Source organism: Nocardia sp. NBC_01388 (assembly GCF_045040085.1).
GTDB lineage: Bacteria > Actinomycetota > Actinomycetes > Mycobacteriales > Mycobacteriaceae > Nocardia.
Genome location: NZ_CP109553.1, coordinates 2,959,729 through 3,075,071, shown reverse-complemented (window position 1 = coordinate 3,075,071; position 115,343 = coordinate 2,959,729). Strand labels below are relative to the sequence as shown.

Here is a 115,343-nt window from a genome sequence, read left to right as displayed (position 1 = left end):
AGTTGAACGGTCCCGAGGGCGCGACCTGGGTATGGGGCCCGGAGGATGCCGAACAACGGATTCAGGGCAGTGCCCTCGACTTCTGCCTTCGAGTCACCCAGCGCAGGTCTCTCGCCGAGACCGGCCTCACGGCGGTGGGCGCGGACGCACAGCAGTGGCTGGAAGTCGCTCGCGTCTTCCTCTGACCTTCTACTGGCGTGGAGCCATGGGCGCGAGGCCGAGATCGGCCAGTGTGGCCGCACCGCGCGCGGCATGCTCGCCGCCGGCGAGGACCAGGGTTCGTGCTGACTGGTACTTGCAGCGCGCGGCGTCGAATGCCGCTGCTGCGGTGAGCAACTGGTCCTGGTCTTTGGTGAACAAGGCTTCGGCGCGGTCCACAATCGCTGTGGCTATGGGGTTTCCGGCCACGATGGTGCGGGCCTCGCTCAAACGTGCACCGGCGTCAGGGCTTCCGGCGAGCACGGTGGCCTCGGCGCGTAGCGCCACATACCAGTGCAGCCAGATCCAGGTGAGCCAGCGCCAGACCTCGCCGGGCTCGGGCGCCATTCGTTCCAGCGCCTCGTCTGCGCGGCCGTCGTGCAGCAGCAGGATCGAGTCGAAGACGGCCTTGTAGCCGTAGGCATGTTCCGGTGGGGTGTCGAGCTGGTTCATGACGGAGGTCCATTCGGACCAGGCGTCGTCGTCCGCGCGCAGACCGTGGATCAGCTCCACTCCGGCCACCGCCGCGCCGAGAACCGATCCGGCAGGACTGCCGCTGCGGTGCCACGATTCGAGGAATCGCACACTGCGGGTGCGGACTTCGCCGGCATTGCCCGCCAGCGCGTCGACCACCAGCAACCAGCACGTGGCGCGGTGCCCGACCTCGGCCAGCAGCGGATGATCCGCGAGCTGCCTCGCCCACCGCCGAGCGCCCCGCAGATCTCCCACGCCGAGACAGGCCTCGGTGGTCTCGCCGAGCGCGTCGATCAACTCGTGGATCCCCGCCGGAGTGTCCTGGACGGACGAGAGCAGCGTGATCCGCCGCCGTGCCGTGGCCGCTGCGGCGAAGGGGTCACCGCCCCAGCTCTGCGTGCCGGCGAGGGTGTCGAGCGCGGCGGATTCGGCGAGCGGGTCGCCGGTGCGGTGCGCGAGTTCGACCGCCCGTTCGGCGCCCGCGATCGTGTCCGGTACGACTGTGCCGGGCGCACATTCGGCGACAGCGAATGCCTCGGTGAGCGCACTACCGGCTTCGGCCAGCGCCACCGCGGCCAGGGCGGCCGGATCATCGCCCGCCGATGCCCGCGCCTGGTCGATCACTGCGATCGCCTCGTCCTGCGGCAGGATGCGGGCGAACTTGCTGCCGAACCGGTAGGTGACGGTGACGGCGGTGGCAAGGTCGGCGGCGGCCCCTGCGGTATCTCCGGCACGCAGGGAGGCTTCCGCGGCGGCACGGTGGAGGCGGTACATATCGTCGCCGCGCATCTGGCATCCGGCCACCGCGGCCGCGCTCCGCAGCAGCGCCGCACCGGCGGCCGGGTCATCGGCGAGCGCGGCCGCCTGCTCATAGCGCATCTGGGATTCGCCGGTCAGGTGCCGGGTGAAGGACAGGTCCGCCAGATATCGGGCGAAGCGGTACGCCTCCGCGCGCTGCTCCGGCCGGTCGGCCGCCCATGCCATGGCGGCGCGGAAATCGTCTGCCACCGCGTCGAATCCGGCCCGCCAGTCCGAGCGCGCGACGGTCAGATCGGCGGCTGCGGCCAGGCACCAGCGCAGGTGCCGGGTCCGGGCGTCAACGAGTTCGCCTGCCTCGGTGAGCTGTTCGATTCCGTACTGGCGGATGGTCTCCAGCGCCCGGTATTCGGTGCCGTGCGGGGTCGCCGTCACCACCAGCAGGCTCTGTTCGACGAGCCGGGCCAATCTGTCTGCGACAACGGCCTTTTCGGAGTCGGTGACCTCCGCGGCGGCCGCCACGGTGAACGATTTCATGAACACCGACACCTGGCGCAGCAGCACGCGGTCCTCGGGCTCCAGCAGCCCGTGGCTCCAATCCAGCGCCGCCCGCACCGAGCGGTGCCGGTCATCGCCGCGCGCGCCGCCCGCCAGCATTCGCAGCTGATCGGACAGACCCTCGGTGAGGCCGTCCAATCCGAGTGTGGTCCAGCGGGCGGCGGCCAGTTCGATGGCCAGCGCCACGCCGTCCAGTCGGCCGCAGAACTCCGAGACCTGATCGCGGAGAGCATGATTCGGCGGCCAGCCGCTCGCCGCCGCGCGGTCCATGAACAGCATGACCGCATCCGATTCGCCCTCACCGGCCAGGGACATGGGCGGGACCGGGTAGACCCGTTCGAACGGCACCATCAGCCGGGCCTGACTGGTGGCGAGCACGGTCACCCGGGGGCAGGCCGCGAGCAGGCGTTCGATGAACAGCGCCACGCCATCTCGCACGTGTTCGCAATTGTCCAGCACCAGCAGGGCATGCCGGTCGGCCAGTGCGGCCAGGACCGACTCGTCCATGCCGCGGCCGGGTTGTTCGCCGATGCCGAGGGCATTGGCGACCGTGCCGGCGACCACACAGATATCCGAGCTGGTGATCGGTACCAGGTCGACGAACCACACGCCGTCGGAGAATTCGCTCGCCGCGTCCGCGGCGAGCGACAGCGCGAGCCGGGTCTTGCCCACACCACCGGGGCCGACCGCGGTTACCTGCCGGTGCTTTTCGATGAGCTCGGCCAATTCGGCGCGCTCCCGCGTCCGGCCGATGAACGAGGTCAGCGGGGCGGGCAGGACCGGGGCCGGATGTGATCGGTCGGTGCGGGCGAGCTCGGCGGCCCGCTGGGCGAGCGCCCGCCGGTCCGGAACCTCCAGCTTGCGCAGCAGCGAGGACACGTGGCTCTCCACCGTGCGCACCGAAATGAACAGTTGCGCACCGATTTCGGCATTACTGAGGTGTTCTCCCAGCAGCGCCAGCACCTCGGCTTCCCGTGCCGAGATCTCCACTGTTGCCACCACGGTTCTCATCCTGCCCTATATCGGCTTCCTTCCCAGTACCTGCCGGTGGATTCCCGTAGTGCACGCAGGTGTTCCGTGCCCCGATCAGTGGTGGGTTCCGTGATCGGCACGGATGTGGGGCGGTGGCGCCGGAAGCCAAGCTATGACCACGTCCAGAGCGGCTCACCAGCCGCAGTGATCGGGTCGCTTCGGCCCACTACCTCAGGAGTCATCATGAGCACCTCTTCCACTCAAGGCATCAAGACCGTGCTGCACACCGTGTCGGACCTGTCGGCGGCCAAGGCGATGTACACCGCACTGCTCGGCCTTCCGCCGCAGACCGATTCGTCCTTCTACGTCGGCTTCGACACCGAGGGTCAGCACATCGGACTGGTCCCGGCCGGCGGCGCCGAGAATCTGACCGCACCGGTCGCCTACTGGCACGTCCCGGATATCGAGGCGAAGCTCGCCGAGGTGACCGCCGCCGGAGCCACCGTCAAGGAGCTCGCACATGAGGTCGGCGGCGGCCGGCTGGTGGCCACCTTCGCCGATACCGACGGCAATGTCCTCGGGCTCATCCAGGACCGATAAGCACCTGCCCCGTCGCTCATCTTTCCAAGGAAGAAGCATGATCGAGGCCAAGCACCTCGGCAGTGCGCCGAAAACTGTTGCCAGAGGCCGAGATCGAGGACGCCGGGCTACGGCTCATCTACGGGAAGATCCCGCTGCCGGATCCGGCCTCGCACGCATTGCCGGAGTGGGTGTTCGAGAGCATCTTCACCGTGGTGGAGGGAGCGAGCGACACGCACATGGGCGTGGGTCCGGTCCGGGAACTACGTCGCCTGTCTGGTCGGCGCGTGCTCGAGTACTCGTCGGCATTGGTCGTCGCGTCCCGGCGTACGGGTCAGGAGCGCGTCGGGCAGCGGTGAACCTGGTCAGCGGTCCACACGGCGGAACCGGTATCCGTCACCGGAACCGCTATATCTGCCGGACCGACAGCGGTAGCCTCGAAGTGGTCCTTCGATACAACGAGGCCTGTGATGCACGAGATGGCTATCACCCAGAGTGTGGTCGATGCCGTGTGTGAGCACGCGGCGGGCCGGACGGTGTACAGCGTCACCATTGCGGTCGGCGCGCTGTGCGCGGTGGTTCCCGATGCGATGCGGTTCTGTTTCGAGCTCGCCACCGAGGACACCGTTGCCGCTGGAGCCCGGCTCGAAATCGAGCTGGTCCCCGGTAGGGCGAACTGCCGATCCTGCGGCGCCGAATTCACACTGGTCGACCTGATCCTGTTGTGCCCCTGTGGAAGTGCCGATCTCGATGTGACCTCCGGGCGGGAACTCAAAATCCGGTCGATGGAAGTGAGCGAAGAATGTGCGCAACCTGCGGATGCGGCAACGATACGGCGGCCGTGATCACCGTCCCGCACGAACACGGGCACGAGCACGCCGCCGGGCACAGCCATGATCACGATCAGCACAGCCACGATCATGACCATGAGCACGGGGCAGATCATGTCCACCTGCCGGTGACCGAGACGATCACCCTGGAACAGAAGATTCTGGCGAAGAACGACATACTCGCCGGTCACAATCGCGCCTGGCTCGAACAGCGAAAGATTGTGGCGTTCAATATGACCAGCTCACCGGGCGCGGGTAAGACCACCCTGCTCGAGCGCACCATCCGTGAGCTCGGCGAGCCGCCGATCGCGGTGATCGAGGGCGATCAGGAGACCCTGCTCGATGCCGAGCGGATCCGGGCCACCGGCTGTCCCGTTGTGCAGATCAATACGGGCGCGGGCTGCCACCTCGACGCCGAGATGATGCGCCGGGCACTCGACACCCTGGAGCCTGCGGACGGCACGCTGCTGTTCATCGAGAATGTCGGAAACCTGGTGTGCCCCGCGCTGTTCGATCTGGGCGAGCGGAGCAAGGTTGTGGTGATCTCGGTGACCGAGGGCACCGACAAACCACTCAAATATCCACACATGTTCGCAGCCGCCGGGCTCGTCATCGTAAACAAGATTGATTTACTTCCGTATGTGGACTTCGACCTGGAGAAATGCCGAGAATACGCGCGTTCGGTGCATCCGGGCGTAGAAATTCTGCCGATGTCGGTGACCACAGGAGAAGGCGTTCCGGCCTGGTATGCGTGGCTCGCGAAGGAGTGCGGGCTGATTGCTTCCGACCGGCCTTGATCACGCTGGGGGCCGAGCCTAGACTCATGTGATCGGGGTCACGTTCAGGTGATGATCTTCACATAGGGAGAGACCATCACCAGCGTGTCCGTGCTCCAGAAGGGTGGCTTCCGTGCCAACTCAGGAAGCAGTCAAAGCCGAAGAAACGCTGATCCATGTCTTGTGGATCAATGCCGGCCTCAGTTGTGACGGTGACTCTGTGGCGCTGACTGCCGCCACTCAGCCGAGCATCGAAGAAATTGCACTCGGGGCGCTTCCGGGTCTGCCGAAAATTGCGGTGCACTGGCCGCTCATCGATTTCGAATGCGGCCCGACCGGCGGCGCCGACGACTTTCTCGAATGGTTCTTCAAAGCCGATCGCGGCGAATTGGAACCCTTCGTCCTGGTGGTCGAGGGCTCGATCCCCAATGAGCAATTGCACGAAGAGGGTTACTGGTGCGGATTCGGAAACGATCCGGCCACCGGGCAGCCCATGACAACCAGTGAATGGCTGGACCGGCTCGCGCCCAAGGCGACCGCCATCGTCGCGGTCGGGACCTGCGCGACCTACGGCGGCATTCACGCCATGGCCGGTAACCCGACGGGCGCCATGGGTGTCCCGGACTACCTGGGCTGGGACTGGAAGAGCAAGGCCGGCATTCCGATCGTCTGCGTGCCCGGCTGCCCGATCCAGCCCGACAACCTCTCCGAGACCCTGACCTATCTGCTGTACATGGCGACCGGTCAGGCCCCGATGATCCCGCTGGACGAGGCGCTGCGGCCGAAGTGGCTGTTCGGCGCCACCGTGCACGAAGGTTGTGACCGGGCGGGCTATTACGAGCAGGGCGAATTCGCCACCGAGTACGGTTCGCCCAAATGCATTGTCAAACTGGGCTGTTGGGGTCCGGTCGTCAAATGCAATGTGCCCAAACGCGGTTGGATCAACGGCGTCGGCGGCTGCCCGAATGTCGGCGGTATCTGCATCGGCTGCACGATGCCCGGATTCCCCGACAAATTCATGCCTTTCATGGACGAGCCGCCCGGCGGCAAACTGTCGTCCACGGCATCCGGGCTCTACGGATCGGTGATCCGCAATTTGCGGCACATCACGGGTCGCACGGTCGACAAAGAGCCGCGCTGGCGGCACAAGGGCGAAAAGCTGGAAACCGGCGCGTCGCGCACCTGGTAGGAGAAGCTCGATGACACAGATCATCCCGGAGCCGTCGCACCGAAAGATCGATCCCGACAGTCTCGTCGAAATGGCGTGGGATCCGATCACCAGAATCGTCGGCAGTTTGGGCATTTACACGAAAATCGATTTCGAGAATCGTGAGGTGGTCGAGTGTCACAGCACCTCCTCCATCTTCCGCGGTTATTCGATCTTCATGCGCGGCAAGGATCCTCGCGACGCGCACTTCATCACCAGCCGCATCTGCGGTATCTGCGGTGACAATCACGCGACGTGCTCGTGCTATTGCCAGAACATGGCATACGGTGTGAAGCCGCCGCATCTGGGCGAATGGATCGTCAATCTCGGCGAGGCCGCCGAGTACATGTTCGACCACAATATCTTCCAGGAGAACCTGGTCGGCGTGGACTTCTGCGAACGGATGGTCGCCGAGACCAATCCCAGCGTGCTGGCCAAGGCCGAGAACACCGACGCACCGCATGCGGGCGAGCACGGCTACCGCAAGATCGCCGACATCATGCGGGCCCTCAACCCGTTCACCGGTGAGTTCTACCGGGAGGCATTGCAGGTCAGCCGGTACACCCGCGAGATGTTCTGCCTGATGGAAGGCAGGCATGTGCATCCCTCGACGCTGTACCCCGGCGGGGTGGGCACGGTCGCGACCATCCAGTTGATGACCGACTACATGTCCCGGCTCATGCGCTACGTCGAGTTCATGAAGAAGGTCGTGCCCATGCACGACGATCTGTTCGACTTCTTCTACGAGGCCCTGCCCGGCTACGACCAGGTGGGCCTGCGCCGTACTCTGCTCGGCTGCTGGGGCTCGTTCCAGGATCCCGAGGTGTGCAATTTCGCCTACAAGGATATGGAGGCCTGGGGCAACAAGATGTTCGTGACTCCGGGCGTCGTGGTGGACGGCAAGCTGGTCACCACCTCCCTGGTCGATATCAACCTCGGCATCCGAATCCTGTTGGGCAGTTCGTATTACGACGACTGGACCGATCAGGAGATGTTCGTGAAGACCGATCCGCTGGGCAATCCGGTGGACCGGCGGCACCCCTGGAACCAGCACACGAATCCGAAACCGCAGAAGCGGGATATGGACGACAAGTACAGCTGGGTCATGTCACCGCGCTGGTACGACGGCCAGGACCATCTCGCGCTCGATACCGGCGGCGGGCCACTGGCCCGGCTGTGGTCGACGGCGCTGGCCGGTCTGGTCGATATCGGCTACGTGAAGTCCACGGGCCACAGCGTGCAGATCAATCTGCCCAAGACCGCGCTCAAGGGCCCGGTCAGCTTCGAATGGCAGATCCCGGTATTCGGCAGTAATACCTTGGAGCGCAATCGAGCTCGCACCTACTTCCAGGCCTATGCCGCGGCGTGCGCACTGCACTTCGCCGAGCAGGCGCTGGTGGAGATCCGGGCCGGCCGCACCAAGACCTGGGAGAAGTTCGAGGTGCCGGACGAGGCCATCGGCTGCGGTTTCACCGAGGCGGTGCGCGGGGTGCTCTCGCACCACATGGTGATCCGGGACGGCAAGATCGCGAACTACCACCCGTACCCGCCGACGCCGTGGAATGCCAACCCGCGCGACAGCTTCGGCACGCCGGGACCGTACGAGGATGCGGTGCAGGGTCAGCCGATCTTCGAGGAGAACGATCGCGAGCACTTCAAGGGCATCGACATCATGCGCACCGTGCGCAGCTTCGATCCCTGTCTGCCCTGCGGTGTGCACATGTATCTCGGCGAGGGCAAAACCTTGGAGAAACTGCACTCCCCGACACAGACACTCACCGCGGAGTGAACAGCACCGGGCGACAGGAGAGATGAAGTGGACGATCGCCCGGGGGATCGAGACGACGGCGCTGTCGACGAGAGCTATTGGCGCACAGCCGGTGAGCGGATAGAGACGCTGCTGGATGCCAGTTCGGCCGGCGGCGCGGTGGCCAGGGAGCGCGCCGAGCAGCTGGTGCGCGAGGTCGCCGATCTGTACGGCGCCGCGCTGGCGCGGGTGCTGCAGCTGGTCGACGCGCACACCGTCGACCGGCTGGCCGGTGACGATCTGGTGGCCAGTCTGCTCCTGGTACACGGAATGCATCCGCATGACGTGCATCGCCGGGTGCAGACGGCCCTGGACAGTGTGCGGCCCTATCTCGGATCGCACGGCGGTGACGTGACTCTGCTCGGTGTCGCGGAAGGTGTGGTGCGGCTGGAACTTTCGGGTAGCTGCCGCACCTGCCCGTCCTCCTCGGTGACACTGGAACTGGCGGTGGAAGATGCTGTCCGCGCCGCAGCGCCGGAGATCGAATCCATCGAAGTGGCTGCGGCACAGCAGGAATCGTCGAGCGGACTGATCGCGGCCGATTCGCTGTTCTCCCGCGTACACGCCGACGGCCACGCCTCGGGCAGCTGGGTCGCCGCACCGGAACTGGCACAGTTGCAGCCGGGTGAGGTGGGCGGTTTCGCGCTGGCCGGTATGACCATCCTGGCCTGCCGTGTCGGTGAGGACCTGTTCGCCTACCGCGATCACTGCCCGTCCTGCGATAAATCGCTAGCGGGCGCGGCACTGCATCGCCGGGTCGGATATCCGGTCGGTGACGCCGTCCTGCGATGTCCCTCGTGCCGTGCGCATTTCGATGCCGTGCACGCCGGCGCGCGAGTCGACGGCGACGGCCACCTCGAACCCCTGCCGGTGCTGGTGCGCGCGGGTGAGTTGTCGGTGGCCGTCCCGGTGGGGGTCGGCGGATGACGACTCCGTTCCGTGTGCTGCAGCGCATCACCGCCAATCGCAAGCCCGTCGTCCCGGCCGGTGAGCGGTGCGAAATGTGCGCGGAGACGATCGCTGACGAGCATCGGCATGTCGTGAATGTCGAAGGCAGACAGCTCATGTGCGTGTGTCGCGCGTGCTATCTGCTATTCATCGACGGGAATGCCACCCTGCGCTATCGGGCCGTCCCGGACCGCTATCTGTCCTTTCCGGATTTCACGATCAGCCAGGGGGAGTGGGACGCCCTCGACATTCCGGTCGGCCTCGCCTTCTTCTTCCACAATTCCGCGCTGGATCGGACCGTCGCGTTCTATCCGGGTCCGGCCGGTGCGACGGAATCCGAACTGCCCCTGGCGGAATGGGGTGCGGTCCGCGAGCGTCATCCGGAGCTCGACGTGCTGGCCGCCGATGTCGAAGCGCTGCTGATCCGGGTACCCGAGCGCGGCACCGCCGAGGCCACCTGCCTGCTGCTGCCCATAGACGCCTGTTACGAATTCGTCGGCCGGATGCGCACGCTGTGGCGTGGTTTCGACGGCGGGCAGGACGTGCACCGCTATCTGGACGACTTCTTCGCCACGGTGTCCGCCCGCGCGCGGCCCGGCGGTGTGCGATGAGCCCCGTCTACTCCACCACCTTCTCGGTCATGGGGATCGAACCGGAACCGTATGCGGTGGCGCCGATCCTGTCCGCCCGCGTCGGTATCGCCGCGCTCGGCGAGGACCCGGTCCACGCCATCGCCCTGCGGGCCCAGGTGCGGATCGAACCGTACCGCCGCTCCTACACCGATGAGGAGAGCAGCGGCCTGGTCGATCTGTTCGGGCCGCGCGAACGCTGGCGTGATACCCAGCGGTCCTTCCTCTGGATGCATTGCGCCACCATGATTCCCGGCTTCAACGGCGGGACCGAGGTGGATCTGCCGATGCCGGTCACCTATGACTTCGAGGTCACCGGATCCAAGTATCTGCATGCGCTGCGTGAGGGCACGGTGCCCTTGATCTTCCTGTTCAGCGGGACCGTATTCTTCAAGGGCACCACCGGTTTCGCGATTCAGCAGATCCCCTGGGATCGCGAGGACAAGTTCGACATGCCGGTCTCGGTCTGGCACGACCTGGTCGCGGCGCATTTCCCCAATGACGGATACGTCCGCTTGACCTCGGAAACCCTCGCCGCCCTGGCCGCCTACAAATCCAGTCACGGTCTGCTCGGATTCGATGACGCGGTGACCAAGCTGCTGGCCCACGCGGCCGAGGCGGCGTCATGAACGCTCCCGGTTCCGCCGCCGTCCGTGCCGTCGCCGACGCGGTCCTGTACGAGGGCTATCTGCTCTACCCCTACCGTTCGACATCGGGAAAGAACCAGTCCCGCTGGCAATTCGGGGTACTCGGCCCCGAAGGCGCGGCGCGGTCCGGGTTCGGCGAGGACGCGGAGATCTCCGCGCAATGCCTCATCGAGGCGGGCGAGGGAGCCTCGATCCAGCTCGCGGTGCGCTTCCTGCACTTGCAGCGCCGAGAGGCGCAGGACCGGGACGGGACACCGACTGCGGAACTGGTCGTCGGCGCGCAGTCCTGGATCACCTGGGACGAAGCCGTCGAAGGTGAGATCGCTTTCGGGCCGATGCCGCCCGATGACATGACATTGCCGTTGTCGGTGCCGGGCGGGACCGAGGTCGAGCAGATCTGCGATGCCGGGGGAGACCCGGCCGGGCGGCTGGTGCGAACGCGTTTTTCCTTGGCGGGGGAGCTTACCCTGGCCGCCGAAAAGGACGGTCCCTACCTGCGATTCACCGTGCGGGTGCGCAATGCCGGTGCGCCTGCGGCCGATAGCCGCGATGCCATCGCCCGCTCATTCATCGGCGCACACGTCATCGCCGAACTCGAAGGCGGACAGTTCATTTCACTGCTCGAACCGGAGCAGGACGCGGCAGCTGCCGCGGAGCGCTGTGTGCATCACCGATGTTTCCCGGTCCTCGCGGGACCGGAGGGTGATCGCAGCACACTGCTGATCTCCCCGATCATCCTCTACGACTACCCGCGGATCGCCGAACAGAGCGAGGGAGCGCTGTTCGACTCCACCGAGATCGACGAGATCCTGACCCTGCGCGTCATGACCATGACCGACGAGGAGAAGGCGCAGGCGCGCGCCACCGATCCCCGTGCGGCACAGATCATCGACCGCTGTGACGCCATGACACCGGAGTCCATGCAGCAGCTGCACGGTGTGCTGCGCGATCCGCATCTCGGCGAGCCCCGCCTGGTGCCGGAGATCCCCGAGGGCGTCGACTGGTGGGATCCGCTCGCCGACACCGCCGTCGCACCAGAGTCGGATGCGGTGTCGGTCAATGGCATTCGCGTCAGCAAGGGCAGCCGCGTGCGCCTGCACCCGTCCCGTCGCGCCGATGCCCAGGACCTGTTCTTCGACGGACAGATCGCCCGGGTCACCACGGTGCACGAGGATGTCGACGGCCAAGCCCACGTCGGCGTGGTCATAGAGGACGACCCCGCCGCCGACCTGCACGAATGGTACGGCCGCTACCTCTATTTCGCACCCGACGAAATCGAACCTGTCAGCAGCCCGGAAAAGTGAAGGGAAGTATCCGCCATGGAAGTAATGGGAGTGATCGCGACCGTTGTGATCGGTGTGGTCGTGGTGGCAGGCCTGTACCTCGGTGTCCGATCGATACCGGATGTACGGCGCTACCTGAAGATTCGCCACATGTGAGATGACGGCCCGGGTGCTGGTCGCCGGTATCGGCAATATCTTTCTCGGCGACGACGGCTTCGGCCCGGAGGTGGTGCGGCGACTGCCGCGGCATCCGGATACCGCTGTGCGCGTGGTCGATTACGGGATTCGCGGTATGCACCTGGCCTACGACCTGCTGGACCCGTGGGCCGCGCTGGTACTGATCGATGCGATACCGAATCACGGCGTGCCGGGCGAGATCAGGATCTTCGCGCCGGAGCCGAATGCCTCCGGCGCCGCGCAGCTCGATGCCCACGCCATGAATCCGGAGGCCGTCTTCGCGAGTGTGCGCGCGCTCGGCGGACAGCTGCCGCGCACCGTTGTGGTCGGCTGCCAGATCGAATCCGTGGACGAGCGCATGGGCCTGTCCGAACCGGTCGAGGCCGCCCTCGACGCCGCCGTCGCCGCGGTGGATCGGGTGCTCGCGGAGCTGCTGACCACCGCAGGGGAGGAGTGAACCATGTGCCTGGGTATTCCGGGACGCGTCGTGGAGATTCTCGACGGGTACCACAACCAGGTCGCCCTGGTGGATGTCTCCGGTGAGAAGCGGAAGGTGAATATCGGTCTGCTGGAAGATGATCCGGCGCAACCGGGTGATTGGGTGATCATTCACATGGGCTTCGTGGTCGAGAAGACCGACGAGGCGGGTGCGGCATCGGCACTGGCCGGACTGCGCCTGCTCGGGAGTGGTGACGAGCCGTCCGGTGGCTTCCCGTCCGGTGACTTCCCATGAGACGCGCGCGTCGGCGGCTGCTGGTCGCGGGTGTGGTGCAGGGTGTCGGATTCCGGCCCTTCGTCTACAGCACCGCGGCCGAATTGGCGCTGTCGGGCAGCGTCTCCAACGACAGTTCCGGCGTGATCATAGAAGTCGAAGGCGCACCGGCGGATCTCGCGGAATTCGCGCGCCGGATGCGTGAGCGGCCACCACCGCTCGCCGTCGTGGAATCGGTGCGCGAGAGCGATATCCCCGTGCGTGGCGGCACGGGCTTCCACATTGCCGGCACCTCCCGCACCGGCGGCGGGCGCACCCTCGCCTCACCCGATGTCGCGATGTGCGCCGATTGCGCCCGGGAACTCGCCGATCCGGGCAACCGCCGCTACCGGCACCCGTTCATCAACTGCACCAACTGCGGTCCGCGCTTCACGATCATCGCGGATCTGCCCTATGACCGTGACCGGACCTCCATGGCGGACTTCGCCATGTGCGAGTGCTGCGCCCGCGAGTACGCCGACCCTGCGGACCGGCGTTTCCACGCTCAGCCGATCGCCTGCCCCGAGTGCGGGCCGACCTTGACGTTCGATGCCCGGTCCGCCGGAGGGCTGTCACCGGGATCGAAAAGCCCTGTGGAGGAACGCAATACCGGCAGTATCGCGTTCTCGCGAGCCTGGCGAAGTGTCGAGGCGAATGTGCTCGCGCAGGCTGTGCGACACCCCGAAGACGATGTGCTCACGCAGACCCCGCGGAATGCCGGCGAGTTCGCGCTCGCGCAGGCACGAGAACTGTTGCGCGCGAGCGGAATCCTCGCCGTCAAAGGTATCGGCGGATACCACCTGGCCTGCGATGCCGCCGACGAGGCCGCCGTGGCGCAGCTGCGCCGCCGGAAACGCCGCGGCGACAAGCCATTTGCCGTCATGGTCCCGGACCTGGCCACCGCCCGCACGATCGCCGAGGTCGACGAGACGAGTGCCGCCCTGCTGACCGGCCCGCAGCGCCCGATCGTGCTGCTGGCTCGCAAGGCCGGTGCGCTGGCCGACTCGCTCGCGCCGGGCAATCCGGATCTGGGCATCATGATCGCGTACACCCCGCTGCACGTACTGCTCTTCGGCGGCCCCGGTGATCGCCCCGGCCCGCAGGTGCTGGTGATGACCTCGGGCAATCTCGGCGGTGAACCGATCTGCTACGACGATGCCGGCGCCCGCGAGCGCCTGGCCGAGCTGGCCGACGGCTGGCTGTCGCACAACCGCCGCATTCTCGTCCCCTGTGACGATTCGGTGGTCCGCGTGGTGGACGGTATCGAGCTGCCGATCCGGCGCTCGCGCGGATACGCGCCGCTGCCGCTGGCACTTCCGGTCCCGGTGCCGCCCACCCTGGCGATCGGCGGCGACCTCAAGAACACCTGCGCGGTCGCGGACGGCCGCTATGCCTGGCTGAGCCAGCACATCGGCGATATGGACGATCTGGCCACCCTGCGCGCCTTCGAGGAGGCGGAGCGGCATCTGGAGGTGCTCACCGGAGTACGGCCGATTCAGCTGGCCGCCGATGCGCATCCGCTGTATCGGTCTACCGCATGGGCGCGCCAGCACGCGGGCGAGCGGCCCGTGCGCAATGTCCAGCATCACCACGCCCATATCGCCTCTGTCATGGGTGAGCACGGCCTCGGCGAATCGGCGACAGTGGTCGGGCTCGCCTTCGACGGCACGGGTTTCGGCCCGGACGGCGCGGTGTGGGGCGGTGAGGTACTGCTGGCGGGCTACAAGGGATACCGGCGGCTGGCACATCTGAAATACGTTCCGCTGGCCGGTGGTGATGCCAGTGTGCAGCGGCCCTACCGCATGGCGCTCGCTCATCTGCGGGCGGCCGGAATCGAGTGGTCGGACGATATCAGCGCGGTGGCGGCCTGTCCGGCAGACGAAAGACGAGTGCTGGCACATCAATTCGAGACCGGGCTCGGGTGCGTGCCGACCTCGAGCATGGGCCGGCTGTTCGACGCGGTGTCATCGCTCGCCGGTGTGCGGCACATCGCCGACTACGAAGCGCAGGCGGCGATCGAGCTCGAAGGCATCTCGCGCGGTATCGATCCGGCAGCCGGCACCTCCGGGACGGCGTATCGGTTCGGAATCGACCGGGAGGCGGACCCCGTCGTCATCGATCCGGCACCGGTGATCGCCGCAGTCGTCCGCGATGCGACCGGAGGTGTCGCACCCGCGGTGATCGGCGCGCGCTTTCACGATGCCGTCGCCCGGCTGGTCCTGGAACTGGCGAACGCCTTCGCCGGCGAATCGACCACCGTGGCCCTGTCCGGCGGCGTCTTCCAGAACGCCCTACTGCTTTCGCAGTCACGAACTGTGCTGCGGGAAAACGGATTCCATGTCCTGAGTCATCGACGGCTGCCGCCGAACGATGGTGGTCTCGCATTCGGGCAGATTCTTGCCTCGGGCGCGGGCTGAGTGAAAGGAGAGCCGACAATGTGCCTGGCAGTCCCAGGGAAGGTGCTCAGCCTCCAGGAGCGTGACGGCACGCTGATGTCCGTCGTCGACTTCGGGGGCGTGCACAAGGATGTGTGCCTGCAATACATTCCGGACGCCGCCATCGGTGACTACGTGGTGGTGCACGTCGGCTTCGCCATTCAGCGGCTCGACGAGGTGTCCGCACTGCGCACACTGGCCGAATTCGAGCATCTCGGGGTGCTGAAGGAGGAATTCGGCGATGGTTTCGCACTGGCCGCCAAACAGGCCGGTCTCGCAGACCCCACCAGCGCGGGAGCCGAATCCGCACCGCCACAATCTGATACAGAGGTGCCGTCATGAAGTATCTCGACGAGTTCAGCAATCCTGAGCTGGCCAAGAACCTGCTCGACAAGATCCGCGCCGTCACCACCCGGCGCTGGGCGATCATGGAGGTGTGTGGTGGACAGACCCATTCGATCATCCGCCACGGCATCGATCAGCTGCTGCCCGATCAGATCGAAATGATCCACGGACCGGGCTGCCCGGTCTGCGTGACCCCGCTCGAGGTGATCGACAAGGCGCTCGAGATCGCCGCGCAACCAGGGGTGATCTTCTGTTCCTTCGGCGACATGCTGCGGGTGCCGGGCAGTAAGAAGGACCTGTTCCACGTCAAGAGCGAGGGCGGCGACGTCCGGGTGGTTTACTCGCCGCTGGACGCGCTGAATATCGCCAGGGAGAATCCGGACCGCCAAGTGGTGTTTTTCGGCATCGGATTCGAGACCACCGCGCCCGCCAATGCGATGACCGTCTATCAGGCGAAAAGGCTTGGCATCGAGAACTTCTCGCTGCTGGTCTCGCATGTGCTGGTACCACCCGCCATTGCCGCCATCATGGAATCGCCGAGCTGCCGCGTGCAGGGGTTTCTCGCGGCCGGACATGTGTGCAGCGTGATGGGCACCGAGGAGTATCCGCCGCTGGCCGAGAAGTATCGGGTGCCGATGGTGGTCACCGGTTTCGAACCGCTCGACATTCTGGAAGGTATCCGCCGCACCGTCCTCCAACTGGAGGAGGGCAGGCATGAGCTGGAGAACGCGTATCCGCGCGCGGTGACCCTGGAGGGCAATCCCGCCGCGAAGGCGATGCTCACCGATGTCTTCGAAGTCACCGACCGGGCCTGGCGCGGAATCGGCGTCATTCCGCTGAGCGGGTGGCGGCTCTCGGAGCGCTACCGCGATTACGATGCGGAACAACGCTTTTCGGTGGGCGATATGCACACTGCGGAATCCTCGATCTGCCGCTCCGGCGAGGTATTGCAGGGCCTGATCAAACCGCACGAATGCGCCGCGTTCGGCAAGGAGTGCACGCCGCGAAATCCGCTGGGCGCCACCATGGTGTCGTCGGAGGGCGCCTGCGCGGCCTACTACCTGTATCGGCGCCTGGATCTGCCCGCGGAGGTGGCTCATGCCTGACGATATCGGAATGCCGACCGCCGCTCCGGCGATCGATATGGAGAACTGGGTGTGCCCGATGCCGCTGCGGGACTCACCGAATATCGTGATGGGGCACGGCGGCGGGGGCGCCATGTCGGGGGAGTTGATCGAGCATCTGTTCCTGCCCGCCTTCGGCTCGGCTGCCGAGGCGGGGATGGGCGATTCGGCGGTCATCACCCTGGGAGGCGCGCGGCTGGCGTTCTCGACGGACTCGTTTGTGGTGAAGCCGTTGATATTTCCCGGTGGGTCGATCGGTGATCTCGCGGTGAACGGCACGGTCAACGATCTGGCCATGTCGGGCGCGCGGCCGATGGTGCTGTCCACCGCGTTCATTCTCGAAGAGGGAACGGCGCTCGCCGATATCGCGCATATCGCGAAGGCGCTGGGCACCGCGGCCTTGGCGGCCGGGGTCAAGCTTGTCACCGGCGATACCAAGGTGGTCGATTCCGGGCACGGTGACGGCATTTTCATCAATACCGCCGGTATCGGCATTGTCGACGACGGCGTGGATATCCGCCCGCAGCGGGCCACCGCGGGTGATGTGGTGATCGTCAGCGGCGATATCGGTGTCCACGGCGTCGCGGTGATGAGCTGCCGGTCGGGGCTGGAATTCGGGACCACGGTGGTCAGCGATACCGCACCGCTCAATGGCCTGGTCGCGGCCATGCTCGCCACCGGCGCTGACGTGCACGTGCTGCGAGATCCCACCCGAGGCGGGGTGGCCGCGACGCTCAATGAGATCGCCGGGGTCGCGAAGGTCGGTGTCGCCCTGGATGAAAGGAAGCTGCCGGTACCTCCCGAAGTACGCGATGCCTGCGGGCTGCTCGGGCTGGATCCGATGTATGTCGCCAACGAGGGCAAGCTGATCGCCTTTGTCGCACCGGAGGACGCGGATCGGGTCCTGGCCGCCATGCGGGAGCATCCGCTGGGTACCCGGTCCGAAGCCATCGGGGTCTGTGTGAGCGAACATCCGGGCATGGTGGTGGCTCGCACGGCGTTGGGAGGTACCCGGGTGGTTGCCCTGCCCGCCGGCGAACAGCTGCCACGGATCTGCTGAAAGGCGATGGTATGACCGGGCTCTCGGGAACCGAGATATTCGCCCGGTACGCCTACGCCCCCAACCGGCTCGGCTATTGCGGGCCGCCCGAGGCCAACGCCCTGCGCGACGGTGCACCGGAGCAGGTGCGCGCGGCGGCCCGGCGGTTCTCGGGCGCCTGGCCATATCTGCGGGTCATGTCCAGGATGACCGGGATCGCCGACCCACTCGATCCACGCCTCGTCGAATCATATTGGCTCGGTGGCGGTCTGGGCGCACGGCTCGATGCCGAGGAGTTCACCGCCGAACTGCTTTCGCTGATCGGGCCGCTCGCCGGCCAGTACTGGGCGCATCTGACCGCCGACCTGGCGGGGGAGGCGGCCGCCAATCACTGCTTCCACGTATTCGGCGTCTACCCGTGGTCCCGGTTTCTGGGAAAGGGCATGGACGGACATCCGCTCCATGTCCTCGACAGCTGCCGTATCGGCTGGGGAACCGTTGTCGAGCGCTCCGGCGACGATATCTCGATCACCGGTCCCCGGTTGGTCTGGGACGACCACGTACTGCGCCTGTCGGAACCCTCGGAGCAGCACGTCGTAACCGACGGTTTCGGCTCGGAGGCGACGATCGGCGACCAGGTCGCGGTGCACTGGGGCAGGCTCTGCGGCCGCCTCGACTCCGCGCAGGTGCGCGACCTGCAAACGAGTACCGAACATCAGTTGCTGGCCACCAACCGCCGCCTGGCCGGTGGCACCTAGTTCTCTGGGTGCGCGACACCCTGGCCAGTTCCGGCGTGGCTATCATCGCCAGCATGGGATCCCGTGACAATGAGCTCGGTGAGTTCCTTCGGGCCTGCCGCGCGCGGATCGAACCCGCCGAGGCCGGGCTGCCCGGCGGTGGGTCGGGCCGTCGGGTCGCGGGGCTGCGCAGGGAGGAAGTGGCGGTGCTGGCCGGAGTCAGCGCCGATTACTACGCACGGCTGGAACAGGGGCGTGAGAGGAATCCTTCCGCGCAGGTCATCGATGCGATTGGGCGTGCGCTGAAACTCACCGCCGACGCTCGCGGTCATCTGTATCGGCTGGCAGGGTTGAATCCCCGTGTGTTGCCCGAGAGTTCGCGGGACCGGGTGCACCCGTCGCTGCTGCAACTGCTCGATGCGTTCCCCCGCGCCGGCGCGTATGTGCTGGGACCGGCGTTCGACGTGCTGGCGGCCAATTCGATCGCCGAGGCCTTGCTGGCGCCGTTCGGTGCCGAGCGGAATATGCCGCGCATCCTGTTCACACATCCGGAGGCCAGGACCGTTTTCGCCGAGTGGCCCGTGGTGGCCGCCGCCACGGTGCATGCGTTGCGCCTGAATGCCGGGCACTACCCGGCGGATCGGGATATCAGCGGTCTTGTCGCCGAGCTCACCGAGAGGTCCCCGGAGTTTCGTACGCTGTGGGCCGATCAGAAGGTCGGGGGTCTCGATCGGGCGTTCAAGGTCTTCGTCCATCCCGATGCCGGGCGAATCGAACTGACCTATCAGACCTTCGATGTGCGCGATGCGCCCGGCCAGCAGTTACTCGTGGGCACCCCGGAGCCCGGAAGTCGCAGCGAGGAAGCGCTCACCTATCTCGCTGACATGTCTGCTCCGGCCTGAGCTCGTCCTGGCAGTGATACCTCGAGAAACCAGCACACAGGAGTGTCGGACGTCATGCCCTTCGCTGATGAACTCATCAATGACCGCACCGCGCGCGATCTGCTCGGCGCGATCGAAAAGGCCGCGCCCACAGCTGAATTGACCGCTTTGCGAGCCGCGCCTGGCAAGCTTGGCCCCCTCGCGCTGCGACCGTGCGCCGATCTGCTCCGCATGCGCTCCTGGCGGATGTGCCCGGCACGTACGCCGAACTCGCCGGTGTCGTGCGCACCGCCGCCAACGGTTCGGAGCCATTCGGGGGGTGGCTGATCTGGCCGGTCACCAGCGCGATCGCGGCTCGGGCCGTGGAGGAGGACAGCAACACCGCGTTCGATGACGCGATGGCCGATACCGCGCGCCTGGTGCGCCACGCTCTGCGCACCCTGATCAAAGCCAGCCACCCGGCGGCACTGGAGTTGCTCGGATTCGCCCATGCCGCAGTCGAAATCGACGGTCCGCTACTGGACCGGAGGACCGTTGCGCCCGGCGGCAGCATCCGCTTCACCGCCACCATCCGCAATACCGGCACCGAAGCGGCGCGACTGTCCATCGACTACGTCATCCACCACCGCAAGGCGAACGGCGGCCAGACCGGCAAAACCTTCAAACTCGCCACCTGCACCCTCGCCCCCGGTGAAGTGCACACTATCGACCGCGAGCACTCGTTCCGCCCGATCAGCACCCGCCGCTACTATCCCGGCGGCCGCGCAATCGAATTTCGTATCAACGGTATTGCCTCCGACCGCATCACCTTCGACCTCGAAGCGGAACCCGCCTGACCGGACGCGAGACGCTCAGCGCTCGTTGTTCCACATCCGGAACACCGAACAGCGGCGCTTCTCACCGAAGGTCACCGTCCACAGATTCGCGAACGTCCCGAGCTTGCGATAAACACCCGTCCCCTCGATAGCAGCCGTATCCCCATTGACCGCGAGCACCGACCACTCGAATTCCCACCCGCCCTGCTGCCATGCCTCCCGCCCCAACCATCCGTCCACGATGGCCGCACGACCGATCCACGAAGTCTCATAAGGCCATTCGTGATACTCGGCCTCCTCGGTGAACAGCCCGGCGATATCCTCCGGATCGGCCGTCTTCCACGCCCGCACATACCGCTCGACCCACGCATCCACTTGCTTCTCGGTAACGGCGACCACGATTCCCCTTAGCTCTACGGCACTTTCGACCCATCCTCGGCCGATCCATGGACTCGGAGAAGGCTGCGGTGTTCCTGGGTGCCCGGCTCCCAGGACCGCGCTCGGCGGTTGTAGCACCAGCGAGAAGTGTGCACATAGAAATATATGCATCTATTCATGAAATACAGGCGAGTCGCCACCAGAACCAAACGAAACGCTCAGGAGCTGCGCAAGGCTCTCGGCACCGACAGCTATCAGGCTGCGCGCGAATTGCGGCTGGTCTGATCGCGCCGGCCGGGCCCTGCGTCAATAGCACGCTCATCGAACAGCTTTCACCGCTGTTGGTGAGAACGTCACTACAGTGAACCGGACGACATCATCCGATTGTCCAGGCTCTCTAGGAGCCGCCATGACCGATGAACCGACTCCGGATTCGTTCGCGCTCGAGCGGGCTACCCGCTCGACAATGAGTGGCAGCGAACTGAAGGTGGGTGCATGATCGGCACGCCTCGGACCAAGCACATCACCGCCAATCTCGCGATCGAGGTGGACGAGGCTGCGGGTACGGCTGGGTGCCGGAGTTACTTCACGGTCCTGCAGGCGTTGCCTGAATTGACCTTGCAGCCCATCGCTAGTGGCCGCTATCACGACAGCTTCGCTTGGCGTGACGGGCGGTGGCGGTTTGTCGAGCGCCGGGTGGGAAGTAGCGCAGGCCGTCCATCAGGAGGTCCAGTAGGCGGCGGGCCAGGTCGCGCTGGTCGAGTTCGCCTGCGATGAGGGTGATTCCGCCCAGGCTCATCAGGACGTCGGTCGGGTCGATGTCCGATCGGATCGTTTTGTCGGCGGTGCCGGCGGTCAGGAGTTCCGCCAGGGCGCCGGTGAGTAGTGCGCGGGTGTGCATGATGTCGGCTTCCGAGACGAGCAGGGTGCGCAGGGCGTCTGCCATGGCGTTCTTGGTGGCCATGAAGTCGATGAAATGGTCCATCCAGATTCGGAGTGCTTGGGGTGCGGGCACATTCGACAGTAGGTCGAGAGCGGAGTCGCAGAGGCGGGTGACCTCGTTGCGGTAGGTGGCCTCGACCAGGGTCTCGCGGGTGGGGAAGCGGCGGTAGAGCGTGCCGATGCCGACGCCCGCGTCCTTGGCGATCGCTTTGAGTGAGGCCTGAGTGCCCTCGCGGGCGAAGGCCTGCGCGGCCGCTTCGAGGACGCGGTCGTGATTGAGCTGCGCGTCGGCGCGCAGGGGCCGGGATCCTGCGGGGGGCATTTTTCGAAGTCTCCTGACTGTTGATAAACGGAGCCGGGTCCGCTTATGCCGGGTAAGCGGACCCGGCTCCGGTTATCAGTGTAGAGCGTCGTCAGGAAGAAGTAGTGTGATGAGTATCAGTCGGGTCACCACGCCCTTCGGTTCGCAATCAACCGCATCGGAAGTCATTGCGGGCCTGGACCTTACGGGGGCGCGGCCACCTCGGTGCTGCTGGCCACCTCACCTCTCCTCGAAGGGGTGAGCGGTCGCTACTTCGAGGACTGCAATGAGGCCGAACCGCATCAGCCCGGCATTCGCCGCGGTGTGGCCCCTTACGCGCTCGACCGCGGTGATGCCGAACGGCTGTGGCAGGTCTCGCTCGACATGCTTGCCGGACGATAGCGGTCCAGCGGATTCAATCAACGATTGAATTACTGATTGGCACGTGTTTCACTTCTCGGCAGGGTTCAGAAGGTCGTCCCGGATCCGTGGCGGCCGACCACACCGATCGAGGAGACACCATGAGTGGCCGACTGTCCGGTCGTGTCGCGCTGATCAGCGGCGCGGCCTCGGGAATGGGCGCATCACACGCCCGCGCCTTCATCGCCGAGGGCGCCGCCGTCATGATCGGCGATATCACCGATGAGCCGGGTGCGCGGCTGGCCGAGGAACTCGGCGAGCGGGCCGCCTTCATCCATCTGGACGTCACTCGCTCCGAGGACTGGACGGCGGCGGTGGCCGAAACCGTCCGGCGCTTCGGCAAACTCGATGTTCTGGTCAACAACGCCGGGATCTTCGATGGTGGCCCGCTCGGCGAGTACACCGAAAAGCAATGGCAGACAGTCATTGCCGTCAATCTGACCGGGCCGTTTCTCGGCCTCACCGCTGCCCGCGACGCATTGGTCGCGGCGCGCCCCGCCGCCGTCGTGAACATCTCCTCCGCCGCCGGAATCCAGGGCGTCGCCGGTGTGCACGCCTACACCGCATCCAAATTCGGCGTCCGCGGCCTGACCAAGTCGGCGGCCCTGGAACTGGCTCCCCACGGTGTCCGCGTCAACTCGGTCCACCCGGGCGGCATCCTCACCCCGATGCTCGGCGCGACCGGCGAGGTCACCGTCGATCGTGCTTCGAATCCGCTTGCCAGACTGGGAGTTCCCGAAGAGGTGACCCCGCTCGTGGTCTTCCTGGCCAGCGAGGAATCAAGCTACTGCAATGGTGCGGAGTACATCGTCGACGGCGGCATGACCGCCGGTCGCGCCTAACCGCACCAGGGTGCGGCCGACCCGTCGAGGACCGGGAGTGGACCCTTGTTGCACTGGCCCGAACCGGTCTGAAAAGACTTGATCAGGTTCGCCGATCCGGTCGGCGACGGGTCGAACGATCCGGTGCCGCCGGCACCGGCCACCGAATCGGCGGTTTGCGCCGCAGGCGTGAGCGCCAGCGGCGCGGCGGCGGCCATCGCGGCAGGGGCGAGCAGTCCGGCGAATACGCTCGCGGCGGCCACCGCGGTACGGATGGGGGTGATCATCAGTGGAGTCTCCTTGGAATGCAGTGTTGTTCGCCCCCGAAAACTAGACGCTGGACCTTCCACGTTGCGAGACGCTGAAACCAGCGGCACCAGAACCTCCGGCGAGGCAACCACCGTCACCCGCGCGGAATAGGGCGCGGGTGACGGTGGTTGCGGGCGGTATGGAGATCAGTGAATTTCCCGGATACGAATGGGTCGACTCGGCGGATGTGCCGGTGCGGGAGGTGTTTCCGGGTATCCGGGCGCGGCCGCTGTGGACCGGCGTGAATGGCGCCAAGGCGCATGTGCTGGAGATGGATCCCGGTACCCGCTGGCAGGGGATCGACCTGCACGAGCCGGGGCCGGAGGAGGTGTTCGTCGTTTCCGGTGTCTTCAATGATGGGTTCCGCGATTACCCGGCCGGATCCTTCATTCATGCTCCGGCCGGTTCGTCGCATATCCCGCAATCCGCCACCGGCTGTACGTTGTTCGTGTTCTACCCGGAGGGGTGAGTCACGACAGTTCGGTTGCCGCCTCGTCGATGAGGTCGGTCACCGGGCCGGGCTGAGAAGCCAGGGAGGCGTGGCCGGGCGTCCAGTTCGATGACCTTGCGGCGGGTTCATCCGCTTGGCCATGCGACGTTCGTTGTCGGGGTTGATCATTCGATCGGCGGCCGAGACCTGGTACCAGGTCGGCTTCGCCTTCCAGGCGGGCGCGGTGACATGGTCGCCGAAGGTGGTTGCCAGGGGAGCCTTCTGCGTGACGGCCATGACCAGTGCTTCTTCGGTCGAGAGGTCCTGGCAGAAGCTCTCGTGGAATTTGTCCTGCTTGACCCCGATGGATCACAGCTAAGGTTTGCTGTCGCTTTGCGCGCCCCGTCAGCGCGGCGCCCGATGCTCCTGATCCGCCCGGACGAGCGGCGGCTCGGGCGCGATATGCGGAGCCGTCGAGGCCCCGACCCGGCGTTGCTGCGAGTAGCGGCGGCGCTCGGCCTCCGTCATACCGCCCCAGATGCCGAAGCGCTGGTCATGTGCCAGTGCGTAGTCCAGGCACTGCTTACGCACCTCGCAGCCCTCGCATATGCGTTTGCCTGTTCGGCCGGAGCCTCCCACCTCGGGAAAGAATGCGTCCGGATCGGTTTGCGCGCACAGTGCTTGTTCCCGCCAGCTCTGGGGGCCGGGCTCGTCCAGATTGAACAGTGATCGCGCAATAATCGGTTGCTGCTTCATCTCAACGCCTTCGGTCAACGTGTCGTGTGTCGTCAGAGCCTTTGAAATTGGTGCTGCCTCCAGGTCGGTCCCCCCGGAACATCTGCGGCAACTCCGAAAAGCGCTGTTGCCAAGTGCAATGAGCCGCATGATGCGACGAACATACATTGATAGTTACCATTCAGCAATCGCTAGCTTTTCTGGAGCGCGATCAGCGGAGCCGGGGTCCGGGGTGGGCCTGCCGCTCGATACCGCCCTGCGCGGAATCGCCCAGCCGCTGCTGGACCGCATCGATGCCGCCTACCTGGAGATCCGATTCGACAATCCGTAGTCTTGCCGTACTACCTCCACCGTCTGGCGATGCTCATTGCTGTCGACCCGCTTCAACTACCTGGTTCGGCGGCGCGTCCGGCTATTGGCGTTAGAGTGGCCGCAATTGGCCTTACGCGGTATTGAACCAGTGCTCGCATAACACCTCCCTGTGGAAGGTTTGTTCGAGATGGCATTGTTCGGCAGTCGTGTGGAGACGTCGCGAATCGACCAGTTGCTCGAATCGGCGCGCGCGGGAAGCGGTTCCGCTGCTGTGGTCCGGGGTGATTCGGGTACCGGTAAAACCGCACTGCTCGGGTACGCGGCGCGGCAGGCCGACGATTTCAAGGTTATGCGGTGCCGGGGCGGGCACGGCGATCCGGACGTCTCGGGCCTGCACGAATTGGTCGGGCAGGTGGCGGAGTACCCCTCGCCCGAACAGCCTCGCGGCAACCGCCGGTCCGCATGAATGGATCGACCCCGGCCACGCGGTGGCCGGGGTCGTATCGGTTATTCGATTCGGTTATTCGATACCGAGCGTGACTTCGGTCGACTTGATCAGAACCTTGACGGGAGTCCCGTCGGCCAGCCCGAGATCGTCAACGGCATCCCGGGTAATCGACGAGGTGATCTCATCGCCACCATTGAGCCGGATCTTCACGACAGCCATTGCCTCGCCGCGCGTGATCGAGGTGACGGTGCCGTCGAGTTGATTGCGGGTGCTCAGTCGCATGCCGGCGAGTGTAGGCAGCGCGGTGTCCGATCGGTGGGATGCGGAGCGTGCGAAGGGTGTTGCCGGACAGTTGCTTGTTTAGATCTGCGTGACTCTAATGCTCGTCGCGGCCCGGCTCTAGCACACCGCGCGCTGGAACTGGTCGCTGGGTGATGTCGCCATCTGGGACAACCACGCCACCCAGCACTACACCGTCGACGATTACGACGGCGCCGACACCGCCGGCTGACCCTCATCACGCTGGCCGGTGAGATTCCCGTCGGCATCGACGGCGGCCCGAGCACGGTCATCGCCGATAGCGTCGAGTCCTATTCGATCGTCTGCGGGGAGCGGCATAACCCCGCACTCCGCCCGGATGCCCCGCGCGCCTTTGCAGAGCCGAGCGCACCCCAGCGAATAGGCTTTTACGGCTCGCGCAGACAAGTACCGACCGGACTCGGCTGACGATGGGAATCCCCGTGGACTTATGGAGCTATATCCGAGGGCGGGAAGGATTTCTGGCGTTCCTCACGTATCAGCATGCGTCCCTGGCATTTCAGACGGTGCTGGTCGGGACCGTGGTCGCGGTCCTCATTGCCGTGGCGGTCTACCGGCTCCCACTGCTGTCGGCACTGACGCTGACATCGAGCCGGGTCGCGCTGACCATTCCCTCGCTCGCCCTGCTGGCGCTCCTGCTGGTTCCGTTCGGACTGGGTGTGGTTCCGTCGTTTGTCATGCTGGCGTTCTTCGCCGCGCTGCCGGTCATCGGTAATGCGATCGTGGGATTGCGCTCGGTTCCGGCCTCGGTCATCGAATCCGCGCAGGGCATCGGCTTTTCGCGCTGGCGCATTCTGCTGACCGTCGAATTGCCGATTGCCTGGCCGGTGATTCTCACCGGCATTCGGGTCTCCACACAGATGATCGTCGGCGTCGCGGCCATCGTCGCGTATGTCCTCGGACCGGGCCTCGGATCCCTGATTTTCAATGGCCTGTCCCGGCTCGGCGGTGCGAATGCCCTCGAAATGGCGCTCACGGGAACCCTTCTCATCGTCTTCATCGCGCTGGTATTCGACGCGCTCCTCGTCCTGCTCGGCCGCCTCACCATCGCAAAGGGACTGTCATGACCGATGCTGTGACCAGCCGGACCGCTCCGGGCACGCCGGAGCGCAATGTGACCGGTGCGTCCATCAAGCTGGACTCCGTCGTCAAGCGCTACCGGGGCCAGGACAAGCCCGCGGTCGAGAGCCTGGATCTCGAGATCGAGGCCGGGCAGATCGTCGCGTTTGTCGGACCGTCCGGGTGCGGTAAGACAACCACGCTGAAGATGATCAATCGCTTGATCGAGCCGACCGAGGGCCGGATCTTCATCGACGGCCGCGATGTCACCAGGGAGGATCCGGACAAGCTGCGTCAATCGATCGGCTATGTCATCCAATCCGGTGGCCTGTTCCCGCACTGGTCGGTCGCCAAGAACATCGGCGCCATTCCGCGGGTGCTCGGCTGGGACAAGAAGCGGATTGCCGAGCGCACCGAATATCTGCTCGATCTGGTGGGTCTGGACCCCGGCACCTTCGCCGATCGGCTGCCGAAGGATATGTCCGGCGGACAGCAGCAGCGAGTCGGCGTGGCCCGCGCCCTCGCGGCCGATCCGCCGGTCCTGCTCATGGACGAGCCGTTCGGCGCCGTCGATCCGATCACGCGGGTTCGATTGCAGGACAGCCTGATTGCGATCCAGCACGAACTCGGCAAGACCGTCGTGATCGTTACGCACGATTTCGAGGAGGCCACCAAGCTCGGCGATAAGGTCCTCATCCTGTCCGAGGGCGGTCACATCGAGCAGTATGCGGCGCCGGAGGAGATTCTCACCGATCCGGCCACACCGTTCGTGGAGGAGTTTGTCGGATCCGGTGCGAAGCTGGCGTATCTCACCGTGTCCCGGGTGCGAGATGTCGATTGTGATGCCGTGACCACCGCGCGCATCGGCGAGCCGTCCCAGAGCGTGATCGCCCGCGCGAAGGCCGCCGGGCACACCTGGGTCGTGGTCGTCGACTCGGCCGGGCGGCCGCGGTCATGGCCGTCGCTCACCGAGGTCGCGAGCAAACCCGAAGTGTCGGACTACCTCGATCGCCGATTGCCGGTGGTCGCACGGTCTTCGACCCTCAATGACGCACTCGATGCCATGCTCGCCGCCAGCCAGGGCGCCACGCTGGTCACCGACGGTCGTGGCGCGGTGGTCGGCTCGCTCAATATCGGGTCGGTGACGGAGGTCATCCAGACCAAACTCGCCGAAGGGCATGCCGCCGAGGAGGACCTGTCGTACGCGACCTATGTCGACGGCACCGATCCCGCGCCCACCCCGGTGATCGCGGCCGCCGACGAACCGGGAGCCGATGAACTCGGATCGGACGAGCAGTCGTGAACCGCCTGCGCCGCACCCCGATCGACGTGTGGTTCGAGCCGATCATCATTCTTGTCATCGGCATCGGCTACTTCCTCTGGTATCGGTCGACGACCTTCACACCGACGGAGCAGGCCTCGCTCGGATGGGCCAACCTGCAGCACACCATCTTCGAGCACATCAAGCTGACCGTGGTGGCCACGCTGATCGTGGTGGTCATCGCGATTCCGCTGGGCATAGCGCTGACTCGGCCCGCATTGACGAGGCTCGAACCCATTGCCGTCAATGTCGCCAATATCGGCCAGGCGGCGCCCGCGGTCGGGCTGCTCGTCCTGTTCACCTTCTGGCTCGGCACCGGATTCCGCACGGCGGTCATCGGTTTGGTCATCTACGCGATCCTGCCGATTCTGCAGAACACCATTGTCGGGCTGCGGCAGGTGGATCAGCGCACGATCGAGGCGTCGCGCGGTATCGGCTTCTCGGCCGCCCGGACGCTGTTCCAGGTCGAATTGCCGCTGGCGGTGCCGGTGATCCTGAACGGTGTGCGCACCGCCCTGGTGATTCTGGTCGGCACCGCGACGCTGAGCACCTTCATCGGCGCGACGAGTCTGGGCACGCTGATCACCACGGGCGTCACGCTGTTCCTGCCCAGGCTGCTCGTCTCCGGCGCGATCCTGGTCGGGCTGCTGGCCCTGATCATCGACTGGCTCGGCAGAATCGTCGAATTGGCCGCGACCCCACGGGGTATCGCATGAGGTCGCCACGAGCCCGGCTGCTCACCGTGGTGTCGGTGCTCGCCGTGACGATGCTCGCGGGGTGCGGTCTGGTGAGCTCCTCGGGAACGTTCCACCATGCGCGGCTGCCGGGCGGTGCCCAGCCGCTGGACGGTGCGAAGCTGGTCGTCACCTCGAAGAGCTTCACCGAGGGCGTACTGCTGGGCAAGATCACCGCCACCTACCTGTCCGCGGCGGGCGCGGACGTGAAGGATCTGACCGGTGCGCCCGGTTCGGCATCGTCGCGGCAGGCTCAGCTCAATGGCGACGCCGATATTCTCTGGGAGTACACCGGCACCGGGTGGGTCAATTACCACAATGAGACCGAGACGATCGCGGACCCGAAGGAACTCTGGCAGCGGGTCCACGATATCGAGAAGAAGGACCACGATCTGGAGTGGCTGCCGCCCTCCAATTTCAATGACACGTACGCCTTCGCGGCCTCGACACCGACCGCCACCCGCTTGAGGGTGAAGTCGCTCTCCGATGTGGCGGCGCTTCCGGTTCCGGAGCGGACCTTCTGCGTCGATGACGAATTCTTCAGTCGCTCGGACGGTTTCATTCCGATGCTGAAGAAGTACGGGATCCCCTACAACGATCCGAACGGCGTTCCGGCCGGCAATGTCACGCGCATGGACGCCGGGGTCATCTACCCGGCGACGGCCAAGAGCGCCCCGTGCAATTTCGGGATGGTCTACACCACCGACGGCCGGGTCAAGAATCTGGATTTGACCGTCCTCGGCGATGACAAGAAGTTCTTCCTGCCCTACAGCGGTACGGCGGTGGTGCGCGGAGCCGTCATCGACCGCTACCCGCAGCTGCGAACGCTGCTCGGCACGATCTCCGAGCGCCTCACCGATCAGCTCATGCAGGAACTCAACGGTCGTGTCGATATCGACGGGCAGGACCCCTCCGACGTCGCCTACGACTGGCTGAAGAGCGAAAAGCTGGTCGAGTAAACAGGATTCGCGGCGGCCCGCGCGGCTACGCGCGGGTCATCGCGACCAGCCACGCCTGCAGCGTGGGCGGGTCCATGAGGATGTCGATGACGGTCTCGGTGATCGAGTCGATGTGCCAGCCTTTGACGAAGGCGGTTTCGATCGAGCCATTGTCTCTCCGGTGGCCGACACGATTACGCGGATTCGGAGCGTGTCCACAGCCGCCGATGAGCGTGAACCGCCGCTGGTGGGGTAAGAACGCCACATGCTGCGGTTCTTCTTGATCGGTTTCCTGGCGACGGCCACCATTGCGGTCGGAGTGGCCGCCTCCATCGGCTCGTGGGCGTGGTGGGTGCTGGTGGCCATATTGGCGGCGCTACTCGCGGTCGGGGTGTACGACGTCGTTCAGAAGCGGCACTCGATACTTCGGAACTATCCGGTGCTGGGGCATATGCGGTTTCTGCTGGAGAGCCTGCGGCCGGAACTGCAGCAGTACTTCATCGAACGCAACTTCGATGGTCGGCCCTACGATCGTGATACCCGCACCATGATCTATGAGCGAGCCAAGGGGATTCACGGTGAGTTGTCCTTCGGCACCGAACGGGATATCGAGGAGGTCGGCTACGAGTATCTGGTGCACTCGATCGCACCGGTTCCGGAGCCCGCCGAGTCGCCGCGGGTGCTGATCGGCGGCCCCGATTGCACGCGGCCGTATTCCATATCGCTGCTGAATGTTTCGGCCATGAGCTTCGGCGCGCTGTCGGCCAATGCACTGCGGGCCTTGAATCGGGGTGCGGCGCTGGGCGGTTTCGCGCACGATACCGGGGAGGGCGGATTGACGCCCTATCATCTCGAAGGCGGCGGAGATCTGGTGTGGGAGATCGGATCCGGCTATTTCGGCACCCGCACCAGTGCGGGGCGTTTCGATCCGGTGCGCTTCCGCGAGCAGGTCGCGCACGAGCAGATCAAGGCGGTGTCGATCAAACTCAGCCAGGGCGCGAAGCCCGGGATCGGCGGTGTGCTTCCCGCGGCGAAGGTCACCGCGGAGATCGCGGAGTTCAGAGGCGTTCCGGTACATGAGAAATGCATCAGCCCGTCCGCGCATTCCGCCTTCTCGACACCGCGTGAGCTCATTCGGTTCGTCGCGCAGCTGCGAGAACTCTCGGACGGCAAGCCGATCGGTTTCAAGCTGTGTGTCGGCTCCCGGATCGAGGTGCTGGCCATCTGCAAGGCCATGATCGCCGAGGGCACCGCGCCCGACTTCATTATTGTCGACGGGGCCGAAGGCGGCACTGCCGCAGCGCCTTTGGAATACGAGGATCACGTCGGGCTACCGCTCACCGATGGGCTGATGATCGTGCACAATGCGCTCGTCGGGGCCGGGCTGCGCGATAAGATCAAAATCGGTGCGAGCGGTAAGGTGGCCGTCGGCAACGACATTGTCAAACGCCTCATCCAGGGCGCGGATTTCACCAGCGCGGCCCGCGCCATGATGATGGCGATCGGTTGCATCCAGGCTCAGCGCTGCCACACCAATGAGTGCCCGGTCGGCGTCGCCACCCAGGATCCCCGGCGCGCCCGTGCCCTCGATGTGCCGGACAAGAGCGAGCGCGTATTCAAGTACCACCAGGCCACCGTCGCCCAGGCCGTACAGATCATCGCCTCCATGGGAGTGTCCGACCTCCACGAGCTCACCCCGCAACTGCTCCGGAAGAAGGTGTCTCCCACCGAACAACGCTCATTCGCCGAACTCTACGAATGGCTTGCTCCGGAGCAGTTGGTGAAGGAGCCGCCGGCCACTTGGGCCGGTGACTGGGCGGCGGCCGACGCGGATTCCTTCCGCCCGCGAGCTGTGGTGGTCTGAGCACGCCCGCGAGCTGTGGTGGTCTGCCAGGTGCCAGGCCGCCAGTTCGAAGGCGGTCACGATGTTCTCGGTCGGTCCGGGTCTGGACCGGGTTGTACGAGGCGGAAGGTGGAGTCTGCTCGGCCCATGGGGCGACGCTGGTAGTGGCCTTCGATCTGGTGGTTGGCGATGGTGCCGGAGAGGACGAGGGAATCGCCGGGGTTCCAGTGGTACCGGAGTGCGGTGGGGGAGTTCGAGAGGTGCCGGCGGATGAGGAGGGTGTGGTCTCGCAGATCCAGGGCCCATGTGGTGGTTGCGCCGGAGGGGGTTTGGGTGATGAAGCTCTGGGAGTCCGGGCGGTCGGTGATTGCTACGTTTGCCCAGGGGTTCGGGTCCTGTGCGGTCATTGCCGCCGGGGTGCCGTCGATGGTGAACGACATCGCCTGCCATTCGCCGTCGAGGGGTGAGCGTGGTGAATGGATATCGATGACGGCGATGACGGCGAGGGTTGCCATCAGAACTGCACCAATCTCCCAGAGTATCTCCGCTGTCGGTCGCATCCATGGCTACCCCGCGCCCGCGCATCAGCACGCTTCCGACCTGCGCGAGAGCGGCCCTGAACGGCTGGAATAGTCCGTTCAGGGCCACGAAATTGCCGTACACGAATACGACCAGCACGGAACCGCCGATCGTGAACAGCAACCGGAATCCGATTCTGCTCAGTGGTGTCCAGTCGCCTTGTGCTGGAACACGGCTTCGCTCAACAGAATTCGAGTCCAGCGTCGAAGAGGGCATGGTCAGGACGTTAGCATCGCGCAATACGGTGCGAATATCGCTCGCATTGCTCATTCGGCGTCATCCCTGCGGCGTATTGCCGGTCGGAATCAGTGCGCCCTGTGTGCTGACGGACAAGCCCGGCGTCAGTTGACTTCGGCGCCGACCGTTGTCGCCAGGAATGGCCAGGAGCGCTTCAATTCGTCTTCCCAATAGCCCCAGGAGTGGGTGCCGACCGGCTGATCATCCACTGTCACCGGGATATTCAGCTCGTGCAGCCGGTTGGTCAGGTTCACTGTGCAGTAGTGGATGGCTGCTTCGATCGGCCCGCCGAAGGCGATCTGCACCGGAAGCGGAATGCGGCCGTCCTGAACTCGGGGGTCGGCCGGGCTGTCGTGCGGGGCCGCCGGGATGCCGCTACCCGCACTCAGATAGATGGCGGTCCCGCGCAACCGATCGGCATTCACCAGTGGGTCGTTGGCGCGCCACAGCGGCCCATCGGCGGGGCCCCACATGTTCTCGACGCTCTGCCCGCCACCCCAGTTCTCCACCGTGAGCCGGACGAATTCGTGCCCGACGGGATCGGAGGTCTGCGCGCAGCCGCTGTAGGACGCCACACTGTTCCAGAATCCGGGTTTGGCGATGGCCAGGTTCAGCACCGAGGTGCCGCTCATGGAAACGCCTACCAGCGTGCGATTCCCATTGGCGCCCAGGAACCCTTCGATCGCGGGCGGCAACTCCTCGTTGAGGAAGGTCTGCCACCTGTTGTGGCCCAGGACGGCGTCGTCGCGTATCCAGTCGGTGTAGTAGGAATCGCTGCCACCGTACGGCGTCACGACATTGACGTCTTTGCCGCGCAGGAAACTCACGACATCGGTTTGCGCATCCCAGCCACTCTGATTCGGGCCACCGCCGGAGCCGTTGAGCAGATACATGGTCGGGTGCGCCGCCGCCCGGTCCGCGGCGCGAATGACCTGTATCCGGATCGGCCTGTCCATGGCGGGCGAATAGACCATGACATTCTGCTGCCGGTCGTTCACGTCCTCGACCGAGACGACTCGAGCCGCCCCGGGCTCCGCGGTCGCGGGGCTCACGGTGCCGGCCAGGCTCGCCGCGGCCAGCGTGCCGCCGAGCACCCAGCGTAGTGCTGCCGTACGTGTCAATCGCCGTGTTCTCAAGCGGATCCTCCCGTTGTCGCCAATGTCGGAGCGGCGCTGCAGCATGCCTGGATAACCGCCAGCGTCCTGGACGGCACACAAGGAGGTTCGTGCTGCCACCGTCTCCGGTTTGGTGCAATCGGCGAGGGGTGTGGTGACCGGCTACAGGTCGGAATCGGCCGCGCGTTTGACCGCGCGGATCGTCTTTGTCCGAATGGGGACGTCGAACTCGCCGTCCGCGGTCTCCGGCCTGCTGTGCAGATAGGCGCGGATCCGATCGAGCAGTGCGGCGCGCTGCGCACCGGGAATGACGACCGTATGCGAATACGTACCTATGGTGGCAGTCAGGGATTCGGCGGTCCGCCGGTGCGCATGCGCGAAGTCGGATTGCTCGAAATCCGTGAACAGCGCATGCGCGGGCAGCGCGCTGTTCTTGTCCGGCGGCGGGAGCGAGGCGCCGGAGCGGGAGACCTGCTTCAGCCCCGCGACCCACTCGACCCGGTCGTCCTCGATATTCCAGAATGCGGCGAGCACACCGTCCGCGCGCAGCACGCGCGCGATCTCCGGAAAGGCACGCGGCAGATCGAACCAGTGCAGCGCCTGTCCGGCGACCACCGCGTCGACGGAGCCATCCGGCAGCGGAATCGCTTCTGCCGCACCGTCAATCGCCTTCACGCCGGGGAAACGCCGCACCAGTTCGGCGCGCATCCCATCGTCGGGTTCGACGGCGATCACCTGGGCCCCGGCCGCGATCAGCCCCTGCGTGAGCTTGCCGGTACCGGCACCCAGATCGAGTACCACCGGCGACTCTTTCCCGCCGAGCGGCGCCAGCGCCCACCGAATGCCGGCGGCGGGATAGTCCGGTCGATGCTCCGCGTACGCGGCGGCCTCGGCGCCGAACGAGGTCGCCCGCCGCACATGAATTTCGTCCTGCTCCGCTGTCCGATCCTTCGAATCCCCGATGTTCCACACGGCCACGACGCTACCGGGTCCGCGCACGCCACGAAATGTGTTATCCGGGCAAGGAACGCGCGATCAACTGCGTCTTGACCGAAAGATGGTGCGCCACAGCGAGGTCGGCGCATCGCCCGGCGCTTCGGGGTCCGGGCCGGGCCGAGTGGCGCCCCGGCGGACGAAGGCGGGCCGGATGTGTGGGTCCGGGGGATCGAAGGAGCGGTGGAAGGTGGGGGTGAGGCTGGCCGAGAGCGGGGGGTTGATCCAGGTCCAGTCCGTCGGGCAGGAGCGGCCGGCAATGCGCTCGCGGTCGACGTGGTCGAGGAACTGGCGGGCCACGGTGTGGTGATCGACCAGATGCACGCGCGACTGCCGGTAGCTGTGCAGGATCGCTCGGCTCAGTTCCACCAGGGCCTGATCGCGCCAGAGGGTGCGCTCGGTGCTGCGGTCCAGGCCCATCGCGTCGGCGATGGCGGGGAGCATGTCGTAGCGGTCGCTGTCGCCGAGATTGCGGCCGATCTCCGAGGAGACGTACCAGCCGTTGAACGGCGCACACGCGTAGGTGAGGCCGCCGATTTCCAGGTCCATATTCGAAACAGCCGGTACAGCATGCCATTTGAGTCCGAGGTCGGCGAACCAGGTGAACTCCGGATGCCGCATCGGCACTTCGAGGACGAACTCGGGCGGCACATCGAAGCGCTCGATGGTGCCGTCGGGAGTGTGAATCAGCAGGGGCAGCACATCGAATCGCCCACCCGGCGCGCGCCAGCCGTGTTCCCGGGCGAGGTCGGTCAATTCGACATTGGCCGGATCGCCGACGACCCCGTCTCCGACCCGGTATCCCGCGTAGCGGATGAACTGGGAGTTCAGGATTCGGAAGCCGCGCCCCTGCGCATCGGCGGGCGGGCCGACCGTGATCACCGAACGGACCGCGCCGCCATTGGTGGCGCGGCGCAGATGTTCCAGGCACGCGCCGGCCAGCTCGGCGGCCGAGCCCGCATCGCGCGCATCGACGACTTCCAAAGCGCGCCACTGTCTTCGGCCCACGCACCGGTCGTGATTGCGCCACGCCAGCTTCGTACCGATGCCCAGTTCCTCGAGCGTGTGGTGGTACGACCCGGTCCTGCGCAGCTGCCGCAGCGCGATGTCCCCGCGCTGGGCGGGCAGATGCGCCAGTTCGGGCAGCGCGAAGAACCGCGCGCAGTCCGCTTCACGGTCCTCGGCAGCGGCCGCGCGAATGTCGAGCACCTGATGAGCTGGTGAGTTGCGGTAGGGGCACCCGGGATTGACCTCGTCGACAAGCCGGGGGTCCGTAACCGCAGTGGGGATCATCATTGAGTTGTTGCCTCCGTGGGTTGTGCCAGTGGCTGCCCCCGTTGGTGTGGCAGTCCTCTTCACATCCCCCCTTCCCGTGCACAAATATCGCACGATCACGCCCGGTGTTTGCTCGAAATCGCCCACAAGAACAGGAAACTGGTTCGGGAACGCTGATCAACACCGCCAGCCGGTTGCCGGCAACCTCGAATAGATCAACCGCATCCTCGGTTCGGCGCCGATGAGCGCTTCGCGCGTATGTGCGAGTCATCGAACCGGTGGTGGCCAGAAATGCCGGCACTTTCGGTGCGGAGGCGGCTTGTGTTCCGCGCATACGGCAATATGATCCCTATCGTGACGAATTTGCGGATCAGTGAGGCGGCGGCGCTGCTGGGCGTCAGCGACGACACCGTGCGCCGCTGGATCGAGCAGGGACGGCTGGCCGAGGTCCGCCTGGACAGCGGCCGCAAGGGTGTGCGCGGTGCGGATCTCGCCGAAATCCTGCGCAGCTCCTCCGACCCGCACGTTCCGGGCCCCACGGTGGCGGTCTCGGCGCGCAACCGGATGCGCGGCATCGTGACCCGCATCGTCAAGGACACGGTCATGGCGCAGGTCGAGATGCAGGCCGGGCCGTTCCGCCTGGTATCGCTGCTGAGCCGGGAATCGGTCGACGAACTCGGGCTGGAGGTGGGCAGCATCGCTGTCGCCTCGGTCAAATCCACCCATGTTGTGGTCGAGATACCAGAAAGTTGATGAGGATGAAGACAATTCGCGCGCTCGCGCTGACTGCCGCAGCGCTCACCGTGACAGCCGGTCTGGTCGGATGCGGCTCCGATGACAATTCGAGCAAGCCCGCCGCCGACGGCCGGATCTCCGGCACGGTCACGGTCTTCGCGGCCGCGTCGCTGACCGATACCTTCAACCAGCTCGGCCACGATTTCGAGGCGGCGCATCCGGGCGTGAAGGTCGTCTTCAGCTATGGCGGCAGCTCGGCGCTGGCCCAGCAGATCAACCAGGGCGCGCCCGCGGACGTCTTCGCCTCGGCGGCTCCGGCGAATATGAAGCAGGTCGTGGACACCGGTGAGATCACCGCCCCGCAGGCGACCTTCGTCAGCAACCGCTTGGAAATCGCTGTGCCCAAGGGTAATCCGGGCCACATCACCGGACTCGCCGACTTCGGCAAGGCCGGCTCGCGCACCGCGCTGTGCGCCGAGCAGGTGCCGTGTGGCGCCGCGGCCACGCAGGTCTTCCAGATCGCGGGCATCACGCCGCAGCCCGTCACCCGTGAGCAGGACGTGAAAGCGGCGCTCACCAAGGTGACCCTCGATGAGGTGGATGCCGCGCTGGTCTACCGCACCGATGTGCAGGCCGCCGGTGACAAGGTGCAGGGCATCGACTTCCCGGAGTCGGCCAAGGCGATCAATACCTACCCGATCGCGCCGCTGGCCAAGGCGCCCAATGCCGCCGGGGCTGCGGCCTTCGTCGATTTCATCAAGGGCGATCAGGCCAAGAAGGTCTTCGCCGCCGCCGGATTCGACACCCCGTGAGAGTCGTGACCACCGCCGAGGGACGCCGGTGAGCGGAGCCTCGGCACGACGGCGGGCAGTACGGGGACGACGACCGGTCATCCTGGTATTGCCCGCCGTGTGCGCGCTGGCCTTCCTGCTGGTGCCGCTGCTCGGCCTCCTGGTCCGCGCACCCTGGCGGACCCTGCCCGAGCGGCTCTTCAGTGCGGAAGTCGGTCAGGCCCTGCGGCTTTCGCTCATCTGCGCGACCCTGGCGACGGTCATCTGCCTGGTGCTCGGTATTCCGCTGGCCTGGCTGCTGGCTCGGGCGCAATTGCCCGGACGCGGGTTGATTCGCGCGCTGGTCACGGTGCCGCTGGTGCTGCCACCCGTCGTCGGCGGTGTGGCCCTGCTGCTGGTGCTCGGCCGTCGCGGACTGGTCGGGCAGTACACCTATGACTGGTTCGGTGTGGCGCTGCCGTTCACCACGGCCGGTGTGGTGGTGGCGGAGGCATTCGTGGCCATGCCGTTTCTGGTGATCTCCGTGGAAGGCGCACTGCGAGCGGCGGATACGCGCTACGAGGACGCGGCCGCCACCCTCGGCGCTTCCCCCTGGTACACCTTCCGGAGGGTCACACTGCCCTCGGTACTGCCCGGCGTGGTCGCCGGAGCGGTGCTGTGCTGGGCGCGGGCACTGGGCGAATTCGGCGCGACCATCACCTTCGCGGGCAATTTTCCGGGCAAGACGACAACCATGCCGCTGGCGGTATATCTCGCGCTCGAAACCGATCCCGATGCGGCGATCGTGCTCAGCCTGGTGCTGCTCGTCGTCTCGGTGGGCGTCCTGGTCTCGCTGCGGGAGCGCTGGATGCGAGGACCGGTATGACGCTGCACGCCCAATTGCGTTTCGACCGGCCACAATTCCGGCTGGACCTCAGCATCACCTCCGCATCCGGTGAGGTGATCGCACTGCTCGGGCCCAATGGCGCCGGTAAGACCACCGCGCTGCGCACTCTGTCCGGGCTCACCCCGCTCACCGGTGGCGAGATCACGCTGGGTGACGCGGTCTGGGATGCGCCACCGGCGGTGTTCGTTCCCGCCGAACGACGTGAGGTCGGTGTGGTATTCCAGGATTACCTGCTGTTCCAACACCTTTCGGCAGTGGAGAATGTGGCGTTCGGACTGCGCGCCCGCGGTATGCGCCGGGCCGCGGCCCGCGCCCGCGCGAGTACCTGGCTCGACCGCGTCGGCCTGCACGACCACGCGAAGTCGACGCCCCGCTCGCTGTCCGGCGGACAGGCGCAGCGGGTCGCGCTGGCTCGTGCCCTGGCCACCGAACCGCAACTGCTGCTGCTCGATGAACCCCTCGCGGCCCTGGACGCGAGCACCCGAATGCAGGTGCGCGCCGATCTGGCCCGGCATCTGCGGGACTATGCCGGGCATACGGTGCTGGTGACGCACGATCCCCTGGACGCCATGGTGCTGGCCGATCGGCTCATCATTCTCGAGGACGGCGCCATCGTCCAGGAGGGCACGCCGGTCGAGATCGCGCGCCGGCCGCGATCGGACTATGTCGCGAATCTGGTCGGGCTCAACCTGTTTCGCGGCACCGCCGACGGCGCGGTGGTGGCGATCGACAGCGGCGGCACCCTCACCGGCACCGAACCTGCGGCTGGGCGGGTATTTGTGGCCTTCCCGCCCACGGCGGTCGGTCTGCACCTGGAACAGCCCGCCGGCAGTGCGCGCAATGTTTGGCCGGTCACTGTCGTGGGCTTCGAGCAGCACGGCAATACGACCCGCGTGCAACTCGACGGCGCACCCCCGGTCCTGGCCGACATCACCCCGGCCGCGGTAGCCGACCTCCGGCTGCAGCCGGGCCTGCGGTTGTGGGCCGCGGTCAAAGCCACGGAGATCCACACCTACCCGGCCTGAGGACCCGGCGTTCGGATCAGGCCGGAAGGCCTTGCGGCGGAGTGGTTTGCAGATACCAGATCCACCCGGGGAAGCGGGTGTGATCCATGCGGAAGCCCTGGATGTCGACCGCGTATTTCGCGCCGGTGCTCGCCTCGTGCAGGTGCACCCTGGTCGGGCCGTCGGAATACACGGGGTTCGCGGCCGCCCAGGCGTCGCGGAATTCTGTGAAAGTGGCCAGGCCGGAAAGCAATTCGGCGAAGTCGCCGTCCGATCGCAGGCTGCCGGCGGCCCCGCGCAGCCAGCCCACGATATGGGTGAGCATGCCGTTCCAGTCCGCGACAATCTGTTTCGCCAGCGCATTGCTCAGGTACCACCGCAGGAAATTGCCCTCTTCCGCAATTCCCCTGAACGCCTTGGTGAATGCTTCGTTGCACGCCAGCACATTGAGGCGGATATCGAAGTAACAGGCGATCCGCGGCTCGCAGAGCGCGAGGGTACGGCGGATATCGCCGGTGATGGTCTCGCGCAATTCGGCGACGGTGGGGACGGAATCGATGCCGACGCCGGCCAGGTCCAGGCAGTGCCGTCGTTCGGCATCGGTCAGCGTATCGACCCGATCGAGGGATTTGAGCAGGGCGATGAGCACCGCCCGACCGGGGTTGTCGCGGTGGCCGCGTTCGAGATGCGACAGATAACTGGCGCTCACACCGCTGGCGAACGCGAGCGACTCCCGGGAGATTCGCCGGTTTTCACGCAGACGCCGCAGGGTGTCGCCGAGCCGGGGCGGCTGAGGGCAATGAAGCAAAGTCGCCTCCGAGCATAGTGGTGGATAGTGGTGTTCCCCCAGCCCGGCCGCGCTCGGGGAGCGCACCACAACCTGAGCTCAGTATTTCCGGAACAGTGGGACAGGACCTCACCCGTATCGGGTGAAAAACGCGCTGGAATGCTCAGATCAAACCGGTACGCCGGGCACGATCGAGAGCATCGACCCGGGTATTCGCGCCCAGCTTCGTATAGATACCGCGCAAATGGGTCTTCACGGTATTGATCGAAACTCCCAGATCATCGGCAATGTGCTGGGTCGTGCGGCCGGACGGCAGCAGGCGCAGCACGGTCACCTCGGTGGTGGTCAGCGCCGGATGCTCGGTGCGGCGCTGCGCCTTGGGATGCCGGCGGACGAAGTCGGCGAAGACATCGTGGCGGCCCAATTGCCCCGCGAGCGCATCGAGCAGCCGAATCGCCTGGGGCACATCGAGAAATGGCCGCACCAGTTTGTCGCGTGCCGCGATTCGCAGTGCGTTCGCCATCCCCTCGCGCGCCTTCAGCGGCTGCTCGGGATGCGATACCGCATAGAGCAGCCAGGCGAATATCGCATTGGTGGGGTGAATGGTCTCGGACTTCTCGATGAGCGGACGGACCAGGGCGCTGGTGGTCGCCGGACTGTTCGCCGCATTGGCGAGCGCGGCGCGGGCGATCGCGATATCAGGGGTATCGCCGAGTGTCCGCCGCGCGTGCTCGACGAGCAGTCGCGCCGTGCGCGGTTCGTGCACCCGCAGTAGCGCCCACACCACGGGGGGAACGAGGCCGCTGCTCATCGTCGGCACCGCCTGCTTGTCGAGCAGCTCGAGCATGCTGTAGCGCAGGGTATCGGCGGCCGCGGATTTATCCGCCGCGCTCTCGAAGGTGAGCAGCTGGCCCACGACGTGGGCATGCCAGCCCGCCGCCGGAACCGATGAGCCGTCCTGCCTCGAATGCACGGTCAGGGCCGCGCGCACCTGCGCGGGATCGGGCCACTCGCCCTGCAGGTAGGCGGCCAGAGCGGACATGGTGAGCGACAGTGTGGTGTCCGGGTTGCCGGGCACGGCATGTTCGGCGGCAAGGGACAGCGCCCGATCGGCCCGCTCCCGCATGGCGGTGATCTCACCCGCGAGGCCGGCCGCGGTCGCCAGCCGGGTGACCGCCTGCACCGCCAGACGCGCGCGCCCGGAGTGCTCGGCGACCGCGAGCGCCGAATGCAGCAGCTCCGCAGCGCGGGCGATATCGCCTCGGACGAAGGTCGCCATGGCGAGCTGATTGGTTGCGTAGCAATCGATATCGGCATTGCCGGTGCTCTGCATCGGCTCCCGCATCGTGGTGTCGTCCACCGCGGTCCCGGCCATCACCGCCGCGCCGGCGGCGGTGGCAGCGGTCAGCAGCTCGATCCACGATGCCGGGACGAACGACACCCGGGTCGCCTGCCGCGTCCGCGCCACCTCCAGGAGCGGAAGCGCATCGGCCGCATCGCCGTACAGCAGCGCGTTCACCGCGCACAGCAGCCAGATGTACGGGTCGTCCGCGAGGTCCGGCCGCAGACTGTGCAGTGCGGCGAACAAACCGCAGCCGCGGCCCTCCAGCACCAGCTCGAGGGCGGCATCGATGAGGAAGCGCTGCAAATGGGTTTCGCCCGGGCCCGCCAGCAGATGCGGCAGCGCCGCGAGCGGCTGATCGGCATGCCGCAACCAGGTCGCGGTCCGGACATGCAGATCGCGCCGCGTCTCGATACCGAGCCGATGGGCTTCGGTGCGCAGATACGAGCGCAGCATCGGGTGGTAGCTGAACCAGAGTTCGTCCCCGCGCAATGCATGCGTGAGCGGGAAATTGATGCGATCGAGTTCGTACATGCGATGTGCGGCGCCGCCGCCGGTCAGTTCATCGGCGAGCTGCTCGGTGAAGGAATCGGGAATGCTGGTGTAGGTCAAGAACAATCGCAGCTCCGGCGACAAGGTCTCGATGAGTTCGCGCATCAGGAAATCGGAGACGGCCTGGGACGGCCGCGCGAGCGCCGTCAGCGCGGCGACCCGATTCCGGCTGTGGCTCGCGAGATGAATGGCCGAAATGCGTACCAGCGCAGGCCATCCGCGTGTCAGGTTCGCGATGGTGCGCAGTTCGTCGCCGGTGAGCGAGGGGAGGTGCTGACGGCACAGCTGCGCCACCTGCTCGGGTGACATGACCAGCAGTCCGGCGGGCATGCGGGTGAGTTGTCCGGCGAGCTCGAAATTGTGCCAGCGCACCGGGGGATCGAAGCGGCCCGCCACGAGCGCGGTGACGGTGTCCGGCGCATGGGTCAGGAAATACTCGAGGCCGGCCAGTGCGACCGGGTCGGTGAGCAGATGGGCATCGTCGATCACCAGGACAACGGGTGTCGAGCGCGCGCTGACGGCGTCCAGGAGTTGGACCGCCTCCGCGAGCGGTGCGGCATTGCCCGGATGCGGAGCCTCGGGGACGGCCAGTTGTGTGCGCAGTGTGCTCCACAGCAGCTGCGCCTGCGTGCTCGCCCGGCTCACTGACAGCCAGGCCGACTCGGCGCCGCCGACGTGCCGGCGCATCCAATCGGTCAGCAGGATGGTTTTGCCGCTACCGGCCGGTGCGCAAATCATCAGCACACGGGTATTCGGGTCCGAGACGGCGATATCGATCCGGTCGCGCAAGGCGGGTCGATCGATGGGCCGGATGGTCAGGCGCGGACCGGCCGGTGACCTGACCACCCCATGCACGGCAGCCAGCGGCACAGATTGTTGCGGCGTGCGCACCGCGCCTCCTTCACCGTTCAAACTGACTAATCGACACTTCAATTAAGAAGTTACCGCATGGAAACAGTGCCTCGGACCAGGTGCGGGGATTTAGCGTAGCCCGTTCCGGCAAACTCTTGGACAACAGGTCCGGTTGTGAAATCTGCTTGGTTCTCGCTGGTCACGGCCGTTCCCCTGCGTGAACGTGTGAACAAACGAGCAAGACCTGATGGCCGAGTCACGGGTGCGGCCTTCGGAGCAGGCCGACCACAGTGAGCAGCTTCACGGAGATCACCCCTGCCGGGTGATGCGTGACAAAACGCTGGTCGCGGCGATCGAAAACCGATTGCCGCGGTCAGGGCTGCTTGCGGGTCAACAGGGGGATCGTGAGGTCATCGATGACCTCACCCACGAATCCGTCGTCCACCGGCCGATTCTGGATGGCGACTCGATAGAACATCATGGCGGGGAGGATATCTCGGACATTCTCCCAGTCATCGGCGCGAGAGATCTCGCCGCGCGCATGGGCATTGCCGAGGATCGTGGTGAAGGCCTCGTGCCTGCTCTGGTCGACGACCTGATTGACCGCGTGCCGGATGGTCGCGTCGCGGGCCATGGCGGTGGCCATGCCCGCCATCACGCCGTCGCGCAGCGGATTTCGCTCCATGAAGAACCCGGCGAGCGCGAAGAGGTCCTCGCGCAGGGCCCCGGTGTCCGGCGCGGCGACATTCCACTCGAATGCTCTGATGGCGTCGATCATCAACTCGCACTTGGTTTTCCAGCGGCGATAGACCGTAGCCTTACCGGCTCCGATACGTGCCGCGACCGCTTCGATGGTCACCTTGTCGTAGCCGACCTCGGCGAGCAATTCCTGGGCGGCTCTGATGAGATCCAGGTCGCGCTGCGGATCGCGTTTGCGACCCGCGCGCTGCTCGCTCGCATCGGTCATCGGCTGGTTCCCTTCTGTCGCGGTGTCTCGGTGCCCACCCTATTGCGAGACGATACGGCTTCGTTTTATTCCAGTGGGCCGTGTTGACGAAATCCGGCGCACTCCTTCAGAACGACACCCCGAACACCCACGAGAAGATCAACGAGCTACGCGCCGAGGCGGAGCAGGGCGCGGTCCAGGCGCTCGCGGCGCTCTACGGTGACGCGGATCCGGCAATGCGCGCCCCGTACCAGGCCGAGCCGCTCACCGCGATCGCCTTCGGCCAGACCATTCAGATCTGGCGCGAATACGCCTGGCGCGGCGCCGAGCAGTTGCTGCTCGCGCCGACTTCCGAGGCGAAACAGGCGGTCGAGCAGCAGATCGACAACCTGTCCAATCTGCTCGGAGACATCATCCTGCGGCCGTTCGCCCGCACCGACCCCGGACCGCACCGGTCGCACTGCCCGGCTGGCTGAGGGCCTGTCACGGCTGTGCCTATTGTTTGATTCGTGAACGGACGCACGGCTGCGGCGCGGCTGCGGCGCCGATGGACTCTGCGGGCGCGGCTGCTGGTGACCATGCTGGTGATGACCGCTATCGGGTTGATCGTGTTCGGCGTGCTCAGTGTGAGTCTGCTCGGCCGCTCCGAGCTGGCCCGGATCGATGCGCAGATCGATGCGGTGGCCATTGATTTGTCCTCGTCGAACCGGCCGCCGCCACCGCCCGCGGATGTCTCCGATGCGGCCGATTCCGATCTGCCCTCGCCGTTCCGGGTGTTCTTCTTCGATAAATCGGGCGAGTCGACGGGATTGATCGGTGACGGCGTCGCACCGCCCGCGCTGCCGGCGATGGATGCCGCATCGGTCCGGTCGCGGGGAAGTGAGCCCTTCACCGTGCCGGATGTGGACGGGGCGGTGCAGTGGCGGGTGCGCACCAATGTTCAGGTGCCGAGCCGGACCGAGCCGGGCGGCGGGACCGTCGCGGTCGCCATGTCGCTGGACACCTATCACGCGACCGGACGGCAATTGCGCTCGATCGAGCTCGCGGGTGGGATCGGCGTGCTCGTACTGCTGGGCGTTGTCGCGGCCTGGATGGTCCGGGTGGGGTTGATGCCCCTGACCCGCATCGAGCACACCGCGCAGGCGATCGCCGGTGGTGATCTCGATCGCCGTGTGGCACAGACCGATTCGCACACCGAGACCGGACGGCTGGGGACGGCGTTCAATGTGATGCTGGCCCGCCTGTCCTCGACACTGCGCCGGCTGGAGGAGTCCGAGGAGCGGATGCGCCTGTTCATCGCGGACGCCTCGCACGAGCTGCGCACACCCCTGACCTCCATTCGCGGTTATGCCGAGCTGTACCGCCACGGCGGCGCCGGAACACCGGCCGAACTGGAGCGCATGATGGGCCGCATCGAGAGCGAGGCCGTTCGCATGGGTCTGCTCGTCGACGATCTGCTGCTGCTGGCCCGGCTCGACGAGGAACGCCCGCTGGTGCTGGCCGATATCGATCTGTCGGCGGTGGCCCGTGATGTGGTGCAGGACGCCGTCACGCGCCAGCCCGAACGCATTGTGCGGCTGCATCTTCCGGAAGATCCGATGCGGATCGAAGCCGATGAGTATCGACTGCGCCAAGTGCTGACCAACCTGGTGGGCAATTGCCTCACGCACACTCCCGCTACCGCCGCGATCGACGTCACTGTCGACCGGGTGAGTGCTCCCGCGAGTGCGAGCGTACTCGCGGAATCCGGTGGAATTCTTGCCGATTCCGCCGAATTCGCGGTGATAGAGGTGCGAGACGACGGCCCGGGGATTCCGGCGGAGAAGGCGCCGCACATCTTCGACCGCTTCTATCGAGTCGATGAATCACGTTCCCGCGCAGGAGGTTCCGGATTGGGGCTGGCTATCGTGGCAGCCATCGTCGCCGCACACGGCGCCCGGATCCAATTGCTCGGTGAGCGCGATGGCGGGACGGTCTTCCGGGTCTATTTCGCCCTCGGTGACTTTGTCTCGGGCCCGCCCGGCCCGCCTGCCTGACGGTTTCCTGCGTTGTTCACAGGAAACCCCCAGCTCAGTTTAAGTATGAAGTGGGTTGGTACGGGAACCATGAGCTGCATGATGAACCGAATCCCGCAGGTGCGACGACTCGGCTGCGGGCCGCGTGAACTGCGGCCGAGCCGGAAGTGAAGCTGCGGGAGTCGCTGGGGCGGCGGGTGTCGTCGGTCCCGCTGCGCATCGGCCTGGTGGTCGCGATGGTGGGGCTGGCCGCGCTGGTCCTCATGGTGTCCGGTGTGGCATTGACCTCGGCGCTGTCACGATCGCTGACATCGCGCACCGATGAGCAGTTGAACGATGCCGCGCGCAGCTGGGCCCAGCCGCGCGCGATGAAACAGATTCAAACCGATGACGGTCACACCGTCTGGGTGCCCGCCGACGCGCCCCGGCCGCCGAATTCCGACAGGTTGCCCAGTGAGCAGCCGCGCCGCTTCTTCGAACTGCGCAAAGGCCCTGACGGACAGGTCTATTCGGAGGTGGCCGGCGGTAATGAAGGTTCAGCGCCCGATCTGAGGGGCCACACCGGCGGCAGCCCCGCGACCGTCGGCTCGACCGATGGTTCGACAACCCGATGGCGGGTGCTGACCGTCACCAACAGGTACGGCTCGACCACGATCGGGGTCTCGCTGGCGGACAACCTGCAAACGGTGTCCGGTCTGATCTACTTTGAATTGGCCACCGGCGCAACGGCTTTGCTGCTGCTCGGCTGCGGCGGGTATCTGGTGGTGCGGCGCGGCCTGCGACCGCTTCGGCAGGTGGAGGAGACGGCGGCCGCCATTGCCGGTGGCGATCTGCATCGGCGGGTGCCGGTGCGGGGCGTCGATACCGAGGTCGATCATCTGGCCCGTTCGCTCAACGAGATGCTGGCCCAGATTCAGCACGGAGTGGCGGCGACCGAGGCGTCGGAGGAGGCCGCGCGGCGCTCGGAAGCCAAGATGCGCCGCTTCATCGCCGATGCCAGCCACGAATTGCGGACTCCGCTCACCACCATTCGTGGTTTCGCGGAGCTGTACCGGCAGGGCGCCAGCACCGATGCGGCGGGTGTGCTCACCAGAATCGAGAACGAGGCGTCCCGGATGGGGCTGCTGGTGGAAGACCTGCTCATGCTGGCGCGGGTGGACGCGAATCGCCCGCTGGCACGAAAACCGGTGGATATGTTGCTGATTGCCGGTGACACCGTGCACAACGCACAGGCCATCGCCGCCAAACAGAAGCCCGCTCCCGATGCGCCGGACCGCTCGATCCGCCTGGAGGTGCTGCCGGGCGAGGGCACGCTGCAGGTGATCGGCGATGAGACCCGATTGCGTCAGGTGCTGACCAATCTGGTCGGCAATGCGCTGACCCACACTCCGGTGCAGGCGCGGATCACGGTGCGGCTCACGCCTTTTCCCGATGAGGTGCGGGTCGACGTCGTCGACGGCGGGCCGGGACTGTCTCCGGAGTCGGCGGCCCGGGTCTTCGAACGGTTCTATCGCGCCGATGCCTCGCGGGCCCGGGCCAGCGGCGGAACCGGACTCGGCCTGTCCATTGTGCAGGCGCTCGTGCTCGCGCACGGGGGACAGGTGACACTCGATACGGTGCAGGGCGAGGGCGCCACCTTCACGGTGTCCCTGCCGCGCACCCTGTGACCAGGCAAGGTTGCCACACGCTATGCCCGGATTGTGCCTATTGTGGGTTTCGTGACCGACCGATCCGCACCGGGCGAGGCCTCCGTCCTCGTAGTCGACGATGAGCCCTTCATCCTGGACCTGCTCGGTTCCGCCCTGCGCCTGAGCGGATTCGAGGTGCATTCCGCCGATAGCGGCCGCGGCGCGTTGGCCGCCGCCGCGGCGCATCGGCCGGACATCATCGTGCTCGATGTCATGCTGCCCGATATCGACGGATTCACCGTGGCACAGCGACTGCGCGATCGCGGCAGCGATATCCCGGTGCTGTTCCTGACCGCCCGGGACGCGGTGGCGGACCGCCTGGCCGGGCTCGCCGCCGGTGGCGACGACTACGTCACCAAACCGTTCAGCCTCGAAGAGGTGGTATTGCGCCTGCAGGCCATCCTGCGCCGCAGCCGCGTCTCCGACGCCGAGGCCTCCGGCCACCTGCGCGTCGCCGATCTGGAACTCGATGCCGAGTCCCATGTCGTCCGGCGGGCCGGTGAATCGATCTGGTTGTCGGCCACCGAGTTCAACCTGCTGCGCTACCTCATGCTCAATGTCGGCAAGGTCGTGAGCAAACGCCAAATCCTCGATCGTGTCTGGGAGGCGGAGGAAGGCCGCGGCGAACGAGTCGTCGAAACCTTCGTCAGCCAGCTGCGCCGCAAGATCGACGCCCAGGGACCGCCGCTGATCCATACCGTCCGGGGCGTCGGCTATTCATTGCGCGGGTCGACCGCGAACTCCTGATTCCGATCAGTCCATCAGTTCGTACTTGCGCACTGTCTCCTCGTCGAATTCGATGCCCAGGCCGGGGCGTTCGGGAATGAAGATCTGATTGCCGCCGTACCGGAGACGCGATTCGGGGGTGAGCAGGGCTTCGAAGTTGTAAATGCCCTTCTCCAGGGCGAAGTACTCCACGACCAGGGTGTTGGAGACCGCGCCGCACAGGTGCGCGTGCAGATTGTGGTGCCAGTGCGGGGCCATCTGCAGTCCGAAGGCGTCGGCCGCATGGGCGATGCGCTGCCATTCGGTGACACCACCGGCCACCGCCGCATCACACTGCAGAATCGGAATCCCCGCTTCGATGAGAGGCCGGAATTCCCAGCGGGTTTGGTGGATTTCGCCGGTGGCTATCGGCGTGCGCACGGTGCGGGACAGTTCGGCGTGACCGGAGATCGCCTCGGGGGACAGCGGCTCCTCGAACCACCACAGCGGAGTGTCCCCGGCGGCACGCTCGAAAGCCGCTATGGCGGTGCGGGCTTCGTGAACCGAGCGGTAGCCGTTGTTGGCATCCAGGGCCAGTCGGCCGGTATCCCCGATGGCCGCGATCGCGGCCGCGACCCGGCGGGCATCCTCGGCTACCGGCAGCCCGCCGACCTTGATCTTGTGATCGGTGAAGCCTTGCGAGACATTGAATTCGATCTCCCGCACCACCGCTTCGGTCCACTCGCCGTCATCCGGGCGGTAGTACCCGCCGGAGGCGTAGGCGGGCAGTGCGGTGGTCGACCCGCCGAGCAGATTCACCAGTGGCAGCCCGGCCTGTTTGGCGCGTAGATCCCACAGCGCGATATCGATCGCCGAGAGTGCGCGCAGGACGGTGCCGCGCCGCCCTTCGAGCAGGGTCTCCTGATAGGCTCGATCCCACAGTCCCACTACATCATTGGGATCGTCGCCGATATACACCCGCGCGAGCAGATCATCGACCGCGGACTTGGCCAGCAGTCCCGATCCGGTCCCGGCATAGGTGTAACCGACGCCCGTCGCGCCGTCCGTGGTGGTGACCTCGACCAGCAGATAGTGACGGAAGTTCAAGTCGCGATTGGACATTCGGGTCGGCCTTTCGACGGGCACGCCCACCGCGCGGGTGCGGATACCGGCAATCGTCATCGGTTGCTCCTGGAGGTCTCGGCGGTGCGGACCGCCTGGATATTGGCGAATTCGGCGAGTCCGTAGCGCCCCAGCTCGCGGCCGTAACCGCTGGCCTTGACGCCGCCGACGGGCAGGCGGGGATCGGATTCGGAGATTCGGTTGATGAAGATCGATCCGGCGTCGATGCCGTCGGCCAGATAGTCGATGACACTGCGGTCGGCGCCCCAGATCGAACAGCTCAGTCCGTACACGGAACTCGCGGCGGCAGTCAGCGCCTCCGCCGGTGAGTCGACGGGCAGGACCGCACCCAGAGGTCCGAAGGTCTCCTCGCGAAAGGCGACAGCGGAGGTATCGGGTACCTGTACCAGGGTCGGCGGGAACCACGCTCCGGGCCGCTCATCGGGCTTGCCGCCGAACAGCACCTGTGCCCCACCGGCGAGCGTCGCCTCCAGTTGCCGGCGCAGCTCATCACGCAGATCGACGCGCGCCATCGGCCCGACCTCGGTCTCCGCCGATCTCGGATCGTCGTACACCAGCTCGTCGAGCCCGCTCACCATGGCTTCGACGAATTCCGGGAAGACAGTGCGCTCCACAATGATTCGCTTGGCCGCGATACAGCTCTGCCCCGCATTGAGGTACCGCGAACGCACCGCGGCGGCGGCTGCGGCGGGCACATCGGCATCCCGCAGCACGATGAGCGGATCGGAACCGCCCAGCTCGAGCACCGACTTCTTGACCGCGCGCCCGGCGCGCGCGGCGACCAGCGCACCGATGCGATTACTGCCGGTGAATGCCACGCCCGCGATCGCCGGATCGTCGATGAGCGGCGCCACCCGATGGGTCGGCAGCACCACGCTGCTGAGGATTCCGGCCCCGAACACCTCGTCGAACAGCGATTGCACCGCACGGGCGCACCCGGTGACATTGTCGGCGTGCTTGAGCACAATGGCGTTGCCGACCGCGACGGCGGGCAGCATGGCCCGTATCACCTGCCAGAAGGGGTAATTCCACGGCATGATCGCCAGAATGACGCCCAGCGGCCGCAATCGGACCGTTCCGGCATCGGGCAGCACGTCGATCCGGTGCGGGGCCAGCATCTCCGGCATGCGGTCGGCGTAGTACTCACAGGTCGTCACACATTTGTCGATCTCGGCGCCGGACTGCGTGATCGGCTTGCCCATTTCGGTGGTGATCAGCAGCGCCAGTTCCGGACGCCGCGTGCGCATCAGCTCCGCCAGGGCGCGAAAACCCAAGACGCGCTGGGACACCGGGATATCGGCGTGATTGCGGACCGCCGTCTGCGCCCGGCGCAGCAGCCGGCCCACCTCGCGATCACTGCTGAACCGGTAGGTGGCGAGGGTCTTCCCGCTGCGGGGGTCGGCGGTGGTGATCACAGCAATGCCTCCGCCGGTGCGGCGATACGGGCGCGCAGCCAGTCCTGGAATCTGCGGCCGATGATCACCGGATCCTCCAGCAGCTTGGGCACATTCGTCGCATTGCCGACCTCGATATGGGTGTGCACCAGTACCGGACCGGGCGAATCCAGCGCGGTGACGAGCGCGGCGCGCAGTTCGAGAGCGTCGGCGGCGCGGTGCACGGTCCAGCCGGTGGCCTCGGCGACCAGTCCCAGGTCGATGGTGTCGGCGTAGGTCGGCAGGTTCGCGGTCGCGCCGTAGACGGCATTGTCCAGCAGCACCGTCACCAGCTTGGCGGGGCGCAGAAATCCTCCGGTGGGAAGCACATTGGGGTTCATCAGCAGGGAGCCGTCGCCCTCGATGGCCACCACCTTCGGCACCGGCGTGTCCGTTATGCCCAGGGCGATGCCGGTGGCGGCCGAGATGGCCAGCCCCATGGAATCGAGCAGATACAGATGATTGGGCCGATCGGCCACCGCGGCGAGTTCCCGGCTGGAGGCCGCGCAGGTGACCACCACCGGCAGTTCGGCCGTGCAGTCGGCGATCACCCGGAGCGCTTCGATACGCAGCACGGTCAGGCCGCCTTTCCGTCGGTATTCCAGAAGTGGGTCAGTACGACGACCGGCCGGAAGGTCATGCGCGCGTGCACACCCGCCTCGGTCACGACCGACTCCCAATCGGATGCCGCACTGCGCCGGTCGATTTCGAAGACCGGCAGCCCGATCTGCCGCAGCATGCCGGGTGCGTACTGGCTGAAGGTGTGGATCATCGAGTTGTATTCGCCGAGCCCGCCGCGGGTATTGGCCACGATCAGCAGCGGCAGGTGATAGGCCGTGTTGAAGGTGGTGAGCGCGGTCAGCGCATTGCCGAATCCGTTGTCCTGCATGACGATCGCACCGAGCTTCCCGGCCAGCGGCAGCGCGCCGAGCACCCCGGCGGCTTCCTCCTCCCGGGACAGCGGGAAGACGGTCCGCGAGCGGCCGTCCGCGCCGCCACTGGATGCCACGAGGGCGGAAATGACGGGCGCGACGCTCACGGACGGGACGTATCCGACCAGATCGACCCCCGCCGACCAGATGCCCCGGGCGATCGACGCCGCATACGAAGTTGGGTCCACAGCATGTCCTTTCACCGGACCTGACTGCCGAGTGATGGTTCACTAGACCACTGCAACATACTAATAGTCATGAGTAGCATGCAACAGTTTGGCGGCAAAGATTCGGAAAGGTGACTCGAGAGTGCGTGCGGGGGTGCCCTACTCGCCTTCGAGCGCGGAAATCGCGACCCAGCGCCGCCATTCGGCGACCAGCCCGCGCTCATTGCCGGTACTGTGCGCGACCAGCAGATCACCGGAGCGCACCAGATGCCGGCGCATGGCACGCTCGGCCGCGACACCATCACGCGCGAGCAGGGCGTCGACGATCTCCTTGTGATCGTGCAGCGCGACCTCGACCGGCTGATACTGCGGCACACTGTGGCGTCCGTCCAGGCTCAGCGTCTGGCGCAGTTCGCGAACGGCCTTGACCAGCCGCTGATTTCCGCTGGCCTGCAGAATGAGATCGTGCAATCGCTCATCGGCGGCGAAGTATTCGGCGCCGCCGTCGGCCAGCTGCTCCATGATGCGGTACTCGGTGAGCATGGCCGCATCGTCACGACTGGTCATCACCGCGGCGGCGCTGCGGCACGCGGGCGGCTCCAGCAGGATGCGCATGCTGCACAGGTCCACAATGCCGCGCCCGTCCTGGCCGACCACGCGCGCGCCGCGATTGCGCTCGATCCGCACCAGGCCCAGATCGGCCAGCTTCAGCAGGGCCTCGCGGACGGGAGTGCGTGAGGCGCCGAACATTTCGCCGAGCTCGCGCGAGGAATAGAGCACGCCGCGTTCCAGCCGGCCCTGCCGGATCGCATCGCGAATCTCTTCGGCGATCCGCTCGGACTTGCTGTCTGCTGGCACATCCTGCGACACGAGACCTCTTCAGGGGGAACCGGGGCGAACAACGGCAATTCGCCCGCGGCAGGTTGCCACGGGCGATTGCCCAGCCTAATCGTTGCCCGCGGGAACGCCTACGTGCCCACGCCGGATGCGGGTTCGGGCCCGGCTATCACCACGGGCGCCCGCCGTCCGCGGGCCGCCAGTCCGGCCAGCACCGCGAAGGCGGCGATATTGGCGAAGATCATGACGCCCATCGACAGTGAGGTGTCACCGTGTGAGGCGTCCTGAATCCAGCCGAAGGCGTACGGGCTGACAAACCCGGCCGCATTGCCGAGGGAATTGATCAGGGCGATGCCGCTGGCCGCGCCGACCCCCGCGAGGTAGCCGGTCGGCACCGACCAGAACAGTGGTTTCGCGGTTTGGGCCGCCATGGTGGCCACTGCGATAGCGGCGAAAGCAATTGCCGCCGTGTGCAGTTCGACCGCCGTCAGCAGAAAGGCGGCCACCGATACGGCGAGGGCGATCAATACCGGCCTGGACGACGCCGTGCCCCGGACCCTGCGGCCGGTGAGGTACATGCAGATCGCGGCCAGCAGGAACGGCACGGCCGAAAGCCAGCCGATCTGAAAGCTGCTCAGTCCGTGCCCGGCCTGCTTGATCACCGACGGCATCCAGTAGGTGAGCGGATACGCCCCGCACAGCAGCAGGAAGTAGGCCGCGCACAGGGCGATCACCCGCTTGTCCCGCAGCGCGGCGCGGTGCCCGGCGGGTGCGGCGGTCGACCGTTCCGCGTCCTCGGCCTCCAGAATGGCGGCGAGCGCGGCCTTTTCGCCGTCGGTCAGCCAGCGCGCCACGGCGGGCGTTTCGGTGAGCACGAAGAAGAACACCGCACCCAGCACGATCGCGGGCACGCCGCCGACCATGAACACCCAGCGCCATCCTGAGAGTCCCAGCGTCCCGTCGAAGGTATCCAGAATCCAGCCGTTGAGTGGCCCGCCGATCACGCTCGCCACCGGAATGGCGACCATGACTGTCGAAATCACCCGGGTGCGTTCGGAATTGGGGTACCAGCGGCTGAGATAGACGATGATGCCGGGGAAGAACCCGGCCTCGGCCACACCGAGCAGAAACCGCAGTACGCATACCGTCGCGAGATTCGGCGCGAACGCGGTCGCGGCCGCGATCAGCCCCCAGGTCACCAGGATTCGGCTCAGCCACATCCGCGCCCCGACCTTGGTCATGACGATATTGCTCGGCACCTCGGCCAGGATGTAGCCGACGAAGAAGATGCCCGCCACAAATCCGTACTGGGTGGCGCTGAGCCCGAAGGCCTTGTCCATGCCGAACTTGGCGAACCCGATATTGATTCGATCGATGTAGCTGACGATGTAGCCGATCATCAGCAGTGGGACCAGTCGTACCGTCACCTTCCGCAGGGCGCTCGCCCGCAGTAGTAAATCCTCGGACCGAGGACCGACACTGTCCATTTTTCCTCCACATGGACCCAGACGGCGCACCACCCAATGTTGTGGCATGCCCTATTGCGTGAGTAGCATGCTACTCATGCTGTGACGGGGACCACAAGAGGGAAAATCAGCGGTTCAGCGGGCCGCCTTCGACGCTCATTTCATGGTGTGGACGAGGTTTCAATCAATGATTGAAATACTGATTGAGACGTGATTCACTGCTGGCATGGTCGAGAAGGTCGGGGCGGGAACCCGGGAGCGGTTGCTTGCCGCCGCCGAGCGGGTGTTGCTGGTCGAGCCGTACGACGAGGTGTCGGTGCGTGGTATCTGTGCGGCGGCCGGGGCGAATCCGGCTGCGGTGCACTATCACTTCGGGTCGAAGGAGGCCCTGGTCGGCGCGCTCATCGAGGATCGGCTGGGCCCGCTCTGGGTCAGCGGACTGGCGGATGCGACGGCGGGCCGGGATTCGGTGCCCGCGGTGGTCGACGCGATTCTGGGGCCGTTCGTCGAATTGGTCTCAGATCCTCTGGGCCGCATGCATGTTCGGCTGCTGGCCCGCTTCGTACTGAGCCGGCAACTGACGTCCTGGCAGGGACCGTGGTTCCGGATGGACACCTGGGCCGCACTGCTGCCGGAGCTCAGTGCCGGCGAGAGCCGCCGCCGCTGGGCCCTGGCCTTCGACCTGATCATTATGCGTTTCGGCAGCCCTGAGATCGATGAGCACGGAATATCCGAGCGGGCCCTGGCGACACTGCGGGATTTTGTGGTGGCCGGGTTGACCGCGCCGGTAGGAGAACGAGCATGAACGAGATATTCGCACCGGCCACGCTGGGCCCGGTCACCCTGCGCAACAGGGTGATCAAGGCCGCGACCTTCGAAGGCCGCACCCCGGACGCCCTGGTGACCGATGAGCTGATCGACTTCCATCGAGAGGTGGCCGCCGGCGGCGTGGGCATGACCACGGTGGCCTACTGTGCCGTGGCCCCGGGCGGTCGCACCGATCGGCACCAGATCTGGATGCGCCCGGAAGCCGTTGCGGGACTGCGGAAGCTGACCGATGCGGTACACGCCGAGGGCGCCGCGGTCAGCGCGCAGCTCGGCCATGCCGGGCCGGTGGCCAATGCGGCGTCCAATCGGGTGCCGGCGCTCGCGCCCAGCCCGCTGTTCAGCCCGCTGAGCATGCGCGCCATGAAGGTCCCCGATGAGCACGAGATCAAGGAGCTGGTGGGTGCGCACGCGAATGCGGCCCGGCTGGCGGTGGAGGCCGGATTCGACGCGGTGGAAATCCACTTCGGGCACAACTATCTGGTCAGCTCGTTTCTGAGCCCGCTGCTCAACCGGCGCAAGGATCACTATGGCGGGTCGACCGCCAACCGTGCGCGCATGGCCCGGGAAATCGCCTGTGCGGTAAGGGAAGCCGTAGGCAGCCGGATCGCGGTGACAGCCAAACTCAATATGGAGGACGGCCGTCGCGGCGGGCTCACCGTCCCGGAATCGCTCCAGGTGGCCGCGTGGCTGGAGGACGACGGCGCCCTGGACGCGCTGGAATTGACCGCGGGCAGCTCACTGCTCAATCCCATGCTGCTCTTCCACGGTGATGTACCCCGGCGCTCCTTCGCGAATGCCCTTCCGGGACCGGCCCGCTGGGGCTTCAAGGTGGTGGGGCGCGCCTTCCTGAAGGAGTACCCGTACCGGGAGGCGTTCCTGCTGGAGCGGGCTCGTCAGTTTCGCCGGGAACTGTCCATGCCGCTGATCCTGCTCGGCGGCATTACGAATATGGACACCATGCGCACCGCCATGGCCGAGGGCTTCGACTTCGTCGCCATGGGTCGTGCCCTGCTGCGCGAACCGAACCTGTTGCACCGCATCCGATCCGATGAGGACACCCGCTCGGCCTGCGTGCACTGCAATGAGTGCATGCCCACCATCTACACCGGAACCCGCTGCCTCTACCGTCCGGACCGCGCGCCCGAGCCGATCGAGCTCACGCTCGACCGCCGCTACTGAACTGTCACCGCGACCAGGGGAGTGGTGGTCGGCTGGTCGGAGCCGCCCGCGGGTTCGACCGAGACCGCGATGCCCTGAGCGTGCTCGAGGTGCATGAGCATGGGTTCGCGGTCGGTCGGCAGACTGGCGACAATGCCGGCCGACTTCGGTTGCCCGCCCGGCGGCAGCAGCCAGAGCTGGTAGGTGTGATCAGCCGGAGCCGCCGGAACGGCTGCGAAAGATACTGCGGCGGCATCCAGTTCACGTGAGGCATTGACGGTGACGGTCCCGCCGCCGGTGAGTTCCTCGGTCGCGGCGCGGGTATCGGAATGTGTGAGCACCTGCGAAGCGGTGATCGCGCCGGAATCGGTGGTGCCGCTGCGGTGCACGGCAATGGTCGTGCCGAGGACGATGGCGACGATGACCGCGGCGGCGGCCGCGATCCAGCGCAGCGTCACGGCCCGGCGCGCCCGCAGTGGAGTGACCTGTGCTGCACCGGAATCGGATTCGGCGATCTGCTGGTCGAGCGCGCGCTGCAGTGCCGCCTCGAGTTCGGGCGGTGCGGGCCGGGCGTCGACGACCGTCATGGCGGCCATGGCTTCGCGGATATCCCGGACCGTGGCCCGGAAGTCGGCCGCGACGGATTCGTCGGCGCGGCTCAATCGTTCCTCGACCTCGACGCGCTCGGTATCGGCGAGTGCGTCGAGAGCATAGGGGATCGCCAGCTCGAGCAGGTCGGCGTGCTGGTTCTCAGACATCGGTCACCGCTCCCGTCAAACAATTCTGCAGCCGTTTGAGGCCGTCGCGAATGCGCGTCTTGACGGTCGACAGCGGTATGCCGAGATGCTCGGCCACCTGGGGGTAGGTGCGCCCGCCGTAGTAGGCGAGCGCGAGAGTCTCGCGCTGGGTGTCGGTCAGGGCGCCGAGGCAGTCGACGACCGCGCGCTCGTCCGCGCGCTGGCCGACGGCCTCCGCGACGACATCGTGGTCCCGGCCGAGTTCGCGATGCCCGTACGCGATATCGCGGGTGTAGGAACGGGTTTCGGTGCGTACCCGATCCACAGCGCGCCGATGGGTGAGCATCATCAGCCAGCCGATCGGGCTGGCCAGCCGCTCGTCGTACTGCGCCGCGGTGTTCCAGACGTAGAGGTAGACCTCCTGGGTGATCTCCTCGGCCGCGTTCTCCCGGCGCAGCACGCGCAGCGCCAGGCCGAATACCCGGTCGTGGGTGGATCGATAGAACTGGGTGAAGGCCGCGCGATCACCCGCCGCGATACCGGCCAGCAGTTCGGCCAGCTGATATGCGACGTCCGCCCCGCCCGCTGGCCTGGTAGCCGGACAGGCCGGTCCCGGTTCACGCTCGGCGTCGTCGGTGTGCACCGACTCGAAGCGCTGGTGGTCCGCCATTCGTACGAGCCTAGTGTGATCGTGCGCGGTGTGGGGGCCATGGGAGGAAATAGGCCGTACGCTGCTGGTATTCGCGATACCCGGGACGTTGGCCCATATACCGTTCGAGCAGTCGTGCCCCGGTGCCCTGGATCAGGACATAGGACATGAGCAGGGGAGCGAAGATCGTGAGCACCCCCGGCCAGGCGCTCGCGGCAATGAGCCACAGACCCCACCAGACCGCGAAATCACCGAAGTAGTTCGGATGGCGGGTCCACGCCCACAGCCCCCGATCCATGACGGTGCCCCGATTCGCGGGGTCGGCCCGGAACTGCTTCAGCTGCCGATCGCCAACGGCTTCGAAGGTGAAGCCGAGCAACCACACGAGAATGCCCGCGAGCACCACGGACCGCCCGAAACCAGCGGTCGGCCCAGCCGTGGCCGATACCTGAATGGGCGCCGATATCACCCATTGCGAGAGGCCCTGGGTAATGAAGATCCGGCGTAGCGCAATTGCGGGCGCGTGGCCGTGCCGGTCGAGTAATTGGGTGTAGCGCGGGTCCTCGCCGTGTCCTGCGGTTTTGCGGTGCAGATGCCAGCTGAGCCGCAGACCCCACACGGTGACCAGCCCGAGCAAGAGCAGCCGGCGGTCGAGAGCGCCGTGGCCGAACAGGGCCGCGACAAGGGCGACGAGTACGAAGCCGAGACTCCACACCACATCGACGATGTTGTACCTGCCGATGCGCCGGGCGATGACGAAGGTGACGCCCTGTAGGACGGCGAGTACCAGCAGGCTCAGTAGTGCGATGGTCATCGCTGCTCCTCGGGCCGGTCCAGCACGAAATGCCGCACATCGAGATAGCGGGAGCGGAATCCGGCCTCGGAGTAGGCGAGATAGAACTGCCACAGCCGCCGGAACCGCGCGTCGAAGCCGAGTGATTCGATATCGGTGGCGCGGCTGTCGAACCGTTCCCGCCACAGCCGCAGGGTTTCCGCATAGTGCGGTCCGAATCCGTGCTGCTCGCACACGCGCAGCCGAGTGTGCTGTGCGGCAGTGTCCTCGATGGCCTCGGCCGAGGGCAGGAAGCCGCCGGGGAAGATGTACTTCTGAATCCAGGTGTAGGTCGTGCGGGTGGCGAGCATGCGATCGTGGGGCATGGTGATGGCCTGCAGGGCAATTCGCCCGCCGGGTGCGAGCAGCCGGTCCAGGCATTCGAAGTAGGTGGGCCAGTGGCGGTATCCGACGGCCTCGATCATCTCCACCGAGACGATGGCGTCGTAGGAACCCCGCACATCGCGGTAGTCCTGCAATTCGACGCAGACCGATTCCGTGTATCCCGCCGCCGCGACGCGCAGCCGTGCGAGCTCCTGCTGCCGCGCCGACAGGGTCACCGAATGCACGAGCGCTCCGCGCGCGGCGGCCCGCACACACAATTCGCCCCAGCCCGTGCCGATTTCGAGCATCCGGCTCCCGGCGCGCACTCCGGCCGCGTCCAGCAGCCGGTCGATCTTGTGGCGCTGGGCCGCCGCCAGGCGCTCCCACGGCACCGGTCCGGCCGCGAGCTCGGCGTCGTCGAACAGCGCGGCGGAGTACGTCATCGTGTCGTCGAGGAAGAGATGGAACAGCTCGTTGGACAGATCGTAATGGTGCTCGATATTGGTGCGGGCATTGTCCGTGGTGCCGAGTTCTCCGGCCGGTGGTGTCGGCAGCGCGGCCCGGAAGCGTTGCAGCGGACGGGGAATCAGCCGGGTGAGCTCGGTCGCGAGCACATGCAGTACGGCCGCCGGATCCGGCGCGGTCCATTCGCCCGCCGTATAGGACTCGCCGAATCCGATGAGCCCCTGGGTGCCGACCCGGGCGAAGAATGCGGCCGGATCGCGAATGATCATGCGCGGCAGGGGATGGGTCTCGGAATGTGTTCCGAGAAGCGTCCCGTCCGGCAGTTCCACCCGCAGCGGCAGTCGGGCCACCGCGCGCCGGAAGAGTACGGACGCACCCGCACCCAGCAGCCGGGCGCGCAACCCGCCGGGCACCGGTGGTCGCAGGGCGTCGGTGGTGGAGTCGAGGCAGGAACTGGTCACAGTGCTGTCCTTCGGGAAGATTCGGTGAGTGGCCGCGGTGTGATCGGCAGTCCGCGCGCCCATAACGAAATGCCATGTCTGCGAATGCGGGTCGCGATGAGCCAGGGTGCGAGCGGGGCGCGCCACTGGGCGCGCAATACGGTGCGCGGTGTCACCGGCACGCGGTGGCCGGACACCGAGGCGGTGAACGGCGCCCGGCGGTCGCGCAGCAGCGTGATCCGCAGGGCCAGCTCATCGCCGGGTTCGGGTAGTCGCAGCAGGTACCGCCCGTCGACGTCATTGAAGGGCGAGACATAGAACCGCTTGTCCACGCCGGCGCGGCCGAGATCGTCGGGCCGGACCAGGTAGGCGTGCCGTTCGCCGTAGGTGTTGTGCACTTCGGCGATGACACAGCGCAATTCGCCGCCGGCGTCGTGGCACCAGAACACGGTCAGCGGATCGAAGACGTAGCCGAACATCCGCGCGTTCATCAGCGCGGTGATGCGCCCGTCCGCGCAGTCCACGTCGTGGCGGGCGAGGAAGTCGTCGAGCCGCCCGCGCAGGTCGTCGCGCTTGCCGTTGTGCCGTGCCGCGCCCGTATCGCCGTGTGCGTCGATCTCACCGCGTGTCGGCGCGAGGTGATCGGCGGCGTGGAACGAGGCGAAGGGGCGCAATGGGATCGGCAGCACCGGCGGGTTCTCGACGTCGAAAAACCAGCTGTAACCGCGATATTCGAACTCGTGCTGTACGGGGTCCTTGCGTACGTGCCGAATTCGCGTGAGATACAGCGCGGGCTCGCGAGCGGTGCTCATCGTGCCCCCACCGCGTCCGCCGCTTTTCCGCGCAGATGCACCGGCCACCAGCCGCCGAGCCGCTCGGCCGCGCGCAGCCCGGACAGCGCACCGTCCTCGTGGAAGCCCCAGCCGTGATAGGCCCCGGCGAATGTCAGCCGGTCTGTGTCGATTTCGGGCAGCCGGGCCTGCGCGGCAACCGAATCGGGCGTGTATATCGGGTGCTCGTACGTCATTTGGGCGATGAGATGCGCCGGATCCACCAGATGCGCGCCGCCCAGGGTGACCAGGAACCGGCGATCGGTGACATGGTCGAGCCCCATCAGCCGGGTGATGTCATAGGTGACAACAACACCCTCGGCACTGTCGGCGTCCCTCGGCACCAGATAGTTCCAGGACGCGCGCGCCCGCGGCGCCGTCGGCAGCAGCGATTCATCGGTATGCAGCTGAGCGGGATTGAGCGAGTACGGCATGGCGCCGAGCACGGCGGCGGTGAGCGGGGACGGATCGGCGAGCAGGGCCAGGGCCTGCTGCGGATGGGTGGCCAGGACTGCGGCGTCGAAGCGGCGCACGCCCGAGCGATCGCCGACCAGGACATGGTCCCCGCGTTCGGCGACCGTGAGCACCGGCGTTCCGGTGCGGACCTCGTCCAGCGTCGCGGCGATCTTCTCCACATAGCGCGCCGATCCGCCGACGACGGTGCGCCAGGCGGGGGAGTCGTACACGCTGAGCATGCCGTGGTGGTCGAGGAAGCGAAACAGGTACTGGGCCGGATACCTCGTGGCGGTGTCCGGATCGCAGGACCACACGGAAGCGACCAGCGGCGTCATGAAGTATTCGGTGAAATACCGGCTGAATCGGTGCTCCCGGAGGAACTCCGCGAGGGTGAGCTCGCAGCCGTCCTGCCGCAGTAACTCGCGCGCCGCACGGTGGAAGCGCCGGATCTCGGTGAGCATGCGCAGATAGCGGGGCTTGCCCAGCATGCGGGCGGTCGGGAACAGGCCGCCCAGCCCCTTCGCCCCGGCGTATTGGAGGCCGAGGGCGTCCGCACGCACCGACATCGACATATCGGTCTCCCGGGTCGGCACCCCGAGTTCCTCGAACAGCCGCAGCAGGGTCGGATAGGTGCGGTCGTTGTGCACGAGAAATCCGGAGTCGACCCGGACCCGCCGGCCGGGCGCGAACTCCACCTCATGGGTGTGCGCGTGTCCGCCGAGGCGGGAATCTCGCTCGTACAGGGTCACCCGATCGTGCTTGGCCAGCACATATGCCGCGGTGAGCCCGGCTACTCCGCTGCCGATCACGGCGATATTCCGTCTTGGGTGCATACCTCGATTTCGACATGCCCCCCTGCCCGGTTTGGCCGCGGCGGCACGAGTTTCGCCGGCGACCGTCAGCAGCCGGATTCGAAGAAATTTCCGATTCGACCAAACCGGCGGGCGGCCCGGGGCGAAACCCAGTACGTGGTCATCGGATACGGATGAACACCGGGGCTCGAGCCGCCCCGCCTGTAGAAGGTCACCGGCCGACCGAATCCCACCCCGATCTTCGGCCGGTGGCCGGCGGCGGGGGCAGTCCAACAAATCCGAAGGAAACGAATCCTCATGAAGCTGATACAGCGTTCTCTTGTCGTGGCGGTCGCCCTTGCCGCGACCACCGCGGGCCTCACCGCCTGTTCGAGCGATAAATCCGACTCCGGCAGCGCCTCGACCACTTCGATGGCCGGTGCGACCACCAGCGCGGCGAGCGCCGCGAACCTGGTCGGTCCCGGCTGTAAGGACTACGCGCAGCAGGTGCCCACCGGCGCCGGATCGGTGAGCGGTATGGCCCAGGATCCGGTGGCCGTCGCGGCCTCCAACAACCCGCTGCTGAAGACGCTGGTTTCGGCGGTGTCCGGCCAGCTCAACCCGCAGGTGAATCTGGTCGACACCCTCGACGGCGGGCAGTTCACCGTCTTCGCTCCGGTGGACGCGGCCTTCGCCAAGGTGCCCGCGGCCACGGTCGATTCGCTGAAGACCGATGGGCCTACGCTGACCAAGATCCTCACCTATCACGTGGTGCCCGGGCAGATCGCGCCCGGCAGCATTGCCGGCACCCACAAGACCGTCGAGGGCGCCGACGTGACGGTCACCCGCAGCGGTGACGACATCAAAGTCGGTGGCGCATCGGTCATCTGCGGTGGTGTGAAGACCGCGAACGCGACGGTCTATCTGATCGACAGCGTCCTCATGCCGCCCGCCTGAGCGGGGACGAGCACCATGGTCGCCCACGTCCACCACGTCGTCAGGAGGCGAGAGGCAGATGTCGAAGCCACGAATCCCGTTCGTCCCGGCTGGATCTGGAGGAATACCGCAGGTGCCCGCGTGACGGAGGAAGAGAATTCGACGGTTGTCCCGCTGTTTCGGGACTTCGACGGGGAAATGTCGTCCGGCCCTTCGTGTCCCACGCGGGGACACGAGCGGGACGACGACCTGGCCCGCCGCCTCGCCACCCTGGTGGCGGCGGTGGGCGCGGGTGACCGTGCCGCGTTCACGCAGCTGTACCGGCTGACCAGCCATCGCGTATTCGGTCTCGCGCTACGCATGTCGCGCAATCGCGCGACGGCGGAGGAGGTCACCCAGGAGGTGTACCTGCAGGCGTGGTCCCTGGCCTCTCGCTACGACGAGCGGATGTCGAGTCCGATGGGGTGGCTGATGATGCTCACCCATCGGCGGACCGTTGATCGCATCCGAGTAGAAAGTTCCGCCGCCGGACGCGATCTCGCCTACGGCCAACTGCATCTGGGCCGCGATCACGATGTGGTGGCCGAGACGGTCGAGCAGCGGCTCGAGGAGCGCGCGGTGGTGCTCTGCCTCGGCACTCTGACCTCGTTGCAGCGCGAAACAATTGAATTGTCCTACTACGGCGGCCGCACCTACTCGGAGGTGGCCGAGCATCTGGGCACCCCGGTGTCCACCGTGAAAACCCGGATCCGCGACGGCCTCAAACGCCTGGCGGCCTGTCTGACAGGAGGTGACCTGTGATGAGCACTGTCGAGCGTCCGGATATGGAACTGCTCGAACTCGCCTATCCGTATGCGATGGACGCCGTGACCGATCACGAACGCGGCGATATCGAACTGCGGCGTACCCGCGCCGATCGGGTGACCGTGGCCGAGTTCGACGCGACCGTGTCCGCGGTGCGGGAGAGCATGGCGGAACTCAGCATTGTCGATGCCTACCCGGCGCCGAAGCATGTGGAGGACCGGCTGATGCGCGCCCTCGATCGGGTGCTGCAGGGCACCCGGGACGACATCGGACAGCGGCGAGTCAGCGGTCTCGCGAGATTTTCGAGACTCCAGTGGCTGACCGCCGCGGCGGTGCTCGTGGTGGCGATCGGCATGGGCCTCGGTCTGGTCGCGTATCAAGGCACCGACCACCCCGGCCTCACCGCGGCGATGATCGATCGGCAATCCGATGTGTCGATCCGGATCGTCCCGGTCTCGACCGGTGGTCAGCTCGAGATACACACTTCCGCAACACTTTCGGCGGTCTCGATCCGCTTCCTTCGCGTTCTGCCGCCGCCCGCCGCTCGCGCCTATCAGCTGTGGCTGGTCCCGCTCGGCGGCGAGGCGCGCTCGGCCGCCGTCGTCGACTCGCTGTCGGGTGGTCCAGTGGTGACCACCTTCCGGTCGGTCGACACCCTGGCCGTCACCGTCGAACCGGCGGGCGGCTCACCATTGCCCACCACCACCCCGATCGCCAGTCTCAATCTCGTCACCTGAGCGGCGTTCGGCCCCGAACGAGAGCCGAAGCGATGTCCGCACCGAGTAGTACTTCTGTTGCACCCGAGCATAGTTCACTGATCACGCGGCGGCGCTGGGTGCGGGGTGCGGTGGCGGGCCTGCTCGCCGCGGCACTGGTGCTCGGTGTCGGCCAGCTCGTCGCGGTGTTCATCGATCCGGCATCCTCGCCCTTCTTCGTACTCGGCGCGACCATGGTCGATCACACGCCGCATACGTTGAAGGACGCGGCGATTCGCCGTTTCGGCAGCAATGACAAACTGGCGCTGTTCATTTCGATGTCGGTCGTCATGGCGCTCGGCGCGGCGCTGGCGGGCATAGTCGAGCGTCGGCGGCCACTGGGCAGCGTGCTGTTGGTGCTATTGGGCGGTGTGACCGTGTTCGCCGCGCTGCAAAGGCCGACGGCGACAGTGTGGTTCGTGCTGCCGACCGTGGCGGGTATCGCCGCCGGAATCGTGGCCCTGCGACTGCTGATCGCGGGCACACCGTCGTTGCGCACTCCCGAACCCGCCGATATGACGCGCCGCCGATTCCTGGTATCCGCGGTGAGTGCCGGCGCGCTCGCGGTGGTCACCGTCGAGGCCGCTCGCTGGCTGGGTGCGCATCTGCGGGATGTGGTCGCCGACCGGGCTCGCTTCCTCGTGCCGAAGCCGCTTCGATCCGCACCCGCGGTGCCACCGGACGCGCAGCCCCAGGTCGCGGGCCTCACCTCGTTCATCACCCCGGACGACCGGTTCTACCGGGTCGATACCGCTCTGCAGCTGCCCGCGCTCACCAGCGGCGACTGGCGGCTGCGGATTCACGGAATGACCGATCGCACCGTGGAATTGGATTTCGACAGCCTGCGCCGCCATACCGCGGTGGAGCGGATTCTCACGCTCACCTGTGTATCCAATGAGGTGGGCGGTGAGCTCGCCGGAACCGCGCGCTGGCTGGGTTATCCGCTCGCCGATCTGCTCGCCGACGCGGGTGCGCACGCCGACGCCGATATGCTGCTGTCCCGCAGCATCGACGGATTCACCGCCGGCACACCGCTGTCCGCCGTCCTCGACGGCCGTGACGCGCTGCTCGCCATCGGCATGAACGGTGCGCCGCTGCCGATCGCGCACGGATATCCCGCGCGACTGCTCGTTCCGGGCCTGTACGGATACGTCTCCGCCACGAAATGGGTAGTGGACCTGGAGGTTACCCGTTTCGACCGGGCCAGCGCCTACTGGACCGATCGCGGCTGGGCCGCTCGCGCGCCCATCAAGACCGCCTCCCGCATCGACGTGCCCGCCGCCTTCGCGACCGTCCCGGCGGGTGCGGTGACCGTCGCGGGCGTGGCCTGGGCGCAGCAGCGCGGTATCGCGGGTGTCGAAGTGCAGGTGGATGATCAGCCCTGGCAGCCCGCGACACTCGCGTCCGAGTACTCCATCGACACCTGGCGGCAGTGGACCTGGCAGTGGACGGCCGTGCCGGGCACCCATACGCTCCGTGTGCGCGCTACCGACCGAACCGGGCAGCTGCAGGCCGAACAGCGCACGCCGCCGTTCCCGAGCGGGTCCACGGGCTGGCACAACCGGGTGGTCAGCGTCCGATGAGGACCGCTCCGTAGGCATCTCCGTTTTAATCGAGCCGGACCGCCCGTGGCGACCGGCCCGATTGTTGCTGCGGCAGTGAATAAATCGGCCCTATTTGCCCGAATTGACTGGTCCTATCAACGTATTTCGGGCGAAAACCAATCCGTCCGTCTGGTCTGTGCGATTAACTCTCTGGGAGTTGCAGCGAAGTTGCTGTCTGCTCTTTGATTGTTCAGGATCGTCCAGATTCTTCTATCGGAGATTGGAGTGTTTTGATGACCGCCTTGGCCTCGGAGCCCGCAGGTCGTGACGCATCGGACACGGTATTCTCTTTTCCCTTGTCAGAGGCGCAGATTGGCATATGGAACGCGCAGCACATTGCGCCAGACGAGCCGCTGACGGTCGCGCAGTACGTCGAGATTCATGGTGATTTTGATGTGGCGCGCCTCGAACAGGCCGTCCGTTTATGTGCTAGGGATTTGCAGAGCCCTCGGTTGCGAATCGTCGAGGTAGCAGGAAACCCACGTCAGATGGTGGGTCCGGACGAACCGATCGATATGGCCCGGCACGATTTCCGATCCTGCGACGACCCCCGCGCCGCCGCGATGTCCTGGATGCGCCGCGACTCCGCCGTACCGATTCCGCTGCTGGACAGTCGACTCTTCGAGTCCGCTGTCCTGCGCACCGGCGACGACGAATACCTCTGGTACGCCAAGATGCACCACATCGCCATCGACGGTTACGGGGCGATGCTGCTCGTCGCGCGCATTGCCGAGCACTACACCGCGCTCACCGACGGTGCGGCGCCGAGTCAGTCGGCTGCCAAGGATCTGCACTCCATCTACGAATCCGAGCTCGCATACCGCGATTCGGCGGCGTTCGCCGAGGACCGCCGCTTCTGGCGCGGCCGGCTGAACGCCATCGGATCGACCTTCAGCCTGAGCGACCGTTATGGCGCCGCGGGTGCGGACCGGTGGATCGAAGGCGGCGTGCTGCCTGCGACCTGCCGAACCGAACTCGATGCGGTACGTGAACGATTCGGCGCCTCGCGCCCCGCCCTGCTGACCGCCGGCGTGGCGGCCTACCTCGCCGCGGTGACCGGCAGGACGCAGGTCACCCTGAGCCTGCCGGTGACCGCCCGCACCACCCCCGAACTGCGTATGTCGGCGGGCTACGTCTCCAATGTGGTTCCGCTGCACGTCGATATCGCCGCGCACACCACGCTCGCGGATCTCGTGGGCCGAGTCGACCCCAGCATTCGGGACGCACTGCGACATCAGCGCTACCGGCACGAGGACATGCAGCGCGATCGCGGCGCGGCGGGCGAGCACCGCAGCTTCTTCGGCCCGGTGGTCAACATCATGCTGTTCCACAACGGTCTTCGTTTCGGCCGTGCGGCCGCGACCATGCATCTGCTGTCGACCGGACCGGTGGAGGACCTGTCGGTCAATATCTACAACGGCTCGGGCGCGGGTGAGCTGCATGTCGACTTCATCGGCAATCCGGCGCGCTATACCGCCGACGAACTGCGCGCGCATCATCGCCGCTTCCTGGACTACCTCACCGAATTCCTGAGGACCGCTCCGGAGTCCGTGCTCGCCGACCTGGCCGTCATGGGTCCGGCGGAACAGGAACTGGTGCTGCGGGATTGGGCGCGGACCCCTGCCGAATCGCTGCCCTCCGAGGACACGCTGGCCGACCTGTTCGATGCCACGGTCGCCGCGCACGCCGGCGCCACCGCTGTCACGTGCGACGGGGTATCACTCACCTATCGCGAGTTGGACGCTCGTGCGAATCGTCTTGCCCGGGAACTCATTCGGCACGGCGTCGGCCCCGAGACGCTGGTCGCCGTGGCGCTGCCGCGCTCACTGGACCTGGTGATCGCCCTGCTGGCGGTGATCAAGGCCGGCGGCGGATACCTCCCGATCGATCCGGACTATCCGGCCGACCGCATCGCCTACATGCTCACCGATGCCGGGCCCGCGTGCGCGATCAGTTCCGCGGCGCTGCGCTCGGCGCTCCCGGCCGGATTGCCGATCATCGCCGTGGAAGCGGTCGACCCCGCCGCCGACGGCAGTCCCATCACCGCGGCCGAGCGCCGTGGCGCGCTCACGCCCGGCAATGTCGCCTACGTCATCTACACCTCCGGATCCACCGGCCGCCCCAAGGGCGTGCAGATCCCGCACGCGAATGTAGCGACGCTGTTCGGAAACACCGACCGGGCCTACGGATTCGATCAGAACGATGTGTGGACCCTGTTCCACTCCTACGCCTTCGACTTCTCGGTGTGGGAGCTGTGGGGCCCGCTGCTGTACGGCGGCACCCTGGTCGTCGTCGATTACGAGACCTCGCGGTCGCCCGAACTGTTCCTGGCGCTGCTGCGCCGGGAACGGGTGACGGTCCTCAACCAGACCCCGTCCGCCTTCTCCCAGCTCGTCGAGGCCGACCGTATCGAGTCGGAACGCGATTCGACCCTGGCTCCACTCGCACTGCGCTACATCATCTTCGGCGGTGAGGCTCTGGAACCGCGCCGGCTGGCCGACTGGTACAGCCGTCACCACGACCACGCACCGCGCCTGGTCAATATGTACGGCATCACCGAGACGACCGTCCATGTCACGCAGCGCGCACTCGATCGTGCGGCCGCGGCCTCCGGCGGCGGCGGCATCGGCCGGGCCATTCCGGGTCTGGGAATCTTCCTGCTGGACAGCCGATTGCGACCGGCCCCCATCGGCGTCGCCGGCGAGATCTACGTCTCCGGTGCACAGCTCGCGCGCGGCTACCTCGGGCAGCCCGCGCTCTCGGGTGCGCGATTTGTGGCCAACCCGTTCGGCGCACCCGGCACCCGGCTGTACCGTTCGGGCGACCTCGGACGCTGGACGGCTGCCGGTGAACTGGAATACCTGGGCCGCGCCGACGATCAGGTCAAGGTGCGCGGTTTCCGCATCGAGCTCGGTGAGATCGAGGCGGCGCTGCTGGCTCAGGAACTGGTGCGGCAGGCCGCGGTGATCGTGCGGCACGACGATGCGGGTGATGCCGGCATCGTCGCGTACCTGGTGACCGAATCGGCTGCGGCACTGGATATTCCGGCACTGCGCGGGGCATTGGGCGAGCGGCTGCCGGAGTACATGGTGCCCGCGGCCTACGTGGTCATCGACGCGATTCCGCTGACCGCCAACGGCAAGCTGGATCGGCGCGCCCTGCCGGAGCCGGTCGTGGTGACCGTGGCCTATCGGGCCCCGGGCAGCACGGCGGAGCGGACGGTGGCGGCGGTGCTGGCCGAGGTGCTCGAGGTGGAGCGAATAGGCCTGGACGACGGCTTCTTCGCACTCGGTGGCAACTCTCTGAACGCGACCCGGGTCTCGGCGCGCATCGGCGCGGAACTCGGTGTCGCGGTACCGGTCCGGCTGGTGCTGGAGGAGACGACGGTCGAGGGCCTCGCAGCCCGGGTATCGGCACTGCTGCCCGAGCCCGGTCGCGCCGCGCTCGCCGCCCGGGTGCGCCCGGCGCGCATTCCGCTCTCCCCGGCACAGCAGCGGCTCTGGTTCATCAACCGCTTCGACCACAGCGCCTACACCTACAACATCCCGTTCGCGGTGCGCATGGACGGCGATCTGGATATCACCGCCCTGCGCGGCGCGGTCGCGGATCTGCTTGCCCGGCACGAGCCTTTGCGCACCCTCTTCCCGGACGGCCAGGACGGTCCGCACCAGGTGATCCTGGATGCGGCCGCCGCCGTTCCGGAGCTGCCGGTGGTCGAGGTGCCCGCGGCCGAGCTGGGGGAGCGCCTGCGGTCCGTCGCCGCCCGTGGATTCGAACTCACCCGTGAGACCGCACTGCGCATGGAGCTCCTGCGCACCGGGGCACGGGAACACGTGCTGGCGGTCGTGATTCACCACATCGCGGCCGACGGCTGGTCGCTGGCACCCCTGTTCGCCGATCTCTCGTCGGCATACGCGGCCCGCCTGGCCGGGCAGACCCCGCAGTGGGCGCCCCTGCCAGTGCAGTACGTGGACTACAGCCTGTGGCAGACCGAGACCCTCGGTGATGTCGCCGATCCGGCCAGTTCCGCTGCGGCGCAGCTGAATTACTGGCGCACCGAGCTGGCGGACCTGCCGGACGAACTCTCGCTGCCCTACGATCGGCCGCGCCCGGCGGTGCAGTCCTTCCGGGGCGCGAAGGTGAACGTCGCGGTGGAATCCGCCGTGCACGCCGATTTGCTGCGGCTTGCCCGCGAGACCGACGCCACCCTGTTCATGGCGGTGCATTCGGCGTTCGCGGTGCTGCTGGCGCGCCTGTCCGGAGGTCTCGATATCGCCGTCGGCACACCGGTCGCCGGTCGCGGTGAACAGGAGCTCGATGCGCTCATCGGTATGTTCGTCAATACCGTCGTCTTCCGCGCCCGGCCCGAACTCGGTGAATCCTTCCACGCGCTGCTCACCCGGCAGCGCGCGATCGATCTGGCTGCCTTCGCGCATGCGCAGCTGCCCTTCGAGCGCCTGGTGGAAGAGCTCAACCCGGTGCGCTCGACCGCCCGGCATCCACTGGTGCAGGTCGGCCTCTCGTTCCAGAACCTGGGCCGGATCGCGGTCGAACTGCCCGGCCTGACGGTGTCCGGGACCGAGATCGAAACCGGTGTGGCGCAGTTCGATCTGCAGCTGGTGCTCACCGATCACTACGACGACACCGGTGCGCCGACCGGGATCACCGGCCACTTCGTCTATGCCACCGACCTTTTCGATGAGCACACGATCGAGGGCTTCGCCGCCAGATTCGCCCGGCTGCTCGGTGACGCCGCGGCGCACCCGCACCGGGTGATCGGCGACCTCGATCTACTCGACGGCACCGAGCGCACCCGAATCCTGCACGGCTGGAACGCGACCGCGCATGCGGTCGATGCCCGCCAGACGCTGGCCTCGCTCTTCGCCGCACAGGCTGCCCGCACTCCGTCGGCGATCGCGCTGGTGGCCGAGTCGGGGCCCGAGGTCGATCCGCAGACGCTGACCTACCGGGAATTCTCCGAGCGGGTCAATCGCCTTGCCCGCCACCTGATCGCGCTGGGCGTCGGCCCCGAGGTGCGGGTGGCGCTCGCCGTGCGCCGTTCGGCGGAGCTGCTGGTCGGCATGTACGCGGTCGCCGTCGCCGGTGGCGCGTACGTCCCGATCGATCCCGATCAGCCCGCCGAGCGATTGCACTACATTCTCGGCACCGCCGCACCGCAGTGTGTGCTGAGCACTCGCGCGGATGCGGCCGGGCTGCCCGCGGTGGGTGTGCCGATCGTCGAGATCGACGCGCTGGATCTGGCCGCCGTGCCGCCGTACCCCGTCCTGGACGGCGAACGGCGTACCCCGCTGCGCCCGCAGCACACCGCCTACGTCATCTTCACCTCCGGTTCCACCGGCCGCCCGAAGGGCGTCGCGGTGCCGCATCGCGCGGTGGTGAACCAATTGCTCTGGAAGCAGCGAACTTTCGGACTCGACGGCGATGACACCGTGCTGTTGAAGACCGCCGCCACCTTCGATCTGTCGGTGTGGGAGTTCTATTCCGCAGTCCTGGTCGGTGGCCGCACCGTCATCGCGACCCCCGACGGTCATCGCGATCCGTCCTATCTGACCGCGCTGATCGAGGATCGCCGCGTCTCGGTGCTGCACCTGGTGCCGTCCATGCTCACGGCCCTCATGGCGGGACGCCAGGCGGAGCTGCCCGCCACGGTCCGGCTGGTGCTCGCCATCGGCGAGGCGCTGCCGGCCGCGACTGCGCAGCGTTTCCGCCGTGCGAATCCGCGCATTCAGCTGTGGAATCTGTACGGCCCCACCGAGGCCGCGGTCTCGGTGACCGCGCACCGGGTGGACGCCGCGGATACCGTGACGGTGCCGATCGGCCGCCCGGAATGGAACAGCCGGGTCTATGTGCTCGATACCCGGCTGCGGCCGGTCGCGCCGGGTGTTGTCGGCGACCTGTACCTCGCGGGAATTCAGCTGGCGCACGGCTATGTCAGCCGTGGCGTGCTGACGGCGGAGCGGTTCGTACCCGACCCGTTCGCGGTGGACGCGGGCGAACGCATGTACCGCACCGGAGATCTCGCGTCCTGGAAGACCTCGGGCGAGCTGGAGTACCACGGCCGCACCGACTTTCAGGTGAAGATTCGCGGCTTCCGCGTCGAGTTGGGCGATATCGAGGCCGCGCTACTGGCCGAGGACGATATCGAGACGGCCGTCGTCGTCGCGCGGGCCGATGCGCAGCGCGGCGATCAGCTTGTCGCCTATGTGGTTCCGGCCCAGGGTCGTACCGCCGAACCGGACGTGCTGCGGACTCGCCTGGCCGCCGCCCTGCCCGCCTATATGGTTCCGGCCGCCCTGATGGTGCTGCCCGAACTGCCGATGACGGCGACCGGCAAGGTCGATCGCCGGGCGCTGCCCGAGCCGGTGTTCGCGGTAGCCCGCTTCCGCCAACCGGTTTCGCGCGCCGAGCGCGCGGTGGCCGCGGTCTTCGAGGAGGTGCTGGGGGCCGAGCGGGTGGGCCTGGACGACGACTTCTTCGCCCGGGGCGGCAATTCGCTGCTGGCGACCAAGGTGGCGACGCGGCTCGCGCTGGCCTTGGACACAGTGGTCGAGGTGCGGGCGCTGTTCGACGCGCCGACCGTGGGGGCGCTGGCCGTGCTGCTGGAGCAGTCCGGTGGCGCCGGCGCGCGCCTGCAGTTGACGGCGCGGGAGCGCCCGGCGCGCATCCCACTGTCCTTGGCGCAGCAGCGCTTGTGGTTCCTGAACCGTTTCGACACCGACTCCGGCGCCTACAACATCGCCGTCGGCCTGCGCCTGTCGGGCCGACTGGAGACGGCGGCGCTGCAGCAGGCGCTCTCGGATGTGGTGGCCCGGCACGAGGTGCTGCGGACGGTCTTCCCGGAGGACGCCGAGGGACCGCATCAGGTGGTGCTTCCGGAGCACGGTGTGGTGGTGCCGTTCGCGCACATCATGTCCGGACCCGACACCGCCGATACCGATGCCCTCGAATTCGCCGCCACCGGTTTCGATCTCACCGTGCAGCCGCCGATTCGCGCGGGCCTGCTGCGGCTCACCGCCGAGGAGCATGTGCTCGTCGTGGTGATCCATCACATTGCCGCGGACGGCTGGTCCTTGACGCCGCTCGCCACCGATCTGGTGACGGCGTACGAGGCGCGTCGCTCCGGCGGGTCGCCGCAATGGGCGGCACTGCCGGTGCAGTACGCGGATTTCAGTGTGTGGCAACGGAATCTGCTGGGCAGCGAGGACGATCCCGAGAGCCCGGCGGCCCGCCAGCTCGGGTACTGGCGCGAACGCCTCGCGGAACTGCCGGAATGCCTCGAGCTGCCAGTCGACCGGCCGCGCCCGGTGGTGGCTTCGCACCGTGGCGCCACGGTGCGCACGCACCTGGACGCGACCTTGCACGCGGCGCTGAACACCGTGGCACAGCGATCCGGCGTGAGTGTGTTCATGGTGCTGCACGCCGCGCTGACGACCGTACTGGCCCGGCTCGCGGCCACCGATGATGTGGCCGTGGGCACGCCGATCGCCGGCCGGGTGGATCCCCAGCTGGACAGTCTCGTCGGCATGTTCGTCGGCACCCTGGTGCTGCGCACCAAGGTGGACACCGGCGCATCCTTCGCGGATCTGCTGCGTTCGGTGCGCGATACCGATCTGGATGCCTTCGCACATGCGGAGCTGCCGTTCGAGCGCCTGGTCGAGGTGCTCGAACCGGTGCGCTCCTCGGCGTACCACCCGCTGTTCCAGGTCATGCTGTCACTGCACAGCTCTGTTCCCGCGGCGGTCGAGCTGTCCGGACTGCGCTGCACCACCTCGGCCCTGGAGACCGGCGCGGCGCGCTGGGACCTGGAATTCACACTGATCGAACGGCATTCGGCACAGGGCGCTCCGGCGGGCATCGACCTGGCGCTGACCTACGCGACCGATCTGTTCGCGGCGGAGACCGCCCGGCGCTTCACCGACCAGTTCGCCCGGGTGCTGGCCGCGGCTGCCGCCGATCCCGGCGCGATCGTCGGCGAGCTCCCGATGCTGACAGCGGACGAGATCCGCGCCCTGGCACCGGTATCCGGGCCCGATTCCGCGCCCGTGGCGACACTGGCGGCGATCTTCACCGCCGCGGCCGCCATCGATCCTGGCGCACCCGCGGTGCGCTGTGGTGATTCCGAGTTGACCTACGCCGAACTGGATCGGCGCTCGAATCGCCTGGCACGCCTGCTCATCGGGCACGGCGTGGGCCCGGAATCCATCGTGGCACTGGGCATTCCGCGCTCCATCGATTCGGTGTGCGCCACCGTGGCGGTGGCCAAGACCGGCGCGGCCTTCCTGCCCGTCGATCCGGCCTATCCGCTGCAGCGCAAGCAGCACATGCTGGCCGACTCCGGCGCGCGGTTCGGTCTCACCGTCGCCGCACAGCGCGGGGAACTGCCGGCCGACGGCGTCACCTGGCTGGTACTCGACGATCCCGAGGTCACCGCACCGCTGGCCGGTCTGCCGGAGACCGTGGTCACCGATGCCGATCGCTCTGCGCCGCTGCACTTCTCGCACACCGCCTATCTCATCTACACCTCCGGATCGACCGGCACCCCGAAGGGCGTGACGGTCACCCACACCGGTCTCGCCGACTTCACGCGCACCATGGCCGAGCGGTTCGGCGTCGTATCCGGCGCTCGGACACTGCATTTCGCGTCGCCGAGCTTCGACGCCTCGGTGCTGGAAATGCTGCTGGCCTGGTCCGCGGGCGCGACCATGGTGGTGGCGCCGCCGCACCTGTACGGCGGCGAGGAATTGGCGGAACTGCTCGAACGCGAGCGCGTCAGCCACGCGTTCCTCACCCCGGTGGCCCTGGCCACCCTGGGCGCGGGCGGCCGATCGCTGCCCGCACTGCGCGGACTGATCGTCGGCGGCGAGGCCGTCGGCGCGGAGCTGCTCGAGCGCTGGGCAGTCGGCCGTGCGATGTTCAACGCGTACGGTCCCTCCGAGGCCACCGTTGCCGTCGCCATGTCGAATGCGCTTGCGCCGCAGCAGCAGATCGTGCTGGGCGGGCCCATCCGGGGCGCCCGGCTGGCCGTGCTGGATCGCCGTCTGCGCCCCGTCCCGGTCGGCGTTGCGGGTGAGCTCTACATCGGTGGTCCGGGCCTGGCGCGTGGTTACTTCGCGCAGCCCGGTCTGAGTGCGGCTCGGTTCATTGCCGATCCGTACGGTTCGGCAGGCGAGCGGCTGTATCGCACCGGCGACCTGGTGCGCTGGACGGCCGGCGGTGAGCTGGTCTTCCTCGGCCGCGGTGACGACCAGGTGAAGGTGCGCGGTTTCCGTATCGAACTCGGGGAGATCACCGCGGTGATCGCGGACCTCGACGGAGTTCGATTCGCGCACACCGAGGTTCGGCACGACGAGGCCGGACGCGCGCACATCGTGAGCTATGTCCGCGCCGCGGACGCGCACCAGCTGGACGCACAGTCCGTGCGAGCCCACGTCGGTGCGAAGCTGCCCGCGCATATGGTGCCCTCGGCGGTGGTCGCGCTCGATTCGATTCCCTTGTCGCCCAGCGGCAAACTGGATCGGCGCGCCCTGCCCGCACCCGTGTGGGATCTCGGCATCGCGGGCCGCGAACCGGCGACCCCGGCCGAGGCGCTGGTGGCCGGGGAAATGGCGCGCCTGCTCGGGCGCGAACAGGTCTGCGCGGATCACAGCTTCTTCGATCTGGGCGGCAACTCGCTCTCGGCCACCGGGCTGGTATCCCGGATCGCCGCCGCGTGCGGACATCGGCTCGCGGTGCGCGAGGTCTTCGAGCATCCGACCCCCGAGGGTCTGGCGCGGCTGCTGGACAGTATTGCGGGACAAGAGATCACGGACCGTCCGCGCCTGTGTGCACTGGCCCGCCCGGCGCGGGTTCCGCTCACCTCGGTACAGCGGCGACTGTGGTTCCTGAACCAGCTCGACACCGACTCCGGCGCCTACAATATTCCGGTGGCGCTGCGCCTGCGCGGCGCACTGGACGAGGCGGCGCTGCGTGCCGCCCTCACCGATCTCATTGCGCGCCACGAGATTCTGCGCACCCTGTACCCGCAGGATGATCAGGGTCCGTACCAGGCGCTCATCCCCGCCGCGGAGGTGCCGCTCACCCTGGCACTACTCGAGACCTCCGCGCTGGAGCTCGAACAGCATGTCGAGGTCGCCGCCGAGCAGGGTTTCGACCTCACCCGCGAACTCCCGCTGCGGGTCGAACTGCTGCGCACCGGAAAGACCGAATACGCGCTGGCGATGGTCGTGCACCACATCGCCATGGACGGCTGGTCGCTGGCGCCGCTGGCCTCGGACCTCATGACGGCCTATGCCGCGCGCCGGTCCGGGCACGCGCCGGAGTGGATGCCGCTGCCGGTGCAGTACGCGGATTACGCGGTGTGGCACCAGGATCTGCTCGGCGACGAGGACGATGCCGAGAGCGTGGCCGCCCAGCAGTTGCGCTACTGGCGCACCCGTCTGGCCGCGCTGCCGGACTGCCTCGACCTGCCCGCCGATCGCCCGCGCCCGGCGGTGGCCACCCATCGCGGCGATTCGGTCCGCACGCGGGTGGACGCCGGTCTGCACACCCGGCTGACGGAACTGGCGCGCAGCCGCGACGTCAGTGAATTCATGGTGCTGCACGCCGTGCTGGCGCTGCTGCTGGCCCGGCTCGCCGGCACCCCCGACATCTCGGTCGGCACCGCGATCGCGGGCCGCGGCGAACCCGAACTCGATGCGCTGATCGGCGCGTTCGTCGGCACCCTGGTGTTGCGCACGCCGGTCGACGGCGGTACCTCCTTCACCGATCTGCTGCGCACGGTGCGGGAAGCCGACCTGGAGGCGTTCGCGCACGCGGATCTGCCGTTCGAGCGGCTGGTCGAGGCACTGAATCCGGTGCGCTCCACCGCACATCACCCGCTGTTCCAGGTGAGCCTGTCGCTGGACAATTTCCAGGCGCCCGTCCTGCGGCTGCCGGGTTTGGATATCGCTGTCCAGCAGGTCGATTCGATGGTGGCGAAGTTCGATCTGCAATTCGTCTTCACCGCCGTACCGGAGGCGGGTGGCGGCTCGGGCGGTTTGGACCTGTGCCTGACCTATGCCACCGATCTGTTCGATCGCGCCACGGCGGTGGACCTGAGCCGCCGCTTCGTGCGGGCGCTGTCCGCGGCCCTCGCCGATCCCGCCGCGGCGGTGGGCGATCTGGAGCTGCTGGCTCCGGAGGAGATGCGGGCGCTCGCACCCGTGCGCGGTCCGGCGGCCGATATCGTGCTGACCCTGCCGGAGCTCTTCGCCTCGGCGGCAGCCGATCCGAATCAGATCGCCCTCGTCGCCGAGCACCGCTCCCTCACCTACGGCGAACTCGACGAGTGGTCGAATCGCCTGGCGCGCACCCTGATCGGTCAGGGCGCGGGACCGGGTGAGGTCATCGCACTGGGCCTGGCGCGATCGGTGGAGTCCGTCGTCGCGACGGTGGCCGTCGCCAAGACCGGCGCGGCCTATCTGCCCGTGGACGTGCGGCATCCGGCCGACCGGATTCGGCATATGCTCACCGACTCCGGGGCCCGGCTGGGCCTGACCACCGGCACGGACAGCGAGCTGCTGCCCGCGGATTCGACGGTGCAGTGGCTCCTGGTGGACGCGGTGTCCACTGCGGGATCGGCTGCGGCCGTGCTGGATTCCGATCGCCTCCGTCCGCTGTCCGTCGACGATATCGCCTACGTCATCTACACCTCCGGCTCCACGGGCGTGCCCAAGGGTGTCGCGGTTCCGCATCGCGGACTCGCCGCCTTCGCGCTGGAGCAGCGTGCCCGCTACGGTCTGGAATCCACCAGCCGCACACTGCATTTCGCCTCGCCCAGTTTCGATGCCTCGGTGCTCGAACTGCTGCTGGCCTGGTGCACGGGTGCGACCGTCGTGGTCGCCTCCGCGGAGATCTACGGTGGCGACGAGCTGGCGGCACTGCTGGAGGGTGCGGGCGTCACACACGCCTTCATCACCCCGGCCGCGCTGGCGAGCATCGATATCACCGCCCACCCGCTGCCGGCACTGCGCTGCCTGGTGGTCGGCGGCGAGGCGGTCGGCGCCGATCTGGTCGCCCGCTGGGCGGTCGGCCGGGCCATGTTCAATGCCTACGGTCCGTCGGAAGCGACTGTGGCGCCGGTCATGTCGGACGCACTCACCGCGGGTAGCCCCATTGTGCTGGGCCGTGTCATTCGCGGTGCGGCGCTCACCGTGCTGGACACTCGGCTGCGGCCGGTGCCGGTGGGTGTCGCAGGTGAGCTCTATGTGGCGGGTGCGGGTCTGGCCCGTGGATATGTGGGCCGGACCGCGCTCACCGCGGAGCGATTCGTGGCGAATCCGTTCGCCGGGGTCCCGGGTGAGCGCATGTACCGGACCGGTGATGTGGTGCGCTGGACGGCCGGCGGTGAGCTCATATTCGTCGGCCGCAGCGATGATCAGGTGAAGATCCGCGGTTTCCGCATCGAACTCGGCGAGATCAGCGCGGCGCTGTCGGAGGCCGAAGGAATTCGCTTCGCGCACACCGAGATCCGCCGCGACGATGCCGGAACTCCGCGCATTGTCGGCTATGTGGTCGCCGCCGGGGATCAGCGGCCGGACCGGCAGGCGCTGCGCTCGTATGCCGCCGACCGGTTGCCCGGGTACATGGTGCCCACCGCCATCGTGGTGCTGGCGGATATTCCGCTCTCACCCAGTGGCAAGCTCGATCGCCGGGCGCTGCCGGAACCGCAGTGGGAGGTGGCGGCCGGGCGTGCGCCCAGCACCCCGAGTGAGATTCTGGTGGCGAACGCCATGGCCGAGGTGGTCGGCCGCACCGAGGTCTGCGCCGATCACGACTTCTTCGAGCTGGGCGGCACCTCGCTCTCGGCGACCCGCCTGGTGGCACAGCTCGCCGCCACCACCGGTCGCCAGCTCGGTGTGCGCGCCGTCTTCGAACACCCGACCCCCGAACAGCTGGCGCGCGTCGTGGACGAGCTGCTGGCACAGGATGATCCGGGTCTGCCGCAACTCACCCGCGGCCGCCGTCCGACCCGGGTTCCGCTGTCCCCGGCGCAGCAGCGACTGTGGTTCCTGAACCGTTTCGACACCGATTCGGGCGCATACAACATCCCGGTGGCCCTGCGCCTGCGCGGCCGCCTCGATGCGGCGGCGCTGGCCGCGGCCCTGCGTGATGTGGTGGAGCGGCACGAGGCGCTGCGCACCCTGTTCCCGCAGGACGCGGACGGCCCGCACCAGGTGATCGTGCCGGTGGCGGCCGACTTCACGCTGCCCGTGGTCGAGGTTGCGGCGGAGGATATCGCGGCACGGCTGGGTGCCTTGGCCACCAGGGGATTCGATCTGGCGACGGCGCTGCCGTTGCGTGCGGAGTTGCTGCGCGCCGGTGAGCACGATCACGTGCTCGCGGTCGTCGTGCACCACATTGCCGCCGACGGCGGCTCCGTCGCCCCGCTGGCCTCCGATCTCGCGGCCGCGTATGCCGCACGGCGGCAGGGTGCGGCTCCCGAGTGGGCCGAATTGCCGGTGCAGTACGCCGATTACAGCGTCTGGCAGCGTGAGCTGCTGGGCGATGAGGCGGATTCCGCGAGTGTGGCCGCGCAGCAGCTGCGGTACTGGACCGAACGCCTGCAGGGGCAGTCGGGCAGTCTGGAACTGCCGTCCGACCGACCGCGCCCCACGATCCGATCACAGCACGGCGCTTCGGTATTCGCCCGTCTGGAGGGTTCGTCGCATGCCGCGCTCTCGCGGCTCGCCCGCGATCACGACGCCAGCCTGTTCATGGTGTTGCACGCCGTGCTGGCGGTACTGCTGGCCCGGATCACGGGCACCGCGGACGTGACGGTGGGCACTCCGATCTCCGGTCGGGCCGATGCGCGGCTGCACCCGCTGATCGGCATGTTCGCCGGCACGCTGGTGCTGCGCACCGAGGTCGATCGTGCCGCGTCCTTCTCCGGCCTGCTGGCCCAGGTGCGCGATCACGATCTGAATGCGTTCGCGCACGCCGACATTCCGTTCGAGCGCCTGGTGGAGGCCCTCGATCCGGTGCGCACGACCGCGCACCACCCGCTGTTCCAGGTCATGCTGTCGGTGCACGACGCGCTGCCGGCGCTGCCGCGACTCGATGACATCGAGGTCGCGATCGAGGACATCGCGCTGGAGATCGCGAAATTCGATCTCCAGTTCACCTTCACCGAATCGCATACCGCACAGGGTGATCCGGACGGCATCGAGATCTGCCTGACCTACGCGACCGATATGTTCGAGGCCGAGACCGCCGAGCGTCTCGGCGCCCGCTTCGTCCGGCTGTTGTCCGGAGTGAGCGGCCGTCCGCACACCGCGGTCGGCGATATCGACCTGCTGTCGGTGCCGGAGCGCTCCGAGCTGGCGCCCGCGCGCGGTGTCAACGGACCGGTGCCGGCGACCCTGGCGGAGGTGTTCACCGCCGCCGCGGCGACGCGGGATGCCATTGCGGTGGTGTCGGATTCGGGCACGCTGACCTACGGCGAACTCGATGAACGCTCGAACCGGGTGGCGCGGGCGCTGCTGGCGCACGGCGTGGGCCCCGGCGATATCGTCGCGCTCGGCCTGCCCCGCTCGCCGGAATCGGTGCTCGCCACCGTGGCCGTCACCAAGACCGGTGCGACCTTCGTGCCCGTCGATGTGCGCTATCCGGCCGAGCGGATCGCGCATATGCTCACCGATTCCGGTGCGCGACTGGGCATTACCACGGCTGCTCATTCCGCGGCGCTGCCGGAGGTGCTGAACTGGCTCACCCTGGCGGAACTGGAGCGGACCGAATCCGCCGCACCGATCACCGATTCCGATCGGCTGCGCTGGCTGGGCATCGACGACCTCGCCTACATCATCTACACCTCCGGTTCCACCGGGGTGCCCAAGGGTGTGGCGGTCACCCATCGCGGTATGGCCGGGTTCGCGGTCGAGCAGCGCACCCGGTACCTCATGGACTCCGATTCGCGGCCACTGCATTTCGCCTCGCCGAGCTTCGACGCCTCGATTCTGGAACTGCTGCTGGCCTGGTGCTCGGGCGGTGCCCTGGTGCTCGCCTCGCCCGAGGTGTACGGCGGTGACGACCTGGCCGCGCTGCTGGACCGGGAGCGGGTGACCCACGCCTTCATCACCCCGGCGGCGCTGGCGAGCATCGATATCGCCCGCTGGCCGCTGCCCGCACTGCAGCACCTGTCGGTGGGCGGTGAAGCGGTGGGTGCGGATCTGGTGGCCCGCTGGGCTCCGGAACGGCACCTGTACATCGGCTACGGACCGACCGAAACCACCATCATGAGCGCCATGTCGACGCCACTGGCGGCGGATGACGCGGTGGTGCTCGGCCGTCCGATTCGCGGCACCGGAATGGTCGTGCTCGATGAGCGTCTGCGCCCGGTGCCGCCGGGTGTGGCCGGTGAACTGTACATCGGCGGCGACGGTCTGGCACGCGGGTATCACCGGCGGCCCGGTCTGACCGCCGGCCGCTTCGTCTCGAATCCGTTCGCGACCCTGCCGGGCGCGCGGATGTACCGCACCGGTGATGTGGTGCGCTGGACGCAGTCCGGTGAACTGGACTTCGTCGGCCGCAGTGATGATCAGGTGAAGATCCGCGGTTTCCGGATCGAGCTCGGCGAGATCAGCGCCGTGGTGGTCGATGCCGAGGCCATTCGCTTCGCCCACACCGAGATCCGTGACGACGCCGCGGGCCGGCCTGCCATCGTCTGCTATGTCGTCCCGGAGGACGGTCAGACCGTGGATACCGCGCAGCTGCGCGATATCGCGGCCGAGCGTCTCCCGGCGCACATGGTCCCCGCCATGTTCGTGCCATTGGTCTCGATCCCGTTGTCGCCCACCGGAAAACTCGATCGCCGTGCCCTGCCGGAACCGGCCTGGGCGACGGTCGAAGGCGGACGTGCCCCGCGCACGCCCAATGAGAAGCTGGTGGCGCAGGTCATGGCCGAGGTGCTCGGTCACGACCAGGTCTGCGCCGATCACGGATTCTTCGAGCTGGGCGGCAATTCGCTCTCCGCGACGCAGTTGGTCGCGCGTATCACCGCCGCCTCCGGACAGCGGCTGGCGGTGCGCGCGGTCTTCGAACACCCGACACCCGCCGGACTGGCGCTGCTGCTGGATGATTCGATGGGCGAGGCGTCCGCCGGGCGCCCGGTCCTCATGCCGGGTCAGCGCCCCGAACGGGTGCCGCTGTCCCTGGCGCAGCAGCGGCTGTGGTTCCTGAGCCGCTTCGATCCGGGTTCGGCCGCCTACAACATTCCGGTGGGCCTGCGCCTGACCGGCCGTCTGAACGCGGCGGCGCTGCAGCAGGCGGTGTCGGATGTGGTTGCGCGGCACGAGGTGCTGCGCACGGTCTTCCCCGAGGACGGGCAGGGGCCGCATCAGGTGGTGGTGCCGGAGACCGCGGCGGTGGTGCCTTTCGTGCGCATCGTCTCCAGCCCGAGCACGGTGATCACCGATGCGTTCGAGCTGGCGCAGGCCGGATTCGACCTCGCGGCCGAGATTCCGATCCGCGCGGCCCTGCTGCAGGTCGGCCCCGATGAGCATGTCCTCGTCGTGGTGATCCACCACATCGCCGCCGACGGCTGGTCGCTCACGCCGCTGGCCGCGAATCTGGTGGCGGCCTACGGGGCGCGCTGCTCCGGCGCCGCACCCGCATGGCCGGCGCTGCCGGTCCAGTACGCGGATTTCAGTGTGTGGCAACGGGAATTGCTCGGCAGCGAGGACGATCCGGAGAGTCTGACCACGCGGCAGCTGCAGTACTGGACCGAGCGCTTGGCGGATCTGCCGGAGTGCCTGGAACTGCCCGTCGACCGGCCCCGGCCGGTGGTGGCCTCCCATCGCGGCGCCTCGACCTCGGTGCGCATCGATGCGGAACTGCTTGCCCGCCTGGCGCATTCGGCGCAGTCGAACGATGTCAGCGTGTTCATGGTGCTGCACGCGGTACTGGCGGTGCTCATCGCCCGCACCAGCGGCAGCGGTGATATCGCCATCGGCACCGCGGTGGCCGGGCGCGGCGACGCGGCGCTCGACGATCTGATCGGCATGTTCGTCGGAACGCTGGTGCTGCGCACCAGGATCGACGGTGCGGCCAGTTTCGCCGAGGTGCTGGCAGCGGTGCGCGATACCGATCTCGATGCCTTCGCGCACGCCGATCTGCCCTTCGAGCGGCTGGTCGAGGTGCTCAACCCGGTGCGCTCGACCGCGCATCACCCGCTGTTCCAGGTAAGTCTGTCGCTCACCAATATGGGTGTGCCGACGGTGCGCCTGCCGGACGTCGCGGTGACGGGCTTCCCGGTCGATCCGGGCCTGGCGAAGTGCGATCTGCAATTCACCTTCACCGAAGCCTTTACCGCGCACGGTGATCCGGACGGCATCGAGATGTCGCTGTCCTACGCCACCGATCTGTTCGATACCGCCACCGCGGACCGGATGAGCCGCCGGTTCGTCCGGCTGCTGGCGGCGGTGCTGGCCCGGCCGGAGATCGCGGTCGGCGACGCGGATGTGCTGTCCGCGTGGGAGCGTTCGGTGCTGGCTCCGGCACACGGCGCCCGGGCCGCGGATCCCGTCACACTGCCCGAGCTGTTCGCCCGGGTGGTGCGGGCCGATCACCCCGCGCTCGTCACGGCGGAGCGGACGCTGACCTACGGTGAGCTCGACGCCTGGACGAATCGCCTGGCCCGCAAGCTGATCGCGCGTGGGGTCGGACCCGGTGACGTGGTCGCACTCGGCCTGGCCCGGTCACTGGAATCGGTGGCGGGCTCGCTGGCCATCGCCAAGACCGGCGCGGCCTTTCTGCCGGTCGACGTGCGTCATCCGATGGACCGCATCCGGCATATGCTCACCGATTCGGCGGTGCGATTCGGACTCACCTGCACCACCGACCGTGCCGCGCTTCCCGGTGATCTCGGCATCGAGTGGATGCTGGTCGACGACGCCGCGGACATGTCCTCCGCACCGCTGGACGCCGGTGAGCTGCGCCGCGTACCGCGGATCGACGATATCGCGTATCTGATCTACACCTCCGGATCCACCGGTCTGCCCAAGGGCGTGGCCGTCACGCATCGCGGCGTGTTCAACTGCGCCGAGGTGCAACGGGTCCGGTTCGCTGTCGAGCCGTCCGCGCGGACACTGCATCTGGCCTCGCCGAGCTTCGATGTGGCGGTGCTGGAGCTGCTGCTGGCCTGGTCCGCGGGCACGACCATGGTGATCGTCCCGATCGACGTCTACGGTGGTGACCCGCTGGCGGAACTGATCGAGGCGAACGCGGTCACCCATGTCGTCATCACCCCCGCCGCGCTGGCCAGCATCGATGCGGACCGCTGGCCGCTGCCGCATCTGCACACGCTGATAGTCGGCGGTGAGGCGTTCGACCGGGAACTGGTGGAGCAGTGGGGCCGGGGCCGCGATATGTCGAACGGGTACGGCCCGTCCGAGGCGACCATTGCGACCACCTTCTCCGAGCCCATGCATCCGGACCGGCCGATCGTCCTCGGCCGCCCGATGCGCGGTGTGTCCACGGTGGTGCTGGACGCGCGTCTGCGCCCCGTGCCGCCCGGTGTGGTGGGCGAGCTCTATGTCGGCGGGATCGGCCTGGCACAGGGCTACCACCGGCGTCCGGCGCTGACTTCCGAACGGTTCGTGGCGAATCCGTTCGGTGGTAAGGGTGAGCGGATGTACCGCACCGGGGATCTGGTGCGGTGGAACGCCGAGGGTGAGCTGGTATTCGCCGGTCGTGCCGACGATCAGGTCAAGGTGCGCGGTTTCCGTATCGAACTCGGTGAGATCTCCGCTGTGGTCGCCGCCTGCGCGGGAGTTCGATTCGCGCACACCGAGGTTCGCAAGGACGACGGCGGCCGGGCGCATATCGTCTGCTACGTCGTCGCGTTGGAGGGCGTCGCCCTGGAGGCGCGCGAACTGCACGACCTCGCCGCCCAGCAGCTTCCGGCGCATATGGTGCCGTCGGCCTTCCTGATGCTGGACTCGATTCCCTTGTCGCCCAACGGGAAACTGGATCGCCGTGCGCTGCCGGAGCCGGACTGGACCGTCAGCGATACCGGTCGTGCCCCGCGCACACCCGGCGAGGTGCTGGTGGCCGAGGCCATGGCCGAGGTCGTCGGCCGCGAAAGCGTCTGCGCGGACCACAGTTTCTTCGATCTCGGCGGCAACTCGCTGTCGGCGACACAGCTGGTGGCGCGCATCGCCGCGGCCTCCGGCTGCCGGCTGGAGGTGCGGGCGGTGTTCGAGCACCCGACGCCCGAGAAGCTCGGCGCACTGCTCGATCGGGTGCTGTCCGCCGGTGGCGGGGACCGGCCCGCGCTGGTCTCCCGGCCCCGGCCCGCACGGATTCCGCTGTCTCCGGCGCAGCAGCGGCTCTGGTTGCTGAACCGGTTCGATACCGCCTCGGGCGTGTACAACATCCCGCTGGTGCTGCGGCTGCGCGGCGCCCTGGATGTGGAAGCGCTGCAGCGGGCGGTCGCGGACGTGGTGGCACGACACGAGGTGCTGCACACGGTGTTCCCGGCGGATGCGGAGGGTCCGCACCAGGTGGTGCTGTCCGTCGCCGATCCGGCGCTCGACGTGCCGCTGCACGAGCTCGCCGCCGCGGCTGTGCCAGAGTTCATCGGGTCGTTCATCATGGCGGGATTCGATGTGACACAGCAGCTTCCGGTGCGTGCCGGACTGCTGCGCCTCGCGGCCGACGAACACCTGCTGGTGCTCGTCATGCACCACATCGTCGCCGACGGCGCCTCCGCGGGACCGCTCGCGATGGATCTGGCCGCGGCCTATGCGGCGCGGCGGGAACAGCGGGCGCCCGAATGGGCCGCGCTGCCGGTGCAGTACGCCGATTTCAGTCTGTGGCAGCACGCGGTGCTCGGTAGTGAGGAAGACCCCGAGAGCCCGGCCGCGCGTCAGCTGGAGTACTGGACGAGCAAGCTTGCCGGAACACCGGACTGCCTCACGTTGCCGATGGACCGGCCGCGCCCCGCGGTCCCGTCCCAGCGTGGTGCGTCGGTGTTCGCCCGCATCGATGCCGAATTGCACGACGAGCTCACCGAATTGGCGCGCTGGCACGGTGTCAGCGTCTTCATGGTGCTGCACGCGGTGCTGGCGGTGCTGCTGGGCCGGCTCGGCAGTACCGACGATGTGGTGGTGGGTACGCCGATCGGCGGCAGGGTGGATCCGCAGCTGGATCTGCTGGTCGGCATGTTCGTCGGCACGCTGGTGCTGCGGACGTCCGTCGCACCCGGCGACACCTTCGCCGAACTGCTCGACACCGTGCGCGAAACGGATCTGGATGCGTTCGCGCACGCCGATATTCCGTTCGAGCGACTGGTGGAGGCGCTGGATCCGGCCCGCTCGGCGGCGCATCATCCGCTCTTCCAGGTCATGCTGTCGGTGCACAATGTGATGCCGGGTCTGCCGCGGCTGGCCGAGGTGACCGCGATCGCCGAGGATGCGGCGTTCGAGGTGGCCAAGTTCGATCTGCAATTCACGCTCACCGAGAAGCAGACCGCGCACGGTGCTCCGGACGGCATCGATCTGTGCGTCACCTATGCCACCGATCTGTTCGATGCCGGTAGCGCGGAAGTGCTGTGCCACCGGTTCGTCCGGCTGCTCACGGCGGCGATCGGTGATCCCGCCACCGCGGTGGGGGATCTGGATCTGCTCGATGCGCAGGAGATGCGCACGCTGGCTCCGGTCCGGGGATCGGCGTCGGTCACCGCCGCCACCTTCCCTGAGGTATTCGCCGCGGCCGTCGCCCGCGCGCCGGGCACGGTCGCGGTCTGCGACCGGGAGATCCAGATGAGCTACGACCAGCTGGATCGATCCACCAACCGGCTGGCGCGAGCGCTGCTGGCGCGCGGTGTCGGTCCGGAATCGTATGTGGCGCTCGGTATTCCGCGCTCGGTGGAATCGGTGCGGGCCATGTTCGCGGTGCTCAAGACCGGTGCGGCGTTCGTGCCGGTCGATCCGTCCTATCCCGCGCAGCGCAAGGAGCACATGCTCAGCGATTCGCGGGCGCGCATCGGGCTGACGGTCTCGCGGTGCCGCGGGGATGTGCCGGTGGGTCCGCAGTGGCTGGTGCTCGATGATCCGGCCTTCGCCGCGGAAACCCGGTTCTATTCGGGCGCAACGCTTTCCGATGCCGAGTTCATTCGCGCACCGCGGCTGGGCAATCCGGCGTACCTGATCTACACCTCGGGATCCACCGGTGTGCCCAAGGGTGTTGTCGTCACCCATGCCGGCCTGGCCGATTTCGCGGCCGAGCTCGCGCATCGCGGCGGTGTCACCACGCGCTCGCGGGTATTGCATTTCGCGTCACCGAGTTTCGACGCCGCAATCCTGGAGATCCTGCTGGCCCTCGGCAGCGCCGCCACCCTGGTGCTGGCCGATACGGGGATCTTCGGCGGCGACGAACTGCGGGACCTGTTGCACGCGGAGCGGATCACGCACGCGTTCGTGACGCCCGCGGCGCTGGCGACCGTCGAGCCCGGCGGGCTCGGCGAACTCGAAATGATCATGGTCGGCGGTGACCGCACCGGCGGTGAACTGGTGCAGCGCTGGGTCGGGGCCGATGTGCCGGGTCGCACCATGCTCAATGCGTACGGTCCCTCGGAGATCACCGTCGCGGCGAGCATCAGCGCCGGACTGCGGCCGGGCGTGCCGGTCACCATCGGCGGACCGCTGCGCGGGTTCGCACTGATGGTGCTCGACGGGCGGCTGCGCCCGGTTCCGGTGGGCGTACCGGGAGAGCTGTATATCGCCGGAATCGCCCTGGCGCGTGGTTATCACCGCCGTCCCGCACTGACCGCCGAGCGGTTCATCGCGAGTCCGTTCGGAGCACCGGGCGACCGTATGTACCGCACCGGAGATCTGGTGCGGTGGGTGATGTCCAGCGGCAGGCAGGAGCTGGAGTACCTCGGTCGCGGCGATGATCAGGTGAAGATCCGCGGGTTCCGCATCGAGTTCGGTGAGATCAATGCCGCGCTCTCGGACCACGCCGAGGTGACCGCGGCGACGACCATCGGATACGAGATGGCCAGCGGTGCACTGATTCTCGCCGCCTACATCGTGCCGGCGCCCGGCGCCGCGGTGAACGTCGAGGAGCTGCGCCGGCACGTCGCCGGTCGCGTGCCGGAATACATGGTGCCGCAGTCGATTACGGTCCTGGAATCCCTGCCGCTGACACCGGCCGGGAAGCTGGATCGCACGGCGCTGCCCGAACCGGAACTGCTCGCGGCGGCGACGTTCCGGGCGCCCGCCACCCCCGTCGAAGCGGTGGTGTGTGCCGCCTTCGCCGAGGTGCTGGGTCTGGAATCGGTGGGTGCGGACGACAACTTCTTCGAGTTGGGCGGCACCTCACTGCTGGCTACCCGGCTGGTCGCGGTGATCCGGGATCAGCACGGGGCCGATGTGCCGATGCAGGCGCTGTTCCTCGATCCCACCCCGGCCGGTATCGCCGCGCGGGTCGAGGCGCCGTCCGACGGCGACAATGCCGTCGCGGCGGCATTGAGTCCGCTGCTGCCGATTCGCCCGAACGGCGCACTGCCGCCGCTGTTCTGCGTGCACTCGGTCAGTGGTGTGGCCTGGAGCTACACCGGACTGCTGCCGCACCTGGAACCGGATCGGCCGATCTACGGTCTGCAGCTGCCGCACCTGAGCGAGGACGACTGCGGTCTGGACACGGTCGAGCAGCTCGCGCAGCGGTATATCCATGAGATGCAGACCGTGCAGCCGCACGGGCCGTATCACCTGCTGGGCTGGTCGCTGGGCGGGCTGATCGCCTACGACATCGCGACCAGGCTGGAAGCGGCGGGTGAGCAGGTCCAGATGCTGGCCATGCTGGACAGCCGCATCCTGGCCGATGAACCGGAGATCGCGGACGCCAGCGCCGGTGAACTGCTGGCGGCACTGCTGGGCGATTCGAGCCTCGCGGCGGAGAACGTCTCCGCCGAGCGCGCGGCGGAATTGCTGCACGAGCACCAGGGTCCGTTCGGTGCGCTCGGCGCCGCCCATATGGAGCGGCTGTACACGGGCTACCTGGCCGGAACCAGCATGGGCTACCGGTTCCGTCCGCGCCGCTACGACGGTGATCTGGTGTATTTCACTGCCACAGAGCCGGATTCACCCCCCTCCGCCGGCGGTCAGGCGCCGCCGACACCCGGCGCGGGTCCGTGGCGCGGCGTGGTGCGCGGCGAGATCACCGAGCACTTCGTGGGCTGCTCACACGTCGATATGGGTTCACCGCGGGCACTGGACGAAATCGGTCCGATGCTGCGGCAGCACCTCAGCGAAGGTGAATGCCGGACAGGGTTTTCCGTTCAGGCCGCCGCCGACCGGCGCTGGTCGTCATCGAGTACGAATACCGGAACAGGAAGGGAGATCGAATGAGCGAGACCAACCCGTTCGACAATGAGGAGGGCCGATTCGCGGTGCTCGTCAATGCCGAGGGGCAGCATTCGCTGTGGCCGGATTTCGCGGCGGTGCCCGATGGTTGGCAGCTGGTCCACGAGGGTAGCCGCAGGGAATGCCTGGATTACGTGGAGCAGCACTGGACCGATATGCGGCCCAACAGCCTGGTCGCCGCCATGGCCGCGGACGCTCGGTCCTGAGGAACGCGGACGCTCGGTCCTGAGGAACGCCGACGCTCGGTCCTGAGGAACGCCGACGCTCGGTCCTGAGGAACGCCGACGCTCGGTCCTGAGGAAGTAGTGCTGTGTGACCGGGCCCCGGGCAATCCGGGGCCTGGTTCGGTCGGATTACGGAAACGATATGGGGACAATGACATTGAGGCGATGCTCGAGCGCCGCGGCGCTCCTGCTGGCAGTGGCGGCAGTGGGTCCGCTGGGCTGTTCTCCCGAACAACTCACCAGCGGCGCCGACCCGATCGGCCTAGCCGCCCCAGCTCCGCTTCCGTCCGCACCGCAGCACATCGAGCGGCCCGCCGAACTGACAGGCCCCGGATGTGATGCCGCCGCCTCCTATCCGGACAATCCGATGCTGGAGGCGGTCATGCTGTCCGCCGCCAAAGACGCGGGCCTGCGTGCGCAGAGGCCGGGTTCGACTGCGCCGCAGCGGTTCACCGTCTTCGTGCCGGAGGAATCCGCCCTCGACAATCTCGACGAGAAGACCGTTCATCGCATGCGCAGCGACGCCTCGGAGCTGCTGAAAATCATTGCGCACCATCTGGTTCCGATCGATCTTCCGCCGGATCGGATCGGCGGGCGGTATCTGGCCGCCGACGGGGGAGAGGTCACCGTGACCCGATCGGCCGACGGTATCGACGTGGACGATGCGAAGGTGATCTGTGGCGGCTTCCGCACCGCCACAGCGACCGTCTACCTGATCGACAGGGTGCTCACGCGCACCTCGTTGTGACCGCGCGCGGTGCGGAATCAGTGGTTCGAGCGGCAACGACTCAGCGGACCTCTTGAATTCGCACCATATTTCCCGCCGGATCCCGGAACGCGCAGTCCCGGACGCCGTACGGCTGATCGGTCGGCTCCTGCACCACCTCGGCATCGGTGGCCTGCACCCGCTCGAAGGCGCCGTCGAGATCCTCGGTGGCCAGCAGCAGGCTGGCGTAGGTGCCCTTGGCCATCATCTCGGCAATGGTCCGCCGCTCATCCTCGGTGATACCGGGATCAACGGCCGGCGGATGCAGAACAATGGAGGTTCCGGGCTGACCGACCGGCCCTACCGTCAACCACCGGAGCCCGTTGTAGCCGACATCCTTGCGAAGTTCGAAACCCAGGGCATCGCGATAAAAGGCCAGCGCTGCCTCCGCATCATCATGCGGTAGAAAGCTCGAATAGATGGTGATTTCCATGTTCGCAACGCTAATCGCGCCCCGTCGTCCGGGGCTTCTCGATTCCTGATCGGTTCGCCCGTCCGGACGGGCTCGCACCGGCTGAGACCGCAGCGCGCGCAGGCCTCGAGATCACCGGATTCGCCGTCGAATGCCGCTAGGCTCCCCCTGGTGTGGGTTGCCGGGAATGTACGGAGCGACATGCTGAGACTCGGACGCCGAGTCATCGGTCTGGACTCCGCCGCACACTACGTCGCCGCCCTGCACAGCACCGAGCGGGAGGTTCCCGGGCTCGACCGCCGGGAAGCCTTGCAGTTCAGGCGGATCCAGATGCTCGGCGCGACCGGCACGGTGGTGATGGCGATCAGCGCGCTCGGCGTGGGCGCGCAGCCGGTGCACCAGAATCCGGTATCGGGCGTACCGGTCTTCGGGCTGTTCGCGCGGCTCCCGACATCCATGCTGGCAATGTGCATGATCGGCGTGGTCGCGGTGGTGGCGGCGTGGTTGTTGCTGGGCCGGTTCGCCATCGGCAGCGTCGGCGGGGCGCCCGCGCACCGGATCACGCGTTCCCAACTCGACCGGACCCTGCTGCTGTGGGTGACGCCGCTCATCGTCGCGCCGCCGATGTTCTCCAATGATGTGTATTCGTATCTGGCACAGAGCGAAATCACCAGGCGCGGTATGGATCCCTACGTGGTGGGCCCGGCCGACGGACTCGGCCTGAGCAATGTGCTGACCAATAATGTGCCCAATATCTGGCGTGAGACGCCCGCGCCGTACGGGCCGCTGTTCCTCTGGATCGGGCGCGGCATCGCCGAAATCACCGGCGACAACATCATTCTCGGTGTCTGGTCCCATCGGCTGCTCGAACTGGGCGGGATGGCGCTGATCGTCTGGGCGCTGCCGCGACTGGCCCGTCGCTGCGGCGTTGCCCCGGTGAGCGCGCTGTGGCTCGGCGCGGCCAATCCGCTGGTGCTGTTCCACCTGGTCGCCGGGGTGCACAACGACACGCTGATGCTGGGGCTCATGCTGTTCGGATCGGAATTCTGCCTGCGTGCGCTCTCCGGCGGCCCCGATGCGGAACCGGGAGCGCCGCCAGGGTTGGACGGCCGGGCGTGGGCGTTGCTGGCGCTCGGCGCGGTGCTCATCACCCTCGCGGCGATGGTCAAACTTCCCGCGATCGTCGCGCTGGGTTTCGTCGGCATGGCACTGGCCCGGCGACGGGGCAGCACATTCGGATCCCTCGTGGTCGCCGCGGCGATTCTGGGCGTAATCGCCGCGGCGACAATGCTGTTCATCAGCTGGAGCAGCGGGCTCGGCTTCGGCTGGATCTACACACTCTCCACCAATACGGCCGTCAACAGCTGGATGTCGCTGCCGACGGCGCTCGGCATCGCCACCGGATTCGGTGGTGTCCTGCTGGGATTGGGCGACCATACGAACGCACTGCTGAGCATCACCCGCCCGATCGCGCAGGTGATCTCCGCATACATCAGCCTTCGCATGCTGGTCGCCACCTGGACCGGCCGCCTGCACCTCATCGGCGCCCTGGGGCTGTCCCTGGGCGCCATCGTCCTGCTCTCCCCGGTGGTACAGCCCTGGTATCTGCTCTGGGCGATCGTGCCCTTGGCGGCCTGGGCCACGACTCCGGCATTCCGTGTTCCGGCAGTGGTCTTCTCGGTTGTCGTCGGAGTCCTGCAAATGCCGCGCGGGGCCGATTTCGCAGTCGTCCAGATAGTCGAGGCCGCCCTTGCCGCAGTGGTAGTCTCGGCGATTTTCATTGCCGTGACCCGCAATACCCTGCCGTGGCGAAACCCGTCACCGGAGGGGCCGTAGCACAGAGCTTTTCGCGCGGTTGTCACCCGATGTGAACGACCCGTGCCCAACTCGGCGGCGCGGGAACATAATTCGGCTCATCGTCATTCCACGTGTGCTCCCGGCGGAACAGACCCACCACCGTCCGGCAGGACGGCCGACTGGCCGGCCACGGGGTCTGACCGTCCGTCAGCACCACGATCACATCCGGACGAGACTGTGCGCGTAGCGCTTTGGCGAACCCGCTGCGAAGGTCGGTGCCCCCGCCGCCGATCAGCGCTATGCCCTCCGCACGGCACAGTGGATCCGTGATCCGTGCCGCGGCATCACACGACAGCACGGTGACCAGATCGCGGCGGCCGCCCACGGCCCGGGTGACAGCGGCCGTTTCGAGCAGCGCGCTGCCCAATTCGACGTCGCTGACCGATCCCGAGGTGTCGATGACCACACTGACCCGCGGCGGTGTGCGCCGCAGGCTGGGCAGCACGATGCCGGGCACCGCGGCCGAGCGCCGGGCGGGCCGACCGTAGGTGTAGTCCGCGCCGGCGCCGGAGGCCGAGGCCGCCGCGCGAATGGCCGCTCCCAGCAGATCCCGCCAGGGTTGCGGCGGGTGCATCGCCTCCTCTGCCCAGCGCCGCCATCCCTGTGGCGTGTTGCCCGGCTCGCCGATAATGCCCTGCGCCACGCGGAATCGGACCGCCTCGCGTTCCTGTTCGGTGAGCCCGTCCGCGCCGTCCGGCCCGAGTTCCCACTCGCGATCCGAGCCGTCGGCGCCGCTGCCGCAGTCGAGCCACGCCATGTCCTGGGTATGGCGTCCGAGGCGGAACTGATGCAGGTAGTCCTCCATGAGTTCACCGGCCGCCAATCCCAGGGTCGCCGGCATGATGGCGCCTTCGGGCTGGATCAGTCCGTGACCGAACGCGTCGTCGTTGATCTCGGCGTCCGCGGCGATATTCATCCGCAGTCGTTCCGCCGGGCCACTCAGGTTGTGCCGCTGCGCGAATCGGTCGCTGCGCCCGTGATGGTCACGCAGCAGATGCGACACCTCGTGCACCAGTACCGAGGCCAGTTCCTCCACCGGTGTGTAGTCCACGAACGCGGGCGACACGTAGCACCGCCAATACCGGTCCACGCCCATGGTCGGCGCCCGCGGCGATTCGACTATGTGCAGTGCGAACAGGGCGGTCGCGAGGTAGGGGCGGGCCCGCACCGCCAGCAGGCGTGCGGCATAGAGCTTGTCGAGATCCAGGCGCCCGATATCGGCTGTCATCGGCCCGCCCGCGCGGTGACACGGGCCGCGGCGCGATCCGCTCCCCGGGATACCGACACCATTCCGGCGAGTTGTTCGATGGACGCCGGTACGTCCCAATCGTCGCGGCGCAGGGTGGCGAGGGTGGTTGCGGGGACGACGACCAGGTCCGGCGCTCCGGTCTGCACGGCCTTCACCAGCAGCGTCCACGCCGCGTCCCAGCGGGACTTCTCCGGGCGTTTGCGGACCGCCGCCACCACACCGTCGAGCACTGCCTGGCGCAGATCGCCGCGCTCGGGCAGTTCGGCGGCGGCCGGATCGGCGAGCAGCAGCTCCGGGTCTGGGAGATCCATCCGGTCGATGGCGCTCAGCAGTTCGAAGCCGGGACCGTCGCCGACAGCGCCACGGACCAGCAGTGACAGCACATCTCGGCGCGAGCCCGCCGCGGTGGCGAAGGCGATCAGCCGCAGTGTCATATCCCAGCTGCGCGGTGACGGCCACGCGCCGCCGCGGCGGGTTTCGCTGGTGGGCAGCTGATGGACGAGCTTGGGGCAGGCGGCGAGCAGCTCGCACACCGCGCGGCGGGCGAAAAGCACCGCCTCCGGGAGAGTTTCGGGATCAAATTCGGGCAGCGTTGCGCGGGGCCAGGTCCCGCCGAGGCCACGGACGACCACGTCATGATCGTGAGTCCACTGCAGGTGCACAAAGCGGTTGGCCAGCGGCGGGCTCAACTCCCAGCCGTCGGCCGCCGAGGAACGCGGGTTGGCCGCGGCGACGATACGGACACCGGCGGGCAGCTGGAGGGCGCCTATCCGCCGCTCCAGCACGAGGCGCAGGAGGGCAGCCTGCACAGCGGGCGGTGCGGTCGAGAGTTCGTCCAGGAACAGCAACCCCCGGCCGGCACGCACCAGGCGTACGGCCCACTCCGGCGGAGCCATCGGAACACCCTGTGTGGCCGGATCGTCTCCGAGGATGGGCAGTCCCGAAAAGTCCGATGGCTCATGGACGCTCGCGATGACGGTGGTCAGGGGGAGTTCCAGCGACTCGGCGAGCTGGGTCAGGGCTGCGGTCTTGCCGATCCCCGGTTCGCCCCACAGGAGCACCGGTAGATCGGCGGCCACGGCCAGCGTCAGGGCTTCGAGTTGGCTGTCCGCGCGGGGTTCGGTGGTGACCTCGCCCAGGAGGGTGAGCAGTTGACCGGCGATGGCGAGTTGGGAGGTGTGTGCGCGCTCGGACAGGGGAGCGTGCGGGACGTGTGAGGGCATGCTGAATCACCTTGGGGTTGAGTGGAAGTGAGTGGACCGCGAAAGGTCGCGGGTCAATGCAAGACGGCGTGGCGCGGATGCGTGCGGTGTGGCGGGCGAGGGCGCTGCTCGCGTGTCGAGCCGGACGCGAAAAGCCCGGATCGGAACAGTCCGTAGGTGATCCGCTGCTGCGCGGCCGCCTCGAGTTCGTCGCGCAGGGCTCCCTCGCGCAGCTGCGCGCCCGGACCCAGTAGGCCCTCGACAACGGCGAGCGCACCGGCAATATCGCCGTGGCGCAGCCGTTCTCGAACACCGGTGAGGCAATCCGGGTGGCGATGCGCTTGATCGATCGCCTGTAGACAGGGCAGTGGGGTGCCGGTCAACGCGACCAGCAACTCCTCCCTCCGGACCTCGGCCGGGTGGTGATCCAGTGCGGTCAGCACGCCGTCCAGCAGGCCGATCCGGTGCTGCTCGCCTCGGCACTCCACCAGGTGTGGGTGACCGGAGCGGTGTGTGCTGCAGGGTGTTTCGCTGGGTTTGTGGCCCGGTACGAGCGCCGAGGCGACCAGCGGATGCAGCCGATCGGCGGATATCGCACCGGCCCGGAGCAGTTCCAGGTCGGGGAGTGCCCAGGTCGCCGCGTCCGGCAGCACCGGCAAGGCGGACGCGCTGCCGCGCGGGTATTTCCGCACGATCCGCAGCACGGGAGGGTCATCCCCGTGTGAATGCGGCTCCACGACAACCCGTCCGCGCGCTCCGAGGCGCACCAGGAGTGGGCCTGCCGGGAGCCCGTCGCCGCGCAGCAGTATCTCGGCCTCGGCTGCCCATCGGTCGATCGCGCAGCCCTGTGGCGCCAATTCCGGCAGCCCGGGGTCCATTACGACGGATTCGTCGAATTGCTCTGCCCCGGAACGCATTCGAAGCTCATCACTTCGGCCTGTGTCCCACAGGTGACGGTGGAGATCGAGCCGGAAACGCCGATCGGGGCGAGTGTGCGGATGTAGTGCGGCGCCATTTCCGGACAGAGATTCGCCCCATAGCGCAATGCTGATCCGCTGACCGGCATCCGCCCAGGCGGGCGCGGTCCGGGCCACAAGATGCACCGAACCCGCTCTGCAGCAAGAAGTTCCGTGTCCCTCGGTGCTGTATCGAGCCAGCGTCACCGTCAGACCCGGGCGCAACAGCCCATCAGGAGCGATCCTGGGCATATGCCAGCGCAGCAGATCCGGCGCCAGAGTGCGTAGATCGGCCCGCACGCGGACGGCAAGCTCCCGGCCGTGCGAACGCGCCAGCGCACGCAAATCAATATCTACATCGAAACCCGCTGCGGCACACGCCCCGCCCCAGTCCCCGGCAGCACGCCGAGCACTCGCGGTTTCGATCATGGAGGGCGGAACCGCGAACTCGCGCACGCGCCGCCAGAGAGAAATCCGGGATTCGTTCCCATTCGCAATCGAAGTGAGCATCAGCACTCACCTGACACGAACGAGACCCCCAATCCTTCTTCAGAATGAGTCATCATCGTCCCGACTATAACGCCCCTCCCCACTGCGGGCCAGTCGAGGGTGCGGACCGGGGCCTGGTGACGTGAGCGGATGGTATTGAGATGCACAGGGTGTGGCGGCAGCGTAGAGGTGCGCTGATGGGTGGCAGGAGTGGATGCGATGACGGAGTATGCGGGTTTCGCCGGGCGAGCGTATGTGGTCACCGGCTCGGCGTCCGGTATCGGGGCTGCGACGGTCGCGCTGCTTCGTGAACGCGGCCGCCCTCGGCGGCCGCCATTGGCGGTAGGAGCCGGCCGCTCACGAAATACGCTGAGCGGCCGGCACGCTCGGCCTCACGACCCACCAGCACGTCGACCCGGACCATCGTTCGACAGTACTATTCACCCAGTTGGCAACACGGGTGAACGGCGGGACACGCACTCCCAATCATCCACTGCCAGAACGGGAGAACGGTGAATTGCTAGTCAACGATCCAGCAGAACTCGGGTACCTGATGCATCAGGCCTTCAACAACCGGGACATCGACGCCATCGACACGATCTTCGCCGCTGACTTCTACAGCCACCCGCTGGCCGCCGGGCGGGACGCGCTCAAAGTGGCATGGAAGGCGCTCGCAGATCAGCACCCCGATTCGCGGACGGTGGTCGACCATGCCTTCGCGCACGGTGACGTGGTCGCTCTTCGCGCGACCGTGCACGGATTCGAAGACAACGGGAAGACGACCACCCTGCTGGAGATGTTCCGCGTCGCCGACGGGCGGATCGCCGAGATCTGGGGCGCGATGGCCACCGCGCGCTAGCGGCGCCATGGTCACAGCGCACCCGCGCCCGCGATCCGGTCGCCGCTACGAAGCGCAGAACTCGTTGCCCTCGGCCCAGAAGTCCGCCAGGACAGGTGCATTCGTGCTGCCGATGACCAGTTTCCATTGCAGTGACATGTCTCCAGCAAACCATCGAGCACCAGGGTTGCGAGTCACCGGTCGCCGGTCGGTTCGCGAGTGTCGGGAATAGGCAACCAAAGGTTGCGCGATCGCGGTTGATTCGCTAGCTTTATGTGCAACCAAACATTGCATATGGAGGAAGCGTGACGAGTACCGAGTACGGCAGCATCGAACGAGAGATCTATGTCGACGCCTCGCCCGAGGTGGTCTTCGAGGTGGTCAGCAGTCCCGACCACATCTCGCAGTGGTGGACCGATGGTGCGGAATTCGAGGTGACGCCCGGTTCGGTCGGCGAATTCGTCTGGGGCGACCGGGTGGACGTCTATGCGATGACGGTGGTGGATGTGCGGCCGCCGCGGGTGTTCTCCTTCCGCTGGTGCTTTCCCGACGACAAGGTCGAGGACGCCGCCAATTCGCTCCTGGTGACCTTCGAGCTCACCCCCTCCGGCTCCGGCACGAAGATTCGCCTCACCGAGACCGGGTTCCGCGAGATGGGCTGGGAGGTGGCCAAGTTGGAGGAGCAGTACCGCGAGCACGGCATCGGCTGGGACACCTTCGTGCCCCGACTGGGGGAGTACCTCGCGGGGCTGGTGTCGACCCCGTGACCGCTGCCGTCGACGACGACCTCTGGTCCGCGATCGGGGATCCGACCCGTCGGCGGATGCTCGACCTGCTGCTGGCCGCCGGCAATGGCACGGCCACCAGCCTCAGCGAGCAACTCCCTGTGACCAGGCAGGCCATTGCGAAACACCTCGGCGTACTCGACCGCGTCGGCCTGGTGCACGCCACGCCCGCCGGGCGCGAGCGCAGGTACCACGTGGACGAGGCGCAACTCGCGCGCGCGGTCGCCCAGCTGGCCTCGGTCGGCTCGGCCTGGGATGCCAGGCTCCGGCGTATCAAGCGCCTTGCCGAGGCCATTCAGGCCGCGAAGGACCAGCGCGCCACTCAGTAGTCACCCTCTCGACGCCCATCCGAATGCGAACACTGGAAAGAAGATTCGAAATGGTAGACATCCTGCACAGAGTCGGAATCAAGTCCGAGCCCGACGCGGTCTACGCGGCCCTGACCTCAGTCGAGGGGCTCGCCGGCTGGTGGGCGAACGATACCCGTGGCGTAGCCGATGAGGTGGGCGGTGTAGCCCAATTCCGCTTCGGCGCGGGCGGATTCGATATGAAGGTCCGCGAGCTCACACCCGGTAAACGGGTGTCGTGGGAGGTCGTCGAGGGCCCCGAAGAATGGGTCGGCACACACGTCGAGTGGGATCTCAGCCAAGCCGAGGACTACACCATCATTCTTTTCAACCACCAGGGCTGGAAGGAGCCGGTCGAGTTCATGCACCACTGCAGCACCAAGTGGGCACTCTTCCTCATGAGCCTGAAGTCGCTGGTCGAGACCGGTAAGGGCACCCCGGACCCGCACGACGTCAAGATCGACAACTGGAACTGACCTGCCGGTGCTGTGGCGGCCACCATAGCGGCCCCATGTCACACTCCACCTGCCTGCGGAGTCTTCCTTATGTACGGGTGCCGCCCGACCGCGGCACGGGTCCGAATGTAAGGACAGGGCAATGGAACTGGAACCTCGATTCAACCTTCGCACCAACGAGCTCGGCGCCAAGATCGGCAAGCGGATTGCCGGTGTCGGCCTGCTGCTGAAGGAGTCCTCGCTGCCGCATACGACGCAGCAGCTGATCGAGATTCGCGCCAGCCAGATCAACGGCTGCGGATTCTGCACCGATATGCACACCAAGGACGCAGCCGTGGCGGGGGAGACCTCGGTGCGGCTCAACCTGGTCGCCGCCTGGCGGGAGGCAACCGTCTTCACCGAGGCCGAGCGGGCCGCCCTGGCCCTGGCCGAGGAGGGCACCCGGCTGGCCGACACCCATCAGGGCGTCAGCGACGACACCTGGGCGGAGGTTCGCAAGCACTACGACGACGACCAGATCGCAGCGCTGATCTCGGTGGTCGCGGTGATCAACGCCTTCAACCGCCTGAATGTGATCGCCCGGACTCCCGCGGGCAGTTACGAGCCCGGCATGTTCAACTGACGATGAAATCTTCATCGTCCGATTCGTCGAAGGTCAGGTCGCCGAGGTCTGGGGTGTTGCCGATGTCATTACCCAGATGAAACAACTCGGCGTGCTCGAGCGGTAATACAAGCGGCGCAACGCCCCGAATTCGTGTCGGGGCGTTGTGATCTTGAGTAGCGGTGGATTGTATGGCAGGGTCTAACCGATCTATGGCCGAATACATCGACTGATAATTCCGCCTCGACGGAAGACGTAGCGCGACGGGGATCGGTGCAGCGTGCGGGCCGGCGAAGCATAAGCATAGGGAGTGATGAGTGCTGCATACAGCTTTCCGTACCGCCGCTTTAACGCTGACCGCGGCATTGTCCATGGCGCTGCTCGGCGGCGGCACGGCAGCGGCGGATGCCCAGAAGCCCCCGGCGGTCACCTCCGTGACCAAGGATGGGCGCACCTGGCATTTGAAGGTCTACTCGGCGGCGATGAACAAGGACATCGCGGTCGACGTGCAGCGCCCGGTCGACGAGTCGACCCCCGCGCCCAACCTCTACCTGCTCAACGGCCTGGACGGCGGTGAGGGCACCGCGAATTGGAAGACCCAGACCGACGTGCTGGGCTGGATGGCCGATAAGCAGGTCAATGTGGTTCAGCCGATCGGCGGACAGGGCAGCTACTACACCGACTGGCTGAAGCCGGATCCGGTGCTCGGCGTGAACGAGTGGAAGACCTTCTTCACCGAGGAGCTGCCGCCGCTGCTCGACGACACGCTGCACTCCACCGGTTTGAACGGATTGGCCGGCACCTCGACGTCCGGAACATCGGTGCTGCAGCTGGCCGAGGCCAAACCCGGTCTGTTCAAGTCCGTCGCCGCCTACAGCGGCTGCGCGCAGATCGCCGACCCGGCCGGTCAGCTGTTCGTCAATCTCGCGGTCGGCACCTGGGCCGGCGGCGATACCAAGAATATGTACGGTCCGTCCGACAGCCCGCTGTGGGCCGCGAACGATCCGGTCATCAATGCCGAGAAGCTGCGCGGCACCCTGCTCTACGTCTCCGCCGGCAGCGGTATCCCGGTGGCGAATGACGTTCAGTACTACCTGAACAACGGCGGTCCCACGACCCTCGCGCTCGGCATGATCATCGAGGGCGCGGTCAACGCCTGCTCGCACAATCTGCAGGGCAAGCTCGATTCGCTGAACATCCCCGCGACCTACCAGTTCAATCCGGTGGGAACGCACTACTGGCCGTACTGGCAGCAGGCGCTGGAGGAGTCCTGGCCGCTGCTCGCACAGGGCATGGGACTGTCGAACTAACCACTCGTCCAGATGGGCTTGAGCCGAAGCCCGTTGCATGGGAAGGTCATACGGGCCTTCGGGCCGCCTGTGCGTCGATTTCGATAGTCGGCGCACAGGTTTCGAGTGACAGTTTCGCTTCGACGGAAACGCAGCGGCATGGACGGTGCAGCCTGCGGGCCCGGCGAAGCACAGGCTGGGGTGACCCACGGATTGGATTGACTGGTTTATGAAGCTCTCCGCACTACGCAGCGTGGCCTCCGTCCGGACCACTGCTCTAGCGCTCACCGCCGCACTGTCCGTGGCGCTCCTGGCCGGCACCTCCGGCACCGCTGCGGCGGACCCGCAGCAGGCCCCCTCCGTCACGTCCGTCACCAAGGACGGTCGCACCTGGCACCTGAAGGTGCATTCGGCGGCAATGGATACCGATATCTCGGTCGACGTGCAGCGTCCGGCCGACGATTCGCAGCCGGCGCCGAACCTGTACCTGCTCAGCGGGCTGGACGGCGGTGAGGGCACCGCGAGCTGGCAGGGCAGCACCAATGCTCTCGACTGGCTGTCCGACAAGCCGGTCAATGTGGTCCTGCCGATCGGTGGTCGCGGCAGCTACTACACCGACTGGCTGCAGAAGGATCCGGCTCTGGGCCTGAACAAGTGGAAGACCTTCCTGACGGAAGAGCTGCCGCCGCTGCTGGACGACACGCTGCACTCCAACGGCCTCAATGCGCTGGCGGGCCTGTCGACCTCGGGTACCTCGGTGCTGCAGTTGGCCGAGGCCAAGCCCGGTCTGTGGAAGTCCGTCGCCGCCTACAGCGGCTGCGCGCAGATCGCCGACCCGGCGGGTCAGGCCTTCGTCAAGCTCGCCACCGAGACCTGGGCCGGCGGCGACACCAAGAATATGTACGGTCCGTCCGACAGCCCGCTGTGGGCCGCGAACGATCCGGTCATCAATGCCGAAAAGCTGCGTGACACACTGCTTTACATCTCGAGCGGTAGCGGCATCCCGGTCACGGGAGACGTTCAGTACTACATGAACGGCGCCGGCGCCATGGGTGCGGTGAACCTCGGTCTGGGCATGGTCATCGAGGGCGCGGTCAACCAGTGCACGCACAACCTGAAGAACAAGCTCGATTCGCTGAATATCCCGGCGACCTACCAGTTCAATCCGATCGGCACGCACCGCTGGTCGTACTGGGAGGACGCGCTGCACACGTCCTGGCCGCTGCTGGCCCAGGGCATGGGTCTGACTCAGCCCTGATGACTGCTCGGTAGGGGTTCGTAATCGGACCCCTACCTGGCAAGTTCAGGTCGCGGGCTCACTGCGGTAGCGCGCGGGCCTGCCGTCGATGCGCAGCATCTTCCAGATGAGCCGGGAGACCGGATTCATCAGGCCGGCATTGCCGACCAGCATGCGAACGTCGGCGAAGAAGTCGCTCAGTGCCTGGCGCGATTCGGGGCTCCGCCAGTAGACCTCGTTGAAAACCGCACGCGGCACGTCGAATTCGCGGCGGAAGCGGCTCGGGGGCACCGCGATCAACCACAGCGCCACCCGCATGGTGATGGGCGTGACCACCGACAGTGCGAAGCGGCTGACGGCAGACAGTTCCGGCACATGGTGCTCGACGTATTCATGGGCGAACGAAATATGCCGGGCTTCCTCGGCGACATGAATCTGCATGACGCGCGTGATCATCGGATGCATCTCCGAGTCCGAGCGCAGGATCGCCTTCTGGCCGTGATCGATGGGTTCCTCTCCGGCCAGAACCATGATGAAGAACCAGGTGGGGAAGACGATCGGCACCAGCGGGACGATCGGGCCGAGTGCCCGCGTCAGGCGGCTCATCCCGGGCACGTCCACGCCGATTCGATTGACCACCTGCTGGAACATCTGAGTGTGATTGCACTCCTCGGCGGCCTCGTGCGTGCTGTAGCGGAACTCCGGCGACCCGTTGGGCAGGGAGAACACGTACTGCATCAGCCCGCGAATGAGGATGTTCTCGAACTGCAGTCCGACCTTGGCGATATTGGCCTGCCGCCACATACCGATGGCAATCTGCTTCTCCCGCGGCAGCTCCCGATACCAGGGGTGTGCGCCGAACGGATCGGCGGTCGGCAGCATCCAGCGATCGTCATCGGGTACCACCGCGAAAGCCGGGTCGTCCCAGGGGATATCGAGGAAGGGATCGAAATTCCGATGTACCGATCCTTCCGAAAGCGTTTCGAGTGTGTCGGTGTACTGCTCAGCGGTGCGCGTGGGTGTGGTGCGGGTGGTGGACGTCATCGGCTGTCTCCTCGAACCCCCGATCGCGACACCGTGTCGCGGTCATAGGAGTACGGTAGCTCGCCACGTCGGGTCGAACAAGGGGTGACCGTGACACTGTGTCGCGATCATGGTCGCGATTACAGCGCGGCCGACGCGCGAGACAGCAGCTCACCGACCGGAATATCCGGGTCGACCTGCAGTCCGCGCGCGCGAGCATGACCATCGACCAGGAAGACGATCGACTCGGTCAGCATCCGGCTCATATCGGCCGCGCCCCAGCCCTCGGGCCGTGTGTGCAGCCACCGGGTCACCGCGCCGTCCACCATCGAGACGATCGAGAAGGCCGCCACGCCGATTCCCGGATCGGTCTGCCCGAGGACGGCGGCGGCCGTCTCGAACAGCGACGCAATGCGTTCGGCCACAGCGGCTTTGGTGCCCGTGACAATGGCCTGCCCGTTCGGCTCATTGCTGCCGGGCCCCCGCTCGATCCATTCGTGCAATCGCGGCGTCGCCGCCACCAGCGTCACGTATACATCGATCGACCGAAAGATCGTCTCCCGCAAGGTGTCCTCGGGGTCGAGCGTCGGCATCACCTCATCGGCATGCGATTCGACCGCGTACTCCCGAGTCCGCGCGTCGAGATCCTTCCGATCGATGAAATGCCGATAGATCACCGACCGCTTGACCCCGGCCCGATCGGCAATGGCCTGCAGGGGGATATCCGTCCCCGGCTCACACTCCTCGATCAATTCGATGAGCGCATCCATGATCACCCGCCGCCGCTCGGCATTGTGATCCCCCCACCGCCCACCGGCCACCTTCGCTACCACCATCCGCCCAGCATTCCACCAAACCACCACCCCCAAGACCCACCACCCCGCAACCCGGTGCACCCTCGGCCGTTCGAAGCCCCTTCTGCCTGCGGTGCGGTCCGGGCTTTCAATGGCTGACGGTCAGGGCGAAGGGGGTGAATCCGAAGGCTTTCAGCAGTGGGGCGGTCAGCAGTGTGAATGCCTCGGGGGCGCGGGCGGTGGTGATATCGCCGAGATCGAGTATCCGATCGGCGGGCCAGCCGAGGTCGGTGAGGAGCGCTGTGACGGACTGTTTTGCCTGGTCGTCATTGCCGGACAGGAAGGCGGTAGCCGGGTGGGGCAGGGATGCCGGGGCGGTCATGACGGTGTAGAGCATGGTGTTGAGGGATTTGACGACCTGGGTGCGGGGGAGTGCCTGCTGGAGCTCCTCGCCGAGACTGCCTGCGGGATAGAGCAATCGGCCGGGCAGACCGTCCGCCCCCCGTTCTGTCGCATTGGCGAGGTCGAGGAGGACCTTTCCGGTCAACTCTTCGGCAATGCCGGAAAGGACTGCGACGGAGACGTTTCCGGGTAGGGCATTGATGATGATGTCGGCGCCGGCGGCCGCCTCGGCCACTGAGGCGGTGGCGATGTCCGCGGGCAGCTCCGCGGGACCGCGCGCGCCCACTGTCACGGTGTGCCCGGCGGATTGCAATGCGGTAGCGAGATTCCGGCCGACGCGACCGGCTCCGAGGACGGCGATGGTGGTCATGATTGCTCCTACTTGTTCAGTGGTTCGTGAGTGCGGTGACGGCCGCGGCGTGGACGCCGGGCGCCGCAGCCAGGAAGGTGCCGGAGGCGGGAGTCCACGCTCGGCCGCTGATATCGGTGACCACACCGCCGGCTTCGGCAACCAGCAGCGCACCGGCCACGGTGGCGGCCCTGTCCTGACCGTGCAGCCAGTACACGTCCAGCTGTCCGGCGGACAGCCGTGCCAGATGCTGCGTGGACGGCACGCCGGAGCGCACGACCAGGGCTTTTCGGTACATTGCGGCGATCGATCGGCCCTCGTCATCGCTCCGCTCGGTGTGCCCCGGGGCGGCCTGGGCGGTGGCGGCGATCGCCATCGCCAGATCGGTCTTTCGGGAGGCGTGGATCGGCAGCCCGTTGCGGAACGCGCCGCCGCCGCGCAGCGCGGTGTACGTATCGCCGGAGAGCGGAGCATGCACGACGGTCAGCAGCGCGGTGTCATCGCGGACCAGGCTCACGGCCACCGTCCATTCGGGTAGGCCGTGCACCGCATTGATATTGCCGTCCGCGGTATCGGCCACCCACCACTCACCGTCGCCCAGCAGTCCGGTCTCGAATTCGCCGGCCCAGTCTGCTTGCGGTCGTAGAGCTTGCAGCCGGGGCCGCAGAATGTCTTCCGCCAGCTGATCGTTGCGGGTGAGTGCCGCGCGGATTTCCTCCCAGTCGCTGGGCGCCGCGCCCATGGCGGTGAAGGCCGCGGCTTGGCGGGCGCCTGCCAAGCGCACGGCCGCTACCACCTGTTCGAGTTGTGTGCTCTCGATCGTCGCGCTGGTCATGATCTTCTCCTTCGCTGTGGGGCCTTGACTGCCGCGGACAGTTCTATCGGCGCCGCACACGTAGATGGCGCTCAGAGCAGCAGATATGCTCGCTTCTGGACAAAGGAGAGGAGAGTGAGCGTGGAATCGGACACGACACTGGATGATCTGGATCGCCGAATCGTGTCGGCCCTGCAGATCGACGGTTTCGCGCCGGTCGCCCGGATCGGCGAGGTGCTGGGCGTCTCCGGCCGCACGATCTCCCGCCGGTTGTCGCGGCTGACCCGATCGGCGAGGCTGCTGGTGACCCGGGTCCCGGCCCGCACGTCCTATCCGGCGGATGCCTCGATGGTGTTGCGCGCCAAAGTGCTTCGTGGTCGTATCGATTCCATTGCCGATGCGCTCGCGCGGCGTCCGGATGTGCCGTTCGTGGACATCACCCTCAGCGGCGACGAGATCGTCGCACTCGCGATCGCCGATCCGCATGCGCGGGATCGCCTGATCTACGAGCAACTTCCGGCCAGCAGCGCCGTGGTGTCCACCACCGCCCTGTCGGTGCTGCACGTCTTCGCGGACGCCGCCGATTGGCGCGCCGGATACCTCACTCCCGACGAGATCGCCGGGCTGACGCCGCCGGCGGCGACCGAGCCCGCCGCGCCCGATGATGCCGATATTCACCTGCTGACCGAGCTGACCCGGGACGCCCGCCTCGGAATCTCCGTATTGGCCACCGCGACAGGGCAATCCGAATCCACGGTGCGCCGTCGTCTGCACCGCTTGCGTGCGATGGGACTGCTGCGCACTCATGTCTCGATCGATTCGGCGCTGATGGGCTATCCGGTCGATGCGCACATTTGGATGAGCGTGTCACCGGGTCGGCTGCACGACACCGGATTACAGCTGGCGAGCGATCACCGGATACACGGCGTCATGGCGACAACCGGGCCCACGAATCTGCTCGCCACGGTATTTTGCCGGAATTTGCCCGGACTCTACGCATTCGTCACCGATACGCTCGGCCCTCTGGATATCGCGACCGTGGATACGAGCGTGGTCGGTCGCGCGGTCCAGCGTGCCGGTTATCGAGGCGCGACGATCCGATCGTGGTGACCGAAACTAGTACCGTTGTGCCACTCCAAAATTGGGTGTCCGGGCATTTGCCCGCAGGAAAGAAGTTGGCACAATAAGTCATCTACTGCCCGTTCCGCTACGGCGAGTCGTGCCGCTACAGTGATGTGCGGCCCAGGAGGTGTGGGGTAAGTCCCTGGGTCCGTTCGGGTGGTGGGGGTTTTGCTCGGCTCTCCCGGTGGCAATATGCAGCCGGGCGAAACTCCCACCGTACGAGCTTGTTACGTACATTCGAGGTGAGGGTGGCGATGACAGCGGTGACAGTGCCGAAGGCCCAGCAGTTGTTGACAACCCAGCAATTACTGACCGATGTTCTGCGTCGGTACGGCAGTGTGGATGCCTTTCTCAGCCGTCTCCGCGGCGCGCTTGACGCGCCAACTATCGAGTTGCCGAATATCAGCCCGGACGAACTCGCGCCGGAAGGAAGCGGTCGTCATCGCCGCCCGGATATTGGCTGAATCGGCCCATCGGAATTCGTTGGCGTTCGTCGTCAGATCAGGTGTGTGCCGCTGATATTCGAGGTCGGCGCACTACCGGTGTCGGCGATATGCGGGCCTACATCGAGAGTGACGTCATGCTGGGCGTCGACGCCGCGCACCAGTGAGATATGAAGCGCCCCAGCCTCTGCCGCTGCCCCCAGCGCCGCGTGCAGGGCGGCGATCGAGCGGAGATCGCTGTCGCCTGCGCGCAGTAGCACATCGCCGGTCCGGATTCCCGCGCTCTCTGCCCGAGAGCCGGGTTCGACCCCCCGGACCAGCAGTCCGGTGAACTCGGGGAGCCCCACCGCGCGGCGCATCTGCACGGCAATGTGCGCCGGCGCCAAAACCATTCCAAGCCTGGGGAATTCATCGTCGGGAACCGAACCCTCGAAGGACACCAGCAGTCGTCGCAGAATGCTCTCCAGGGCTTCGCGCTGCTCGGGGTCGAGCGCGGTGAGTAGTCGATCCTCGATGCTCAGATGCGCGGGCGTGACGCGATCGAACAGTTCCCGCCCCGCGGTGGTCAGCTCCACGCGTGTATTGCGCTTATCGCCCGGATCGGGGGAGCGGGTGACCAAACCCTGCTCCACGAGTCGATCGACGCGGACCACCGCCGCCGCCACCGACTGGCTCACGCTCTACAACACGAATGTCGCTTCGGCGGTGCGGCTCATCCACGCGCTGACACCGCAGATGCGAGAAGTCGGGTGGGGCCGGGTCATTCAGATCGGCAGCGCCGCGCACCCCGATCCGCTCCCCATGCGGGCCGCCTACAGTGCCGCGAAGGCCGCACTGGCCAATCTCACTGTCAGTCTCGCGAAGGAATTGGCCGCCACCGGGATCACTGTGAACATCATCAGCCCCGGGCCGGTTCTGGTCGACGGCTGGTGGGACTTCGCTCGGACGTTCGCACAGGGCCATGGTTTGGGTGACGACGTCTCCGCCGCGACCCGAATGCTGCTCGACGGGCCATTGGCCAACCCGTCGGATCGCCTCGTCGAGCCCGCCGAGATCGCGAGTTCGGTGGCCTTCCTGGCCAGTCCGCTCGGCGCGTCCATCAATGGCGCGAATCTACGCATCGACGGCGGATTGGTCTCGACCGTCAACTGAGCACCGGCGGCGCACCTCTCCGCAGGGGGAGTGCGGCCGCGCAGCGGAAGTTCAGCTGCGCCGTACTTCCGGTCGAATCGCCTCGTCGATGACCACGCGATTTCCGCCGTCGTGCTTGGCCTGATACATCGCCGAGTCGGCGCGCTGCAGCAGGACCTGCGGTGTGGGATGCGGGCCATCGCCGCCGATCGCCACGCCGATGCTCACGGTCACCGGCACGGTGTGCTGGGCGGCGGCGGACTGCCGGAACAGTTCGGCCGCGGCACTGGCCTCCTCGGCGGACATCAACCCGACCACGGCGAATTCCTCACCACCGGTCCGGGACACGATCAAATCGGGGGTCGCGGCCGCTTGAATCCGCTGTGCTGTCCGCATCAGCACTTCATCGCCCACCGAATGCCCGAAGCGGTCGTTGACGCTCTTGAATCCGTCCAGGTCAACGATCATGACGCAGATCCGAGCAAGATCACTGGTGGCGAACATTCTGCTCAAATGGAATTCGAGCCCGCGCCGATTGATCAGCTTCGTCAGCGGATCCGATATCGATTCGGTCTGCACCAGCCAGAACATGAACTGCAGCGAGGGCAGTGCCACCACCAGCGCGGCCATCACGATCAGCACGATGGCGGTGGCGAGGAATACGTCACCGCCGCCGCTCACCATGTGCCAGGACAGCACCAGTACCGACAGCACCGACCAGAGGGCGTGCGCGGCAAGGACTTTGGGACTGTGGAAGAAGGTGAGATAGGAGCCGGTCACCACCAGCAGGATGACGCCGAGCGACCCGTACACCCGATTCGAGTCCTGCAGACAGCCGACCGTGATGCTCACATCCGCGGCGGCGAACAGGATCAGCGATTCCTTCGCGCTCGGCCACGGCCCGAACCACCACCGCAGCGCCCACAGCAGTGCGCCGATACCGATGACAGCGAAGATCACGCGCCCCGACGTATCGGAGGGTCCACCGGGTGAGGCCGCCGTCGCCGCGGCCACGAAGGCCATGACCAGTCCGCCCGCACCGACGGACCATTGCTCCCAGCGCAGTACCGAATGCGATTCCAGGACGTGCACCAACCAGCGGCGATCGATCGGATCTCGCCACCACGATTTCAACAATCCCGCGCTGCCGGCCATGGGCTCCGTTTGGTCTCGGTCATGCACCGCGCAAGACCCGCCATACCCACGAAAGTCCGGGTCACTGCGATTTCACCTGTCAGATGCCACCCAGTGTAAGACGCCACCGCCCGGGCCCCGCCGTAGGCGCGGCCCACACCGGCCCAGGCGGCGGGTACCGGCTGCGCGCCTGGCGCAGCCCGTACGAGCACCGCGGACAGCCCGAGTGCGGCCGGTGCGCGACGTATTCGACAGCTGCGGTCGGAACCGCGGCGCTGACGGGCGGGAAGTGCGCGGTGGTCCGCGTTTTACCCGCCCGGATACGGCTCCAGCGCGGCATTCGGTGGAATATCGAATTGTGCATGCCCGCAGTGCCTTTCACCTGCTCGGTGTGGCGATCGTGTGCGGTCCGCGATGCGGGGCGCGGCGGGCGTGCCGGTCAGCCGCGGCGCATACGCGGGCCCGGTCCGCCGGAGAAGCCGTGGTGGTGGTGTCCGTGATGGATCATCACGATCAGCAGGATCAGATACAGCGTCCCGAACAGCACGATCAGCGCGCCGCCGACACACAGCGATACGATGCCGAGCCAGCGGGCCCGGTGCGAGGCATGCTGCGCGCCCTCGACATCACCCTCGCTCCAGAGCGGAAACACATTGAGCGCGTGGGTGAATGCCGAGAAGGCCAGCGGCCAGAAGACGAGCAGGGAGGCGACCGCCCAGCCCACATTGCTCGGCGGGCGGCGCACGGGGAACGCGGGCGGTGCGACCGGCGGGGGTTCGGTGGCCTCCGGTGCGGGTTCGGTGCTGATCGGCTCGGTGACGGAAGTCTCTGCTTCCGATTCCGGTTTCGGGTTCGTCATTGTCAAACCTCTTCGAATTACCAGGTAGGCGCTGTTCGCCACCTGCTATGAGGTCGATTACGTCACTGAAGTCTGGTGAAGGCCAGTGAATCGCCGGTGAGACACCGGTGACCTTTCTGCGCGTTTGCTGAATCCTCGCTAGTGACGGGGTCGGGCCAGGCGCGTCGGCTGAATCCGGCCCCGGAGTGTCACCGATTCGCCGATGTCCCAGTGCTTCTGTTCGGCGGCGGCGGCCGCGTCCACGGTGCTCGCGGAGGCCAGCACCCGGTGCTCATCGCTCTTGGCGAGTTCGCACAGCCGTGCCGCCTCATTGACGGCATCACCGATGACCGTGAACTCGTAGCGGCGGTGCGCGCCGACATTGCCCGCGACAACGCGTCCGGCGGCGACACCGATACCGGCATCGAATTCGGTGGTCTCGCTGGCGAGCCGCTGCCGGATGGCGCGAGTCGCCGCGAGTGCCGAACCCGCCGCATCGGGCAGCAGGGCGGGCGTTCCGAAGACCGCGAGGGCGGCGTCGCCCTCGAATTTGTTGAGCAGTCCGCCGTATCGTTCGACCTCGTCGACCACAATGCCGAAGAAGTCATTGAGAATCGTCACGATCTCGCGCGCAGGGCGGGTCGCGGCCATGGTGGTGGATCCGATGATATCGATGAAAATCGCTGCGGCATCCAATTCTTCGCCGCCCAGCTCCGGATTGCGCAGCAGCGCAGCCGCGGCGACGTCATGGCCCACATGGCGTCCGAACAGATCCCGGATCTGTTCCCGCTCACGCAATCCCAGCACCATGCGGTTGAAACCGCTTTGCAGTTCCCCCAATTCGGTACCGTCGTAGACCGTGACCGCCGCTTCCAGATCGCCGTCCTCTACTCGCCGCAGCGCATTGCGCACACTGCGAATCGGTGCGACCGTCGCGCCGAGCGTCTGTGTCATGAGCAGCCCGCCGAACACCAGCGTGGCGCCGCCGAGCGAGAGCACGCAGACCGCGAGCCGTTCGGTACTGATATCCACGCCGCTCAGCGCCAGGATCGCGACCACCATGAGCAGGGCAACGGGTGTCCCTGAACCGAGCATCCAGACCAGCGCCGATCGCCCGAACACTCCGATCCCGCGCAATTGCCGCGACGGCGCGGCATCGAGCACGCGCGCGGTGACCGGTCGCAGGGCGAACTCCGCGGCCAAATAGCTGTTGGCGCAGACGACAATCGCACTGGACCCGATGCCCAGTACGAATTTCGGCACGAAGGCGGGGTCGGCCAGTCCGTACAGCGGCGTGAGCACCGCCATTCCGCCCAGCCAGAGCAGCGCCTGCTGCACGACCAGCCGCCGGGGCACCCGGGCCGCCGCATGCCGCTCCTCGGCATCCGGGATCCGATCCGGATCGGTCGACCAGCGCAGCGTCCGTAGTCCCCAGACCGTCCCCCACACCATCCCGAGCAGCAGGGCCAGCGCCGCGTACAGCGGAGTCGCGACGAAGTTCAGCAGCACCAATCGGCGTGTGAACACCGACGGTCCGGGCAGGACTACCCCGATCAGCACCATGGCCACCGTGATGCCGATCAGATTCGCTCCGATCAACGGCACGGTGAGCAGGACCTGCACGCGCACCCGCCGGGACATCGCCCCTTCCTCGGCGGGACCGAGCAGCCTCGAACCCCATGGAGCCGCGCCCAGCGCCTGCCTGACCCCCTCGCCCTCGACCATGCGTGCAGCCTAGGCGAGACCCCGAACCGGTGCCGCAATCCGCCGAACAGATGTCGTGCCCCGAATCGCGCCGATCCACGGCTGGTTGTCGCTGGTCAGACCTTTGAAGGGCGGTATCGATGACAGTGTGCCGGTATCGGGGTTTGCTGGGAGTTGTTTGGCAACCGTTCGGGCGGGTAACCGATGTAGTCGTGTGTTCGAAAGGTGCGCCTGCGGGCAGTAGGCGCTTGATCGTGAGGATGCGGTTCGCCGTATCCGTGTGCAGGTGAGGGATGTGTATGGGTGCCAGCCTGATGATCGTGGAGGATGACGACCGGGTTCGCGGCGCTTTGCGGCTCGCCATGGAGGACGAAGGCTATGACGTCGCCGAGGCCGAGGAGGCCGAGACGGCGCTGGAACATCTGCGGGACCACGGTGTCCCGGATGTGATGATCGTCGATCTCATGCTGGGCGAAATGGACGGATTCACCTGTATTCGTGAGGTGCGCCGCGATCACGATGTGCCGATCATCGTGGTCAGTGCGCGCGACGACACCCATGATGTGGTCGCCGCATTGGAGGCGGGCGCGGACGACTTCGTCACCAAACCGTTCGAGATCAAGGAGATCACCGCGCGTATGCGCGCGCTGCGCCGGCGCGCGCGGCTGGCGTCGTCCCGGGACGACGCGCCCGATGATGCGACCGAGGAGGCGCCCGAAGAGGTGCTCCTGGACGCCGATCCGGATTCGCCGCTGGTGCTCTCGCCCGACGGCGGCACGGTCCGGCGTGGTGACGAGGAACTCCATCTGACCGTCACCGAATTCCGGGTGCTGTGCGAACTCGCCGCGAGTCCCGGGCGGGTGCTCAGTCGCACGGCGCTGCTCGAACGCATTTGGGACCGGGGCTTTTTCGGCGATGAACGCATTGTCGACGTGCATGTGCGCCGCTTGCGCACCAAGATCGAGCACGATCCCTCCGATCCGCAGATCGTGGTGACCGTGCGCGGTCTGGGTTATCGACTCGATGCGCAGCGCTGATCTCGATGCGCAGCGCTGATCCGGGCGGTACTGTCCCGGGTTCGCGTACCGAAAGCCTGCGCAGCCGTGTGATTTTCGCATTCACACTGGGGGCCGGGCTGATCGCGCTGGTGGTCGGAGTCACCGGATACCGCGTCGGTCGCGAAGGCGCCGATCCGGTGTTGCTGCTGATCGGCGGCGCGCTGGCCGCGGGCGCTTTCGGTGCGGCGGCGGGCATTTGGGTGAGCCGCCGATTGTCGGCGACGGTCGACGACTACGACATGATGGTCGATTCCCTGCGGCGGCGCATCGAACGCGAGCGCCGCCTGGTGGGGGATGTGAGCCATGAACTGCGTACCCCGCTGACCACCCTGATCACCAGTGTCGGTGTGCTGAACCGGCATTCCGAGGAACTGCCGGAGCGTTCCCGCCGTGCACTGGAGTTCGTCAGCGCCGAGCTCGAACATCTGCGTCACATACTCGACGACATGCTCGAGCTGGCGCGGGTGGAGGCCGGTGTGCATCGCGGCGATACCGAACCGCTCTCGGTCGCGGAGCTGCTCAGGCATATGTTAGCCGAGCGTTCGTACAGCCTGGACCTGCTGACGGTGACTGGTGAGGTGATGATCTCCGGCCGCAAGGTCGAGCTGGAGCGCGCGATCGGCAATCTGCTCGAGAACGCGAAGCGGCACGGTGGCGGCGTGACCGCGGTGACCGCCGCGCGGGTCGGGATGGAGGTGGTGATCACCGTCGACGATGCCGGCCCCGGAGTGCCTGCGGCGGAACGTGAACGCATCTTCGAGCGCTTCGCGACAGTCCGCAATGCCCGCCGTTCCGCCAGTGGCACCGGTATCGGGCTGGCGCTGGTCGCGGAAACCGTTGCGGCCCATCGTGGCCGGGTGGAGTGCGGCGAACGGCCCGGTGGCGGCGCCAGATTCACTGTTCGATTGCCCGGCGTCGCCGGATGACACGGGATCGTCACACGATCGTAATGAACCCAACAGCAGACCTCAAAGTTCGTCCGCGAGGCTCGAAAGGGTCATGCAGACGCAATTGAAGAAATTCGAAGCAATAGTCCAGCAAATCACTCGAGAGCGGCTCTCCGCGTTGCCTCCGGTGCGCGGCAGCAACGAATTCCTCGTCCGGGCTCCGGCATTGGAGGACGGAGCCCGGATATGGCGCATCGCCGCGGATTCCGGAGTCCTCGATACGAATTCGAGCTATGCCTACCTGCTGTGGTGCCGTGATTTCGCGGCCACCTCGGCGGTTGTCGAAATCGACGGCAAAGTAGGCGGATTCGTCATCGGATACCTGCGTCCGCAACAGCCCGGGACGTTTTTCGTCTGGCAGGTCGCGGTGGATGAGACATATCGCGGGCGCGGCCTGGGCGGCGCCATGCTCGACTCGCTCATGGACGGCCTGGCCGGGCAGGGAGTCTCCACCCTGGAGACGACCGTCTCACCGGACAACGCGGCCTCGACCGCTATGTTCGCCGCACTCGCCCGCCGTCGCGGTGCACTGCTCACCGCGCGGCCGCTCTTCGATCCCGGCCATTTTCCGGACGGACACGAACCCGAACACCTGTTCCGTATAGCCACGGCAATAGACCAGGAGGTGGGCCGATGACTGCCCCCGATTTGACCATTTTCGACGAACTCGAATCCAATGTGCGCGGTTACTGCCGCTCCTGGCCCGCGGTTTTCGATACCGCGTCCGGAGCCTGGCTGCGCGATGAGGACGGCCGGGATTACCTGGACTTCTTCGCCGGCGCGGGTGCGCTCAATTACGGGCACAACAATCCGGTGCTGAAGCAGGCGCTGCTGGAATACCTGGCCGGCGACGGCATCACGCACGGGCTGGATATGGCGACGGTCGCCAAGCGTCGTCTGCTGGAAACATTGCAGCGCACCATATTGCAGCCGCGCGGTCTGGACTACAAGGTGCAGTTCCCTGGGCCGACCGGCGCGAACGCGGTCGAGGCGGCGCTGAAGCTGGCGCGCAAGGTGACGGGCCGGACCTCTATTCTCAACTTCACCAACGCTTTTCACGGTATGACGCTGGGCGCCCTGGCGGTGACCGGCAATGCCGCCAAGCGGGCCGGTGCCGGTGTGCCGCTGCCGCATTCGACTCCGATGCCCTATGACGGCTATCTGACGGATTCGCAGGACGATCCGTTCGTGTGGATGGAGACCATCCTCGATGACGCTTCCTCCGGGGTGGACAAGCCCGCGGCGGTGATCGTCGAAACCGTCCAGGGTGAGGGCGGCGTCAATATCGCTCGTCCCGAATGGCTGTGCGCCCTGTCCGAATTGTGTTCGGCGCGTGAGATTCTGCTGATCGTCGACGATGTGCAGATGGGCTGCGGGCGTACCGGGCCGTTCTTCTCCTTCGAGGAGGCGGGCATCATTCCCGATATCGTCACGCTGTCGAAATCCATTGGTGGCTACGGGCTTCCGATGGCGCTGGTGCTCATGCGTCCCGAGCTCGACCAGTGGGCGCCGGGGGAGCACAACGGCACGTTCCGCGGTAACAACCCGGCGTTCGTGACCGCGCAGGTGGCGCTCGAGCACTACTGGTCCGACACCCTGCTCTCCACCGCGACTCTGGCCAAGGGTGAGCTGGTACACCGCACCCTGGACGAGATGTGCGGGGCATTCCAGGGACTGTCCACGCGCGGCCGCGGCCTGGTGCACGGTGTGGTCTTCGACGAACCGTCCCAGGCGGGCAAGGTGGCTCAGGTGGCCTTCGAGCGCGGACTGCTGGTGGAGACCTCCGGAGCCCAGGACGAGGTGATGAAATTGCTTCCGCCGCTGACGATTACCGAACCCGAGCTGGATCACGGACTCGCCATAATCGCCGACGCGGTCGCTGTCGTGTGCGACGGAAAGGGGCGCTGACATGATCGTGCGTAGCACTGCGGAGATCACCGGTACCGAACGTGATGTGGCAGAGGCGGGTTGGCGCAGCAAGCGCATTGTGCTCGGCGGCGACGGTGTGGGTTTCTCGTTCCACGAGACCACGATCGAGCCTGCGACCGTGCACGAGTTCCACTACCTCAATCATGTGGAGGCGGTGTG

General features: G+C 67.0%; 101 protein-coding genes and 4 pseudogenes (2 of these 105 only partly in view). 65 read left to right on the top strand and 40 right to left on the bottom strand.

The genetic code is table 11. The features are described 5' to 3' along the window. Positions 1 to 185: the 3' portion of a hypothetical protein gene (locus OG716_RS15030; RefSeq protein ID WP_405138236.1), read on the top strand. It extends 82 nt beyond the left edge of the window; the window shows 185 of its 267 coding nt (coding positions 83–267); its start codon lies beyond the left edge, outside the window; the stop codon is at positions 183 to 185. Positions 186 to 189: 4 nt separating this feature from the next. Here the strand turns inward: OG716_RS15030 and OG716_RS15025 are convergent, their stop codons facing one another. Then, a complete protein-coding gene (locus tag OG716_RS15025) occupies positions 190 to 2,988 on the bottom strand; it encodes an ATP-binding protein (protein WP_405138235.1) in 2,799 nt (932 codons plus the stop codon). 213 nt (positions 2,989 to 3,201) lie between these two features. Here OG716_RS15025 and OG716_RS15020 point away from each other — a divergent pair, with 213 nt between their 5' ends. The 20 genes from OG716_RS15020 (at position 3,202) to OG716_RS14925 (ending at position 19,989) form a co-directional block, all read left to right on the top strand. Next, on the top strand, positions 3,202 to 3,558 hold the full coding sequence (locus OG716_RS15020; protein WP_405138234.1) for a VOC family protein: 357 nt from the start codon (positions 3,202 to 3,204) through the stop codon (positions 3,556 to 3,558). A 62-nt stretch (positions 3,559 to 3,620) separates the two neighbouring features. After that, positions 3,621 to 3,896: a hypothetical protein gene (locus tag OG716_RS15015; RefSeq protein WP_405138233.1), complete on the top strand. Its 276-nt coding sequence runs from the start codon at positions 3,621 to 3,623 to the stop codon at positions 3,894 to 3,896. 111 nt (positions 3,897 to 4,007) lie between these two features. After that, positions 4,008 to 4,382 (top strand): hydrogenase maturation nickel metallochaperone HypA, encoded by a 375-nt coding sequence (locus OG716_RS15010; protein WP_405138232.1) that lies wholly within the window; start codon positions 4,008 to 4,010, stop codon positions 4,380 to 4,382. Next, the gene (gene hypB / locus OG716_RS15005) at positions 4,340 to 5,164 is read left to right on the top strand and encodes a hydrogenase nickel incorporation protein HypB (RefSeq protein ID WP_405138231.1); all 825 of its coding nucleotides are present in this window, start codon (positions 4,340 to 4,342) and stop codon (positions 5,162 to 5,164) included. Before OG716_RS15010 ends, hypB begins: the two co-directional genes overlap by 43 nt. 112 nt (positions 5,165 to 5,276) lie before the next feature. After that, entirely contained in the window at positions 5,277 to 6,332 is a 1,056-nt protein-coding gene (locus tag OG716_RS15000; protein ID WP_327146000.1) for a hydrogenase expression protein HypE, read from the top strand. A gap of 10 nt (positions 6,333 to 6,342) precedes the next feature. Then, a complete protein-coding gene (locus tag OG716_RS14995) occupies positions 6,343 to 8,139 on the top strand; it encodes a nickel-dependent hydrogenase large subunit (RefSeq protein ID WP_355127549.1) in 1,797 nt (598 codons plus the stop codon). A 27-nt stretch (positions 8,140 to 8,166) separates the two neighbouring features. Continuing rightward, positions 8,167 to 9,084: a NifU family protein gene (locus OG716_RS14990; protein ID WP_405138230.1), complete on the top strand. Its 918-nt coding sequence runs from the start codon at positions 8,167 to 8,169 to the stop codon at positions 9,082 to 9,084. Continuing rightward, a complete protein-coding gene (locus OG716_RS14985) occupies positions 9,081 to 9,716 on the top strand; it encodes a DUF5947 family protein (protein ID WP_405138229.1) in 636 nt (211 codons plus the stop codon). Before OG716_RS14990 ends, OG716_RS14985 begins: the two co-directional genes overlap by 4 nt. Continuing rightward, positions 9,713 to 10,363, top strand: coding sequence for a DUF6084 family protein (locus OG716_RS14980; protein WP_405138228.1), 651 nt, complete (start codon positions 9,713 to 9,715; stop codon positions 10,361 to 10,363). Before OG716_RS14985 ends, OG716_RS14980 begins: the two co-directional genes overlap by 4 nt. After that, positions 10,360 to 11,685: a hypothetical protein gene (locus OG716_RS14975; RefSeq protein ID WP_405138227.1), complete on the top strand. Its 1,326-nt coding sequence runs from the start codon at positions 10,360 to 10,362 to the stop codon at positions 11,683 to 11,685. The genes OG716_RS14980 and OG716_RS14975 overlap by 4 nt, the downstream gene beginning before the upstream one ends. Before the next feature lie 15 nt (positions 11,686 to 11,700). Beyond that, a complete protein-coding gene (locus tag OG716_RS14970; RefSeq protein ID WP_405138226.1) occupies positions 11,701 to 11,820 on the top strand; it encodes a DUF6893 family small protein in 120 nt (39 codons plus the stop codon). Between the two features lies 1 nt (position 11,821). Then, positions 11,822 to 12,298 (top strand): hydrogenase maturation protease, encoded by a 477-nt coding sequence (locus tag OG716_RS14965; RefSeq protein WP_405138225.1) that lies wholly within the window; start codon positions 11,822 to 11,824, stop codon positions 12,296 to 12,298. A gap of 3 nt (positions 12,299 to 12,301) precedes the next feature. Beyond that, complete coding sequence (locus OG716_RS14960) at positions 12,302 to 12,574, top strand: HypC/HybG/HupF family hydrogenase formation chaperone (RefSeq protein ID WP_405138224.1); 273 nt, start codon at positions 12,302 to 12,304, stop codon at positions 12,572 to 12,574. Further along, positions 12,571 to 15,009 (top strand): carbamoyltransferase HypF, encoded by a 2,439-nt coding sequence (gene hypF, locus OG716_RS14955; RefSeq protein ID WP_405138223.1) that lies wholly within the window; start codon positions 12,571 to 12,573, stop codon positions 15,007 to 15,009. Before OG716_RS14960 ends, hypF begins: the two co-directional genes overlap by 4 nt. A gap of 18 nt (positions 15,010 to 15,027) precedes the next feature. Then, complete coding sequence (locus OG716_RS14950; RefSeq protein WP_327146009.1) at positions 15,028 to 15,369, top strand: HypC/HybG/HupF family hydrogenase formation chaperone; 342 nt, start codon at positions 15,028 to 15,030, stop codon at positions 15,367 to 15,369. Further along, a complete protein-coding gene (hypD, locus tag OG716_RS14945; RefSeq protein WP_405138222.1) occupies positions 15,366 to 16,478 on the top strand; it encodes a hydrogenase formation protein HypD in 1,113 nt (370 codons plus the stop codon). The genes OG716_RS14950 and hypD overlap by 4 nt, the downstream gene beginning before the upstream one ends. After that, positions 16,471 to 17,556 (top strand): hydrogenase expression/formation protein HypE, encoded by a 1,086-nt coding sequence (hypE, locus tag OG716_RS14940; protein ID WP_405138221.1) that lies wholly within the window; start codon positions 16,471 to 16,473, stop codon positions 17,554 to 17,556. The genes hypD and hypE overlap by 8 nt, the downstream gene beginning before the upstream one ends. Positions 17,557 to 17,567: 11 nt before the next feature. Further along, on the top strand, positions 17,568 to 18,293 hold the full coding sequence (locus tag OG716_RS14935; protein WP_405138220.1) for a DUF6390 family protein: 726 nt from the start codon (positions 17,568 to 17,570) through the stop codon (positions 18,291 to 18,293). A 53-nt stretch (positions 18,294 to 18,346) separates the two neighbouring features. After that, the gene (locus tag OG716_RS14930; protein WP_405138219.1) at positions 18,347 to 19,174 is read left to right on the top strand and encodes a helix-turn-helix transcriptional regulator; all 828 of its coding nucleotides are present in this window, start codon (positions 18,347 to 18,349) and stop codon (positions 19,172 to 19,174) included. A 191-nt stretch (positions 19,175 to 19,365) separates the two neighbouring features. Continuing rightward, positions 19,366 to 19,989 (top strand): hypothetical protein, encoded by a 624-nt coding sequence (locus tag OG716_RS14925; protein WP_405138218.1) that lies wholly within the window; start codon positions 19,366 to 19,368, stop codon positions 19,987 to 19,989. A gap of 15 nt (positions 19,990 to 20,004) precedes the next feature. On the opposite strand, the gene OG716_RS14920 is transcribed toward OG716_RS14925, so the two are convergent. After that, entirely contained in the window at positions 20,005 to 20,343 is a 339-nt protein-coding gene (locus OG716_RS14920) for a nuclear transport factor 2 family protein (protein ID WP_405138217.1), read from the bottom strand. 498 nt (positions 20,344 to 20,841) lie between these two features. Here OG716_RS14920 and OG716_RS14915 point away from each other — a divergent pair. Next, positions 20,842 to 20,982 (top strand): annotated as a pseudogene (locus OG716_RS14915) (nuclear transport factor 2 family protein); the annotation flags it as partial. On the opposite strand, the gene OG716_RS14910 reads toward OG716_RS14915, so the two are convergent. Continuing rightward, entirely contained in the window at positions 20,978 to 21,610 is a 633-nt protein-coding gene (locus OG716_RS14910; protein WP_405138216.1) for a TetR/AcrR family transcriptional regulator, read from the bottom strand. The pseudogene OG716_RS14915 and the gene OG716_RS14910 overlap by 5 nt on opposite strands. Positions 21,611 to 21,847: 237 nt before the next feature. On the opposite strand from OG716_RS14910, the gene OG716_RS14905 reads away from it, so the two are divergent. Next, positions 21,848 to 21,991 carry a hypothetical protein gene (locus OG716_RS14905; protein WP_405138215.1) on the top strand — a complete coding sequence of 48 codons (144 nt, stop codon included), beginning with the start codon at positions 21,848 to 21,850 and terminating at the stop codon, positions 21,989 to 21,991. A 119-nt stretch (positions 21,992 to 22,110) separates the two neighbouring features. Beyond that, positions 22,111 to 22,851 carry a glucose 1-dehydrogenase gene (locus OG716_RS14900; protein ID WP_405138214.1) on the top strand — a complete coding sequence of 247 codons (741 nt, stop codon included), beginning with the start codon at positions 22,111 to 22,113 and terminating at the stop codon, positions 22,849 to 22,851. Here OG716_RS14900 and OG716_RS14895 read toward each other — a convergent pair. Beyond that, positions 22,848 to 23,117, bottom strand: coding sequence for a hypothetical protein (locus OG716_RS14895; RefSeq protein WP_405138213.1), 270 nt, complete (start codon positions 23,115 to 23,117; stop codon positions 22,848 to 22,850). The two genes, OG716_RS14900 and OG716_RS14895, sit on opposite strands and share 4 nt — an antisense overlap. Positions 23,118 to 23,278: 161 nt before the next feature. Here OG716_RS14895 and OG716_RS14890 point away from each other — a divergent pair, with 161 nt between their 5' ends. After that, positions 23,279 to 23,608: a cupin domain-containing protein gene (locus tag OG716_RS14890; protein WP_355127703.1), complete on the top strand. Its 330-nt coding sequence runs from the start codon at positions 23,279 to 23,281 to the stop codon at positions 23,606 to 23,608. Position 23,609: 1 nt separating this feature from the next. Here the strand turns inward: OG716_RS14890 and OG716_RS14885 are convergent. Next, positions 23,610 to 23,929 (bottom strand): annotated as a pseudogene (locus tag OG716_RS14885) (alpha/beta hydrolase); the annotation flags it as partial. Positions 23,930 to 24,073: 144 nt separating this feature from the next. Then, positions 24,074 to 24,454, bottom strand: a pseudogene (locus tag OG716_RS14880) (WhiB family transcriptional regulator); the annotation flags it as partial. A gap of 349 nt (positions 24,455 to 24,803) precedes the next feature. On the opposite strand from OG716_RS14880, the gene OG716_RS14875 reads away from it, so the two are divergent. Beyond that, positions 24,804 to 25,082, top strand: coding sequence for an ATP-binding protein (locus OG716_RS14875; protein ID WP_405138212.1), 279 nt, complete (start codon positions 24,804 to 24,806; stop codon positions 25,080 to 25,082). Positions 25,083 to 25,136: 54 nt separating this feature from the next. On the opposite strand, the gene OG716_RS14870 is transcribed toward OG716_RS14875, so the two are convergent. Further along, on the bottom strand, positions 25,137 to 25,346 hold the full coding sequence (locus tag OG716_RS14870; protein WP_297614961.1) for a molybdopterin-binding protein: 210 nt from the start codon (positions 25,344 to 25,346) through the stop codon (positions 25,137 to 25,139). A 121-nt stretch (positions 25,347 to 25,467) separates the two neighbouring features. On the opposite strand from OG716_RS14870, the pseudogene OG716_RS14865 reads away from it, so the two are divergent. The 5 genes and pseudogenes from OG716_RS14865 to OG716_RS14845 all read left to right on the top strand — a co-directional run. Beyond that, positions 25,468 to 25,790, top strand: a pseudogene (locus tag OG716_RS14865) (TauD/TfdA family dioxygenase); the annotation flags it as partial. Between the two features lie 2 nt (positions 25,791 to 25,792). Beyond that, positions 25,793 to 26,449: an ABC transporter permease gene (locus OG716_RS14860; protein ID WP_327146030.1), complete on the top strand. Its 657-nt coding sequence runs from the start codon at positions 25,793 to 25,795 to the stop codon at positions 26,447 to 26,449. Continuing rightward, positions 26,446 to 27,744, top strand: a complete 1,299-nt coding sequence (locus OG716_RS14855; RefSeq protein WP_405138211.1) for an ATP-binding cassette domain-containing protein — start codon at positions 26,446 to 26,448, stop codon at positions 27,742 to 27,744. Before OG716_RS14860 ends, OG716_RS14855 begins: the two co-directional genes overlap by 4 nt. Next, positions 27,741 to 28,478 carry an ABC transporter permease gene (locus OG716_RS14850; RefSeq protein ID WP_327146032.1) on the top strand — a complete coding sequence of 246 codons (738 nt, stop codon included), beginning with the start codon at positions 27,741 to 27,743 and terminating at the stop codon, positions 28,476 to 28,478. Before OG716_RS14855 ends, OG716_RS14850 begins: the two co-directional genes overlap by 4 nt. After that, positions 28,475 to 29,455, top strand: a complete 981-nt coding sequence (locus OG716_RS14845; RefSeq protein WP_405138210.1) for a glycine betaine ABC transporter substrate-binding protein — start codon at positions 28,475 to 28,477, stop codon at positions 29,453 to 29,455. The genes OG716_RS14850 and OG716_RS14845 overlap by 4 nt, the downstream gene beginning before the upstream one ends. A gap of 25 nt (positions 29,456 to 29,480) precedes the next feature. On the opposite strand, the gene OG716_RS14840 is transcribed toward OG716_RS14845, so the two are convergent. After that, a complete protein-coding gene (locus OG716_RS14840; protein ID WP_405138209.1) occupies positions 29,481 to 29,699 on the bottom strand; it encodes a hypothetical protein in 219 nt (72 codons plus the stop codon). Between OG716_RS14840 and OG716_RS14835 the strand changes: the two genes are divergently transcribed. Beyond that, positions 29,700 to 31,298: an FMN-binding glutamate synthase family protein gene (locus OG716_RS14835; RefSeq protein WP_405138208.1), complete on the top strand. Its 1,599-nt coding sequence runs from the start codon at positions 29,700 to 29,702 to the stop codon at positions 31,296 to 31,298. A gap of 56 nt (positions 31,299 to 31,354) precedes the next feature. Here OG716_RS14835 and OG716_RS14830 read toward each other — a convergent pair whose 3' ends face one another. The 4 genes from OG716_RS14830 to OG716_RS14815 all read right to left on the bottom strand — a co-directional run bounded on the left by OG716_RS14830 (position 31,355) and on the right by OG716_RS14815 (position 35,497). After that, positions 31,355 to 31,792: a hypothetical protein gene (locus tag OG716_RS14830; protein ID WP_405138207.1), complete on the bottom strand. Its 438-nt coding sequence runs from the start codon at positions 31,790 to 31,792 to the stop codon at positions 31,355 to 31,357. Positions 31,793 to 32,197: 405 nt separating this feature from the next. Then, positions 32,198 to 33,214 carry an alpha/beta hydrolase family protein gene (locus OG716_RS14825; RefSeq protein WP_355127510.1) on the bottom strand — a complete coding sequence of 339 codons (1,017 nt, stop codon included), beginning with the start codon at positions 33,212 to 33,214 and terminating at the stop codon, positions 32,198 to 32,200. A gap of 156 nt (positions 33,215 to 33,370) precedes the next feature. Continuing rightward, positions 33,371 to 34,207 (bottom strand): class I SAM-dependent methyltransferase, encoded by an 837-nt coding sequence (locus OG716_RS14820; RefSeq protein ID WP_405138206.1) that lies wholly within the window; start codon positions 34,205 to 34,207, stop codon positions 33,371 to 33,373. A 36-nt stretch (positions 34,208 to 34,243) separates the two neighbouring features. Further along, positions 34,244 to 35,497, bottom strand: a complete 1,254-nt coding sequence (locus OG716_RS14815) for a nitric oxide synthase oxygenase (protein WP_405138205.1) — start codon at positions 35,495 to 35,497, stop codon at positions 34,244 to 34,246. A 333-nt stretch (positions 35,498 to 35,830) separates the two neighbouring features. Between OG716_RS14815 and OG716_RS14810 the strand changes: the two genes are divergently transcribed. From OG716_RS14810 to OG716_RS14795, 4 genes are read left to right on the top strand one after another with little or no spacing between them, the layout of a single operon-like run. Then, positions 35,831 to 36,229: a TOBE domain-containing protein gene (locus OG716_RS14810; RefSeq protein ID WP_327146043.1), complete on the top strand. Its 399-nt coding sequence runs from the start codon at positions 35,831 to 35,833 to the stop codon at positions 36,227 to 36,229. A 5-nt stretch (positions 36,230 to 36,234) separates the two neighbouring features. Continuing rightward, complete coding sequence (modA, locus tag OG716_RS14805; protein WP_405138204.1) at positions 36,235 to 37,023, top strand: molybdate ABC transporter substrate-binding protein; 789 nt, start codon at positions 36,235 to 36,237, stop codon at positions 37,021 to 37,023. Positions 37,024 to 37,051: 28 nt separating this feature from the next. Beyond that, positions 37,052 to 37,867: a molybdate ABC transporter permease subunit gene (gene modB, locus OG716_RS14800; protein WP_405138203.1), complete on the top strand. Its 816-nt coding sequence runs from the start codon at positions 37,052 to 37,054 to the stop codon at positions 37,865 to 37,867. After that, positions 37,864 to 38,913 (top strand): ABC transporter ATP-binding protein, encoded by a 1,050-nt coding sequence (locus OG716_RS14795; RefSeq protein ID WP_405138202.1) that lies wholly within the window; start codon positions 37,864 to 37,866, stop codon positions 38,911 to 38,913. Before modB ends, OG716_RS14795 begins: the two co-directional genes overlap by 4 nt. A gap of 16 nt (positions 38,914 to 38,929) precedes the next feature. Here the strand turns inward: OG716_RS14795 and OG716_RS14790 are convergent, their stop codons facing one another. The 3 genes from OG716_RS14790 to OG716_RS14780 all read right to left on the bottom strand — a co-directional run bounded on the left by OG716_RS14790 (position 38,930) and on the right by OG716_RS14780 (position 43,392). Further along, entirely contained in the window at positions 38,930 to 39,700 is a 771-nt protein-coding gene (locus OG716_RS14790) for a helix-turn-helix domain-containing protein (RefSeq protein WP_405138201.1), read from the bottom strand. Between the two features lie 142 nt (positions 39,701 to 39,842). Beyond that, positions 39,843 to 42,464, bottom strand: a complete 2,622-nt coding sequence (locus OG716_RS14785) for a LuxR C-terminal-related transcriptional regulator (protein WP_405138200.1) — start codon at positions 42,462 to 42,464, stop codon at positions 39,843 to 39,845. Positions 42,465 to 42,798: 334 nt separating this feature from the next. Beyond that, on the bottom strand, positions 42,799 to 43,392 hold the full coding sequence (locus OG716_RS14780; RefSeq protein WP_405138199.1) for a TetR/AcrR family transcriptional regulator: 594 nt from the start codon (positions 43,390 to 43,392) through the stop codon (positions 42,799 to 42,801). 80 nt (positions 43,393 to 43,472) lie between these two features. On the opposite strand from OG716_RS14780, the gene OG716_RS14775 reads away from it, so the two are divergent. The 4 genes from OG716_RS14775 to OG716_RS14760 all read left to right on the top strand — a co-directional run bounded on the left by OG716_RS14775 (position 43,473) and on the right by OG716_RS14760 (position 47,821). Beyond that, a complete protein-coding gene (locus OG716_RS14775; protein WP_405138198.1) occupies positions 43,473 to 43,847 on the top strand; it encodes a DUF5995 family protein in 375 nt (124 codons plus the stop codon). A gap of 33 nt (positions 43,848 to 43,880) precedes the next feature. Continuing rightward, a complete protein-coding gene (locus tag OG716_RS14770; RefSeq protein ID WP_405138197.1) occupies positions 43,881 to 45,407 on the top strand; it encodes a sensor histidine kinase in 1,527 nt (508 codons plus the stop codon). A 146-nt stretch (positions 45,408 to 45,553) separates the two neighbouring features. Continuing rightward, on the top strand, positions 45,554 to 47,053 hold the full coding sequence (locus OG716_RS14765) for a sensor histidine kinase (protein ID WP_405138196.1): 1,500 nt from the start codon (positions 45,554 to 45,556) through the stop codon (positions 47,051 to 47,053). 51 nt (positions 47,054 to 47,104) lie between these two features. After that, positions 47,105 to 47,821, top strand: a complete 717-nt coding sequence (locus OG716_RS14760; RefSeq protein WP_405138195.1) for a response regulator transcription factor — start codon at positions 47,105 to 47,107, stop codon at positions 47,819 to 47,821. A gap of 6 nt (positions 47,822 to 47,827) precedes the next feature. Here the strand turns inward: OG716_RS14760 and OG716_RS14755 are convergent, their stop codons facing one another. The 6 genes from OG716_RS14755 to OG716_RS14730 form a co-directional block, all read right to left on the bottom strand. Continuing rightward, a complete protein-coding gene (locus tag OG716_RS14755; protein WP_405138194.1) occupies positions 47,828 to 48,961 on the bottom strand; it encodes a mandelate racemase/muconate lactonizing enzyme family protein in 1,134 nt (377 codons plus the stop codon). Beyond that, positions 48,958 to 50,337, bottom strand: a complete 1,380-nt coding sequence (locus OG716_RS14750) for an aldehyde dehydrogenase family protein (protein WP_405138193.1) — start codon at positions 50,335 to 50,337, stop codon at positions 48,958 to 48,960. Before OG716_RS14750 ends, OG716_RS14755 begins: the two co-directional genes overlap by 4 nt. Next, on the bottom strand, positions 50,334 to 50,930 hold the full coding sequence (locus OG716_RS14745; protein ID WP_405138192.1) for a thiamine pyrophosphate-dependent enzyme: 597 nt from the start codon (positions 50,928 to 50,930) through the stop codon (positions 50,334 to 50,336). The genes OG716_RS14750 and OG716_RS14745 overlap by 4 nt, the downstream gene beginning before the upstream one ends. 2 nt (positions 50,931 to 50,932) lie before the next feature. Then, positions 50,933 to 51,475, bottom strand: coding sequence for a thiamine pyrophosphate-binding protein (locus OG716_RS14740; RefSeq protein ID WP_355127495.1), 543 nt, complete (start codon positions 51,473 to 51,475; stop codon positions 50,933 to 50,935). Between the two features lie 138 nt (positions 51,476 to 51,613). Beyond that, positions 51,614 to 52,324, bottom strand: coding sequence for a GntR family transcriptional regulator (locus OG716_RS14735; RefSeq protein ID WP_355127494.1), 711 nt, complete (start codon positions 52,322 to 52,324; stop codon positions 51,614 to 51,616). A 98-nt stretch (positions 52,325 to 52,422) separates the two neighbouring features. Next, complete coding sequence (locus OG716_RS14730) at positions 52,423 to 53,778, bottom strand: MFS transporter (RefSeq protein WP_405138191.1); 1,356 nt, start codon at positions 53,776 to 53,778, stop codon at positions 52,423 to 52,425. Between the two features lie 205 nt (positions 53,779 to 53,983). On the opposite strand from OG716_RS14730, the gene OG716_RS14725 reads away from it, so the two are divergent. Both OG716_RS14725 and OG716_RS14720 read left to right on the top strand, forming a co-directional pair. Next, positions 53,984 to 54,562, top strand: coding sequence for a TetR/AcrR family transcriptional regulator (locus OG716_RS14725; protein ID WP_405138190.1), 579 nt, complete (start codon positions 53,984 to 53,986; stop codon positions 54,560 to 54,562). Then, on the top strand, positions 54,559 to 55,764 hold the full coding sequence (locus OG716_RS14720; RefSeq protein WP_405138189.1) for an NADH:flavin oxidoreductase: 1,206 nt from the start codon (positions 54,559 to 54,561) through the stop codon (positions 55,762 to 55,764). The genes OG716_RS14725 and OG716_RS14720 overlap by 4 nt, the downstream gene beginning before the upstream one ends. On the opposite strand, the gene OG716_RS14715 is transcribed toward OG716_RS14720, so the two are convergent. From OG716_RS14715 to OG716_RS14690, 6 genes are read right to left on the bottom strand one after another with little or no spacing between them, the layout of a single operon-like run. Continuing rightward, entirely contained in the window at positions 55,758 to 56,501 is a 744-nt protein-coding gene (locus tag OG716_RS14715; RefSeq protein ID WP_405138188.1) for an anti-sigma factor domain-containing protein, read from the bottom strand. The genes OG716_RS14720 and OG716_RS14715 overlap by 7 nt on opposite strands. Further along, positions 56,494 to 57,150 carry an ECF RNA polymerase sigma factor SigK gene (gene sigK, locus OG716_RS14710; protein WP_405138187.1) on the bottom strand — a complete coding sequence of 219 codons (657 nt, stop codon included), beginning with the start codon at positions 57,148 to 57,150 and terminating at the stop codon, positions 56,494 to 56,496. Before sigK ends, OG716_RS14715 begins: the two co-directional genes overlap by 8 nt. Before the next feature lie 10 nt (positions 57,151 to 57,160). After that, positions 57,161 to 57,943, bottom strand: a complete 783-nt coding sequence (locus OG716_RS14705) for a DUF1295 domain-containing protein (protein ID WP_405138186.1) — start codon at positions 57,941 to 57,943, stop codon at positions 57,161 to 57,163. Beyond that, entirely contained in the window at positions 57,940 to 59,211 is a 1,272-nt protein-coding gene (locus OG716_RS14700; protein ID WP_405138185.1) for a class I SAM-dependent methyltransferase, read from the bottom strand. The genes OG716_RS14705 and OG716_RS14700 overlap by 4 nt, the downstream gene beginning before the upstream one ends. Next, positions 59,208 to 60,002, bottom strand: coding sequence for a DUF1365 domain-containing protein (locus tag OG716_RS14695; protein ID WP_405138184.1), 795 nt, complete (start codon positions 60,000 to 60,002; stop codon positions 59,208 to 59,210). Before OG716_RS14695 ends, OG716_RS14700 begins: the two co-directional genes overlap by 4 nt. Beyond that, complete coding sequence (locus OG716_RS14690) at positions 59,999 to 61,309, bottom strand: NAD(P)/FAD-dependent oxidoreductase (RefSeq protein ID WP_405138183.1); 1,311 nt, start codon at positions 61,307 to 61,309, stop codon at positions 59,999 to 60,001. The genes OG716_RS14695 and OG716_RS14690 overlap by 4 nt, the downstream gene beginning before the upstream one ends. Before the next feature lie 276 nt (positions 61,310 to 61,585). On the opposite strand from OG716_RS14690, the gene OG716_RS14685 reads away from it, so the two are divergent. The 7 genes from OG716_RS14685 (at position 61,586) to OG716_RS14655 (ending at position 89,761) form a co-directional block, all read left to right on the top strand. Beyond that, positions 61,586 to 62,224: a fasciclin domain-containing protein gene (locus tag OG716_RS14685; RefSeq protein ID WP_405138182.1), complete on the top strand. Its 639-nt coding sequence runs from the start codon at positions 61,586 to 61,588 to the stop codon at positions 62,222 to 62,224. 120 nt (positions 62,225 to 62,344) lie between these two features. Beyond that, a complete protein-coding gene (locus tag OG716_RS14680; protein ID WP_405138181.1) occupies positions 62,345 to 63,004 on the top strand; it encodes a sigma-70 family RNA polymerase sigma factor in 660 nt (219 codons plus the stop codon). After that, complete coding sequence (locus OG716_RS14675; protein WP_405138180.1) at positions 63,004 to 63,744, top strand: RskA family anti-sigma factor; 741 nt, start codon at positions 63,004 to 63,006, stop codon at positions 63,742 to 63,744. The genes OG716_RS14680 and OG716_RS14675 overlap by 1 nt, the downstream gene beginning before the upstream one ends. Before the next feature lie 32 nt (positions 63,745 to 63,776). Beyond that, a complete protein-coding gene (locus OG716_RS14670) occupies positions 63,777 to 65,345 on the top strand; it encodes a molybdopterin-dependent oxidoreductase (protein ID WP_405138179.1) in 1,569 nt (522 codons plus the stop codon). Between the two features lie 254 nt (positions 65,346 to 65,599). Next, entirely contained in the window at positions 65,600 to 88,774 is a 23,175-nt protein-coding gene (locus tag OG716_RS14665) for a non-ribosomal peptide synthase/polyketide synthase (protein ID WP_405138178.1), read from the top strand. Next, the gene (locus OG716_RS14660) at positions 88,771 to 88,995 is read left to right on the top strand and encodes an MbtH family protein (protein ID WP_405138177.1); all 225 of its coding nucleotides are present in this window, start codon (positions 88,771 to 88,773) and stop codon (positions 88,993 to 88,995) included. The genes OG716_RS14665 and OG716_RS14660 overlap by 4 nt, the downstream gene beginning before the upstream one ends. 169 nt (positions 88,996 to 89,164) lie before the next feature. Beyond that, positions 89,165 to 89,761: a fasciclin domain-containing protein gene (locus OG716_RS14655; protein WP_405138176.1), complete on the top strand. Its 597-nt coding sequence runs from the start codon at positions 89,165 to 89,167 to the stop codon at positions 89,759 to 89,761. Between the two features lie 40 nt (positions 89,762 to 89,801). Here OG716_RS14655 and OG716_RS14650 read toward each other — a convergent pair whose 3' ends face one another. Next, positions 89,802 to 90,212, bottom strand: coding sequence for a VOC family protein (locus OG716_RS14650; RefSeq protein ID WP_405138175.1), 411 nt, complete (start codon positions 90,210 to 90,212; stop codon positions 89,802 to 89,804). A gap of 180 nt (positions 90,213 to 90,392) precedes the next feature. On the opposite strand from OG716_RS14650, the gene mptB reads away from it, so the two are divergent. Then, positions 90,393 to 92,027 (top strand): polyprenol phosphomannose-dependent alpha 1,6 mannosyltransferase MptB, encoded by a 1,635-nt coding sequence (mptB, locus tag OG716_RS14645; protein WP_405138174.1) that lies wholly within the window; start codon positions 90,393 to 90,395, stop codon positions 92,025 to 92,027. Between the two features lie 22 nt (positions 92,028 to 92,049). Here mptB and OG716_RS14640 read toward each other — a convergent pair whose 3' ends face one another. Genes OG716_RS14640 through OG716_RS14630 form a run of 3 tightly spaced genes read right to left on the bottom strand, consistent with a single transcriptional unit; the run spans position 92,050 to position 95,416 of the window. After that, on the bottom strand, positions 92,050 to 93,276 hold the full coding sequence (locus OG716_RS14640) for a DUF2201 family putative metallopeptidase (protein WP_405138173.1): 1,227 nt from the start codon (positions 93,274 to 93,276) through the stop codon (positions 92,050 to 92,052). Next, positions 93,273 to 94,520, bottom strand: coding sequence for an AAA family ATPase (locus OG716_RS14635; RefSeq protein ID WP_405138172.1), 1,248 nt, complete (start codon positions 94,518 to 94,520; stop codon positions 93,273 to 93,275). The genes OG716_RS14640 and OG716_RS14635 overlap by 4 nt, the downstream gene beginning before the upstream one ends. 53 nt (positions 94,521 to 94,573) lie before the next feature. Beyond that, a complete protein-coding gene (locus OG716_RS14630) occupies positions 94,574 to 95,416 on the bottom strand; it encodes a hypothetical protein (protein ID WP_405138171.1) in 843 nt (280 codons plus the stop codon). Between the two features lie 976 nt (positions 95,417 to 96,392). On the opposite strand from OG716_RS14630, the gene OG716_RS14625 reads away from it, so the two are divergent. The 5 genes from OG716_RS14625 (at position 96,393) to OG716_RS14605 (ending at position 98,991) form a co-directional block, all read left to right on the top strand. Then, positions 96,393 to 96,803 carry a nuclear transport factor 2 family protein gene (locus tag OG716_RS14625; RefSeq protein ID WP_405138170.1) on the top strand — a complete coding sequence of 137 codons (411 nt, stop codon included), beginning with the start codon at positions 96,393 to 96,395 and terminating at the stop codon, positions 96,801 to 96,803. 284 nt (positions 96,804 to 97,087) lie between these two features. Beyond that, the gene (locus OG716_RS14620; RefSeq protein WP_405138169.1) at positions 97,088 to 97,549 is read left to right on the top strand and encodes an SRPBCC family protein; all 462 of its coding nucleotides are present in this window, start codon (positions 97,088 to 97,090) and stop codon (positions 97,547 to 97,549) included. After that, positions 97,546 to 97,896 carry an ArsR/SmtB family transcription factor gene (locus tag OG716_RS14615; RefSeq protein ID WP_405138168.1) on the top strand — a complete coding sequence of 117 codons (351 nt, stop codon included), beginning with the start codon at positions 97,546 to 97,548 and terminating at the stop codon, positions 97,894 to 97,896. Before OG716_RS14620 ends, OG716_RS14615 begins: the two co-directional genes overlap by 4 nt. 50 nt (positions 97,897 to 97,946) lie before the next feature. Further along, entirely contained in the window at positions 97,947 to 98,390 is a 444-nt protein-coding gene (locus OG716_RS14610; RefSeq protein ID WP_405138167.1) for an SRPBCC domain-containing protein, read from the top strand. Between the two features lie 127 nt (positions 98,391 to 98,517). Then, entirely contained in the window at positions 98,518 to 98,991 is a 474-nt protein-coding gene (locus tag OG716_RS14605) for a carboxymuconolactone decarboxylase family protein (RefSeq protein WP_327146528.1), read from the top strand. On the opposite strand, the gene OG716_RS14600 is transcribed toward OG716_RS14605, so the two are convergent. Beyond that, positions 98,984 to 99,196 (bottom strand): hypothetical protein, encoded by a 213-nt coding sequence (locus tag OG716_RS14600; protein WP_405138166.1) that lies wholly within the window; start codon positions 99,194 to 99,196, stop codon positions 98,984 to 98,986. The two genes, OG716_RS14605 and OG716_RS14600, sit on opposite strands and share 8 nt — an antisense overlap. A 145-nt stretch (positions 99,197 to 99,341) precedes the next feature. On the opposite strand from OG716_RS14600, the gene OG716_RS14595 reads away from it, so the two are divergent. Together OG716_RS14595 and OG716_RS14590 are read left to right on the top strand one after the other, a co-directional pair. Then, positions 99,342 to 100,280: an alpha/beta hydrolase family protein gene (locus tag OG716_RS14595; protein ID WP_355127699.1), complete on the top strand. Its 939-nt coding sequence runs from the start codon at positions 99,342 to 99,344 to the stop codon at positions 100,278 to 100,280. 208 nt (positions 100,281 to 100,488) lie between these two features. Beyond that, positions 100,489 to 101,517 carry an alpha/beta hydrolase gene (locus tag OG716_RS14590; protein WP_405138165.1) on the top strand — a complete coding sequence of 343 codons (1,029 nt, stop codon included), beginning with the start codon at positions 100,489 to 100,491 and terminating at the stop codon, positions 101,515 to 101,517. Positions 101,518 to 101,562: 45 nt separating this feature from the next. Here the strand turns inward: OG716_RS14590 and OG716_RS14585 are convergent, their stop codons facing one another. The 4 genes from OG716_RS14585 to OG716_RS14570 all read right to left on the bottom strand — a co-directional run bounded on the left by OG716_RS14585 (position 101,563) and on the right by OG716_RS14570 (position 104,899). After that, positions 101,563 to 102,540, bottom strand: a complete 978-nt coding sequence (locus tag OG716_RS14585; RefSeq protein WP_405138164.1) for a diiron oxygenase — start codon at positions 102,538 to 102,540, stop codon at positions 101,563 to 101,565. 119 nt (positions 102,541 to 102,659) lie between these two features. Continuing rightward, a complete protein-coding gene (locus OG716_RS14580; protein ID WP_405138163.1) occupies positions 102,660 to 103,355 on the bottom strand; it encodes a TetR/AcrR family transcriptional regulator in 696 nt (231 codons plus the stop codon). A 106-nt stretch (positions 103,356 to 103,461) separates the two neighbouring features. Beyond that, positions 103,462 to 104,085 (bottom strand): NADPH-dependent F420 reductase, encoded by a 624-nt coding sequence (locus OG716_RS14575; RefSeq protein ID WP_405138162.1) that lies wholly within the window; start codon positions 104,083 to 104,085, stop codon positions 103,462 to 103,464. 16 nt (positions 104,086 to 104,101) lie between these two features. Continuing rightward, positions 104,102 to 104,899, bottom strand: coding sequence for an inositol monophosphatase family protein (locus OG716_RS14570; RefSeq protein WP_405138161.1), 798 nt, complete (start codon positions 104,897 to 104,899; stop codon positions 104,102 to 104,104). Between the two features lie 114 nt (positions 104,900 to 105,013). On the opposite strand from OG716_RS14570, the gene OG716_RS14565 reads away from it, so the two are divergent. Further along, a complete protein-coding gene (locus OG716_RS14565; RefSeq protein ID WP_405138160.1) occupies positions 105,014 to 105,988 on the top strand; it encodes an Lrp/AsnC family transcriptional regulator in 975 nt (324 codons plus the stop codon). 266 nt (positions 105,989 to 106,254) lie between these two features. Further along, the gene (locus OG716_RS14560) at positions 106,255 to 106,464 is read left to right on the top strand and encodes a hypothetical protein (RefSeq protein ID WP_405138159.1); all 210 of its coding nucleotides are present in this window, start codon (positions 106,255 to 106,257) and stop codon (positions 106,462 to 106,464) included. Positions 106,465 to 106,496: 32 nt separating this feature from the next. On the opposite strand, the gene OG716_RS14555 is transcribed toward OG716_RS14560, so the two are convergent. After that, complete coding sequence (locus tag OG716_RS14555) at positions 106,497 to 107,063, bottom strand: hypothetical protein (RefSeq protein ID WP_405138158.1); 567 nt, start codon at positions 107,061 to 107,063, stop codon at positions 106,497 to 106,499. Here OG716_RS14555 and OG716_RS14550 point away from each other — a divergent pair. Further along, complete coding sequence (locus OG716_RS14550; protein WP_405138157.1) at positions 107,056 to 107,595, top strand: SDR family oxidoreductase; 540 nt, start codon at positions 107,056 to 107,058, stop codon at positions 107,593 to 107,595. The two genes, OG716_RS14555 and OG716_RS14550, sit on opposite strands and share 8 nt — an antisense overlap. A 51-nt stretch (positions 107,596 to 107,646) precedes the next feature. Here the strand turns inward: OG716_RS14550 and OG716_RS14545 are convergent, their stop codons facing one another. From OG716_RS14545 to OG716_RS14535, 3 genes are all read right to left on the bottom strand, one after another. Next, positions 107,647 to 108,729, bottom strand: a complete 1,083-nt coding sequence (locus OG716_RS14545; RefSeq protein ID WP_405138156.1) for a GGDEF domain-containing protein — start codon at positions 108,727 to 108,729, stop codon at positions 107,647 to 107,649. 418 nt (positions 108,730 to 109,147) lie between these two features. Continuing rightward, positions 109,148 to 109,567, bottom strand: a complete 420-nt coding sequence (locus OG716_RS14540) for a CD225/dispanin family protein (protein ID WP_405138155.1) — start codon at positions 109,565 to 109,567, stop codon at positions 109,148 to 109,150. 138 nt (positions 109,568 to 109,705) lie between these two features. Beyond that, positions 109,706 to 111,271, bottom strand: a complete 1,566-nt coding sequence (locus OG716_RS14535; protein WP_405138154.1) for an adenylate/guanylate cyclase domain-containing protein — start codon at positions 111,269 to 111,271, stop codon at positions 109,706 to 109,708. 278 nt (positions 111,272 to 111,549) lie between these two features. Between OG716_RS14535 and OG716_RS14530 the strand changes: the two genes are divergently transcribed. From OG716_RS14530 to OG716_RS14510, 5 genes are all read left to right on the top strand, one after another. Then, positions 111,550 to 112,287, top strand: coding sequence for a response regulator transcription factor (locus OG716_RS14530; protein ID WP_405138153.1), 738 nt, complete (start codon positions 111,550 to 111,552; stop codon positions 112,285 to 112,287). A gap of 68 nt (positions 112,288 to 112,355) precedes the next feature. Further along, positions 112,356 to 113,234: a sensor histidine kinase gene (locus OG716_RS14525; RefSeq protein ID WP_405138152.1), complete on the top strand. Its 879-nt coding sequence runs from the start codon at positions 112,356 to 112,358 to the stop codon at positions 113,232 to 113,234. 73 nt (positions 113,235 to 113,307) lie between these two features. Continuing rightward, the gene (gene ectA, locus OG716_RS14520) at positions 113,308 to 113,892 is read left to right on the top strand and encodes a diaminobutyrate acetyltransferase (RefSeq protein WP_405138151.1); all 585 of its coding nucleotides are present in this window, start codon (positions 113,308 to 113,310) and stop codon (positions 113,890 to 113,892) included. Then, a complete protein-coding gene (gene ectB, locus OG716_RS14515) occupies positions 113,889 to 115,163 on the top strand; it encodes a diaminobutyrate--2-oxoglutarate transaminase (RefSeq protein ID WP_355127454.1) in 1,275 nt (424 codons plus the stop codon). Before ectA ends, ectB begins: the two co-directional genes overlap by 4 nt. Before the next feature lies 1 nt (position 115,164). Continuing rightward, positions 115,165 to 115,343, top strand: partial view of an ectoine synthase gene (locus OG716_RS14510; protein ID WP_327146103.1) — the 5' end (the start) only. 217 nt of this gene lie beyond the right edge of the window; 179 of the gene's 396 nt are visible here — the first part of the coding sequence; it begins with the start codon at positions 115,165 to 115,167; its stop codon lies off the right edge, out of view.

Bases quoted from the DNA above. Each gene is read 5' to 3' on its own strand.
- OG716_RS15010 (WP_405138232.1), top strand. From the start codon at position 4,008: ATGCACGAGATGGCTATCACCCAGAGTGTGGTCGATGCCGTGTGTGAG.
- OG716_RS14895 (WP_405138213.1), bottom strand. From the start codon at position 23,117: ATGATCACCCCCATCCGTACCGCGGTGGCCGCCGCGAGCGTATTCGCC.
- OG716_RS14930 (WP_405138219.1), top strand. From the start codon at position 18,347: ATGGGATCCCGTGACAATGAGCTCGGTGAGTTCCTTCGGGCCTGCCGC.
- OG716_RS14815 (WP_405138205.1), bottom strand. From the start codon at position 35,497: ATGATGATCCCCACTGCGGTTACGGACCCCCGGCTTGTCGACGAGGTC.
- OG716_RS14910 (WP_405138216.1), bottom strand. From the start codon at position 21,610: ATGCCCCCCGCAGGATCCCGGCCCCTGCGCGCCGACGCGCAGCTCAAT.
- OG716_RS14675 (WP_405138180.1), top strand. From the start codon at position 63,004: ATGAGCACTGTCGAGCGTCCGGATATGGAACTGCTCGAACTCGCCTAT.
- OG716_RS14580 (WP_405138163.1), bottom strand. From the start codon at position 103,355: ATGGTGGTAGCGAAGGTGGCCGGTGGGCGGTGGGGGGATCACAATGCC.
- OG716_RS14690 (WP_405138183.1), bottom strand. From the start codon at position 61,309: ATGCACCCAAGACGGAATATCGCCGTGATCGGCAGCGGAGTAGCCGGG.
- OG716_RS14715 (WP_405138188.1), bottom strand. From the start codon at position 56,501: ATGTCTGAGAACCAGCACGCCGACCTGCTCGAGCTGGCGATCCCCTAT.
- OG716_RS14660 (WP_405138177.1), top strand. From the start codon at position 88,771: ATGAGCGAGACCAACCCGTTCGACAATGAGGAGGGCCGATTCGCGGTG.
- OG716_RS14635 (WP_405138172.1), bottom strand. From the start codon at position 94,520: ATGCCCTCACACGTCCCGCACGCTCCCCTGTCCGAGCGCGCACACACC.
- OG716_RS14630 (WP_405138171.1), bottom strand. From the start codon at position 95,416: ATGCGTTCCGGGGCAGAGCAATTCGACGAATCCGTCGTAATGGACCCC.
- OG716_RS14650 (WP_405138175.1), bottom strand. From the start codon at position 90,212: ATGGAAATCACCATCTATTCGAGCTTTCTACCGCATGATGATGCGGAG.
- OG716_RS14705 (WP_405138186.1), bottom strand. From the start codon at position 57,943: ATGACCATCGCACTACTGAGCCTGCTGGTACTCGCCGTCCTACAGGGC.
- ectA (WP_405138151.1), top strand. From the start codon at position 113,308: ATGCAGACGCAATTGAAGAAATTCGAAGCAATAGTCCAGCAAATCACT.
- OG716_RS15020 (WP_405138234.1), top strand. From the start codon at position 3,202: ATGAGCACCTCTTCCACTCAAGGCATCAAGACCGTGCTGCACACCGTG.
- OG716_RS14875 (WP_405138212.1), top strand. From the start codon at position 24,804: ATGGCATTGTTCGGCAGTCGTGTGGAGACGTCGCGAATCGACCAGTTG.
- OG716_RS14530 (WP_405138153.1), top strand. From the start codon at position 111,550: ATGGGTGCCAGCCTGATGATCGTGGAGGATGACGACCGGGTTCGCGGC.
- OG716_RS14685 (WP_405138182.1), top strand. From the start codon at position 61,586: ATGAAGCTGATACAGCGTTCTCTTGTCGTGGCGGTCGCCCTTGCCGCG.
- OG716_RS14610 (WP_405138167.1), top strand. From the start codon at position 97,947: ATGGTAGACATCCTGCACAGAGTCGGAATCAAGTCCGAGCCCGACGCG.
- OG716_RS14585 (WP_405138164.1), bottom strand. From the start codon at position 102,540: ATGACGTCCACCACCCGCACCACACCCACGCGCACCGCTGAGCAGTAC.
- OG716_RS14590 (WP_405138165.1), top strand. From the start codon at position 100,489: ATGAAGCTCTCCGCACTACGCAGCGTGGCCTCCGTCCGGACCACTGCT.
- OG716_RS14890 (WP_355127703.1), top strand. From the start codon at position 23,279: ATGGAGATCAGTGAATTTCCCGGATACGAATGGGTCGACTCGGCGGAT.
- OG716_RS14795 (WP_405138202.1), top strand. From the start codon at position 37,864: ATGACGCTGCACGCCCAATTGCGTTTCGACCGGCCACAATTCCGGCTG.
- OG716_RS14670 (WP_405138179.1), top strand. From the start codon at position 63,777: ATGTCCGCACCGAGTAGTACTTCTGTTGCACCCGAGCATAGTTCACTG.
- OG716_RS14995 (WP_355127549.1), top strand. From the start codon at position 6,343: ATGACACAGATCATCCCGGAGCCGTCGCACCGAAAGATCGATCCCGAC.
- hypF (WP_405138223.1), top strand. From the start codon at position 12,571: ATGAGACGCGCGCGTCGGCGGCTGCTGGTCGCGGGTGTGGTGCAGGGT.
- hypD (WP_405138222.1), top strand. From the start codon at position 15,366: ATGAAGTATCTCGACGAGTTCAGCAATCCTGAGCTGGCCAAGAACCTG.
- OG716_RS14600 (WP_405138166.1), bottom strand. From the start codon at position 99,196: ATGTATTCGGCCATAGATCGGTTAGACCCTGCCATACAATCCACCGCT.
- OG716_RS14720 (WP_405138189.1), top strand. From the start codon at position 54,559: ATGAACGAGATATTCGCACCGGCCACGCTGGGCCCGGTCACCCTGCGC.
- OG716_RS14655 (WP_405138176.1), top strand. From the start codon at position 89,165: ATGACATTGAGGCGATGCTCGAGCGCCGCGGCGCTCCTGCTGGCAGTG.
- OG716_RS14755 (WP_405138194.1), bottom strand. From the start codon at position 48,961: ATGACGATTGCCGGTATCCGCACCCGCGCGGTGGGCGTGCCCGTCGAA.
- OG716_RS14900 (WP_405138214.1), top strand. From the start codon at position 22,111: ATGAGTGGCCGACTGTCCGGTCGTGTCGCGCTGATCAGCGGCGCGGCC.
- OG716_RS14935 (WP_405138220.1), top strand. From the start codon at position 17,568: ATGACCGGGCTCTCGGGAACCGAGATATTCGCCCGGTACGCCTACGCC.
- OG716_RS14730 (WP_405138191.1), bottom strand. From the start codon at position 53,778: ATGGACAGTGTCGGTCCTCGGTCCGAGGATTTACTACTGCGGGCGAGC.
- OG716_RS14960 (WP_405138224.1), top strand. From the start codon at position 12,302: ATGTGCCTGGGTATTCCGGGACGCGTCGTGGAGATTCTCGACGGGTAC.
- OG716_RS14535 (WP_405138154.1), bottom strand. From the start codon at position 111,271: ATGGTCGAGGGCGAGGGGGTCAGGCAGGCGCTGGGCGCGGCTCCATGG.
- OG716_RS14560 (WP_405138159.1), top strand. From the start codon at position 106,255: ATGACAGCGGTGACAGTGCCGAAGGCCCAGCAGTTGTTGACAACCCAG.
- OG716_RS14665 (WP_405138178.1), top strand. From the start codon at position 65,600: ATGACCGCCTTGGCCTCGGAGCCCGCAGGTCGTGACGCATCGGACACG.
- OG716_RS14980 (WP_405138228.1), top strand. From the start codon at position 9,713: ATGAGCCCCGTCTACTCCACCACCTTCTCGGTCATGGGGATCGAACCG.
- OG716_RS14855 (WP_405138211.1), top strand. From the start codon at position 26,446: ATGACCGATGCTGTGACCAGCCGGACCGCTCCGGGCACGCCGGAGCGC.
- OG716_RS14780 (WP_405138199.1), bottom strand. From the start codon at position 43,392: ATGACCGATGCGAGCGAGCAGCGCGCGGGTCGCAAACGCGATCCGCAG.
- sigK (WP_405138187.1), bottom strand. From the start codon at position 57,150: ATGGCGGACCACCAGCGCTTCGAGTCGGTGCACACCGACGACGCCGAG.
- OG716_RS14595 (WP_355127699.1), top strand. From the start codon at position 99,342: ATGGCGCTGCTCGGCGGCGGCACGGCAGCGGCGGATGCCCAGAAGCCC.
- OG716_RS14695 (WP_405138184.1), bottom strand. From the start codon at position 60,002: ATGAGCACCGCTCGCGAGCCCGCGCTGTATCTCACGCGAATTCGGCAC.
- hypE (WP_405138221.1), top strand. From the start codon at position 16,471: ATGCCTGACGATATCGGAATGCCGACCGCCGCTCCGGCGATCGATATG.
- OG716_RS14575 (WP_405138162.1), bottom strand. From the start codon at position 104,085: ATGACCACCATCGCCGTCCTCGGAGCCGGTCGCGTCGGCCGGAATCTC.
- OG716_RS14965 (WP_405138225.1), top strand. From the start codon at position 11,822: ATGACGGCCCGGGTGCTGGTCGCCGGTATCGGCAATATCTTTCTCGGC.
- OG716_RS14835 (WP_405138208.1), top strand. From the start codon at position 29,700: ATGCTGCGGTTCTTCTTGATCGGTTTCCTGGCGACGGCCACCATTGCG.
- OG716_RS14830 (WP_405138207.1), bottom strand. From the start codon at position 31,792: ATGGCAACCCTCGCCGTCATCGCCGTCATCGATATCCATTCACCACGC.
- OG716_RS14640 (WP_405138173.1), bottom strand. From the start codon at position 93,276: ATGACAGCCGATATCGGGCGCCTGGATCTCGACAAGCTCTATGCCGCA.
- OG716_RS14860 (WP_327146030.1), top strand. From the start codon at position 25,793: ATGGGAATCCCCGTGGACTTATGGAGCTATATCCGAGGGCGGGAAGGA.
- OG716_RS14950 (WP_327146009.1), top strand. From the start codon at position 15,028: ATGTGCCTGGCAGTCCCAGGGAAGGTGCTCAGCCTCCAGGAGCGTGAC.
- hypB (WP_405138231.1), top strand. From the start codon at position 4,340: ATGTGCGCAACCTGCGGATGCGGCAACGATACGGCGGCCGTGATCACC.
- modA (WP_405138204.1), top strand. From the start codon at position 36,235: ATGAAGACAATTCGCGCGCTCGCGCTGACTGCCGCAGCGCTCACCGTG.
- mptB (WP_405138174.1), top strand. From the start codon at position 90,393: ATGCTGAGACTCGGACGCCGAGTCATCGGTCTGGACTCCGCCGCACAC.
- OG716_RS14870 (WP_297614961.1), bottom strand. From the start codon at position 25,346: ATGCGACTGAGCACCCGCAATCAACTCGACGGCACCGTCACCTCGATC.
- OG716_RS14545 (WP_405138156.1), bottom strand. From the start codon at position 108,729: ATGGCCGGCAGCGCGGGATTGTTGAAATCGTGGTGGCGAGATCCGATC.
- OG716_RS14540 (WP_405138155.1), bottom strand. From the start codon at position 109,567: ATGACGAACCCGAAACCGGAATCGGAAGCAGAGACTTCCGTCACCGAG.
- OG716_RS14725 (WP_405138190.1), top strand. From the start codon at position 53,984: ATGGTCGAGAAGGTCGGGGCGGGAACCCGGGAGCGGTTGCTTGCCGCC.
- ectB (WP_355127454.1), top strand. From the start codon at position 113,889: ATGACTGCCCCCGATTTGACCATTTTCGACGAACTCGAATCCAATGTG.
- OG716_RS14570 (WP_405138161.1), bottom strand. From the start codon at position 104,899: ATGACCAGCGCGACGATCGAGAGCACACAACTCGAACAGGTGGTAGCG.
- OG716_RS14985 (WP_405138229.1), top strand. From the start codon at position 9,081: ATGACGACTCCGTTCCGTGTGCTGCAGCGCATCACCGCCAATCGCAAG.
- OG716_RS14970 (WP_405138226.1), top strand. From the start codon at position 11,701: ATGGAAGTAATGGGAGTGATCGCGACCGTTGTGATCGGTGTGGTCGTG.
- OG716_RS14975 (WP_405138227.1), top strand. From the start codon at position 10,360: ATGAACGCTCCCGGTTCCGCCGCCGTCCGTGCCGTCGCCGACGCGGTC.
- OG716_RS14845 (WP_405138210.1), top strand. From the start codon at position 28,475: ATGAGGTCGCCACGAGCCCGGCTGCTCACCGTGGTGTCGGTGCTCGCC.